The sequence below is a fragment of the Azospirillum sp. FG154 genome (assembly GCF_057809575.1).
Genome location: NZ_JBMDKF010000004.1, coordinates 54,926 through 166,862 on the forward strand (window position 1 = coordinate 54,926; position 111,937 = coordinate 166,862).

99 protein-coding genes are annotated in these 111,937 nt (G+C 68.1%); 61 read left to right on the plus strand and 38 right to left on the minus strand.

Annotation, left to right across the window (positions count from 1 at the left end; translation table 11 throughout):
* Positions 1-53 precede the first annotated feature (53 nt).
* The 4 genes from ACODS4_RS06230 to ACODS4_RS06245 all read right to left on the minus strand — a co-directional run bounded on the left by ACODS4_RS06230 (position 54) and on the right by ACODS4_RS06245 (position 4,789).
* On the minus strand, positions 54-1,808 hold the full coding sequence (locus ACODS4_RS06230) for a methanol/ethanol family PQQ-dependent dehydrogenase (protein WP_488861767.1): 1,755 nt from the start codon (positions 1,806-1,808) through the stop codon (positions 54-56).
* 239 nt (positions 1,809-2,047) lie between these two features.
* Positions 2,048-3,013, minus strand: a complete 966-nt coding sequence (locus ACODS4_RS06235; RefSeq protein ID WP_488861769.1) for a quinoprotein relay system zinc metallohydrolase 1 — start codon at positions 3,011-3,013, stop codon at positions 2,048-2,050.
* The gene (locus tag ACODS4_RS06240) at positions 3,010-3,876 is read right to left on the minus strand and encodes a quinoprotein dehydrogenase-associated SoxYZ-like carrier (protein WP_488861771.1); all 867 of its coding nucleotides are present in this window, start codon (positions 3,874-3,876) and stop codon (positions 3,010-3,012) included. Before ACODS4_RS06240 ends, ACODS4_RS06235 begins: the two co-directional genes overlap by 4 nt.
* A gap of 46 nt (positions 3,877-3,922) precedes the next feature.
* A complete protein-coding gene (locus ACODS4_RS06245; protein WP_488861773.1) occupies positions 3,923-4,789 on the minus strand; it encodes a substrate-binding periplasmic protein in 867 nt (288 codons plus the stop codon).
* Positions 4,790-5,010: 221 nt separating this feature from the next.
* Here ACODS4_RS06245 and ACODS4_RS06250 point away from each other — a divergent pair, with 221 nt between their 5' ends.
* From ACODS4_RS06250 to ACODS4_RS06275, 6 genes are all read left to right on the plus strand, one after another.
* Positions 5,011-6,213 carry an ABC transporter substrate-binding protein gene (locus tag ACODS4_RS06250; RefSeq protein WP_488861775.1) on the plus strand — a complete coding sequence of 401 codons (1,203 nt, stop codon included), beginning with the start codon at positions 5,011-5,013 and terminating at the stop codon, positions 6,211-6,213.
* Positions 6,210-7,211, plus strand: a complete 1,002-nt coding sequence (locus ACODS4_RS06255; protein ID WP_488861777.1) for a YVTN family beta-propeller repeat protein — start codon at positions 6,210-6,212, stop codon at positions 7,209-7,211. The genes ACODS4_RS06250 and ACODS4_RS06255 overlap by 4 nt, the downstream gene beginning before the upstream one ends.
* Before the next feature lie 16 nt (positions 7,212-7,227).
* Positions 7,228-7,995, plus strand: coding sequence for an ABC transporter ATP-binding protein (locus tag ACODS4_RS06260; RefSeq protein ID WP_488861779.1), 768 nt, complete (start codon positions 7,228-7,230; stop codon positions 7,993-7,995).
* Positions 7,992-8,792: an ABC transporter permease gene (locus ACODS4_RS06265; RefSeq protein ID WP_488861781.1), complete on the plus strand. Its 801-nt coding sequence runs from the start codon at positions 7,992-7,994 to the stop codon at positions 8,790-8,792. Before ACODS4_RS06260 ends, ACODS4_RS06265 begins: the two co-directional genes overlap by 4 nt.
* A gap of 242 nt (positions 8,793-9,034) precedes the next feature.
* On the plus strand, positions 9,035-9,370 hold the full coding sequence (locus ACODS4_RS06270; protein ID WP_488861783.1) for an acyl carrier protein: 336 nt from the start codon (positions 9,035-9,037) through the stop codon (positions 9,368-9,370).
* A 37-nt stretch (positions 9,371-9,407) separates the two neighbouring features.
* On the plus strand, positions 9,408-10,748 hold the full coding sequence (locus tag ACODS4_RS06275; protein WP_488861785.1) for a GH1 family beta-glucosidase: 1,341 nt from the start codon (positions 9,408-9,410) through the stop codon (positions 10,746-10,748).
* Here ACODS4_RS06275 and ACODS4_RS06280 read toward each other — a convergent pair.
* The 4 genes from ACODS4_RS06280 to ACODS4_RS06295 form a co-directional block, all read right to left on the minus strand.
* On the minus strand, positions 10,741-17,694 hold the full coding sequence (locus tag ACODS4_RS06280) for a two-partner secretion domain-containing protein (protein ID WP_488861787.1): 6,954 nt from the start codon (positions 17,692-17,694) through the stop codon (positions 10,741-10,743). The genes ACODS4_RS06275 and ACODS4_RS06280 overlap by 8 nt on opposite strands.
* An 18-nt stretch (positions 17,695-17,712) precedes the next feature.
* Complete coding sequence (locus ACODS4_RS06285; protein WP_488861789.1) at positions 17,713-19,443, minus strand: ShlB/FhaC/HecB family hemolysin secretion/activation protein; 1,731 nt, start codon at positions 19,441-19,443, stop codon at positions 17,713-17,715.
* Positions 19,444-19,446: 3 nt separating this feature from the next.
* Positions 19,447-21,546, minus strand: coding sequence for a CHASE2 domain-containing protein (locus ACODS4_RS06290; protein WP_488861791.1), 2,100 nt, complete (start codon positions 21,544-21,546; stop codon positions 19,447-19,449).
* Positions 21,547-21,607: 61 nt separating this feature from the next.
* Positions 21,608-22,291, minus strand: a complete 684-nt coding sequence (locus ACODS4_RS06295) for a hypothetical protein (RefSeq protein WP_488861793.1) — start codon at positions 22,289-22,291, stop codon at positions 21,608-21,610.
* Between the two features lie 284 nt (positions 22,292-22,575).
* Between ACODS4_RS06295 and phoU the strand changes: the two genes are divergently transcribed.
* Positions 22,576-23,358: a phosphate signaling complex protein PhoU gene (gene phoU, locus ACODS4_RS06300; protein WP_488861795.1), complete on the plus strand. Its 783-nt coding sequence runs from the start codon at positions 22,576-22,578 to the stop codon at positions 23,356-23,358.
* A gap of 14 nt (positions 23,359-23,372) precedes the next feature.
* Here the strand turns inward: phoU and gcvA are convergent, their stop codons facing one another.
* Complete coding sequence (gene gcvA / locus ACODS4_RS06305; protein ID WP_488861797.1) at positions 23,373-24,269, minus strand: transcriptional regulator GcvA; 897 nt, start codon at positions 24,267-24,269, stop codon at positions 23,373-23,375.
* Between the two features lie 113 nt (positions 24,270-24,382).
* Here gcvA and ACODS4_RS06310 point away from each other — a divergent pair, with 113 nt between their 5' ends.
* Positions 24,383-26,041 (plus strand): thiamine pyrophosphate-binding protein, encoded by a 1,659-nt coding sequence (locus tag ACODS4_RS06310; protein ID WP_488861799.1) that lies wholly within the window; start codon positions 24,383-24,385, stop codon positions 26,039-26,041.
* Between the two features lie 189 nt (positions 26,042-26,230).
* On the plus strand, positions 26,231-27,727 hold the full coding sequence (amaB, locus tag ACODS4_RS06315; RefSeq protein ID WP_488861801.1) for an L-piperidine-6-carboxylate dehydrogenase: 1,497 nt from the start codon (positions 26,231-26,233) through the stop codon (positions 27,725-27,727).
* Between the two features lie 50 nt (positions 27,728-27,777).
* Here the strand turns inward: amaB and xdhC are convergent, their stop codons facing one another.
* Genes xdhC through xdhA form a run of 3 tightly spaced genes read right to left on the minus strand, consistent with a single transcriptional unit; the run spans position 27,778 to position 32,448 of the window.
* Positions 27,778-28,608, minus strand: coding sequence for a xanthine dehydrogenase accessory protein XdhC (gene xdhC / locus ACODS4_RS06320; protein WP_488861803.1), 831 nt, complete (start codon positions 28,606-28,608; stop codon positions 27,778-27,780).
* Complete coding sequence (gene xdhB, locus ACODS4_RS06325; RefSeq protein ID WP_488861805.1) at positions 28,608-30,968, minus strand: xanthine dehydrogenase molybdopterin binding subunit; 2,361 nt, start codon at positions 30,966-30,968, stop codon at positions 28,608-28,610. Before xdhB ends, xdhC begins: the two co-directional genes overlap by 1 nt.
* Positions 30,961-32,448, minus strand: a complete 1,488-nt coding sequence (gene xdhA / locus ACODS4_RS06330; RefSeq protein ID WP_488861807.1) for a xanthine dehydrogenase small subunit — start codon at positions 32,446-32,448, stop codon at positions 30,961-30,963. Before xdhA ends, xdhB begins: the two co-directional genes overlap by 8 nt.
* Before the next feature lie 269 nt (positions 32,449-32,717).
* Here xdhA and ACODS4_RS06335 point away from each other — a divergent pair, with 269 nt between their 5' ends.
* The 5 genes from ACODS4_RS06335 to ACODS4_RS06355 all read left to right on the plus strand — a co-directional run bounded on the left by ACODS4_RS06335 (position 32,718) and on the right by ACODS4_RS06355 (position 37,170).
* A complete protein-coding gene (locus ACODS4_RS06335; RefSeq protein ID WP_488861809.1) occupies positions 32,718-34,061 on the plus strand; it encodes an ATP-binding cassette domain-containing protein in 1,344 nt (447 codons plus the stop codon).
* A 105-nt stretch (positions 34,062-34,166) separates the two neighbouring features.
* On the plus strand, positions 34,167-34,991 hold the full coding sequence (locus tag ACODS4_RS06340) for an IclR family transcriptional regulator (protein ID WP_488861811.1): 825 nt from the start codon (positions 34,167-34,169) through the stop codon (positions 34,989-34,991).
* Positions 34,988-35,980 (plus strand): 2-dehydro-3-deoxygalactonokinase, encoded by a 993-nt coding sequence (locus tag ACODS4_RS06345; protein ID WP_488861813.1) that lies wholly within the window; start codon positions 34,988-34,990, stop codon positions 35,978-35,980. Before ACODS4_RS06340 ends, ACODS4_RS06345 begins: the two co-directional genes overlap by 4 nt.
* A gap of 27 nt (positions 35,981-36,007) precedes the next feature.
* The gene (locus ACODS4_RS06350; protein WP_488861815.1) at positions 36,008-36,652 is read left to right on the plus strand and encodes a 2-dehydro-3-deoxy-6-phosphogalactonate aldolase; all 645 of its coding nucleotides are present in this window, start codon (positions 36,008-36,010) and stop codon (positions 36,650-36,652) included.
* On the plus strand, positions 36,649-37,170 hold the full coding sequence (locus ACODS4_RS06355) for an Lrp/AsnC family transcriptional regulator (protein WP_488861817.1): 522 nt from the start codon (positions 36,649-36,651) through the stop codon (positions 37,168-37,170). The genes ACODS4_RS06350 and ACODS4_RS06355 overlap by 4 nt, the downstream gene beginning before the upstream one ends.
* 3 nt (positions 37,171-37,173) lie before the next feature.
* On the opposite strand, the gene ACODS4_RS06360 is transcribed toward ACODS4_RS06355, so the two are convergent.
* Together ACODS4_RS06360 and ACODS4_RS06365 are read right to left on the minus strand one after the other, a co-directional pair.
* On the minus strand, positions 37,174-37,470 hold the full coding sequence (locus ACODS4_RS06360; RefSeq protein WP_488861819.1) for a hypothetical protein: 297 nt from the start codon (positions 37,468-37,470) through the stop codon (positions 37,174-37,176).
* Positions 37,470-38,003, minus strand: a complete 534-nt coding sequence (locus ACODS4_RS06365) for a Panacea domain-containing protein (RefSeq protein ID WP_488861821.1) — start codon at positions 38,001-38,003, stop codon at positions 37,470-37,472. Before ACODS4_RS06365 ends, ACODS4_RS06360 begins: the two co-directional genes overlap by 1 nt.
* On the opposite strand from ACODS4_RS06365, the gene ACODS4_RS06370 reads away from it, so the two are divergent.
* Complete coding sequence (locus tag ACODS4_RS06370; RefSeq protein ID WP_488861823.1) at positions 37,992-38,159, plus strand: hypothetical protein; 168 nt, start codon at positions 37,992-37,994, stop codon at positions 38,157-38,159. The genes ACODS4_RS06365 and ACODS4_RS06370 overlap by 12 nt on opposite strands.
* A gap of 15 nt (positions 38,160-38,174) precedes the next feature.
* Here the strand turns inward: ACODS4_RS06370 and ACODS4_RS06375 are convergent, their stop codons facing one another.
* Both ACODS4_RS06375 and ACODS4_RS06380 read right to left on the minus strand, forming a co-directional pair.
* Positions 38,175-38,483: a hypothetical protein gene (locus tag ACODS4_RS06375; protein WP_488861825.1), complete on the minus strand. Its 309-nt coding sequence runs from the start codon at positions 38,481-38,483 to the stop codon at positions 38,175-38,177.
* A gap of 132 nt (positions 38,484-38,615) precedes the next feature.
* A complete protein-coding gene (locus tag ACODS4_RS06380) occupies positions 38,616-40,670 on the minus strand; it encodes an oxidoreductase (protein ID WP_488861827.1) in 2,055 nt (684 codons plus the stop codon).
* 205 nt (positions 40,671-40,875) lie between these two features.
* Here ACODS4_RS06380 and ACODS4_RS06385 point away from each other — a divergent pair, with 205 nt between their 5' ends.
* Together ACODS4_RS06385 and ACODS4_RS06390 are read left to right on the plus strand one after the other, a co-directional pair.
* Complete coding sequence (locus tag ACODS4_RS06385) at positions 40,876-42,159, plus strand: glycerate kinase type-2 family protein (protein ID WP_488861829.1); 1,284 nt, start codon at positions 40,876-40,878, stop codon at positions 42,157-42,159.
* A 278-nt stretch (positions 42,160-42,437) separates the two neighbouring features.
* Positions 42,438-44,129, plus strand: a complete 1,692-nt coding sequence (locus ACODS4_RS06390) for a methyl-accepting chemotaxis protein (RefSeq protein WP_488861831.1) — start codon at positions 42,438-42,440, stop codon at positions 44,127-44,129.
* Between the two features lie 66 nt (positions 44,130-44,195).
* Here ACODS4_RS06390 and ACODS4_RS06395 read toward each other — a convergent pair whose 3' ends face one another.
* From ACODS4_RS06395 to ACODS4_RS06405, 3 genes are read right to left on the minus strand one after another with little or no spacing between them, the layout of a single operon-like run.
* Positions 44,196-45,401, minus strand: coding sequence for an ABC transporter substrate-binding protein (locus ACODS4_RS06395; protein WP_488861833.1), 1,206 nt, complete (start codon positions 45,399-45,401; stop codon positions 44,196-44,198).
* A gap of 56 nt (positions 45,402-45,457) precedes the next feature.
* Positions 45,458-47,242 (minus strand): acyl-CoA dehydrogenase family protein, encoded by a 1,785-nt coding sequence (locus tag ACODS4_RS06400; RefSeq protein ID WP_488861835.1) that lies wholly within the window; start codon positions 47,240-47,242, stop codon positions 45,458-45,460.
* Entirely contained in the window at positions 47,239-48,801 is a 1,563-nt protein-coding gene (locus ACODS4_RS06405; RefSeq protein WP_488861837.1) for a fatty acyl-CoA synthetase, read from the minus strand. Before ACODS4_RS06405 ends, ACODS4_RS06400 begins: the two co-directional genes overlap by 4 nt.
* A 218-nt stretch (positions 48,802-49,019) precedes the next feature.
* Here ACODS4_RS06405 and ACODS4_RS06410 point away from each other — a divergent pair, with 218 nt between their 5' ends.
* Positions 49,020-49,631 (plus strand): TetR/AcrR family transcriptional regulator, encoded by a 612-nt coding sequence (locus tag ACODS4_RS06410; RefSeq protein WP_488861839.1) that lies wholly within the window; start codon positions 49,020-49,022, stop codon positions 49,629-49,631.
* A gap of 22 nt (positions 49,632-49,653) precedes the next feature.
* On the opposite strand, the gene ACODS4_RS06415 is transcribed toward ACODS4_RS06410, so the two are convergent.
* A complete protein-coding gene (locus tag ACODS4_RS06415; protein WP_488861841.1) occupies positions 49,654-50,835 on the minus strand; it encodes an acetyl-CoA C-acyltransferase family protein in 1,182 nt (393 codons plus the stop codon).
* A 48-nt stretch (positions 50,836-50,883) separates the two neighbouring features.
* Positions 50,884-51,687: an enoyl-CoA hydratase/isomerase family protein gene (locus tag ACODS4_RS06420; protein ID WP_488861843.1), complete on the minus strand. Its 804-nt coding sequence runs from the start codon at positions 51,685-51,687 to the stop codon at positions 50,884-50,886.
* A 575-nt stretch (positions 51,688-52,262) separates the two neighbouring features.
* Between ACODS4_RS06420 and ACODS4_RS06425 the strand changes: the two genes are divergently transcribed.
* On the plus strand, positions 52,263-52,778 hold the full coding sequence (locus ACODS4_RS06425; RefSeq protein WP_488861845.1) for a septal ring lytic transglycosylase RlpA family protein: 516 nt from the start codon (positions 52,263-52,265) through the stop codon (positions 52,776-52,778).
* A 327-nt stretch (positions 52,779-53,105) separates the two neighbouring features.
* On the opposite strand, the gene hutU is transcribed toward ACODS4_RS06425, so the two are convergent.
* The 3 genes from hutU to hutI form a co-directional block, all read right to left on the minus strand.
* Positions 53,106-54,791 (minus strand): urocanate hydratase, encoded by a 1,686-nt coding sequence (gene hutU, locus ACODS4_RS06430; RefSeq protein WP_488861847.1) that lies wholly within the window; start codon positions 54,789-54,791, stop codon positions 53,106-53,108.
* A gap of 216 nt (positions 54,792-55,007) precedes the next feature.
* The gene (gene hutC / locus ACODS4_RS06435) at positions 55,008-55,733 is read right to left on the minus strand and encodes a histidine utilization transcriptional repressor HutC (protein WP_488861849.1); all 726 of its coding nucleotides are present in this window, start codon (positions 55,731-55,733) and stop codon (positions 55,008-55,010) included.
* Positions 55,734-55,744: 11 nt separating this feature from the next.
* Positions 55,745-57,010 carry an imidazolonepropionase gene (hutI, locus tag ACODS4_RS06440; protein ID WP_488861851.1) on the minus strand — a complete coding sequence of 422 codons (1,266 nt, stop codon included), beginning with the start codon at positions 57,008-57,010 and terminating at the stop codon, positions 55,745-55,747.
* A 102-nt stretch (positions 57,011-57,112) separates the two neighbouring features.
* Here hutI and ACODS4_RS06445 point away from each other — a divergent pair, with 102 nt between their 5' ends.
* The 3 genes from ACODS4_RS06445 to hutG are packed head-to-tail and all read left to right on the plus strand — an operon-like array spanning position 57,113 to position 60,836.
* Positions 57,113-58,477 (plus strand): formimidoylglutamate deiminase, encoded by a 1,365-nt coding sequence (locus ACODS4_RS06445; protein WP_488861853.1) that lies wholly within the window; start codon positions 57,113-57,115, stop codon positions 58,475-58,477.
* A complete protein-coding gene (gene hutH / locus ACODS4_RS06450) occupies positions 58,474-60,027 on the plus strand; it encodes a histidine ammonia-lyase (RefSeq protein WP_488861855.1) in 1,554 nt (517 codons plus the stop codon). The genes ACODS4_RS06445 and hutH overlap by 4 nt, the downstream gene beginning before the upstream one ends.
* A complete protein-coding gene (gene hutG, locus ACODS4_RS06455; protein ID WP_488861857.1) occupies positions 60,027-60,836 on the plus strand; it encodes an N-formylglutamate deformylase in 810 nt (269 codons plus the stop codon). Before hutH ends, hutG begins: the two co-directional genes overlap by 1 nt.
* A gap of 55 nt (positions 60,837-60,891) precedes the next feature.
* On the opposite strand, the gene ACODS4_RS06460 is transcribed toward hutG, so the two are convergent.
* Complete coding sequence (locus tag ACODS4_RS06460; protein WP_488861859.1) at positions 60,892-61,230, minus strand: DOPA 4,5-dioxygenase family protein; 339 nt, start codon at positions 61,228-61,230, stop codon at positions 60,892-60,894.
* A gap of 35 nt (positions 61,231-61,265) precedes the next feature.
* Positions 61,266-62,198 (minus strand): ribokinase, encoded by a 933-nt coding sequence (gene rbsK, locus ACODS4_RS06465; RefSeq protein ID WP_488861861.1) that lies wholly within the window; start codon positions 62,196-62,198, stop codon positions 61,266-61,268.
* A 346-nt stretch (positions 62,199-62,544) separates the two neighbouring features.
* On the opposite strand from rbsK, the gene ACODS4_RS06470 reads away from it, so the two are divergent.
* Positions 62,545-63,030 carry an acyl-CoA thioesterase gene (locus ACODS4_RS06470; RefSeq protein WP_488861863.1) on the plus strand — a complete coding sequence of 162 codons (486 nt, stop codon included), beginning with the start codon at positions 62,545-62,547 and terminating at the stop codon, positions 63,028-63,030.
* Positions 63,031-63,051: 21 nt separating this feature from the next.
* Here the strand turns inward: ACODS4_RS06470 and ACODS4_RS06475 are convergent, their stop codons facing one another.
* Positions 63,052-63,735 (minus strand): ChrR family anti-sigma-E factor, encoded by a 684-nt coding sequence (locus ACODS4_RS06475; protein ID WP_488861865.1) that lies wholly within the window; start codon positions 63,733-63,735, stop codon positions 63,052-63,054.
* Positions 63,732-64,283, minus strand: a complete 552-nt coding sequence (locus tag ACODS4_RS06480; protein WP_488861867.1) for a sigma-70 family RNA polymerase sigma factor — start codon at positions 64,281-64,283, stop codon at positions 63,732-63,734. Before ACODS4_RS06480 ends, ACODS4_RS06475 begins: the two co-directional genes overlap by 4 nt.
* A 220-nt stretch (positions 64,284-64,503) precedes the next feature.
* Here ACODS4_RS06480 and ACODS4_RS06485 point away from each other — a divergent pair, with 220 nt between their 5' ends.
* From ACODS4_RS06485 to ACODS4_RS06505, 5 genes are read left to right on the plus strand one after another with little or no spacing between them, the layout of a single operon-like run.
* Entirely contained in the window at positions 64,504-65,898 is a 1,395-nt protein-coding gene (locus ACODS4_RS06485) for an NAD(P)/FAD-dependent oxidoreductase (protein WP_488861869.1), read from the plus strand.
* Entirely contained in the window at positions 65,898-66,761 is an 864-nt protein-coding gene (locus ACODS4_RS06490) for a DUF1365 domain-containing protein (protein WP_488861871.1), read from the plus strand. Before ACODS4_RS06485 ends, ACODS4_RS06490 begins: the two co-directional genes overlap by 1 nt.
* Positions 66,758-67,990, plus strand: a complete 1,233-nt coding sequence (locus ACODS4_RS06495) for a class I SAM-dependent methyltransferase (protein WP_488861873.1) — start codon at positions 66,758-66,760, stop codon at positions 67,988-67,990. Before ACODS4_RS06490 ends, ACODS4_RS06495 begins: the two co-directional genes overlap by 4 nt.
* 24 nt (positions 67,991-68,014) lie before the next feature.
* Positions 68,015-69,364 carry an MFS transporter gene (locus ACODS4_RS06500; RefSeq protein WP_488861875.1) on the plus strand — a complete coding sequence of 450 codons (1,350 nt, stop codon included), beginning with the start codon at positions 68,015-68,017 and terminating at the stop codon, positions 69,362-69,364.
* The gene (locus ACODS4_RS06505) at positions 69,358-69,978 is read left to right on the plus strand and encodes a DUF3833 domain-containing protein (RefSeq protein ID WP_488861877.1); all 621 of its coding nucleotides are present in this window, start codon (positions 69,358-69,360) and stop codon (positions 69,976-69,978) included. The genes ACODS4_RS06500 and ACODS4_RS06505 overlap by 7 nt, the downstream gene beginning before the upstream one ends.
* On the opposite strand, the gene ACODS4_RS06510 is transcribed toward ACODS4_RS06505, so the two are convergent.
* From ACODS4_RS06510 to ACODS4_RS06530, 5 genes are all read right to left on the minus strand, one after another.
* Complete coding sequence (locus ACODS4_RS06510) at positions 69,911-70,387, minus strand: nuclear transport factor 2 family protein (protein WP_488861879.1); 477 nt, start codon at positions 70,385-70,387, stop codon at positions 69,911-69,913. The two genes, ACODS4_RS06505 and ACODS4_RS06510, sit on opposite strands and share 68 nt — an antisense overlap.
* A complete protein-coding gene (locus tag ACODS4_RS06515; RefSeq protein ID WP_488861881.1) occupies positions 70,384-71,151 on the minus strand; it encodes an SDR family NAD(P)-dependent oxidoreductase in 768 nt (255 codons plus the stop codon). The genes ACODS4_RS06510 and ACODS4_RS06515 overlap by 4 nt, the downstream gene beginning before the upstream one ends.
* The gene (locus tag ACODS4_RS06520; RefSeq protein ID WP_488861883.1) at positions 71,148-71,834 is read right to left on the minus strand and encodes a DUF6134 family protein; all 687 of its coding nucleotides are present in this window, start codon (positions 71,832-71,834) and stop codon (positions 71,148-71,150) included. The genes ACODS4_RS06515 and ACODS4_RS06520 overlap by 4 nt, the downstream gene beginning before the upstream one ends.
* A 107-nt stretch (positions 71,835-71,941) precedes the next feature.
* Positions 71,942-73,669 (minus strand): uracil-xanthine permease family protein, encoded by a 1,728-nt coding sequence (locus ACODS4_RS06525; RefSeq protein WP_488861885.1) that lies wholly within the window; start codon positions 73,667-73,669, stop codon positions 71,942-71,944.
* Positions 73,670-73,823: 154 nt separating this feature from the next.
* The gene (locus tag ACODS4_RS06530; protein WP_488861887.1) at positions 73,824-76,427 is read right to left on the minus strand and encodes a methyl-accepting chemotaxis protein; all 2,604 of its coding nucleotides are present in this window, start codon (positions 76,425-76,427) and stop codon (positions 73,824-73,826) included.
* A gap of 713 nt (positions 76,428-77,140) precedes the next feature.
* Here ACODS4_RS06530 and ACODS4_RS06535 point away from each other — a divergent pair.
* The 9 genes from ACODS4_RS06535 (at position 77,141) to dhaK (ending at position 85,837) form a co-directional block, all read left to right on the plus strand.
* A complete protein-coding gene (locus ACODS4_RS06535) occupies positions 77,141-78,175 on the plus strand; it encodes a LacI family DNA-binding transcriptional regulator (RefSeq protein WP_488861889.1) in 1,035 nt (344 codons plus the stop codon).
* Between the two features lie 70 nt (positions 78,176-78,245).
* Positions 78,246-79,595 (plus strand): ABC transporter substrate-binding protein, encoded by a 1,350-nt coding sequence (locus ACODS4_RS06540; protein WP_488861891.1) that lies wholly within the window; start codon positions 78,246-78,248, stop codon positions 79,593-79,595.
* 121 nt (positions 79,596-79,716) lie between these two features.
* Entirely contained in the window at positions 79,717-80,679 is a 963-nt protein-coding gene (locus ACODS4_RS06545; protein ID WP_488861893.1) for a carbohydrate ABC transporter permease, read from the plus strand.
* A complete protein-coding gene (locus tag ACODS4_RS06550; protein WP_488861895.1) occupies positions 80,676-81,638 on the plus strand; it encodes a carbohydrate ABC transporter permease in 963 nt (320 codons plus the stop codon). Before ACODS4_RS06545 ends, ACODS4_RS06550 begins: the two co-directional genes overlap by 4 nt.
* Positions 81,635-81,835, plus strand: coding sequence for a hypothetical protein (locus tag ACODS4_RS06555; protein ID WP_488861897.1), 201 nt, complete (start codon positions 81,635-81,637; stop codon positions 81,833-81,835). The genes ACODS4_RS06550 and ACODS4_RS06555 overlap by 4 nt, the downstream gene beginning before the upstream one ends.
* Before the next feature lie 10 nt (positions 81,836-81,845).
* Positions 81,846-82,976 carry an ABC transporter ATP-binding protein gene (locus ACODS4_RS06560; RefSeq protein ID WP_488861899.1) on the plus strand — a complete coding sequence of 377 codons (1,131 nt, stop codon included), beginning with the start codon at positions 81,846-81,848 and terminating at the stop codon, positions 82,974-82,976.
* A gap of 2 nt (positions 82,977-82,978) precedes the next feature.
* The gene (locus ACODS4_RS06565) at positions 82,979-84,019 is read left to right on the plus strand and encodes an ABC transporter ATP-binding protein (RefSeq protein WP_488861901.1); all 1,041 of its coding nucleotides are present in this window, start codon (positions 82,979-82,981) and stop codon (positions 84,017-84,019) included.
* A 26-nt stretch (positions 84,020-84,045) separates the two neighbouring features.
* Positions 84,046-84,699: a dihydroxyacetone kinase subunit DhaL gene (gene dhaL / locus ACODS4_RS06570; RefSeq protein ID WP_488861903.1), complete on the plus strand. Its 654-nt coding sequence runs from the start codon at positions 84,046-84,048 to the stop codon at positions 84,697-84,699.
* 148 nt (positions 84,700-84,847) lie between these two features.
* Entirely contained in the window at positions 84,848-85,837 is a 990-nt protein-coding gene (gene dhaK, locus ACODS4_RS06575; RefSeq protein ID WP_488861905.1) for a dihydroxyacetone kinase subunit DhaK, read from the plus strand.
* Positions 85,838-85,867: 30 nt separating this feature from the next.
* Here the strand turns inward: dhaK and otnI are convergent, their stop codons facing one another.
* The gene (gene otnI / locus ACODS4_RS06580; RefSeq protein ID WP_488861907.1) at positions 85,868-86,662 is read right to left on the minus strand and encodes a 2-oxo-tetronate isomerase; all 795 of its coding nucleotides are present in this window, start codon (positions 86,660-86,662) and stop codon (positions 85,868-85,870) included.
* A gap of 74 nt (positions 86,663-86,736) precedes the next feature.
* On the minus strand, positions 86,737-88,932 hold the full coding sequence (locus ACODS4_RS06585; protein WP_488861909.1) for an O-linked N-acetylglucosamine transferase, SPINDLY family protein: 2,196 nt from the start codon (positions 88,930-88,932) through the stop codon (positions 86,737-86,739).
* A gap of 191 nt (positions 88,933-89,123) precedes the next feature.
* Between ACODS4_RS06585 and ACODS4_RS06590 the strand changes: the two genes are divergently transcribed.
* The gene (locus tag ACODS4_RS06590) at positions 89,124-89,750 is read left to right on the plus strand and encodes an NUDIX domain-containing protein (protein ID WP_488861911.1); all 627 of its coding nucleotides are present in this window, start codon (positions 89,124-89,126) and stop codon (positions 89,748-89,750) included.
* A 3-nt stretch (positions 89,751-89,753) separates the two neighbouring features.
* Positions 89,754-90,674, plus strand: a complete 921-nt coding sequence (locus ACODS4_RS06595; protein ID WP_488861912.1) for a LysR family transcriptional regulator — start codon at positions 89,754-89,756, stop codon at positions 90,672-90,674.
* A 9-nt stretch (positions 90,675-90,683) separates the two neighbouring features.
* On the opposite strand, the gene ACODS4_RS06600 is transcribed toward ACODS4_RS06595, so the two are convergent.
* Entirely contained in the window at positions 90,684-91,478 is a 795-nt protein-coding gene (locus ACODS4_RS06600; RefSeq protein ID WP_488861913.1) for a MipA/OmpV family protein, read from the minus strand.
* A gap of 168 nt (positions 91,479-91,646) precedes the next feature.
* On the opposite strand from ACODS4_RS06600, the gene ACODS4_RS06605 reads away from it, so the two are divergent.
* From ACODS4_RS06605 to ACODS4_RS06630, 6 genes are all read left to right on the plus strand, one after another.
* A complete protein-coding gene (locus ACODS4_RS06605) occupies positions 91,647-91,856 on the plus strand; it encodes a hypothetical protein (RefSeq protein ID WP_488861915.1) in 210 nt (69 codons plus the stop codon).
* Entirely contained in the window at positions 91,853-92,530 is a 678-nt protein-coding gene (locus ACODS4_RS06610) for a response regulator transcription factor (RefSeq protein ID WP_488861917.1), read from the plus strand. The genes ACODS4_RS06605 and ACODS4_RS06610 overlap by 4 nt, the downstream gene beginning before the upstream one ends.
* Entirely contained in the window at positions 92,527-93,909 is a 1,383-nt protein-coding gene (locus tag ACODS4_RS06615) for a sensor histidine kinase (protein ID WP_488861919.1), read from the plus strand. The genes ACODS4_RS06610 and ACODS4_RS06615 overlap by 4 nt, the downstream gene beginning before the upstream one ends.
* 104 nt (positions 93,910-94,013) lie before the next feature.
* Positions 94,014-95,150 carry an ABC transporter permease gene (locus ACODS4_RS06620; protein WP_488861921.1) on the plus strand — a complete coding sequence of 379 codons (1,137 nt, stop codon included), beginning with the start codon at positions 94,014-94,016 and terminating at the stop codon, positions 95,148-95,150.
* 8 nt (positions 95,151-95,158) lie between these two features.
* Positions 95,159-95,893: an ABC transporter ATP-binding protein gene (locus tag ACODS4_RS06625; RefSeq protein ID WP_488861923.1), complete on the plus strand. Its 735-nt coding sequence runs from the start codon at positions 95,159-95,161 to the stop codon at positions 95,891-95,893.
* The gene (locus ACODS4_RS06630) at positions 95,890-96,837 is read left to right on the plus strand and encodes an HlyD family secretion protein (RefSeq protein ID WP_488861925.1); all 948 of its coding nucleotides are present in this window, start codon (positions 95,890-95,892) and stop codon (positions 96,835-96,837) included. Before ACODS4_RS06625 ends, ACODS4_RS06630 begins: the two co-directional genes overlap by 4 nt.
* A 13-nt stretch (positions 96,838-96,850) precedes the next feature.
* On the opposite strand, the gene ACODS4_RS06635 is transcribed toward ACODS4_RS06630, so the two are convergent.
* Positions 96,851-98,065, minus strand: a complete 1,215-nt coding sequence (locus tag ACODS4_RS06635; RefSeq protein WP_488861927.1) for a plasmid replication protein — start codon at positions 98,063-98,065, stop codon at positions 96,851-96,853.
* Between the two features lie 27 nt (positions 98,066-98,092).
* Between ACODS4_RS06635 and ACODS4_RS06640 the strand changes: the two genes are divergently transcribed.
* Positions 98,093-98,311, plus strand: coding sequence for a hypothetical protein (locus ACODS4_RS06640; RefSeq protein ID WP_488861929.1), 219 nt, complete (start codon positions 98,093-98,095; stop codon positions 98,309-98,311).
* A 29-nt stretch (positions 98,312-98,340) separates the two neighbouring features.
* On the opposite strand, the gene ACODS4_RS06645 is transcribed toward ACODS4_RS06640, so the two are convergent.
* Positions 98,341-98,637 (minus strand): hypothetical protein, encoded by a 297-nt coding sequence (locus ACODS4_RS06645; protein WP_488861931.1) that lies wholly within the window; start codon positions 98,635-98,637, stop codon positions 98,341-98,343.
* Between the two features lie 122 nt (positions 98,638-98,759).
* On the opposite strand from ACODS4_RS06645, the gene ACODS4_RS06650 reads away from it, so the two are divergent.
* The 15 genes from ACODS4_RS06650 (at position 98,760) to ACODS4_RS06720 (ending at position 111,932) form a co-directional block, all read left to right on the plus strand.
* Positions 98,760-99,542 (plus strand): helix-turn-helix domain-containing protein, encoded by a 783-nt coding sequence (locus ACODS4_RS06650; protein ID WP_488861933.1) that lies wholly within the window; start codon positions 98,760-98,762, stop codon positions 99,540-99,542.
* Positions 99,543-99,545: 3 nt separating this feature from the next.
* Complete coding sequence (locus tag ACODS4_RS06655) at positions 99,546-100,187, plus strand: hypothetical protein (RefSeq protein WP_488861935.1); 642 nt, start codon at positions 99,546-99,548, stop codon at positions 100,185-100,187.
* Between the two features lie 99 nt (positions 100,188-100,286).
* Positions 100,287-100,949 (plus strand): ParA family protein, encoded by a 663-nt coding sequence (locus tag ACODS4_RS06660; protein ID WP_488861937.1) that lies wholly within the window; start codon positions 100,287-100,289, stop codon positions 100,947-100,949.
* Positions 100,946-101,512, plus strand: coding sequence for a hypothetical protein (locus tag ACODS4_RS06665; RefSeq protein ID WP_488861939.1), 567 nt, complete (start codon positions 100,946-100,948; stop codon positions 101,510-101,512). The genes ACODS4_RS06660 and ACODS4_RS06665 overlap by 4 nt, the downstream gene beginning before the upstream one ends.
* 22 nt (positions 101,513-101,534) lie before the next feature.
* Positions 101,535-102,443 (plus strand): LysR family transcriptional regulator, encoded by a 909-nt coding sequence (locus tag ACODS4_RS06670; protein WP_488861941.1) that lies wholly within the window; start codon positions 101,535-101,537, stop codon positions 102,441-102,443.
* A 155-nt stretch (positions 102,444-102,598) separates the two neighbouring features.
* Positions 102,599-103,924, plus strand: a complete 1,326-nt coding sequence (locus ACODS4_RS06675) for an ABC transporter substrate-binding protein (RefSeq protein WP_488861943.1) — start codon at positions 102,599-102,601, stop codon at positions 103,922-103,924.
* Between the two features lie 227 nt (positions 103,925-104,151).
* Positions 104,152-105,018, plus strand: a complete 867-nt coding sequence (locus tag ACODS4_RS06680; RefSeq protein WP_488861945.1) for a branched-chain amino acid ABC transporter permease — start codon at positions 104,152-104,154, stop codon at positions 105,016-105,018.
* On the plus strand, positions 105,018-106,016 hold the full coding sequence (locus ACODS4_RS06685; protein WP_488861947.1) for a branched-chain amino acid ABC transporter permease: 999 nt from the start codon (positions 105,018-105,020) through the stop codon (positions 106,014-106,016). The genes ACODS4_RS06680 and ACODS4_RS06685 overlap by 1 nt, the downstream gene beginning before the upstream one ends.
* The gene (locus ACODS4_RS06690) at positions 106,016-106,735 is read left to right on the plus strand and encodes an ABC transporter ATP-binding protein (RefSeq protein ID WP_298375845.1); all 720 of its coding nucleotides are present in this window, start codon (positions 106,016-106,018) and stop codon (positions 106,733-106,735) included. Before ACODS4_RS06685 ends, ACODS4_RS06690 begins: the two co-directional genes overlap by 1 nt.
* 4 nt (positions 106,736-106,739) lie before the next feature.
* Positions 106,740-107,444, plus strand: coding sequence for an ABC transporter ATP-binding protein (locus ACODS4_RS06695; RefSeq protein WP_488861949.1), 705 nt, complete (start codon positions 106,740-106,742; stop codon positions 107,442-107,444).
* Positions 107,445-107,617: 173 nt separating this feature from the next.
* Positions 107,618-108,400 (plus strand): putative hydro-lyase, encoded by a 783-nt coding sequence (locus ACODS4_RS06700; RefSeq protein WP_488861951.1) that lies wholly within the window; start codon positions 107,618-107,620, stop codon positions 108,398-108,400.
* Positions 108,401-108,499: 99 nt separating this feature from the next.
* Positions 108,500-109,264 carry a substrate-binding periplasmic protein gene (locus ACODS4_RS06705; protein WP_488861953.1) on the plus strand — a complete coding sequence of 255 codons (765 nt, stop codon included), beginning with the start codon at positions 108,500-108,502 and terminating at the stop codon, positions 109,262-109,264.
* Between the two features lie 86 nt (positions 109,265-109,350).
* A complete protein-coding gene (gene pxpB / locus ACODS4_RS06710; protein ID WP_488861955.1) occupies positions 109,351-110,133 on the plus strand; it encodes a 5-oxoprolinase subunit PxpB in 783 nt (260 codons plus the stop codon).
* On the plus strand, positions 110,130-111,152 hold the full coding sequence (locus ACODS4_RS06715; RefSeq protein WP_488861957.1) for a 5-oxoprolinase subunit C family protein: 1,023 nt from the start codon (positions 110,130-110,132) through the stop codon (positions 111,150-111,152). Before pxpB ends, ACODS4_RS06715 begins: the two co-directional genes overlap by 4 nt.
* An 18-nt stretch (positions 111,153-111,170) precedes the next feature.
* Positions 111,171-111,932 carry a LamB/YcsF family protein gene (locus ACODS4_RS06720; RefSeq protein ID WP_488861959.1) on the plus strand — a complete coding sequence of 254 codons (762 nt, stop codon included), beginning with the start codon at positions 111,171-111,173 and terminating at the stop codon, positions 111,930-111,932.
* The last annotated feature ends 5 nt before the right edge of the window (positions 111,933-111,937 follow it).

Consider the following 111,937-nt stretch of genomic DNA (forward strand, 5'->3'; position numbering starts at 1 on the left):
GAATCCGGCCCGCCGCGACGCTCACAACAAGCCCATTGCAACCAGACGGGGGATCACGCCTTGGGCAGCTTGAAGACCCAGAGCGAGCCGCCCTGGTTGATGTCCTTCACCAGCTTGGCGACGTCGCCGCCCCACAGCGGCACCGCGCCGCCCCAGCCGGACACGACGGCGACATACTGCTCGCCATCCATCGTCCAGGTGACGGGGCTGCCGACCACGCCCGAGCCGGTCTGGAACTTCCAGACTTCCTTGCCGGTCTTGGCCTCGAACGCCTTCAGGAAGCCTTCCGGCGTGCCGGTGAAGACCAGGTTTCCGGCGGTGGTCAGAACGCCGCCCCACAGCGGGGCCGGGTTCTTGTATTCCCAGACGATCTTGCCGGTCTTCGGATCGATGGCGCGCAGGGCGCCGATGTAATCGTCATAGAGCGGTTTGATGGTGAAACCGGCGCCGAGATAGGCCGCGCCCTTCTTGTAGGTGATCGGCTCGTTCCAGATGTCCATGCCCCACTCGTTGGCCGGGACATAGAACAGATCGGTCTGCGGGTTGTAGGCCATCGGCATCCAGTTCTTCGCGCCCAGGAAGGCGGGAGCCGCGAAGACCGATTTGCCCTTGGCGTCGTGCGCCTCGCCCTGCGTCGGGGCGCCGGGACGGTTGTCGTCGTTGTAGACCGGACGTCCGGTCTTCACGTCGATTTCCTTGGCCCAGGTGATCTTGCTGACGAAGGGCGAAGCGTTGATGAGCTTGCCCGTCGTCCGGTCGATGACGTAGAAGAAGCCGTTGCGGTCGGCCTTGCCGCCCGCCTTGATGATCTTGCCGTCCTTCTTCAGATCGAAGGACACGAACTCGTTCACGCCGTCAAAGTCCCAACCATCGTGCGGCGTGGTCTGGTAGTGCCACTTGATCTCGCCATTGTCGGGATTGATCGCCAGAGTCGAGGCCGTGTAGAGATTGTCGCCGGGGCGCAGGTGCGAGTTCCACGGGGCCGGGTTGCCGGTGCCGAAGAACAGCGACTTGGTTTCCGGGTCGTAGGTGCCGCCCAGCCACGTCGCGCCGCCGCCGGTCTTGTAGAGGTCGCCCGGCCAGCTCGCGTTCAGCGTGCCGGTGACGGTGGACTCCTTGCCGTTCAGCGTCCCCATGTTGCCTTCGACGGTCGGGCGCTGCCAGATCAACTCGCCGGTCTCGGCGTCGCGCGCCTCGACCATGCCGACCACGCCGAACTCGCCGCCGGAATTGCCGGTGATGATCTTGCCGTCGACGATCAACGGGGCGGCGGTGTTGGACGCGCCCTCTTTGTATTCGGCCAGCTTTTTGTTCCAGATCACTTTGCCGGTTTCGCGGTTCAGCGCGACCAGACGGGCGTCGAGCGTGGCGAAGTAAATCTTGTCGCCCAGAATGGCGGCGCCGCGATTGACCACGTCGCAGCAGGGCATGATGCCGTCGGGCAGACGATGGTCGTATTGCCACTTCTTGTGGCCGGTGCGCGCGTCCACCGCGTAGAGGCGGGAGTAGGAGCCGGTGACGTAGATCGTGCCGTCATAGATGATCGGCTGAGCTTCCTGCCCGCGCTGCTTCTCGCCGCCGAAGGAGAAGGACCAGACCGGGACCAGCTTCTTGACCGTGTCGGGATTCAGATCGGTCAACGGGCTGAAGCGCTGGGCCTGCGGCCCCATGCCGTAGGTCAGCACCGAATCGGTGGTCGTGGCGCTTTTCAGCAAATCCTCGCTGGTCGGGCCGCCAGCGGACGCGGCGGTCATCCCGGCGGCGGTCATCGCGACGGCCAGGGCGAATGTGGATACCAGACGCTTCATGATGTGGTTGCCTCCCAAGACTGGTGGTGCCCAAGACGGATGGTGCTTTAGGCCGGTTGCGCGGGCGCCGTCCGGGCATGGCGCGACCGTGTCCGCCGACGTGCGGGTCGGCGGGTCGGGTCGGGCGGAACGGCGGGTGATGGGCGGCGGCTTTTTGGAAAACCGCTTCGTGTCACACGATCGGCAGTGTAGGCGGACGGTTGGCGGGGTAAATTGTCGGATAGTAGCAGTCGCTAACGTCACTGGACGCGCGGCAGGCTTTCGCGTTCGATCTTCGGCCAGAGATGGGCGACCGAACGGCGGTATTCGGCGCGCAGCACGTCCAACCCGGCGAAGCGGTCGGGGATCGGCAGCTCCAGCGCGTCGGTCATGTCCAACCCGGCCTCGACCGCCGCGCGCAGCGTCCCGTCCAGCCAGGTCAGCCAATCGCGGGTTTGCCCAACGCACGCCTTGTCGGGCCGGATATGGCCATGGTTGGGCACGACCAGACGCACCCCGTCGAGCGCGTCGAGCGCGTCCAACTCCTTCAGCCAGGCGGCGATTTCGGCGTGCGGAGTCGTCGGCGTGCGGTCGCAGAAGACCACGCCGCCGGTGAACAGGATGCCGGTGGTTTCGTCCAACAGCGCCAGATCGGCGGCGGTGTGGCCGTTCAGCGGGATCAGGCGCAGCCGGTGATCGCCAAACACGACGGTGGAGCCGAACACCGGCTCGGTCGGGATCACCACCTCGGTTCCGCGCATCCAGTCGCCGACCAGCCGGTACATGTTGTCGGCGATGCCGTGCCCCTCCTCCTGAATGCCCGCGATGGTTCCGGGCAGGGCGGCGATGGGAACGTCCGTGAAAGCCTGCGCGCCCAGAAAATAATCGGGGTGCAGGTTGCTGATGAAGACCTTGCGGATCGGCTTGTCGGTGACGCGGCGGATGGCGGCGCGCATCTCCTCGCCATAGCGGCGCGACGGGCCGGTCTGGATGACGATCACCCCGTCGCTGGTCACGATGAACCCGGCGTTCAGGATGTTTCCGCCGTTGGCGCGGGTGAAATGTTCGGTCGAACCGACGAACACATAGGTGTCGGGACCGACGCGCGTCGGCGTCAGATCATAGCGGAGCGGCCCGGCGGCGAAGGCGGCCGTAGACAGCGCGACCGTGGACAGGGCGACAAGGCTGGCGGCCAGCGCCAAACGGCGCAGAAAGGGGCGGATCATTGGCCGAGGCTCCGGCTCAGGTCAGGCGCGGGGATTAGCGTGGGCATCGGCACGGTCGCCGAAATCTCCCCGCCCTGGTTGTCGCGCCCGCGCAGGATCAAGGCGGTGGCCCCCGGCGGCGGGCGCAGGTCGAGCAGGAAGACGGGATCCTCGGACACCGGCTCCAAACTGTCGATGCGGGCCAGTTCGGGATCGCTGACGCCGCCGTCCAGACGGGCGCGGACGCTCAGGCTTTCGACGAAATAGGCGGGAATGCCGGGAACCAGCCCGGTGTCGTTGGGGTGACGGACGCGCAACCGCAGCCGCGCCGCTTTGCCCTCATCCGTCCGCCAGACCCGCGCCTGGACCTCGCCGACATGATCGGCCCAATCCTTGGTGGCGTAGGACAGCGGCGGCGCGCTGCACCCGCCGCCCGCCGCGTCCACCATCACGCCGGACACATGCCACACGCCGTCGGCGGTGCGCGCCGCGCCATGCACGGCGGTCGCCTGCTGGATCTTGATGCGGGTGGCGATGTAGGGCGCGGCCCCCATCGGGTGATAGCGCAGGACCAAGGGAAAGGGGTTGAGGTCGGCGATGGCCGCCACCTCCACCACCTGATCGAGCGCGGTGGCGTCCACCGCGATGGGAACCGCGCGGGTGTCCTCGGCGTCCAGCGGGGCGCGGATTTTCACCCGGTCGTCGAATTGAATGGGCGCACCCGCGAAATACTGGTCGCGCAGCGCCTCCCACATCACCGACCCCAGCGGATCGGGGGGATTGGCCGGATCGGGCGGCGCGGCCAGGGCCGCGCCCGCCGACACAACCAGACCGACCACCGCACCGCGCGCCGCCATCGCGCCGTTCGCCCATCGTCCGGTCATCGGCCATTCCTCCCCTTATGTCATTGTTGTTGTTCCGCCGCGTCCGTCAGTCCACCAGCGGCGGCGGGGTGTGGGTGACGCCATAGCGATGGAAAATCGCCGCCATCGTCCCATCCTCGATCATCGCCGTGATGACGTCGCCGACGGCGTAGGCGAGGTCGCGGGCGTTTTCCTTGGTCGCCAAGCCGACGTTCCAGCGCGACGCCATCATGCCGGGCAGAATGACGCTCGTGACCGGGAACTCCGTCGTGCGGGGGCCAAGCGCCGCCTCGATCTGGCTTTGCGGGGCCAGCACCGCCGAGGCTTCCCCCGCCAGAAGCTTCTCCATGGCCGCTTCCGGCGTCCGGCAATGGATCAGCCGGTTGCGCAGCCGCCCGCCTTGCAGGCCCAACAGGAAAAAGTCCGGAACGCTGTCCCTTTCCACCGCGATTGGCTCGTCGGGCAAGGTCGCCAGCATCGCCGACGGGACGCGCGCCGGGTTGCGGGCCAGCGCGAAGCCATCCTGGTGATAGGGGGCGAACAGCACAGCCTCTCGATTGCGCTCGCCGAATTCCTTGTCATAGGGGGCGTGCATCATGATGTCGGCGATCTCCCCGCCGAACAGGCTGCCGCGCCACACCGCGACGCGCAGATCGTCCGACACGGTTTCCCCGGCCATCTGGTCGGCGCAATCCAACCGCACGCCAAGTTTCTTGGCGATCAGATCGGCGACATCGACGTCGATTCCGGTCAACACCCCGTCCTTGCGGAAGGAAAAGGGCGGAAAATCGCGGTAAACCGCCACCCGCAGCCGCCCGCGCGCCGCCACGTCGTCCAACGGACGGGCCAGCGACGGACGGCCCGCCAACCCCAGCGGGGCCGCCGCCGCGACGGCGAGACCGGACAGAAGGCGGCGACGAGTCAAAACGGGCATGCGCGGGTATCCCATGGGCGTCAAGCCGAAGCGGCGTGGTCTGGACGCCGACCATACGCCTTCGTTTGCACAGCGAATAATTGGACTTTCGTACAAGGCGGCGCGACGCCGGACCAAACGCCCGGGCATCCTCCCATAGTCTCATTTCGACCGGGGGCTTTGCCCGATAGGGTGATGGGCCAATTGTTCGCCCCGCCCATTCTTTCCACGCCACGGACGCCATGACCGCTCCCCCGCCCGCCCCCCGGCTCTGCGCCGCTCTGACGCTGTCGTTGAGCCTGCTGCTTGGGTTGGTTTCGTCAGCGGCGGCGGATCTCATCCGCATCGGCTATCTGTCGCAAACGCCCGAGCCGCCGCCGTCGGTCGCCAACCCCGACGAGCCGCCCGCCGATGACGGGCTGGCCGGGGCGCGGCTGGCGCTAGCCGACAACGCCACCACCGGCAAATTCCTGAACCAAAGCTTCGAGCTGGATTCGGTGGAGGTGCCGCCCGATGGCGACGCGGCGGCGGCCCTGCGCGAACTGGCCGGGCGCGGTGCGCGTTTCATCGTGGTGGACGCGCCGGGATCGACCGTCGCCGCCCTGTCGGCGCTGCCCGAAGCCGCGCGCCTGCTGTTGCTGAACCCCAACGCGCCCGACGATTCCCTGCGCGCGGAATCCTGCGCCCCGCATCTGCTGAATGTCGGGCCAAGCCGCGCCATGCTGGCCGACGCGCTGGGGCAATATCTGGTGAAAAAGCGCTGGACCCGCTGGTTCCTGGTGACGGGCCGCCGCCCGGAGGACGCGCTTTACGCCGCCGCGATCCGCCGCGCCGCCAAACGTTTTGGCGCGCAGATCGTCGCGGAAAAGACCTGGACCGCCGACAGCGACGTCAACCGCACCGCCGAGGCGGAAATCCCCGTCTTCACCCAGGTGAAGGCCTACGACGTGCTGGTGGTCGCCGACGAGGTGGACGAGTTCGGCGATTATCTGGCCTACCGCACGACCGACCCCCGCCCGGTCGCCGGAACGCAAGGGCTGGTTCCCACCGTCTGGCATCGCACCCACGAACAATGGGGCGCCGCGCAACTGCAATCCCGCTTCAAAACGGCGGCCAAACGCCCGATGACCGCGCGCGACCACAATTCCTGGACCGCCGTCCGTGTGGTCGGGGAAGCGGCGGCGCAGGCCCGTTCCGCCGACCCGGATCGGCTGATCGCCACCATCAACGGCCCCGCCTTCACCCTGTCCGCCTTTCGCGGAACGCCCTTCAGCCTGCGGGCCTGGGACGGGCAGTTGCGCCAGCCGGTGCTGCTGGCCGCCGACCGCTCCCTGGTGTCGGTGTCGCCGCAGGACGGCTTTCTGCACCCCCGAACCGAACTCGACACGCTGGGGTTCGACCAACCGGAAACGCTCTGCAAGACACGAGGATCGAAAACGCCATGACCACCCGCGCCGCCACCCGCGCCATCCGCCGCCACGCGCTCCCCCCCCTGCTGGCCAGCCTGTTCTGCGCGGCGCTGGCGCAGGGGGCCGACGCCCAGACGATCTATGTGTCGAACGAGAAGGACAACAGCCTGTCGGTGATCGACGCCAAAACCAACATGGTGACGGACACCATCAAGGTCGGCAAACGCCCGCGCGGCATCACCCTGTCCAAAGACGGCGCGCAGCTTTTAATCTGCGCCAGCGACGACCACGCCGTGCAGGTGCTCGACCTCGCCAGCAAGAAGCTGGTCCACAATCTGCCCTCGGGCGAGGATCCCGAACAATTCGCCCTGTCGCCGGACGGGACCAATCTGTTCATCGCCAATGAGGACAGCAACGTCGTCACCGTGGTGGACGTGCCGAACCGCAAGGTCGCCTTCCAGGTTGACGTCGGGGTGGAGCCGGAGGGGATGGACGTCAGCCCGAACGGCAAATGGGCGGTCAACACCTCGGAAACCACCAGCATGGTCCATTGGATCGATCTGGAAAAGCGCGCCGTGGTCGACAACACGCTGGTCGGCGCCCGCCCGCGCTACGCCCAGTTCAACAAGGATGGCGGGATGCTGTGGGTGTCGTCGGAAATCGGCGGCACGGTCAGCGTCATCGACACCGCCACCCGCAAAGTGCAGAAAACCATCGACTTCAAGATCAAGGGCGTGGCCAAGGACAAGATCCAGCCGGTCGGCGTCAAGCTGACCGACGATGGCCGTTACGCCTTCGTCGCCCTTGGCCCGGCCAACCACGTCGCCGTGGTGGACGCCAAGACCTATGAGGTGAAAGACTATCTGCTGGTGGGCCGCCGCGTCTGGCAAATGGCGCTGACGGCAGACCAAAAGACGCTCTACACCACCAACGGCGTCAGCGGCGACGTGTCGGTGATCGACGTCAACAGCCTGACCGTCACCAAATCCGTCAAGGTGGGCCGCTTCCCCTGGGGCGTGGCCGTCAAAGGATGAGGGGGAGCAAGCGGGCATGACTCACGCGGCGTTGGAGATCGAGGATCTGCGGCACGCCTACCGCCCCGGCGTTCCGGCGCTGGACGGCGTCAGCCTGCGGGCCGCGTCCGGCGCCGTCACCATCCTGCTTGGCCCCAATGGCGCGGGGAAAAGCACGCTGTTCGCGCTGGCCACCGGGCTGTTGCGGCCAACCGCCGGGACGATCCGCGTGCATGGCCATGACCTGACCCGCGAGCCGGGCAAGGCTCTCGCCCGGATGGGGGTGGTGTTTCAGCAACCCACCCTCGACCTTGACCTGACGGTGACGCAGAATCTGCGTTACTTCGCGGCGCTCCACGGCATCCCGCGCGCCGAGGCCGACCGGCGGATCGACGGGGAGTTGGAGCGGTTGGCGCTGTCCGACCGGCGCGGCGAAAAGATCCGCGCGCTGAACGGCGGCCACCGCCGCCGGGTGGAGATCGCCCGCGCCCTGCTGCACCGTCCGGCTCTGCTGCTGCTGGACGAACCGACGGTCGGGCTGGACATTCCGGCCCGGCGCGGCCTGATCGCCCATATCCACGCGCTGTGCGCGCAAGACGGCGTCGCCGTACTGTGGGCCACCCATTTGATCGACGAGATCGACCCGGCGACCGATTCCGTCGTCGTGCTGCACCGGGGAACCGTGCGGGCGAGCGGCACGGTGGCGGCGGTCAACGCGCAGACCGGCGGGGCCGACATCGCCGACAGCTTCGACCGGCTGACCGCCCGCCCCACGGCGATCCAAAATGATGGAGCCGCCGCATGACCGGCTGGGGAATCGCCCTGTACGGCATCGTCGCGCGGGAATTGCTGCGTTTTCTGCACCAGCGCGAGCGCTTTTTCGGCGCGCTGGTCCGCCCGCTGGTCTGGCTGTTCGTCTTCGCCGCCGGATTCCGCGCCGCGTTGGGCGTCGCCATCATCCCGCCCTATGAGACCTACATCCCCTACGAGGTTTACATCGTGCCGGGACTCATCGGCATGATCCAACTGTTCAACGGCATGCAAGGCTCGCTGTCCATGGTCTATGACCGCGAGATGGGCAGCATGCGGGTGCTGCTGACCAGCCCGCTGCCGCGCGGTTTTCTGCTGGTGGCCCGCTTGCTGGGCGGGGTGGCGGTGTCGGTGGTTCAGGTCGCCGCCTTTCTGCTGATCGTCCGGCTTTACGGCATCGCCCTGCCGCTGTGGGCGCCGTTGACGGTGATTCCGGCGCTGCTGCTGAACGGCCTGATGCTGGGGGCGCTGGGGATGGTGTTGGCCTCCACCATCCGCCAGTTGGAGAATTTCGCGGGCGTGATGAACTTCGTCGTCTTCCCGCTGTTCTTCCTGTCTTCGGCCCTCTACCCGCTTTACCGGATGGAAGAGGCGGGGGAATTGCTGTGGTGGCTGTGCCGCATCAACCCCTTCACCCACGGCGTCGAGTTGGTCCGATTCGCCCTTTACGGCCAGATCGAAGTCGAAGCGTTGGCCGTGGTCGCCGGATCGACCCTGCTGTTCGCCGCCCTGGCGATTCGCGGTTATTCCCCGGCGCGCGGCATAGGCGCGCGCGGCCCATCGGCGGGTTGACGCCCTGAAAATTGGCGCTTTTTCAGCGAAAAGGGGGGAGCACACCCCAACATTCCTATCAAAGTGACTCCAACCCGCCCGTTGGGGTGGCAAAAGTCCACCATTTTTTTGCCGCCGCGCGCAGGGAACTGGTGATGATCCTGAGTACTTCTTGCGATGCGGTCGTGTATAGTCCTCGCCGTTCGGCCTAGCCCCGTTCTCTCAAACGCCCTTCCCCTCCGGGAACCGCAACGAGTGTCGTGATGAGCAAATCGATCGAGGGCATCTCCAACTGGATGCACATGTTCCGTTGGATCGTGAAACTCATTCGCGACGATTATGGCATTGATGAAGCGTTGCTGACCCGGAACGCGACGCTGGAGACCGACATCGGCCTGACCATCGACAAGGTCGAAGAGGTGTTGGAGATCATCGCCGACAGCTTTGGCATCCGCTTTCCCGAAGGCACGCTGGACGAATTGGTGAAGCTGGAAGAACTGTGCCTGCTCGCCAGTTGGATGAAGGGCTATTACAAGCGCCCCGAATTTATTTCCGACGGGTTCGAGGCCCGCTGCCGCGCCATCAACACCATCGCCTGATCGCCCCCATATCCAAAGCCCCCCGCCGGGAGGACGCATGACGACGAACCCCTATCCGCCCGGTTTCGTCTGGGGCGTCTCCACCTCCGCCTACCAGATCGAAGGCGCCGCCGCCGAAGGCGGGCGCGGCCCCAGCGTCTGGGACACGCGTTGCCGCACCCAAGGCGGCGTGGTCGGCGGCGACACCGGCGACGTCGCTTGCGACCATTACCACCGCTGGGAGGAAGACGTCGCCCTGATGAAGGGGTTGGGGGTGGACGCCTACCGCTTTTCGGTGGCGTGGCCGCGCGTGCTGCCGCGCGGGCGTGGGGCGGTGAACGAGACGGGCTTGGATTTCTACGACCGCCTGATCGACCGCCTGCTGGAAACCGGGATCGAGCCGTGGCTGTGCCTGTATCATTGGGATCTGCCGCAGGCCCTGCATGATCTGGGCGGCTGGTCGAGCCGCGATTGCGCGGGCTGGTACGCCGATTACGCCGCGCTCTGCGCCAAACGCTACGGCGACCGGGTGAAGCGTTGGATCACCTTCAACGAATTTTCCGTCTTCACCCTGTTCGGCTACGCGATTCCCTGGGCCGCCCCCGGCATCGTCGACCGCGCCCAGCATCTGCGCGCCATCCACCACGTCAACCTCGCCCATGGCGACGGGGTGGCGGTGTTGCGGGCGCTGGTTCCCGACGCCTCCATCGGGGCGATCCACAACCGGCAGATCGTCATCCCGGAAACCGACACGGCGGAGAATCGCGCGGCGGCGGCCCTGTTGGACGAGCATTGGAATCTGGTGTTCTGCGACCCGCAGATTCTCGGCCATTACCCGCCGCAGACCGCCGACCACATCGAACCCTATGTCCAGGCGGGCGACATGGCCCGCATCGCCCAACCGACCGACTGGTTCGGCCTGAACCATTACGGCCCGATCTTCGCCAAGGCCGACCCGTCGCGGGTCTGGGGCTATGGCTGGGGCGACGCGCCGCCGGATTCGCCGACCCACGGCGTGGGCTGGGCGATTTTCCCCGACGCCTTCCGCGAGGAACTGCTGACCATCCAGCGCCGCTACCGGCTGCCCATCGTGGTGACGGAAAACGGCTGCGGCGGCAGCGACGTGGTGGGGGCCGACGGCGCGGTGAACGACCCGCACCGCGTCAATTACCTGACCATCTACAACGCGGCGATGCGGGCGGCGATGGACCAAGGGGCCGACGTGCGCGGCTATTTCCTGTGGTCGCTGCTGGATAATTTTGAATGGGGCAGCGGTTACGGCCAACGCTTCGGCCTGATCCACGTCGATTTCACCACGCTGAAACGCACGCCCAAAGCGTCGTCGCGCTGGTACGCCGCGTTGATCGCGAAGGCGCGCGAAGCCCAGACCCTCAGTTGATGGCGGCCCGCGTCGGCGACAGCACGTAATCGCCGCCTTCGTCATAGCCCGCCGCCTTGATGACCCCGTATTGCGGGGTTTGCGGCACGTCGCGGGTGACGTCCTCGCGCACCTGCTCATACAGGTCGAACCCGCCGCTTTCGCGCGGCAGGGCGCGGATGCGGGTCATCAGGGCGGTGGCGAACGGGGAATTCACCTCGCCATCGGCCACCGGCTCGTCCCCACCCGACGACAGCGCCATCACCGACCGGCGTTGCCGCAGTTCCTCGCCCGTGCGGGCGCGGGTCGAAGCGTCGAGTTTTTGCTCCTTGGTGAAGGCGCCGGAATAGCAACTGTCCGACACCAACAGCACCTGCTTGGCGGGCATCCGGTTCAAAAAACGGGCGATGTCGTTGTTCGACACCCAGTTGCGGGCGCTGGTCGTTTCCGCGTCCGACGGCAGCCAATAGCCGGTTCCGGTTTCCGCCAGCTCATAGCCGTGACCGGCGTAATAGACCATCACCTGATCCTGCTCCGTCACCTCGCGCCCCAGCTTGCGCAGGGCGTCGGCGATCTGCGCCTTGGTCGGGTTCCGCAACACGCGGGTCTCGTAACCCAAGCGCTCGTTCAAGGCCCGGCTGACCTCCGCCACGTCGGCGGCGGGGGTGCCAAGTTCCGGAATCTCCGGGTTGCGGTAGGTGTCCACCGCGATCATCAGCGCGATTTTGCGCCCATCGGGCAAGGTCGGCGCCGCCGACGCGGCGGGCGGCGCCGACACGGCGATGCGCCGTTCCGACATCGCGCCGGTGTCGTCGGTCACGGTCAAAACCGCCTCGGTCTGGCCAGGGGCGACGGTCAGATTGGCGCCGAAACGGCCTTGTTCGTCCACAAAGACCCATTGCCCATTGACGCGCGCCTCGGCCACCCGTTCGTTGCTTTCAATCAGGCCGCGCACAATGGCGCGCGTCCGCCGCGCGCCCGCGTTGGAAAACTCGACGATGCTGGGCGGCGGCGTGCCGTCCGCCCTGTGCGAGGGGAACAAATCCGACGCCGAAGGATCCGCCGTCAACTGCCGCAACGCCCCGGCCAGCGAGCGCGTCCGCTGCTCCCGCCGCACCCGCTGGTACATGGCCAGATAGGTCTTGGTCGCCGCCGGATCGTAACCAGCGAGCCTCAAAACCGATTTCACCTCGGCGTAGGCGGCGCGACCGCTGTTTGACGTGGTTTGCAGCAACCCGCCCACCTGCTTGGCCACCGGGTCGGGGCTGTTCACCAGGCCGCCGACGATGGTGGCGACGGGGACGTTTTGGAACACCGCCTTTTGCTCGGTGATCGTCATGCCGCTGCTGGCGACCGCCGTCACCGCTTGGGTGATCGTTCCGCCGCTGGCCGCCTGGACCATGTTGCCGGCCGCCGCCTGCACCACCGGCGAACTCAACACCTGCGGACCGGGCTGCGACAGGGTGGCGCCCGTCGTATAAGCCGCCGTCGCGGTCGAGGTGAACGTCGCCGTGCCGCCGCCCGCCAGCGCCACGGTCGCCGGGGCCGGTGGCGGTGGGGCAACCGGCGGCGCTGTTGGTTCAGGCGACGGCGCGCTCGCGGTTTGCCCTCCGCTGGTCGCGCCAGATGGGGATTGAGTCGCGTTCGCAGACGAGCCTGCGCCCGCAGCGCCGTTTGCCGGAGCCGTCCCGTCGGTTTGCGACGCCGAGGAGGACGAACCGCTGTTCTCCAACGCAGCCAGGAAGGTTTTCGGCTCTGCGCCGCGCGACGCCGCCACGCTGGTCGTCCCATTGGCGACCACGGCTGCCGCTGGCGGCGGCGGCGGAGGAGGTGGTGGTGGGGTGGCGGCCACCACCGTGTTCACGGTTTGCAACACCGACTGGACGAGCGCGCTCGTCACCGTCGTGCTGACCGCCACCGGCGCGGCGACGACCGGCGGGGAAGGTGGCGGCGAAACAGGAGGCGAAACCGGCGGCGACACGGGGGGAGAAACCGGCGGTGAAACGGGTGGCGAAACCGGCGGCGTCACGGGCGGTGAAACGGGCGGCGAAACCGGCGGCGAAACCAACGGAGGGGTCTCCGACGTGCCAGAGCCGCCCGACGCGGGATCCGCGCTGGCGACAATCAACTGGTTGCCCGTCGTCGTCACCGACGCGGGCGGCAAGCTGGCGTAGGTTTGACTGTAGATCGTGTTCCCGGCCAAGCCGCCCAATTGCATGGCGGCGCGATCAGCGGCGTAGATCAACCAACGTCCGCCGCTGACCGACAGAACGGACGCGGTTCCGCTGTTGATGAAATTCCCGGTCGCGGCCAACACCAAATCATGCGCCCCCCCGACCGTGATCGACGCGCCGGACGCCAGAGTCAGATCCCCAACGGTTCGGATCGACACGTCGCTGCTGTCGGCCAGCACGGAATCCGTCACCGTCAACCCACCCGCGCTGTCCGACAGCCGAAACGCGCCAGCCCGCCGAACCTCGCCCAAATTGGCGATGGTGTTGGCGATCCCGGCGCTGTCCAACGCGATGCCGCCGCCGCCCGCCGTCAGGATCAGCGTTCCGACGTTCCGCAAGGACTGGGTTTGCTGAATGGAACCGCCGTCGGAGGTCAGCCGCAGGGTGGTTCCTTCGACCTCCAGGCCATTGCGTTCGCCAACCGCGCCGATGTTCAGGCTGACGCTGTCCCGGAAGGTCAGCGTGCCGACCGCGCCCGCCAGATTGTCCACCGCGTTGCCCGAATGGTCCAGCGTGTAGGTGACGCCGCCGCCCACCACCTGCAAATCGGTGGCCTGGATCGCTGCGGTCTGCGTCACCGACCCGCTGTCCGCCGCCAACGACAGGCGGGAACCGCTCTCCACCGTCAACCCGCTGGAACCGCCCGCCGTTCCAACGACAAAGCCCTTGACGTTGTGGAAGGACAAACGACCGACAGACCCCGCCAGGGTGTTGACCGCGTTCGCCCCGGTCAGGGTGTGGTTGCCGCCAGCTCCCAAAAGTTCCAGCGAATCCGCCGATATCGCAAAGGTCTGGGACACCGTGCCGGTCGTGTTCAGGGTCAGGCGATTGCCGCCGACCGACAGGGCGCCGTTGATGGCGATGCCGCCGCTGGCGGTTCCGCCGCTCAGAAGTTTGAGATTGCTGGAAAAGCTGGCTGAACCGCCCACCGTGACGGCGCCGATTCCGTCCGACCGACCGATCACAATCTCTGAAAATCCGCTGGCCAGCGTGCCCAGCGACGCGCTTGACAGCGACAAGCCCCCAGCCCCGCCCGCCAACCCGATGCTGGTGGACGTCGTTTCCGGTCGCAAGGTCAACGTGCCGCTGCTCTTGATTTCGGCGCCGCTGGTCTGGGCCAGATTCATGCTGTCGGCGGTCAGGGTGATGTTGGAGGCGCTGCCGCCGGTTTGGCTGCCAACGCCGATCTTGACCGGGCCGCTCAACGCGACGCCAAGCGACCCTGAATCGGACCCCGCCGTTCCAGTCACGTTGATCGGGCCGCCAGCCGCTTCGATGTAAGGCGAACCGCCCGACTGGGCGATCGACACCCCGGCGACCCCGGTCGTCACCGAGCGGCCCGCCTTGCCGGTCAGAGTGACGCCGCCGCCGCCCGTGGCCTTGATGTCGACGTCGTCGCGAATCCCGATCCCATAGGCGTCGGTGGCGTTCGCGGCGCTGGCGTCCCCTTCGATCTGAATGGCGGCGCCGGTGGCCGCCGACGAACGGATCGTCATCGCGTTGCCGTTGGCGTCCATGACCACGCCGCCCACCGTGCCGGTGGTCGCCACCGCTTTGCCTTTGATCTGAATCGTTCCCGCGCCGGAATCCAACGTCAGACCATTGGCGAAATGCACGCCGCTCCCCTCATCGGCGTTCTTGCCCTCGCCGTTGATGACGATGTTTCCGCCTTCCGACGACACCGACCCCGCCGACAGGCGCACGCCATAGGCGCGGGTGACGCCGCCCTTGGCCGCCGTGGTGGATGGATTGGCGCCGCCGCCCATGATGATGGCGCCGCCATGGCTGTTGATGACGGCGGCGCTGGTCTCGATGGCGCCGCCGTTGGTCGCGTCGCGGTCGGCGTTCAGGGTGATCGCCTCGCCGTAGGCGCTGAGGCCGGCGCCCAGAATGGCGACGTCGCCCCCCGCTTGCAAGGTGATGGAGCCGGCATGGCTCGCCGATCCGGTCCCCAGCGACGACGACACCGTGATGTTGCCGCCCGTCGCCATCAGCAGCGGATCCATGAAAGAGGCGGTTCCGACGTTGATGTCGCCGGTCCCGTCCGATCGTCCGATGGTGATCGACCCGAAACCGTCTTGCAGCGCCCCCAGGGCGGCGCTGCTCAGTTGCAGCCCGGTGGACCCGGTGGCGACGTTGACCGGGGTGGACAGCGTGCTGGGACGAATGGTCAAAGCCCCGGCGCTTTGCACCGCGCCAATGCTGTTCGCCTCCAAACTGTCGAGCGTGAAGGTGATGTTGCCGGTGGCCGACGCCCCGCCGATGGTGTTGTTGGCGTCCCCGGCGGTCATGGCGACCGAGTTCACCGTGTCGGGGGTCGAGGCGTCGATGCTGATGGGCGCGCTGCCATAAGAAGAGATCTTGGACGCGCCTTCCAGACGCAACCCCTCATTCAGGGAACCGGCGTTGCCGCCGACGGCGGTCAGCGCCACCGACCCGGTGGTGGAGCGAATTTCCGACGCGGTCGCCAGATGAACGCCGTGATTGGCCCCCCCCGAACCGCCCGCCCCGGTTCCCCCCGTGCCGTTGACGACAAGGGTGCCGGAGGTGGTCCGAACCACCGAACCGCCCAAAAGATGCACGCCGTTGTTGGCGCCGCTGCTCGATCCCGTCGTCACGCCGACGCCGCCCGTCCCGGTCAGGGTGAGCGATCCGGAATCCGTGGTGATCGTCGCCCCGCCGCTCACCTGGATTCCGGTGTTGGCGCCGTCGCTCGACGAACCGCCCTGCCCCGTGATCGCGATGCCGCCGGATGTGGTGGTGATCGAGCCGCCGTCAACCTTGACCCCGATGTTGCCGCCGCTCGTGTAGCCGCCGCCTTCGCCCCGGATCGAGACGGCGCCGGTCCCGGTGTTGATGGCGGCGCTGGTCAACAGCACGCCGATCTTGCTGGAACTGGCGTCGCCCTTGGCCGCCGTGGTCGCCGGGTTGGCGCCGCCGCCGATGGTCAGCGCCCCGTTGTTGGTGGTGAGCGAAACCGACGATTGAATTTCGACCGCGCCGCTGTCGGCAGCGTCGGAATTGGCGTTGAGCGTCAGGTTGAGCTTGTTGTCGCCCGCCGCCGTGATGCTCGCCGTGACGAACAGATCATTCGCCGATTTCAAGGTCAGGCTGCGGTCGCCGCCGGTCAGCGTGACGGCGATGGGGCTGGTGACGAACAGATTGCCGGTCTGCGTCCCCGTGCCGCCGGTGGTGACGGTGACGTCGTTGCCCGATTGCAGCGCCGCGACGATGGACGACGCGTAAACCTGTTGATCGTCGGTCGCCGGATCGAACACGCCGCCCGCGCTGAGGTCATAGCCGGTGTTGGTGATCGTCACGTTGCGCGGGTCAAGCAACCAGTGACCGGCCAACCCGCCCTTGGAACTGGCGTCCACCACGCCGCGCGCGCGCAACGTCAGTTTGCCCGACGTTTCGACAAAGCCGCCGTCGCCGCCCGACGGCCCGCCCTTCGCCGTGATGACGCCGTCGAAGCGGGTGGCCTCGTCCGACCACAGGATGACTTTGCCGCCCTTGCCTTGGCTGGTGGCGTCCGCCGCGATGACCGCGCCGTCCTCCACCGTCAGATTGCGGGCGGGGGGAACCGGCTTGCGGCCCGGTCGGATGTTGTACAGGGCGTAGGTCGCGGCGTCGGCCCGCCCGCCCTGAAGATCGCCGCCAATCAGAACCGCGCCGCCGCCCGCCGCGCCGCTGGCGTCCACCCGCGCGGTTCCGGTCAGTTCGACCTTGTCGCCGGTGACGGTGACGGCGCCGCCCGTCCGTTTGGCGTCCGCGCCCGCCACGTCCAGCGTGCCGGACACGCGCGCCGTTCCGCCTTCGGGATCGCCGCTCAGGATGATCTCGCCGTCGCGCTCCTCGACGCTGCGCGCCTGGATGCGGCCCGACATGTTGACGACGCTGTCCACCAGCCCCTTGGCGGCGGCGGCGGACAGGCGGACCCGCCCGCCATCGGCGAAGATCTGGCCGTCGTTCCGCACCAGGGCGTCAACCGGCTTGCCGTCCGCCCCGACGGGCCGCGCGTCGGTCTTGGCGTCCAGCGCCAGATTGATCTTTTGATCGCCGAACAGATCGACGACGAAACGCCGCCCCGACGCCAACGTCACCTCGCCCAACCGCGCCTCGATGACGCCGCGATTGGCGACGCCGGGGGCGACGAAGGCGGCCAGGCCCGCTTGGGCCACGGTGATGACGCCCTCATTCTCGACCGTCGCGGTGGATCCCGACCGGCCTTCAAAATTGTAGCGACCGGCCAGGAAATCATCGTTGCGGATGTCGTGGGTGGTGGCGATCAGACCAGCGACGTCCACCTGGGCGTTGCGCCCGAACAGGATGCCGTTCGGGTTGACCAGCCAGACCTGCCCGTTCGCCGACAGCCGCCCCATAATCGCCGAGGGATCCGGCCCGACCACCCGGTTCAACGTGATGGATTGGGCGTCAGGCTGCTGGAATCGGGTGTGTTCCCCCTCCTTCACGCCGAAACGCCGCCAGTCGATGATCGCCTTTTGCGTCGTCTGCACGATGTCGAGTTGTCCCGGCCCGCCCGGACGAATCGCCACGCTTCCCGCCGTCACCACCCCGTCCTCCGGGTTGGCGAAGGCGGCTCCCGGAACCAGCATGGCCGCGACGATCACCATTCCGGCCCGCCCGGCCAACGCCGTCGCGCCGCGCAGCCGCGCGGCGACGCGCGGTTCGGCGCGGCGGGAGATGCGGCGCGGCGGCTGGTGCGTCCTCATCCTGTGCAAACCTTGCGGTCAAAAGCGCGTGGACAGATTGAAAAAGATCCGCATCCCACGATCCAGCGTGCTGGTGGGAACGGCGATGAACGGCTTGGCGAGTTCCAGGCTGGCGTCGAACCGTTTGAAAAGTCCAAAGCGCACCCCCGCCCCCGCCGAGGCCAAGGACCGGCGGCCATGGCGCGATCCGCTTTCGTAATTCCACACCGCGCCATAATCGCCAAAGCCGTAAATCATCGCATAATCCGGCCCGTCCTGCGAGACCTCCAAAATGCGTTGAAGCTCGCCGCGCACGGAAAAACCGCTGTCGCCGCTGATCTCCGAGGAGTCGAAGGCCCGGCCATAGGCCTTGCCGCCGACGCCGAATTCCTCCGACGACAACAACTCATCGGGGCTGTATTGCGCCTCGCCCGCCAGCACCAGAATATGGGCGTCGCCAAGCTTTTGATTGCGCTGGGCGGTCAGGTTGATCTTGCGGAAATCGCTGCGCCCGCCCGAGCGGGTCAAACCGGCGGATCCGCTGCGGGTCGGGTGCAGAATGTCCAGCCCCTTGGACAGTTGCAGCGACAGGACGTTGCTACCATCCCAATCGTCGGACACGTCGTAGGACACATCGGCGGACAGGATGCGCAGCCGGTCTTCCGACAGAGGATCGCCCAAGGCCGTGGTGCGGTTGTTCCGAACGGTGAAGGTCATCTCCCCGCGCAGGGTTTCCGCCCGGCTGCGCAAAAAGGGATGCGACAGGCCGACGCGGACGGAAGAGGTCAGGCTGTCCAGCTCCAACGACCGCACGCTGTCGCCCGGCTGCGACCAGGAGCGGCGGACGCCGTAATTCAGCGTCGTGCCTTCGGCGTCGAGCGGGACCGACTGGCCGAGATCCAGATAGCGCAACTCGCGCCATTGCTGCGCGCCGATGGCCTGCGCGGTCGTCCGCTCGAACAGGCCGAACTGGTCTTCGACGTTCAGAACCCCGGTCAGTTGCAGCGGCCCGACGGAGCGGGTGCCGCGATTGTCCAGCGCCAGCGATCCGTCGAACGGCGTGCGCTCCAACGTCATCGTCAATTGCGAGGCGCCGGGGGTGTCGGGCGCGGCCTCCAGCACGGTTTTCACCGCCACGCCGGGCAGATCATCGGCCAACAGGACGTAACGCTCCATGTCGGCCATGCGCAGCGGGCGGGATTCCTTGATTTTCTCGCCCATCCGCCGCAGCAGGCCCAGACGGTCGCGCGCCTCGCCCTGGATCACCACGTCGCTGACATACCCCTCCACCACCTCCAACCGCACCACGCCGTTGCGGATTCGCTGGGCCGGAACGATGGCCTGCGACAGCACGTAACCGGCGTTGCGGTATTTGGTGGTGATGGCGTCGCGCACGCCGTAGAGGTCAGCCAGCGTCGCCGGACGATTCAGCAGGTCGCGCCACAGCGGCGACAGGGCTTCGACGTCGTAGACGCTGTTGCCGCTGATCTGAAGCTCGGTCAGGGTTAAAGTGATTCGCTCGGCGTCCTTGGGGGGCGGCGCCTTCTCCGGCGCCGGCATCTCGATTTCGGGCAGGGATTGCGGCGTCAACGGACGCTCGAAGCGCTGCTCCAGCCGGTTGGGGTCGAGCGAGGGCGGCAGAACCACCGGCGGCGCGGTCTGCGCCAAAGCCAACGGCGCGGTCAACACGCCGCAGAGCGACGTGAGAAGCAGAGCGGCGGACAGACCGCAGCGAGACGGACGGGGACGGGATAAGCGGAGGCGGCGCATCGGCTATTTCTCGGTCAGGGCCGTCACGCCGGTCCAACCCGCCTCCGGCGCGCGACCCACCCGCGCGTCGGCCTTGCGCAGCATGGCGGCGGCGGCGCTGTCAAACGGGGCCAGCGCGCGGAATCCCGCCGCCGCCGCGTCGAACCGCCCGGCCTGCCAATCGGCCAGCGCGCGGGCGTAGGCGGCGCGGCGGGCGCCATCCTCCGGATCGGCCCGGCGGGCGTCGGACAGCGGCTCATAGACCGCCACCGGCTCGTTGCGGCCCACCACCTGGACGACGTCCAGCGCGCGGAAGGCGGCCGGGTCGCCGTGATGAGCCATCGTTTCACCGCTGACCATCATCGGCGTGCTGTAATATTTGTTCGCCCCCTCCAGCCGCGAGGCCAGATTCACCGTGTCGCCCATCACCGTGTAGTTGAAACGGCGCGGCGAGCCGATGTTGCCGATCAGAACCGGCCCGGTCGCCAGCCCTATGCGGGCGGAACCGCGCCCGCTGTCGGTCGCCAGCAAAGTCGGGTCGTCCTCCATCGCTCGGGCCATCGCCAAGGCGGCGTTGACCGCCGCGCGGGCGTGGTTGTCCAGCGCGTAGGGCGCGCCGAACACCGCCAGCACCGCGTCGCCGATGTATTTGTCGACAAAGCCGCCATGGGCTTCGACGATGTCGGTCATCACGGTGAAATAGCGGTTCAGCACCAGAACCAGAGCCTCCGGCTCCATCCCTTCCGACATTTTGGTGAAACCGGCGATGTCGGAGAACAGGATGGTCAGGTCGCGCTCTTCCCCGCCCAGGCTGGGCGATTGGCCGGACGCGATCATGTCGTCGATCAGCGAGCCGGGCAGATAGAGCTTGAAGGCGTTGCGGATCCGCCGCTGGTCGCGGTCCAACACGGCGAAGCGAAAGCCCAGCAGCAACGGAAAGACCAAACCAATGGCGACGACGCCTTGCAGATAGGGCAGAACCAGCCCGTTCTGAAAACTTTCCACCGCCGCCCCGCTCCACAGCGCCAGCACGACCAGCAGGCCAAGAGCGGCCAGCGCCGGGCGAGTCGCCAGCGTGATCGCGGCGGCCAGCCCCGCCAACAGCAGGACCAGCGCCATGCTGGCCGGTTTGCCGGTTTCCGCCAGCCCGTCGCGGGTCATCAGGTTGGAGATGGCCGCCGCGTGGATGTAGACCCCGGGGATCGAATCCCGGCGCAGCCCCTCGACATACAGGTCGCTCATCACCGGCAGGGCGCAGCGTTCGGGCAGGTTCAGCCCCTCCGGCTTCGTCACCCAGCGGTTCGACGACAGCTTGCGGTCCTCGACGTCCAGAACGGTGCCGACCATCACCGCCTTGCCCTTGAAGTGTTTTTCAAAAAAGGCGGCGTCGCCCGCCTCGGCGCAGGCGAACAGGTCGGCCAGCGAATAGGTCGGGATGGCCCCCGCCGTGGTGGCGTGGTTGACCAGCATGCGGTTGCTCGTCCCGCCGGGCAGCCGATAGCCCGCAAGACTCGTCCAACCATCCTCCCCACGAACCACCGGGGCGCCCAGCGCGCGCGACGCCACTTCCGCCGCCATGCCGGGTTCCGGGCGCGGGTTCCCGCCGTTGGGGTCGGTGACGAGCAGCGTGACCGGAATCCGCCGCAGCACGCCGTCGGGATCCTCCACCAGATTGACCGAGCGGACGTTCCCCGCCCCCGCCGCGATCATGTAACCGCGATAGGGCATCAGCGGGTTGCTTTGATGCTGGACCTTGGCCAGCACCAACCGCCCCTCCTTGCCGCCCCGGCGCAGGGTCAGAAGATATTCGCGCTCAAAGCCTGGAATGAGCGTCTCGACCGAGGTTGGGTGGACAAGGTCAAGCCCGATGGCCGCCGCGCCGCCATCCAGCATCCCGGCCAACACCTTGCCCAGCTTCGGCCCCCACAGGGCTTGCGGCGTGCCGACGAAGGGCGGGCGACGGTAGGTTTCCTCGTCGATGCCGACGACGACGACCGGCGACGGGTTCGGGGCGGGCTTCGGCCCATGCGCCACCTCGCGCAGCCGGTACAGCGTGTCGATGGATGGCCCCTGCAACGACGCGCTGAAGCTCAGGACCAGGAACGCCGCCAGCAGCGGCGTCATGGCTCCCAAAAGGATCAGGCGAAAGCGCCGGGACAGCCGGATCGTCACACGCGGGCCGGAATCAGAAGCGGATCAGACGGCCCAGCGCCGGACCCGCCTCGTCCTTGGCCTGGGGGTCGATCTTGACGACATAGGATTTGGCCCCGGCGACGATCTTGTACAGCCCGCCCGGAACCAACGGGGGAACCGGCGCCGCGCCGCCCTTGGCGGTGTCCAGCATCGTGCCGGGAACGTCGATGACGACAGGCGGCGCCGCTTCGTCCAACCGCTCGAAACTCACCGGGCCGGGCGCGGTCAGCGCCAGCAGCGGGCGGGTCTTGTAGAGCGTCAGATCGGCTTTCGGCTTGGCCCCCGGCAACGCGACGGTGACGCTGCGGAACACCGTCACCCCCGCCTTGCCGGTTTCGCTGGCGGCCAGCAACAGCTTGCCGCCGTCGCACGGCAGGGTGTGACGGTCGATGGTTCCGCCGGAGATCGCCGATTCCCGCGTACCAATGGTGACGTTGCCGCCGGTGATCGTCTCGTTGACGCAGGAATCAAGGTAGCTCAGGGTCAGGTTCTGCCCCGCCGCCAAGGCCACGGTCTGACCGGCGTTGAGGTAATCCATCGGCTGGACGCCCGCCACGCCGTCGGACACGTCCTCAACCAGCGCGACGGGGCCGGCGGCGGCGGTCGAAACGCCAAGCTGCCACAGCAGGGCGCCGACGGCGAGCGCCCGCAAGGGCGTCTGGAACGTCACGGTCATGATGGCTGAAACCTCCTGGTCTGTGACGGAGGGCGTAAGCCCTCGGTCAAACGGACGAATCGCTTCGTCTATCCTTTAGCGAAGTTACCGACCCACTTCAAACCCCATCGCGTGGCCGGGGAAATCGACCGGCGGACCAATCGTCCGCAAAGGGCGGATTGTCATGAAACCGCAACATCGCCGCAACCGCCGCGTCATCGCCCCCGGCTATTCTACGCCATCGCGTGTGCGCCAATTCGCACGCGTTCGCATGAGAACAAACGGATGGGGCAGGTCGGCGACTCATGAGCACGGAACACATCGTCCGCTCCTTCGCGCAAGAATTGCAGCGCCTCTCCAACCTCGTGACCCAAATGGGCGGCGTGGCCGAGGCCCAGGTCGAGGCCGCCGTCAAGGCGGTGGCCCGGCGCGACGTCGGGCTGGCCACGCAGGTGATGCAGGCCGACGCCCGGCTGGACGCCTATGAACGCGACATCGACGCCGAGGCCGTGCGCCTGCTGGCCCTGCGCCAGCCGATGGCGCAGGATCTGCGCGAGATCGTGTCCTCGCTGAAGATCGCCGCCGATCTGGAGCGCATCGGCGATTACGCCGCCAACATCGCCAAACGGTCGTTGGCGCTGGCGCAAATGCCGCTGGTCCGCCCGGCGGTGGCGATTCCGCGCATGGGCCGTCTGGTCGAAACCATCATGAAGGATGTGCTGGACGCCTACACCGAGCGCGACGTCGACAAGGCCATCGCCGCCTGGGAGCGCGACGAGGAGCTGGACGATCTTTACACCAGCCTGTTCCGCGAAGGTCTGACCTACATGATGGAAGACCCGCGCAACATCACGCCCTGCACCCATCTGCTGTTCATGGCCAAGAACATGGAGCGGATCGGCGACCACGCGACCAACATCGCCGAAACCATCCATTATCTGGTGGTCGGCTCGCCGCTCAACCTCGCGCGGCCCAAAAGCGACGGCTCCAGCTTCGCCGTGGTGTCGCCGATCCAACCGACCGCCGCCGACGCCTTGATCGTCGAAGGCGCCGACACAGGCGACAACGCCAACGACGACGCGATGTAAGAACGCCCCGCCCCTCAGCGCCCCTTCCCCACCGCGTCCAGCAGCCAGCGGCGGAAGGCGGCGAGCGGCGGGTGATTGGCCTTGTTGCGCGGGTGGACCAGATAATAGGCCCGCGCGCTGCGGTGGGGCCGGTCGAGCGCCGGAATCAGCGTCCCTTCGCGCAATTCGCCATGCACCAGCAGCGTCGGCAACAGCGCCACGCCCAATCCGGCCTCGGCGGCTTGGGCGGTGGTGATGAACTGCTCGAAAAACATCCCCGCGCCGGTGCGCGCCGCCAACCCCTGCGCGGCGAACCATTCGGCCCAGGCGTCGGCCCGCGTGCTGGTGTGCAGCAGCGGCAGGGCGATGAGGTCCGCCGGTTCGGCGATGGGGTGCGCCTTTAAGAAGGACGGGGCGCAGACCGGCAACACCTCTTCATCCAGCAGATGGTCGCAAACCGCGTCGGGCCACTCGCCCAGCCCGTAATGAATCGCCGCGTCGATGTCGTGGGTGCGGAAATCGAAGGGGGCCAGCTTGGTGGTGAAATGGATCACCACATGGGGGTGCGCCTCCTGAAAGGCGGGCAGGCGCGGCACCAGCCAGCGGGTGCCGAAGGTCGGCAGAATGGCGAGATTCAGCTCGCCCCCCTTGGGCGCGGCGATGGTCCGCACCGTCGCCGCCGCGATCTGACGCAGCGCGTCGCGGATCGGTTCGGCGTACAGCGCCCCGGTCGGCGTCAGGGTCACGCGCTGGTCCTTGCGGACAAACAGCGGCGTGCCAATCTGTTCCTCCAACGCCTTGATCTGGCGGCTGACGGCGCCTTGGGTCAGCGACAGCTCGTTCGCCGCCGCCGTGAAGCTGCCGGTGCGCGCCGCCGCCTCGAACGCGGTCAACGCGCTCATCGAAGGAAGGAGTCGCCGTTGCAGATCCATGCCTCATCATTACCACAGCTCATGACCCCTGGAAAGAAAGTCGGTTGCGGGATGGCGCGTGACGGAGCAACGTCGGTATCGTCGCGGATCAGGACAGACAGGACGGAAACGGAATGAAGACCGGCGGGCAGTTGATCGTCGAAGCGCTGGAGGCGCAGGGCGTGCGGCGGGTGTTTGGCGTGCCGGGCGAGAGCTATCTCGCCGTGCTGGACGCCCTGCACGACAGCCCCATCGAGATGGTCGTCTGCCGCCACGAGGGCGGGGCCGCCATGGCCGCCGAGGCGCAGGCCAAGCTGACCGGGCGTCCCGGCGTCTGCCTCGTCACCCGTGGCCCCGGCGCCACCAACGCGGCGTCGGGCATCCACGTCGCCCAGCAGGACGAAACCCCGTTGATCGTGCTGATCGGCCAGATCGAACGCGGCATGCGCGGGCGCGACGCCTTTCAGGAGGTCGATTACGGGCGGCTGTTCGGCGGCATGGCCAAATGGGTCGCCGAAATCGACAGCGCCGACCGCGTGCCGGAAATGATTTCCCGCGCCTTCCACACCGCGATGGCGGGCCGCCCCGGCCCGGTCGTGCTGGCCCTGCCGGAAGACACGCTGACCGAAGTGGCCGACGTCCTCGCCGCCCCGCGCGCCGAGCCGGTGGACAGCGCCCCCACCCCGGCGCAGGTCGCCGCCTTCGCGGCGCTTCTGGCGAAGGCCGAGCGCCCGTTGCTGGTCGTCGGCGGCTCGCGCTGGACCGAGGGGTCGGCGGCGTCCTTGCGCGGCTTCGCCGAACGGCTGGCGCTGCCGGTCGCCGTCACCTTCCGCCGCCAGATGCTGTTCGACCACGACCACCCGCTCTACGCCGGGGACATCGGGTTGGGAATCAACCCGAAACTGTCGGCGCTGGTCGCCGACAGCGATCTGGTCATCCTGCTGGGCGACCGTTTCTCCGAAGTGCCGTCGCAAAGCTACGCGCTGCTCGGCGTTCCCGATCCGGGCAAGGCGGTGGTGCATGTCCATCCCGGCGCCGAAGAGATCGGGCGCGTCTACCGCCCGACGCTGGGCGTCGTCGCCACGCCGGGCGGCTTCCTCGACGCCGTGGCCGACGTCGCCGTGACGCCGAACCCGGCCTGGGCCGCCCGCGCCGAAGCCGCCCACGCGGCGTTTGAGGCGTGGAGCACGCCGCCTGAGAACATCCCCGGCGACGTCCAGATGGGCGCGGTCATGCGCTGGCTGGACCAGACGCTGGCCGACGACGCCATTTTCACCAACGGCGCGGGCAATTACGCCACCTGGATCCACCGCTTCCACCGTTTCCGCCGCTTCGGCACGCAAGCCGCGCCGGTCTGCGGCTCGATGGGCTACGGCCTGCCCGCCGCGCTGGCGGCGAAGCTGGAGTTTCCCGAACGCGACGTGATTTGCTTCGCCGGCGACGGTTGTTTCCAGATGACCGGGCTGGAGTTCGGCACCGCCGCGCAGGAGGGGGCGGCCGTCATCGTGCTGGTCATCGACAACGGCATGTACGGCACCATCCGCATGCACCAGGAGCGGGAATATCCGGGCCGGGTGTCCGGCACCGCGCTGCGCAACCCCGATTTCGCCGCGCTGGCCCGCAGCTATGGCGGTCATGGCGAAACGGTGCGGCGGACGGAGGAGTTCGCCCCGGCCTTTGAACGCGCCCGCGCGTCCGGCCTGCCCGCGATCCTGCACGTCGTCATCGACCCGGAAGCCTTGACGCCGACCCGAACCCTGTCCGAAATCCGCGCCGCTGGCGCGAAGCGCTAACCATCCAGTCCCTCTCCCGTCTCGGGAGAGGGAGGGGACCCGCCGAAGGTGGGGAGGGTGAGGGGGCCGACAAGGATCGCCAGCTTTCGCGACCGATCACCCCTCACCCTTCCCGCCGCGTCGCGGCGGGCCCCTTCCCTCTCCCGAAACGGGAGAGGGCGTTCTTGTTCGTCAGAAGGAACCACCCCGGTGCAGCACAGCGACATCCTTTCCCGTTTCGGCCTCACCTCTTCGACCGGCGCCGGTCTGACCGCGCGGTCGCCGGTGGACGGCGCCACGCTCGCCACCGTGGCGGAAACCGATCCGGCGCTGGTCCCGGACCTCGTCGCCAACGCCGCCCGCGCGTTCGCGGCGTGGCGCACCGTTCCCGCCCCGCGCCGGGGCGAGCTGGTCCGCCTGCTGGGCGAGGAGCTGCGCGCCGCCAAGGAGGATCTGGGCCGTCTGGTGTCGCTGGAAGCCGGAAAGATCTATCAGGAAGGTCTGGGCGAAGTTCAGGAGATGATCGACATCTGCGACTTCGCCGTCGGCCTGTCGCGCCAGCTTTACGGCCTGACCATCGCGTCGGAGCGTCCGGGCCACGCGATGCGCGAGACCTGGCACCCGGCGGGTCCGTGTCTGGTCATCTCCGCCTTCAACTTCCCGGTGGCGGTGTGGTCGTGGAACGCGGCGCTGGCGCTGGTCTGCGGCGATCCGGTGATCTGGAAGCCGTCGGAAAAGACCCCGCTGACCGCCGCCGCCTGCCAAGTGATTTTCGAGCGCGCCGTCGCCCGCTTCGGCGACGCCCCGACCCATCTGAATCAGGTCGTCCAGGGCGGTCGCGCCGTGGGCGAGGCGCTGGTCGCCCATCCCGGCCTGCCGATCGTTTCGGCCACCGGCTCCACCCGCATGGGCCGGGAAGTCGCCAAGGTGGTGGCTGAACGCTTTGGCCGCAGCATTCTGGAGTTGGGCGGCAACAACGCGATGATCGTCGCGCCGTCCGCCGATCTCGACATGGCCTTGCGCGCCATCCTGTTTTCCGCCGTCGGCACCTGCGGCCAGCGCTGCACCACGCTGCGCCGTTTGATCGTCCACAAGGACGTCGCGCCGACGTTGCTGCCGCGCCTGAAGGCCGCCTACGCCTCCGTTCCCATCGGCAGCCCGCTGGAGTCCGGCGTTCTGATGGGTCCGTTGGTCGATTCCGACGCCTTCGCCGCCATGCAGAACGCGCTGACCAAGGCCAAGGCCGAGGGCGGCGTGGTGACGGGCGGTGAACGCACCCTGACCGACCGTTTCCCCAACGGCTATTACGTCACCCCGGCCATCGTCGAAATGCCCGCCCAGACCGACGTCGTCCGTCATGAGACCTTCGCGCCGATCCTCTATGTCCTGACCTATGAGACGCTGGAGGAGGCCATCGCCTTGCAGAACGGCGTTCCGCAGGGCCTGTCCTCCTGCATCTTCTCCACCGACCTGCGCGAGGCTGAGCGCTTCCTGTCGGCGGCTGGGTCGGATTGCGGCATCGCCAACGTCAACATCGGCCCGAGCGGCGCCGAAATCGGCGGCGCCTTCGGCGGCGAAAAGGAAACCGGCGGCGGGCGCGAATCCGGCTCCGACGCCTGGAAGGCCTACATGCGCCGCCAGACCGCGACGGTGAACTACTCGGCGGCCCTGCCGCTGGCCCAGGGCATCAAGTTCGATCTGGGCTGATTGGAGAGTCCGCCCCCTCGGCTTTCCGCTTCGGCGGCGGTCGAGGGGGCTTACGAACCGCGCGCGGCGAAGGCCACCAACAGCTCCGCCGCGACCAGGGCGGCGATGACCTCCGGGCGTTTGTCCCCGGTCAGCGCCGCGCCGATGGGGCAGGTCAGCCGCGACAGGTGGAACGGGGCGCGCAAGGCTGGGTCATAGGCGCGGGCGGCGCTCCAGCGCTCAAACCGGCTGCGCTTGGTGGCGGAGCCGATCAGGCCGACATAGGCGGCGTCGCCCCGGCGCAGCGCCGCGTCGGTCAGATCGAAATCCAGCGCGTGGCTGTGGGTCAGCACCAGATAGCCCGCCCCGGCGGGGGCCTGGGCCAGATGGTCGAGCGGTCGTTCGGTGACGATCCGCTCGACTCCCGACGGAATGACCTCAGGAAACTCGCCCGCGCGGGAATCGATCCAGCGCAGGCGCAGCGGCAACGGCGCGAAGGCCGCCGCCATCGCCTTTCCCACATGCCCGGCCCCGAACAGCAGCAAAGTCGGACTGGCGTCCGCCGCGCGGCGTTCCCCTTCGGCCAGCGCCGCGACCGTCTCGACATCGGCGCGTTCCAGCGTCAACAGGACATGGCCGCCGCAGCATTGCCCAATGGCCGGACCCAGCGGCAGATCCAGCCGGTCGGCGGCGACGCCCTCGGCCAGCATGGCGCGGGCGCGCTCCACCGCCGTCCATTCCAACCGCCCGCCGCCGACGGTGCCACGACTGTCACGCGCCGTCACCAGCATCGCCGCCCCGGCCTCGCGCGGGGTTGAGCCGCGCGTCTCCGCCACCGTGACGAGAATCGCCGCCTCGCCGCGCGCCAGCCAGTCGGCCAGCGTCTCGGACAACCCAGTCATCAGGCCCCGGCAATCTCGGCGGCGGCGCGGGCGCGCAGCCGCCCGATGGTCGCCAACACCCGTTCCGGCGTGGCGGGCGCGTCCAGTTGCGGGCAGAAACGATGATCGGCGACGCTGGCCACCGCGTCGGACAGCGCGTGCAGCACCGACATCCCCAGCATGAAGGGCGGCTCGCCCACCGCTTTGGAACGGAACACGCTGTTCTCGCGGTTGGGAGCGTTGTCGAGCAGACGGACGTTGAACACGCGCGGACGGTCGCCGCAGGCGGGGATTTTGTAGGTGCTGGGCGCGTGGGTGCGCAGGCGGCCCTGCCCGTCCCACCACAATTCCTCCATCGTCAACCAGCCCATGCCCTGGACGAAGCCGCCCTCGATCTGGCCCTTGTCGATGGCCGGGTTCAGCGAGCGTCCGCAATCATGCAGAATGTCCACCCGGTCCACGACATATTCGCCGGTCAGCGTGTCCACCGTGACCTCGCTGCACGCCGCGCCATAGGCGTAATAGAAGAACGGCGTTCCCCGCCCCGCCGCGCGGTCCCAATGAATCTTCGGCGTCTTGTAAAAGCCGGTGGCCGACAGTTGCACCCGCGCCATGTAGGCGGCGCGGACCAGATCGGGAAAGCTCATCGACTGGCCGCCCGCCTGGACGCGCCCCGGCGTGAAGACCACCGCGTCGGCGGCGACGCCCCAGCGTTCGGCTGCGAAGGCGGTCAAGCGTTCCTTGATGGCGCGGGCGGCGTTCTGCGCCGCCTTGCCGTTCAGATCGGTCCCCGAGGACGCGGCGGTGGCGGACGTGTTGGGCACCTTGCCGGTGGTGGTCGCCGTCGGGCGCACCTGGGCGATGTCGATCTGGAATTCCTCGGCGACGATCTGGGCCACCTTGGTGTGCAGCCCCTGCCCCATCTCGGTCCCGCCGTGATTCACCTGAACGCTGCCGTCGGTGTAGACATGGACCAGCGCGCCCGCCTGATTGTAATGGGTGGCGGTGAAGGAAATGCCGAACTTCACCGGGGTCAGCGCCAACCCCTTTTTCAAGATCCGGCTGCGCGCGTTGTGGGCGCGGAGGGCGGCCCGGCGGTCCCAATAACCGCAGTCGGCTTCCAGATCCGCCACCAGTTCGGGGATGATGTTGTCGGCGACGATCTGGTGATAGGGGGTGAGGTTGCGATCCTCCACGCCGTAGAAATTGCGCTTGCGGATGGTCAAAGGATCCTCGCCCAGCGCGAAGGCGATCTCGTCGATCACCCGTTCCGCCGCGACCATGCCCTGCGGCCCGCCAAAGCCGCGAAAGGCGGTGTTCGACACCGTGTTGGTCTTCAGCGGCAGCGATTCCAGCCGGGCGGCGGGGTAGTGGTAGCAATTGTCGGCGTGGAACAGCGCGCGGTCCGTCACCGGCCCCGACAGATCGGCGGCGTAGCCCGCCCGCGCGGCGAACAGCATCTCCACCCCGGTGACGAGGCCCTCGTCGGTGAAGCCCACCGTGTAGTCGATCTCGAAATCATGACGCTTGCCGGTGATCTGGAAATCATCGTCGCGGTCGGGGCGCAGCTTGGCGGCGCGCCCGGTCTTTTTGGCGATCAGGGCGGCGCAGGCGGCGAACAGGTTGGCTTGCGTCTCCTTCCCACCAAAACCGCCGCCCATCCGCCGCACCTCCACCGTCACCGCCCCGTTGGGGACGTGCAGGATGTGGGCGACGATGTGCTGGACCTCCGTCGGATGCTGGGTGGAGACATGGACCAGCACCTCGTCATCCTCGCCGGGGATCGCCAGGGCGATCTGGCTTTCCAGATAGAAATGCTCCTGCCCGCCGACCGCCAGCCGCCCATTAAGGCGGCGCGGCGCCTCGGCCAGCGCCGCCGCGCTGTCGCCCACCGTCAGGGTCATCGGCGCGGTGACGAGCGTCCGCGCGCCGTCGCGCGCGGCGGCGATGGTCAGGATTGCGGGCAACTCCTCATAGGTCACGTCGGCCAGCGCGGCGGCGCGGCGGGCCTGGTCGCGGGTGGTCGCGGCGACGGCGAACAGGGGTTGGCCGACATGCTGGACCAGATCGCTGGCGAACAGCGGCTCGTCGCCCTTGCCCATGCAACCGACGTCGTTGACGCCGGGCACGTCGGCGGCGGTGACGACGACCGCCACCCCCGGCGCGGCGCGCACCCGCGACAGGTCGAGCGCCGTGACGCGCGCGTGCGCCTTGGCGCTCAAGCCCAGGGCGACGTGCAGCAGCCCGGCGGGTTCGGCGATGTCGTCGATGTAAACCGCCTCGCCGCTGACATGCTTGTGGGCGCTTTCGTGCGGGCGCGGGGTGTGGACGCCCCCCACGATGGCCGAGATGGTCGGGACAGGGAGAGCGGCGTCAGGCATGGGCAAGCCTCCGGTCGCCGACCAGCCGCGTGTCGGCGTCGGGGTCGGTCGTCTCGACATAGAGCTTCAACAGCAGATTGGCCGCCACCGCGCTGCGGTAGGCGGCGCTGGCCCGCCAATCCGACAACGGGGTGAAATCGGTCGCCAACGCCGTCATCGCGGCGCGGACGTTGGCCTCGGTCCAGGATTGGCCGATCAGCGCCGCTTCGGCGCCGCTGGCGCGCTTGGGCGTTCCGGCCATGCCGCCAAAGGCGACGCGAAGATCGGCCACCCGCCCGTCCGCGTCCAACCGCAGGCGGAAAGCGCCGCAAACGGCGGAAATGTCCTGGTCGAAACGCTTGGCGATCTTGTAGGCGCGGAACCGCTCGCCCGGCTGCGGTTTGGGCAACAGGATGGCCTCGACGAACTCGCCCGGACGGCGGTCCTGCTGACCATAGGCGAGGAAGAAGTCTTCCAGCGGCAAGACCCGCCGCTCCGCCCCCCGCCGCAACCGGATCGACGCCCCCAGCGCGATCAAGGCGGGCGGGCTGTCGCCGATGGGGGAGCCGTTGGCGATGTTGCCGCCGATGGTGCCGACGTTGCGCACCTGCTCCGCGCCGATGCGGCGGATCAACTCGCCGAAATCAGGGTAGAGCGCGGCGATGGGCGCGGCGGCGTCGCGGTAGGTGACGCCCGCGCCGATCTCCAGCGCGTCGCCACGATCCACGACGCGGCGCAACTCCTGAACCCGTCCGATGTAGAGCACGGTGGCGAGCACGCGCTGAAACTTCGTCACCCACAGCCCGACGTCGGTCGCCCCGGCGACGATGACGGCCTCCGGGTTGGCGGCGTAGAGGTCGGCGAATTGGTCCGCCGTGGCGGGGGCGAGAAAGCGGCGGCCCGCCGCGCCGACCGACAGACAGTCGGCGTCGGCCAGCGCCGCCAGCCGCGCGACGGTCGCGGCGCGGTCGGCGAAGCGGTCGCCCGCCTGGTCGGCCTCGCGGTCGCCCAACTCATACATGCGGCGCGCCGCCTGGACAATGGGTTCATAGCCGGTGCAGCGGCAGAGATTCCCGGCCAGCGCGTCGTTGATCCGCTCGGGGCCGGGCCGCTCCTCGTTCAGATACAGCGCGAACAGCGACAGGACGAAGCCCGGCGTGCAGAAGCCGCATTGCGAGCCGTGGCAATCGACCATCGCCTGTTGCGCCGGGTGCAGCGCGCCGTCCGGCCCGCGCAGATGCTCCACCGTCAACAACTGGCAACCGTCCAGCGTGGCGAGGAAGCGGATGCAGGCGTTCACCGCCTCGTACCGCAGCGCCCCATCGGAATCGAGCCGCCCGACCACCACGGTGCAGGCCCCGCAATCGCCCTCCGCGCAGCCCTCCTTCGTGCCGGTGCGCCGCTGGTCCAGCCGCAGCCAGTCGAGAACCGTCAGGGTCGGATCGACGTCGCGGATCTCCCGCAACTCATCCCCCAGATAAAAGCGAAGGCTTTCGCGCATGGGCCGAATCCTGCTGGTTCGTTCGGGTGGCGGGGACGCTGCGACCCTTCCAGTGTTTCACCACCATGAACTGTCCACCAGATCCGCCCGGCTGAAAAGACTTTCAAACGATCACGAAAAGGGCGTGGTCAAGAAATGGGCAATGGCGGAGCGGCGAGCCGTCTTGTGCGCCGCACACAATCATTATATCCTGTTGAATATAGCGATTGCCGCAGCGGCGCCCCACGCGGTTGGCGGGTTCGGGCTGGCGGGTTCAGAAAGGATTGGCGATGCAGCCTCCCATCCTCATCGTCGGGCACGGGACCGCGTGGGTTCGGCTTGGCCGGGTTCATCTGACGGCGGGGCAATGCGGGCTGATTTCCGGGCCGACCGGAACCGGCAAAACCTCGGTGTTGCAGGCGCTGGCGGGCGTCGCCGGGTGGGATGGCCGGGTGTTGGCGGTGGATGGCGGCGTCGCCGTGCCGGTGGGGGCCGCCTGCCCCGTCGCCCTGGTTCCGCACGTCGCCGACACCGACGCCCCGCGCGGCGACGTGGCCGAAACCGTCGGGTGGGCGCTGCGCGGGCTGCCGCTGGGCGAGGGGGAACGGGAACGGCGGATCGCCGGGGCGCTGGCCGACATGGGGCTGAGCCGCTTGGCGGCGCGCCGGGCGGACAGCCTGTCGATGGGGGAGCGGCAAGGGGTCGCCATCGCCGCCGCGCTGGCCCGCGATCCGGTGGTTCTGCTGCTGGACGAGCCGTTCGCCGCCTTGGACCATGACGGCGCGCAGCGGCTGCGCGCGGCGATCCGGCGGCGGTTGAGCGAGGGGAAAATCATCCTGCTGACCGCCCACGCGGAGGGCGGGGCGGTCGGTCTGTGCAGCGTCCATCTGCGCATGCCGCTTCCGCAAACAGCGGGCGCCGCCGCCCCGGCCTGGGCGGGGGAGTCGGCGGATCCAGACGTCCCCGCCGCAGCCGACGCCGGGCGGGCGGTGCTGCGGGCGCAAGATTTGCGGGTGCTGCGCGAGGATGGCGCGCCGCTGCTCGACCGGCTGACCCTGAGCGTCGCGGCGGGCGGGCGAACCCACATTTGCGGCCTGAACGGGGCGGGGAAAAGCACGCTTCTGCGCTGCCTGATCGGGGCGGCGCCGGTGGCGGGCGGCAGCGTCACCGTGATGGATGTGGACAACCCGGCGCCGCGCGACCTGCCGGGCCGGGTGGGTTTTCTGCCGCAAGAGTCGCCCCGGCATTTTTTCGGGGAAACCGTGTGGTCGGAGATCGGCTTCGCCCTGACCCGCGCCGGGCTGCGCCCGCCCGACCGGCGGCGGCGGGTCGAACAGGCGATCGACCGTTTCGGCCTCGCCCCGCTGGCCGACCGCCCGCCGCAATCGCTCAGCGCGGGGGAGCGTCGGTTGGTGACTCTGGCCGGTCTGGTGGCCGGAACCCCCCGGCTTTTGCTGCTGGACGACCCGCTGCGCGGCCTGGACCCGGTCCGCGCCGCCCACGCCCTGGCCGTTCTGTCCGACATGGCCCGCGCCAGCGGAACCGCCATCCTGTCCACCAGCCACAACCCGCTGACCGGCTGGGCCGACCAAACCCTGCGCTTGCAGGACGGCCGCCTGCACAGGGCGGCGTGATCGGTCTTAAACATCCCATTATATGAGACATATGTTTACTATTTGACACAGGCTCATCCCTCGCCTTAGCATCGCGCCATTCCTGGACGACGCGCGCCCCCTCCCATGACCGCCCCCATACCCCTTGACGACGCCGACGCCCCCGCCAAGCCCGCCGGGACGCAGACCTTGCTGCGGGGGTTGACGCTGTTGGAATGCGTGGCGGCGGGGGTGGGGGATGTGAAGGGGATCGCCGCAAGGTTGGGAACCCCGCGCAGCACCACCCATCGGATGCTGACCAGTCTGGTCGCCGAGGGCTATCTGCACCACATCCCGCACAAGGGCTATCTGCTGGGATCGAAGCTGATCCAACTGGGGCAGAAGGCGTTGGAGCAGCGCCCGCTGGTCGCCGTCGCCCGCCCGCGCATCGAGGCGTTGGCCCGCCAGACCGGCGACACCGTCCATCTGGGCGTGGCCGAGGGGGACGAGGTGTTTTATCTCGACAAGATCGCCGGAACGCGCGGGCTGGAAATGCGCTCGCGCGCTGGGCTGCGGATGCCGCTGGCCTCGACCGGAATCGGCAAGGCGTTGATGCTGGGCCTGGATCCGGCGCGCTGGGCCGGGCTGCACGCGCGGGCCTGCCCGGAGGAGTCCGCCGCCCCCGCTCCCGCCGCCGATACCGACCGGCCCCGCCCGCCGCCCTGGCCGGAGTTCGCGGCGCGGATGGCCGATTACGCCGCCTGGGGCTGGGCCTTCGATCTGGAAGAGAATGAGTTGGGGATCCGCTGCGTCGCCGCCCCGGTGCGCGACGCGCGCGGCGGCGTGGCGGGGGCGATCAGCGTCGCCAGCGCCACCCCCTATATGCCCGACGACCGCATGCGCGCGCTTGGCCCCCTGGTCCGCGCGGCGGCGGACGCGATTTCCTGTGATTTGGGATGGACTGCGGCATGACCGACCACCTTGATTCCACCGGCTCGCCGGTTCTCGTCGCGCTGGATTGGGGAACCTCCAGCCTGCGCGGCTTTCTGATGGACGAGGCGGGCGGCGTGCTGGCCGAACGCGCCAGCCCGCACGGCATCCAACATCTGCCGCAACCCGGCGCGGCGGGGTTCCAGGCCGCCTTCGCCGCGCTGTGCGGCGATTGGCTGTCGGCCTGCCCGGAACTGCCGGTGGTGGCGGGCGGCATGGTCGGCAGCGCCCAGGGCTGGGTCGAGGCCCCCTATGTCCCCTGCCCGGCGGACGCCCGCAATCTGGCCGACCACGCGGCGTGGGTGGAGGTCGCCGACGGGCGGCGCCTGCTGATCGCGCCGGGCGTGCTGTATGACCCGCCCGACGCCGCCCCCGACGTGATGCGGGGGGAAGAGGTGCAGATCGCGGGCGCGCTCGCCGAAAACCCCGATTGGGCCGCCAACGCCTGCGTCGCCATGCCCGGCACCCATTCCAAATGGGTGCGGGTCGCCGACGGCAAGATCGTCGGCTTCGCCACCCACATGACCGGCGAGCTGTTCGCCGTGCTGAAAAACCACTCGCTGCTTGGGCGGCTGATGCCCGCCGAGGGCGTCGCCAGCCCGCAGGACGAGGCCGCCGCCTTCGCCCTGGGCCTGGACGCCGCCCGCGACGGTGAACCCGGCGCGCTGCCGCGCCAACTCTTCGCCACCCGCACGCTCGGCCTCACCCGCCGCCTGCCGCCCGAGGCGTTGAGCCATTACCTGTCCGGCCTGTTGATCGGGCATGAGCTGACGGCCAGCCTCGCCATGCTGCATCGGGTTTGGCCGAACGGCGCGCCGCTGCTGTTGATCGGCGACGCCGGGCTGTGCCGCCGCTACGCCCGCGCGCTGGACCATTTCGGCGCGACCGTCGCCGCCCAGCTTGGCAACACCGCCCCGCGCGGGCTGTTCCAATTCGCCGCCGCCGCCGGATTGATCGCCGCCGCGCCCTGATTTCGCCTGACCGCCAAGGACCGATCCATGACCGACATCGCCGCCCGCTTCGACCGCGCCTTTTCCACCCTGCCCCTGGTCGCCATTCTGCGCGGCCTGAAACCCGTCGAGGCCGAGGAGGTCGGGGTCGCGCTCTACGACGCCGGGTTCCGCTTGATTGAGGTGCCGCTGAACTCGCCCGATCCCTTCGCCAGCATCGCCGCGATCCGCCGCCGCCTGCCGCCCGACGCGCTGGTCGGGGCCGGAACCGTGCTGACGGTGGAGGCGGTCGAGCGTCTGGCCGGGATCGGGGCCGATCTGGTGGTGATGCCGCACGCCGACACGGCGGTGATCCGCGCCGCCAAAACCCACGGCTTGATCTGCACCCCCGGCGTCGCCACGGCGACGGAGGCCTTCGCCGCCCTCGCCGCCGGGGCCGACGCGCTGAAGCTGTTCCCGGCGGAGATGATTCCCCCCGCCATCGTCAAGGCCCTGCGCGCCGTGCTGCCGCGCGACCTGCGCCTGCTGCCGGTCGGCGGAATCACGCCCGACTCCATGCGCCCCTATCGCGACGCCGGAGCCGCCGGGTTCGGGCTGGGCGGCGCGCTCTACAGCCCCGGCCTGCCGGTGGAGCACATCGCCGTGCGAGCCAAGCGCTTCGTCGAGGCCTGGGCGGCGCTGAACGCCGAATGACGGAGCCGCCAGCGGCCTTGCCGCTGGACGCACCGCCGGATATCAAGCGGGACACGACCTCCACCCCGCATGACGTGACCCCCGCCGCGCCGATGGACGACACCGACCGCCAGCTCATCGACCTGCTGACGTTGAACGCCCGCACCAGCACGGCGGCGTTGGGCCGCGCGTTGGGTTTGTCGCGTTCCACCGTTCAGGATCGCTTGGCCCGGCTGGAGCGGACGGGGGCCATCGCCGGTTATACGGTGCGGCTGAGCGACAGCGCCCCCCGGCGCGGCGTGTCGGCGCTGGTGATGATGACGGTCAACGCCAAGCTGGCCGACCGGGTGGTGCACGCCCTGCGCAAGATGCCGGAATTGACCCGCCTGCACAGCATCAGCGGCCAATATGACCTGTGCGCCACCGTCAGCGCCGACAGCCACGACGCGATGGACGCGGCGCTCGACGCCATCGGACGGCTGCCGGGGGTGGAGAAAACGATGTCGTCCATCGTCCTCTCCACCAAAATGGAACGGTGATCGTCAGCGCACCACGCTGGCGGTGAAGCGAATCTTCAGAAATGGAACGCCAACCCCCTGAATGTTCACATAGGGGCCTTCGACCTCATACAGCAAAATAATTTCATAGGCGCCGGGAACGGGGGCCGATGGGGAATATCGAAACACCCGCTGACCGGGTTTGACCGCCAATGGAATGGCCGCGTCCGCCAAAGCAGCGACCGCAGCGTCAAAGGAGCGCAAAAGACCAAACGACGTCTTGTCACAACGACGCACCCAATCATGAACGTCGGGATGCGTCAGACAGGGCTGCTTGGTCATTATTGAACCATGGTCAGCCGCTCAAACGCGTCCAGGGCGTCGCCATCGAAATCCAACCGCCCAGGACGAAGAGCCGACGCGTAGAGGCCGGAGAAATGCTCAATCATCAGCTCTTCAGGAATCGGATCGTCGCTGTCGGCGTCCTTGCCCAAGGGGCCGCGCACGGTCTTCCACGGTCCTTCCTGATGGGTCAACCCGACCAATTGCGGGGCGGTGTAACCGCTGTAGCTGTCCCAAATCCGATCCAGAAAATCCATCGTCGCCTTCGACAAAATGCCGTCGGGTCGGGTCAGCATCGCCTCTTCCCCGATCTCCCGATTGCCAAAATGGCGGAAACGGCTGTAGATCTCGCGCACCACCGGACCATGCCGCCACGCCCGCAACTCTTCCGTAAACAGCGATTCAGAGCGGATGGCAAGGTGCCAACCTTGCGAAAAATAAAGCATCTTTTGAATGCTGAGTTGGGTCATCGCCTCGCCGGTGGGCTTGCGCCCTTTGCTGACCAGATAATCGGTTACGGCGTGGACAAGCATGGCGGCACCCTCGCTTTGATTCCCTCTTTGAAGGGTCGCACAGAGACGTTAACCAGTTATAAACATTTGCCCGCCGCGCTCGACGCCATCGGACGGCTGCCGGGGGTGGAAAAAACGATGTCGTCCATCGTCCTTTCCACCAAGATGGAACGGTGATCGTCAGCGCGCGGCTTACTCCGCCTCGTCTTCCACATTGTTGATGGTTTTGTAGAGTGTTTGCAGATAGGCGAAGTCCTGAGCGAACAGATCCTCGACGACCTTGGTGTTTATCATGTCGAGCGTTCCCAAACGCACGATCACCCGCGACAGGACGATGACGATCAGATAGGCCGGGTTGGACTGCACCCGATGGTCTTTCAGCGGCAGAATCTCGTCGCCCGCCGTGGCCAGACGCATCACCCCGTCCTTGTGCAGCGCGCCATCCGCGTCGCGGTAGCCGATGGGAAGCGTGAAGGGAACTTCTGTCGCGATGACGTTCATATCAGGACTCCTGGCAAGGCTCGGCGCGCGCGCCGCTGGCGTCGGGAGCATAGAGCACACGGATCAAACACGCGATGGCCAGAAAGCGCCGAAAGGTCACGCGCCAAACGATCACGCGCCGACCGTCCGCCGTCACAGCGTCGCCGCCAGCCGCAGCCCCTGGCCAATCGCCCGCTTGGCGTCCAACTCCGCCGCGACGTCGGCCCCGCCGATCAGATGGACGCGGATTCCCGCCGCCTCCAACGGGTGGCTCAGTTCGCGCAGCGGCTCCTGGCCGGTGCACAGAATGATGGTGTCCACCGCCAGAAGCTGCGGTTTTTCCCGCGTCTCGCCAAAGCTGATGGTCAGGCCGTCGTCGTCGATGCGCTCGTAATTGACGCCGGACAGCGCCTCGACGCCCTTCATCTTCAACTGCGCCCGGTGAATCCAGCCGGTGGTCTTGCCCAAACCCGCGCCGGGCTTGCTCGCCTTGCGCTGGAGCAGGGTGATCTGGCGTTCCGCCGGGGCGACGTGCGGGCGAATCCCAGCGACGCCGCCGCGCGCGGCGGACGGGTCGCCCACGCCCCACTCCCGCCGCCACAAATCGATGTCCAGGCTGGGCGAGGGACCGTCTTGGGACAGAAACTCGCACATGTCGAAGCCGATGCCGCCCGCCCCCACCACGGCGACGCGGCGCCCCACCGGCTTGGCGTCGCGCAGCACGTCGATGTAGCTCAGCACCATCGGGTGCGACTGGCCGGGGATCTTCGGGTCGCGCGGGCGGACGCCGGTCGCCAGAACCACATCGTCGAAGCCGCCGCGCGCCAGCTCGTCCGCCGTCACCTTGCGGCCCAGATGCAGAATCACCCCGGTTTCGTCCAGCCGGTTGGCGAAATAGCGCAGGGTCTCGTGAAACTCCTCCTTGCCGGGGATCCGCTTGGCCATGTTGAATTGGCCGCCGATCTCCGCCGCCGCGTCGAACAGATGCGCCTCATGCCCGCACGCCGCCAGTTCGGTGGAGCAGCTCAAGCCCGCCGGGCCGGCGCCGACCACGGCGATCCGCTTGCGCCGCGCCGCCGGAGCGGCCTTGGGCAATTCGGTTTCGTGGCAGGCGCGCGGGTTGACCAGACAGCTCGCCAGCTTGCGCGAGAAAACGTGATCCAGACAGGCCTGGTTGCAGGCGATGCAGGTGTTGATCGCCTGCGGACGGCCCGCCGCCGCCTTTTTGACGAAGTCCGGGTCGGCCAACAGCGGACGGGCCATCGACACCATGTCGGCGCAGCCGTCGGCCAAAATGCCCTCGGCGACGTCGGGCGCGTTGATCCGGTTGGTGGCGCAGAGCGGGATCGAGACCTCGCCCTTCAGCTTTTGCGTCACCCAGGCGAAGGCCCCGCGCGGCACGCTGGTGGCGATGGTGGGGACGCGGGCCTCGTGCCAGCCGATGCCGGTGTTGATGATGGTGGCGCCCGCCGCCTCGATCGCCTTGGCCAGTTGGACGACCTCCTCCCAACGGCTGCCGTCGGGGACGAGGTCGAGCATCGACAGGCGGTAGATGATGATGAAGTCGCGCCCGACCGCCTCGCGCATGCGCGACACGATCTCCACCGGGAAGCGCATGCGGTTCTCATAGGATCCGCCCCAGCGGTCGGTGCGCTGGTTGGTGTGCGTCACCAGGAACTGGTTGATGAGATAGCCTTCCGACCCCATCACCTCGACCCCGTCATACCCGGCCTCGCGCGCCAAGGCGGCGCAGCGGACGAAGGCGCGAATCTGGCGCTCCACCCCCCAATTGGTCAGGGCGCGCGGGGTGAAGGGGGTGATCGGCGATTTGATGCGGGAGGGCGCGACCGACAGCGGGCTGTGGGCGTAACGCCCGGCGTGGAGGATTTGCAGGGCGATCTTGCCGCCGTCGGCGTGAACCGCGTCGGTGATGACCCGGTGCGCCTGCGCCGTCGAATGACGGGCCAGGGTCGAGCCGAAGGGCGACAGCCAGCCTTCCACATTGGGCGCGAAGCCGCCCGTCACCATCAGCCCGACCCCGCCGCGCGCCCGTTCAGCGAAATAGGCGGCCAGCTTGGGAAAGTCGCGGCGGCGGTCTTCCAGGCCGGTGTGCATCGACCCCATCAGCACCCGGTTTTTCAGCACCGTGAAGCCAAGATCGAGCGGGGCGAGCAGATGCGGGTAGGGGCTGGCGGCGGGCTGGCTCACGGGGCGGTTCCTCCGGCGGACAGGAGCGCTCTTCATGGCGCTGGGATCACGGATCATCCGTGGCGCGAAAGTTAGATGACGTTTACGTAAAGGTCAATTTCATTCCGCAGTGACAAGGTGGCGGCGTGGGCCGTCTCGCCGTTTGCGTTCAAAACAATCTGGTGCATTCTACCACGCCCAACCACCAACCAAACCCCGAGTCCGCATGACCGCCGACGCCCCGCTCCCCGACGCCCTGCTTCCGGATCTGTTCCAGGCCGCCTTGTCCGCCGTGACCGCCGACACGCGGCTTCCCGGCGCCCTGCCGCCCCCGCCCAAGGGCCGCACCGTTGTGATCGGGGCCGGAAAGGCCGCCGCCGCCATGGCGAAGGCGGTGGAGGATCATTGGCCGGGGCCGCTGTCCGGGCTGGTCGTCACCCGCTACGACCATGATCTGCCGACCAGCCGGATCGAGGTGGTGCAGGCCAGCCACCCGGTGCCGGACGCGGCGGGGCAGGACGCGGCGGCGCGGATTCTGGCGATGGTCCAGGGGCTGACGGCGGATGATCTGGTGCTGTGCCTGATCTCCGGCGGCGGCTCCGCCCTGCTGGCCCTGCCCGCGCCCGGCGTGTCGCTGGAGGACAAGCGCGCGGTCGGCAAGGCGCTGCTGAAAAGCGGGGCCGACATCGCGGAGATGAATTGCGTGCGCAAGCATCTGTCGGCGATCAAGGGCGGACGGTTGGCGGCGGCGGCGCACCCGGCGCGGGTCGTGTCGCTGCTGGTGTCGGACGTGCCGGGCGACGACCCGTCGGTGATCGCCAGCGGCCCGACCGTGCCGGACCCGACCAGTTTCGCCGACGCCCGCGCCATTCTGGCCAAGCATGGCATAACCCCGCCGCCCGCCGTCGCCGCCTATTTGGAAGAGGGAGCGGACGAGACGCCCAAGCCGGACGATCCGCGTTTGGCGGGCGTCGTCACCACCCTCATCGCCACCCCGCAAGACGCGCTGGAGGCGGCGGCGGCGCTGGCCCGCGCGCGCGGCTTCTCCCCGGTCATCCTGGGCGACGCCATCGAAGGCGAAGCGCGCGAGGTCGCCAAGGTCCATGCCGGAATCGCCCGGCAGATCGCCCGCCACGGCCAACCGGCCCCCGCCCCAGCCGTGATCCTGTCGGGCGGCGAAACCACGGTGACGGTGCGCGGATCCGGGCGCGGCGGGCGCAACGTCGAATTCCTGCTGGCGCTCGCCGTGGCGCTGGACGGCCATCCCGGAATCCACGCCGCCGCCTTCGACACCGACGGCATCGACGGGACGGAGGACAACGCCGGGGCCATCCTGCGCCCCGACACGCTGGCGCGCGCCGCCGCCCTGGGCCTGGACGCGAAAGCTTTTCTGGCGAACAACGACGGCTACAGCTTTTTCAAGGCGTTGGGCGATCTGGTCGTCACCGGCCCGACGCGGACCAACGTCAACGACTTCCGCGTGATCCTGGTGGAACGCCCGGTCGGGTGATCGGTCGCGCGGCGACGGACGGGCGACGGTTCGCGTCGGCCCGTTCGTTCGTCACGCCAGCGATTTTGCAAAGTGAGAACGCGCGCCTCCAATGTGCGCTGCAAATTGCGCGTTCGCCACGGCCCGCCACCGCGCTTTCCACGCTCAGCCCCCATATTTGTTGCAAACAACCAGGAAAACTGGATTCAACGCAAAAAACAATCCGTTCGTTTGCCTCGCACTTTGGCTTAAATTTTGCTCTTCCCCCTTTGGAACATCGAAAATGCCGGGGGAAAACCATGAAAACGCTGTCCTTGAAAGCCAAGCTGATGGGCTTGGTCGCCCTGACCGGCTTGGCCGTCGTGACGGTGGCGGGCGGCGGCTTGTGGCTCGGCTACAAACAAATGTACAACGACCGCATCGCCAGTCTGCGCACCGTCGTGGAAACCGTCCACGGCATGGCCTCCACCTTCGATGTTGAGGTTCGGAAAGGCGCGATGAGCCGGGACGAGGCGCTCAACCGCATGCGCTTCGTCGTCAACGGCATGCGCTATGGCGAAAACAAAAGCGATTACATCATCGTCGCCGACATGGACGTCATCAACGTCATCAACCCGTCGCGCCCGGATCTGGTCGGAAAATCCATGGCCCAGGTGAAGGACGGCAATGGCAAACTCTTCGCCCTCGAAATGGCCAGCGTCGCCAAAAACCCCCAAGGCGAAGGCGTGGTCGAATATTCTTTTCCACGCGCCGGACAGACCGAACCGTCGCCCAAGGCGTCTTACGTAAAACGCTTCTCTCCTTGGGACATGTTCATCGCCACCGGCGTCTACATTGACGATCTGCAAGCCGAATTTCGCCGCCACGCCATGTGGCTGATGCTGATCGTCATCGGCTTCGCCCTGCCGGTGGTCGCCGCCATCGCCTGGACCGGGCACAACATCAGCGACGCGGTGCGGGGGCTGAGCGGCAAGATGGCGGCTCTGGCCGCCGGGCGCCTCGATCTGTCCTTCCCGGAAGCCGGGCGCGGCGACGAGATCGGCGAAATGGGCCGCGCGGTCCAGGTGTTCCAGGACAACGCCGTCGCCAAACAACGGCTGGAAGCCGAACAGGCCGCCGCCGAACAGCGGGCGATCACGGAAAAGCGCCAGTCGATGGAGCGGCTGGCCTCGACCTTTGAAAGCACGGTCGGCGGCGTGATCCGCTCGGTCGCCGAAAAAACCGCGTCGATGGAGAAGCAAGCCCGCGCGATGACCGACGCGACGGCGGAAACCGACCGGCTGGCCACGGCGGTGGCGACCGCCACGGAACAGACGGCGGTGAATGTGCAGACGGTGGCCTCGGCGTCCGAAGAACTCGCCGCCTCGATCAACGAAATTTCCGGGCAGGTCGCCAAATCCAGCGCCATGGCGGCGACGGCGGAGCAGCAGGCCGAACGCGCCAACAGCCGCATCGCCGGGTTGGCCCAAGCGGTGGAGCGCATCGGCGCGGTGGTCGATCTCATCAACTCCATCGCCAGCCAGACCAATTTGTTGGCGCTGAACGCCACCATCGAAGCGGCCCGCGCCGGGGAGGCCGGCAAGGGATTCGCCGTCGTCGCGTCGGAGGTCAAGCAACTGGCCAGCCAGACCGCCAAGGCGACGGAGGAAATCGCCGCCCAAGTGGCGGGCGTGCAATCGGCGACCGGCGAGACCGTGACCGAAATCAACAGCGTCGCCAACGTCATCACCCAGCTCAACCAGATCGCCGGATCCATCGCCTCGGCGGTGGAGGAGCAGGGCGCGGCCACCCGCGAAATCGCCCGCAACATCCAGCAGGCGGCCAGCGGCACGAACGAGGTGTCGGCCTCCATCGTCGGCGTCACCGCGTCCGCCGATCAAAGCGGCAAGGTCGCCCGCGAGGTGCTCGACGCCTTCCAGCATCTGTCGCAACAGGCGGGAACCCTGGGGACCGAGGTCAGCGGCTTCCTCAACACCGTGCGGGCCGCCTGATCCCCATCCATCCAAACCGCCCGCGCCAGGAGACCATCCCGGCGCGGACGGCTTTTTCTGCGACGATTATTTCACCAGCGGACAACCGCCCTTGTCCAAGGGGCGAAAGGCCTGATCGCCCGGAATGGTCTTCAGAACCTTGCTGTAATCCCACGGGCCGGTCGATTCCGCCGGGGTCTTCACCTGCATCAGATACATGTCGTGGACCATGCGGCCATCGACGCGCAGACGCCCGCCCTTGGCGAAGGCGTCGTTGACCGGCGTGTCCCGCATTTGGGCCATCACCGTTCCGGCCTCGTCGCTGCCCGTCGCCTGGACCGCCTTCAGATAATGGCGCACCGCCGAATAGCTGCCGGTTTGGAGCATGCTGGGCATCCGCCCGGTCTTGGCCCGGTAGGCGGCGGCGAAGGCCCGGCTGTCGTCGTCGCGGTTGGGATCCCAGCCGTCCATCATCACCAACCCTTGCGCCGCCGCCAGCCCCAGGGAATGGATGTCGGTCGGGAACATCAGCAGGCTGGCCAGGGTCTGGCCAGCCTGGGCGACGCCGAACTCCTGCGCCTGCTTGATCGCGTTGGTGGTGTCGCCCCCGGCGTTGGCCAGCGCGATGACCTTCGCCTTCGACGCTTGGGCCTGCAAAATGTAGGAGGAGAAATCAGCGCTGTTCAGCGGGTGCCGCACCGCGCCCAGCACCGTCGCGCCGTTGTCCTTCAACACCGCCGTCAGATCCTTTTCCAGCGCGTGGCCAAAGGCGTAATCGACGGTCAGGAAATACCAGCTCCCGCCCAGCGCCTGGACGCCCGCGCTCCCCATGCCTTGGGCCAGCGCGTAGGTGTCGTAGGTCCATTGCGCGGTGGTCGGGGAACAGGAGGTTCCGGTCAATTGCGCCGCGCCGCCGCCGGAAATCAGAAACACCCGATTCTTGCGCCGAGTGATCTCCTGCACCGCCAACGCGACGGACGAGGTGGGAACATCGACGACCACGTCCACCTGTTGAGAGTCGATCCAGGCGTTGACCAGGGCCGCGCCGACGTCGGGCTTGTTCTGGTGGTCGGCGAAAACGACCTCGATCGGCTTGCCGCCGACCACGCCGCCGAACTCGGCCACCGCCATGCGGACCGCCTCGACCGATCCCAGCCCGGTCGGGTCGGCGTAGGGGCCGGTCATGTCGTTGAGCACGGCGATCTTGACCCGGTTGTCCGAGATCTCGGCGTGCGCCGTTCCCGCCATCATCGCCAGCGCGCAAGCGCCAGCCGCCAAAAGAATCCGCGTCATGAAGCGTTCTCCCCCATCTTGTCTGTTTTTGTCTGGTGTTTGACCTGCGGCGGCGTTCAACCCTGAAGCGCCGCCAAATCCTCGGCCAGCCCCGGCCCGCTCAGGCTGGCGTCGCCGCCGCGCAGGCGGGCGTCCAACGCCGCCGTTTCCGGCAACAGCCGTTCCATGAAAAATCCGGCCAGACCGACGCGGGCGTCGAGAAAGGTCGGGTCATAGCCAGCGGGCCGCCGCGCCGCCGCCACGGCCATCAGCGCCCACATCCAGCCATAGACGACCAGAGCCGCCAGCCGCAGCAGATCGCTGGCCCCCGCCGCCGCGTCGCGCGGCCCGCGTTCCGCCGCCGTCAGCCACGCCGCGCAGGCGCGCAGGCGCTCCAGCCCGTCGCGCAGGGGCGCGGCGAGCGCCGCCGTGGCGGGATCCGCCGCCAGATCGGCCAACGCCGCCTCCACCGCCGCGACCAGCCGGGCCAGCGGACGCCCGCCATGCAGGGTCAACTTGCGCTGGACCAGATCCAAAGCCTGGACGCCGTTCGCGCCCTCGTAAATCTGCGTGGCGCGCACGTCGCGGACCAGTTGCTCGACCCCGTTGTCGCGGATGTAGCCGTGACCGCCCATCACCTGTTGGGCCAACACCGCCGCCTCGAACCCGAAATCGGTCCCGGCGGCCTTGATGATCGGCGTCAGCAGCGCCGCCCAATCCTCCGCCGCCTCCCGCAAGGACGGATCGGCGCTTTTCTCGGCCCGGTCGAGCCACAAGGCGGTCCAGGCCGCCAGCGCCCGCCCGGCGTCGGTCAGCGCCCGCGCGGTCAACACCATGCGGCGGACGTCGGGATGGCGGATGATCGGATCGGCGGCTTGGTCGCCCCCCTTGCCATTGCCCGGCGCCCGGCCCTGCAAACGTTCCTGCGCGTAGGCCAGCGCCGATTGCGCGGCGCATTCGCCGACGCCGACGCCCTGAAGCCCGACGAACAGACGTTCGTGATTCATCATGGTGAACATCGCGGTCAGGCCGCGATGGGGGGCGCCCACCAACCAGCCCAACGCCCCGTCATAGGACACGACGCAGGTCGGCGAGGCGTGCAGCCCCATCTTGCGTTCCACCGACAGGACCGACCAGCCGTTTCGCGCGCCGTCGGCCAAACGCTTGGGCACGACGAACAGGCTGATTCCCCGCGTTCCCGACGGCGCGTCGGGCAGGCGGGCCAGCGCCAGATGAACCAGATTGTCGGTCCAATCATGATCGGCCGCCGAAATGAACATCTTCTGGCCGGTCAACCGAAAGCCGCCCGCCGGATCCGGTTCCGCCCGCGCGCGCAGCAGGCCAAGATCGGTGCCCGCCTGCGGTTCGGTCAGCGCCATGGCGCCGGTCCACTCCCCGGCGATCATCGGCGGCAGGCACCAGCCCTTGATCGCCGCGTCGCCATGGGCGGCCAGCGCCCGAATGGCGCCCTGGGTCAAACCAGGGGTGATGCTGAAGGCCAGATTGGCGGCGCACAGCATTTCCGTAACCAGCGTGTCGAGCACGGCGGGCATCCCCTGCCCGCCATAGGCCGGATCCCCGGCCAACCCGGCCCAGCCGCCCGCCCGCCAAACCTGCCAAAAGGCGGCGAAACCGGCGGGGGTGCGCACGCCCCCGTCCACCACCGCCGCGCCTTCCTCGTCGCCCGAACGGTTGAGCGGCAGCAGCCGGTCCGTCACCAGACGCCCGGCCTGGGTCAGAACCTCGTCGAACAGATCGGCGGACAGATCCTCCCACCCCGCTTCGGCCAGCGCCTCGGGCGCGCGCAACACCGCGTTCAGCAGAAAGCGCAGCGTTTGCAGCGGCGGCTGATAGACGCTCACGACGCCGAATCCGCGTATGCGCGGCGCAACTCGCGTTTCAGCAGCTTGCCCGCCGTGTTGCGCGGCAGCGCGTCGACGAAACGCACCTGTTTGGGCAGCTTGAACGGGGCCAGATGCGCCCGGCAATGGGCGATCAACTCCTCCGCGTCGGCGCTGCGGCCCTCGCGCAGAACGACGAAGGCGGCGACGGCCTCGATCCATTTCAGATCGGGCAAGGCGACCACCGCGACCTCCGCCACCGCCGGGTGGGTGTAGAGCGCCTCCTCCACCTCGCGGCTGGCGACCAGCACGCCGCCGGTGTTGATGACGTCCTTGATGCGGTCCACGATGGTGAGATAGCCGCCCGAATCCAGAACGCCGACGTCGCCGGAATGGAACCAGCCGCCGGAAAAGGCCTCCGCCGTCTCTTTCTCCTTGCCCCAATAGCCGATCATCAATTGCGGCGAGCGGTGGATGATTTCACCCTGCTGGCCGACCGGCACGTCGTTCATATCGGGATCGACCACCCGCGTTTCGACGTTCAGCACCGGACGCCCGGCGGAGGCCGGACGCGCCTCATGCTCCTCCGGCGCCAGGACGGTGGCCAGCGGGCCGATTTCGCTCTGGCCGTAACAGTTGAAGGGGTGGGCGTTGGGCAGACGCAACCGCAACTCCTGCAACACCGGCACCGGCATGATCGAGGCGCCGTAATAGAGCTTTTCCAGCGATCCCAGATCATGCGCGTCGAAATCGGCGTGCCGCAGCAGCCCCACCCACACCGTCGGCGGCGCGAAGAAGGAGGTGACGCGGTGCGCCTCGATCAATTCCAGGCAGGTTTTCAGCGCCGGGGCCTGGATCAGCAGCGTCATCGCCCCGACCATCAGTTGCGGCATCAGGAAAACATGCATCTGCGCCGAATGGTACAGCGGCAAAGCCGCCAGCGCCCGGTCGGCGCCTGAGAAACGGCAATCGTGAATGGCGCTCTGGTACTCCGCCAACAGGCCGCCATGGGTCATCATCGCGCCCTTCGGCGCCGCCGTGGTGCCGGAGGTGTAAAGAAGCTGCGCCACCGTGTCGGCCTCGACCGCCGCGCCCTCATGTTCGGGCGCGGTCGGATCCAGCGCCACGGCCAGCGCGTCGAAGGCTGCGCCGTCCGCCGCCGCGCCCTCGGCGAAGCTGCCCGTCCATTCCACCGCGACGCCATCGCCGACGCTGTCCAGCACGCCCGCCAGATCGCCGTCGCGCAAAACCAGACGCGCGCCCGACTGGCTCAGGATGTAGGTCAGCTCCTCCCCCGTCAGGGCGTAGTTGACCGGCACATGGATGAAGCCGCCCACGGCGCAGCCCAGCCACGCCACCACATAGGCGTCGGAGTTGCGCCCGAAGGCCGCCACCCGGTCGCCGGGCCGCAAGCCCAGATCGCGGAGCCGTCCGGCCACCCGCCGGGCCGCTTGGTTCAACGCGGCGAAGCTCCACGCCCGCTCGGCGTAACGCAGGGCCACCCGGTCGCCGTGGCGGCGGGCCGCCCGCGCCAAAGCGCCGCCGATGCTGGTTCCCCGCGCGGCAACGATGCTGTCCATGGTTGTTTGTCCTCCCGGCTCGCGCGCGTGGCCACCGGCGGCCCGCGCTTTTGTACTTCTTGGAAGGAACGTTACTTAAAAGTAGGATGACGCACAAGGGCGTGCTACGAACAATTCGCCAAACCACCATTTTGCCGCACAATCGGCCACGCTGGGGCTGGACATCCGGGGGACGAGGTGGGAAGGAAGGGCGATTGCGGCACAGGAGCCAACGCACGATGTCGGAATCGCCGTGGAAATCATCCACCGATCGACGGAACGAACGGGAAGAAAAGCGAATCGCCGTCCTGCGGACGGCGGCGCAGGCGTTCAACGAGGTCGGCTATTACAACACGTCGCTGGACGACATCGCCCGGCGGCTGAACGTCACCAAACCGACGATCTATTATTACATCAAGAACAAGGAAGAGATCCTGTTCGAGTGCGTGCGCATCGGGCTGGAACGGCTCGATTCCGCCTCAAACGACGTGATCGGCCATGGCGGCAGCGCGTATGAGGAGCTGGTGGCGGTGATGACCGCCTATGTCGGCGTCGTCACCATGGATTTTGGCATGTGCGTGATCCGCGTCGGCGAAGAACCGCTGACCGAAGAGAGCCGCCGCACCCTGCGCGCGCTCAAACGCCGCATCGACCTGAAATTCCGCAACCTGATCGAACGCGGCGTCGCCGAGGGGTCGATCACCACCTGCGACCCGAAAATCGCCGCCTTCACCCTGTCCGGCGCCTTGAGCTGGATCGCCCGCTGGTACCAGCCCGACGGCGCGCTGGACGCCGACGCGGTGGCCCAGCACTCCATCGCGCTTCTGCTGAACGGGCTGCGCCCGCGTTGAGGCGCAGCCCGTAAGATTTTCCTTACACCCGCTCGAAGATCGCGGCGATGCCCTGGCCGCCGCCGATGCACATCGTCACCAGGGCGTAGCGCCCGCCGACGCGGTGCAGTTCGTGGATCGCCTTCACCGTGATGATCGCGCCGGTCGCCCCCACTGGGTGGCCCAGCGAAATGCCCGAGCCGTTGGGGTTGACCTTGGCCGGGTCGAAGCCCAGCGTGCGCGCCACCGCGCAGGCCTGCGCCGCGAAGGCTTCGTTCGATTCGATGACGTCGAGGTCGGCGATGGTCAGGCCGGTGCGTTCCAGCACCTTGCGGGTCGCCGGGATCGGGCCGATGCCCATATGGTCCGGCTCGACGCCCGCGTGGGCGTAGCCGACCAGACGGGCCAGCGGCTTCAGGCCAAGGGCGGCGGCGCGGCCCGCCTCGGCCAGCACCACGGCGGCGGCGCCGTCGTTCAGGCCCGACGCGTTGCCCGCCGTCACCGTGCCGTCCTTTTTGAAGACCGGCTTCATCTTGGCCAGCGAGTCCAGGGTCGCGTCGGCGCGGACATGCTCGTCGGTGTCGAAGCGGACGACACCCTTGCGGGTGGCGATCTCGACCGGGACGATCTGATCCTTGAAGCGGCCCTCGGCGATGGCGTGGGCGGCGCGGCGTTGGCTTTCCAACGCCAGCGCGTCCTGGTCGTCGCGGTTGATTCCATAGCGAGCGGCGACGTTTTCCGCCGTGACGCCCATGTGAATCTTCTGCCACGGGTCGTGCAGAATGCCGTTCATGTAATCGACCAGCGCGCCGTCGCCCAGACGGGCGCCCCAGCGCGCCGTCGGCATGATGTAGGGGCCACGGCTCATCGATTCAGCGCCGCCGCCGATGGCGACGTCCGCGTCGCCCAGCGCGATGGCTTGCGCCGCCGAGATGATCGCCTGAAGGCCGGAACCGCACAGACGGTTGACGTTGAAGGCGGGAACCTCCAGCGGGATCCCGGCGTCAATCGCCGCCACGCGGCTGAGATAGGCGTCCTTGGTGTCGGTCGGGATGACGTTGCCCATCACCACATGGCCGATGCTGTCGGGCGCGGTCCCCGACCGTTCCAGCGCCGCCTTGACCGCCGTGGTGGCCAGCGTGGTCAGCGGCACGTCTTTGAGGCTGCCGCCAAAGGCGCCGATGGCGGTGCGGGCGGCGCCGACGATGACGATGTCCTGCTTCATGATTCTGGTGATCCTTCCCGGTGCGTTTCTGATTGTTGGAACGGGCCGTCAGCGGCCCTGGAACGTCGGTTTGCGCTTGGCGAGGAAGGCGGACACGCCCTCGCGGAAATCCCCGGTCGCGGCGCAGGCGCGGAAAGACGCGCGTTCGGCGTCAAGCTGCTCGTCGAGCGAGGCGGTCCAGCTTTGCCGCATCAGACGGCGGATCCCGGCGTAGGCCCGCGTCGGCCCGGCGGCCAGCCGTTCGGCCAGCGCGCGGGTTTCATCGGCCAGAGCGGCGGCGGGAACCACGCGGTTGACCAACCCCAGCCGCAGCGCCTCGGCGGCGTCCACCCGGTCGGACAGCAGCGCCAGCTCCAGCGCCCGGCGGGTTCCCACCAGACGCGGCAAGGAATGAGTGCCGGAGCCGTCCGGCGTCGTCCCCAGCCGGGCGTAGGCCGTGGTGAACAGCGCGTCGTCGGCGGCGACGCAGAGATCGGCGGCGCAGGCCAAACTCATCCCCGCCCCGGCCACCGGGCCATGGACCGAGGCCAACACCGGCATGTCCAGCCGGTCGAGAATCCGCAACGCCTCGTGCAGCAAGTCGATGATCGCCGTCGCCACCGCCGGGGCCGCCGCCGGATCGTCGTGGAAGCGCGCCACGTCGCCGCCCGCCATGAAGCCCCGGCCATTCCCGGCCAGCACCAGACAGCGCGCGCCACCTTTCCCTTGCGTGTCCGCCACCGCTTGGCAGGCGTCGCGCAGGGCGGCGGCCATCCGCTCGTCCAAAGCGTTGAGAACGGTCGGGCGGTTCAAGCGGATCCACGCCACATCCCCCTCGCGGGACAGCAGGACCGGCGCGTCGGCGTCGTTCATGGAACGGAAATCTCCTCAACAGGGGATAGCAGGGAGCGCGTGCGCGCGGGGTTTTACTGAAAAGAATGCATGTTACTCATAAGTACGATACTGGTCCGTCCGGATCCCGTCAACGACCGGATGCCCCGGGGCTGGCGGGAAAGCGCGGGCAAAAGCTCCATAGGGCGGCGTCATTCGGTGGTCAGGTCGTTTGCGCAAGCGAGGCTGGGCCGGAATCGTCTTGCGCAAACGCGCTCGTACAAAAACCTCGCCGCCGCTCCAATCCGCTCAAGTCCAAGAAACTCGTCAATCGGGCAGACCTCAACCGCCGGGGCGAAGGTCCGCAGACAATCGACACGCCCTTGCGGAATCGCGACGCGAAGCGTCCATAGCATTGAAGAATCGACTCATGAAGCGAGCCAATGATCGGGCAAGAGGGCTGTCCAATTCCGCCATGAAATCAGACGCTTGGTTTGGGTCATATCCCCTTCGTATTGTGCGTGGCGCTGCAACAATAAAGGGGCATGATCCCGAAAATGTTGACTCATCCATTCAAATAGCCAACAGTGCGCTTTGTTGCGCCACAGCATGTCCTCATGCGTGGCCTTTTGGATGAACAACATTGTGAGGCCGACGTGCCGGGAACAGCCATCAGGCATCCCTCTGCGCCGCAAAACGGCAAGACCAGGAAGCCGGACTTTTCTCGTGTCGTGCGGATCGCGGCGCTTTCCATTCTCCTCGGGGGCCTGTCTCTGTCGGCGTCCGCCGCACAGCCGCATCACGCAAAACCCAAGCACAAACCGACCGTCCAGATCGGTCAGGCGTCTTGGTACGACTACAAGGACGGCAGCAAGACCGCGAGCGGGCAGAAAATCAGCGCCAAGGCCATGACGGCGGCGCACCGGACCTTGCCGTTCGGCTCCAAGCTGCGCGTGACCAACATCCGCACCGGAAGATCGGTGGTGGTCGTGGTGAATGATCGCGGCCCGTTCCACGGCAAGCGCATCATCGACGTGAACCGCCGGGCCGCGCAAAAGCTCGGCTTGATTAGCGCTGGCGTGGCGCAGGTCCGGGTGGAGCGGATCGTTCAGGTCGCCGAAGCGAGCGACTGACCGACGCCGCCATCCGGTGGACCAAAAAAGCCCCGCCTCCCGAATGGACGGCGGGGCTTTTTCGTTTTGGCCGCCCTCTCCCGCCGCGCGGGCTACCGGATTCACACATCTTTTTCTTGCTGCAACCAATTGGGATAAAACGGATTTTCCGTCATCCCCGCGCAGGCGGGGATCCAGAGTTTGCCAGACGAACCCTATGGGTAAGTCTGGATTCCCGCCTGCGCGGGAATGACGGAGAAAAATTCTTTTTCTTCCAATGAGTTGCCTAAACCAAAGATGTGTGCATCCAGTAGCGCCGCGCGGAAGAGGGCGGTCATCCGCGTCAGTTTACTTCAGGAACGGCAGGTTCAAGCCCTGCTCCTTCGCGCAATTGATGGCGATGTCATAGCCCGCGTCGGCGTGGCGCATGACGCCGGTGGCCGGATCGTTCCACAGCACGCGGCCAACCCGCCGCGCCGCCTCGTCGGTGCCGTCGCAGACCACGACCATGCCGGAATGCTGGGAAAAGCCCATGCCGACGCCGCCGCCATGGTGCAGGCTGACCCAGGTCGCCCCGCTGGCGGTGTTCAGCAGCGCGTTCAGCAGCGGCCAATCCGACACGGCGTCCGAACCGTCCTTCATCGCTTCGGTTTCGCGGTTCGGGCTGGCGACGGAGCCGCTGTCCAAATGGTCGCGTCCGATGACGATGGGGGCCTTCAATTCGCCGGACTTCACCATCTCGTTGAAGGCCAGCCCCAGACGGTGGCGCTGCCCCAGACCGACCCAGCAGATGCGCGCGGGCAGGCCCTGGAAGTGGATGCGCGCGCGCGCCATGTCCAGCCAGTTGTGCAGGTGCGCGTCGTCGGGGATCAGCTCCTTCACCTTGGCGTCGGTCTTGTAGATGTCCTCGGGATCGCCCGACAGGGCGGCCCAGCGGAAGGGACCGACGCCCCGGCAGAACAGCGGACGGATGTAGGCGGGGACGAATCCTGGGAAGTCGAAGGCGTTCTCGACGCCCTCTTCCTTGGCCATCTGGCGGATGTTGTTGCCGTAATCGACCGTCGGCACGCCCATGGCGTGGAAGGCCAGCATGGCTTCGACATGGACGGCCATCGACTTGCGGGCGGCGGCGGCGACCGACGCCGGGGCGCTTTCCCGCGCGGCGTCCCACTGGGCCAGAGTCCAGCCCTGCGGCAGATAGCCGTTGACCGGATCATGGGCGGAGGTTTGATCGGTGACGATGTGCGGACGAACCGACGGATCGACGGCGGCGCGGCGGGCCAGTTCGGGGAAGACGTCGGCGGCGTTGCCCAGCAGGCCGACCGAAATCGCCTCGCCCTTCGCGCAGGCCTCCTGAATCCAGGCCAGCGCCTCGTCCAGGCTGGCGGTGTGGCGGTCGAGATAGCCGGTGCGCAGGCGCATCTCGATGCTGCTCGGGCGGCATTCGACGGCCAACATGCAGGCCCCGGCCATGGTGGCGGCCAGCGGCTGCGCGCCGCCCATGCCGCCCAAACCGCCGGTCAGGATCCATTTGCCCGTCAGGCTGCCGTTGTAATGCTGACGCCCGGCCTCGACGAAGGTCTCATAGGTGCCTTGGACGATGCCCTGGCTGCCGATGTAGATCCAGGACCCGGCGGTCATCTGGCCGTACATCGCCAGCCCCTTGCGGTCCAGCTCCTGGAAATGCTCCCAGGTCGCCCAGCGCGGCACGAGGTTGGAGTTGGCGATCAGCACGCGCGGCGCGTCGGCGTGGGTGCGGAAGACGCCGACCGGCTTGCCCGACTGCACCAGCAGCGTTTCATCGTCGTTCAGGTCGCGCAGCGCCGCGACGATGCGGTCGTAGCTGTCCCAGTCGCGCGCCGCCCGACCGATGCCGCCATAGACCACCAGCTCTTGCGGGCGTTCGGCGACGTCGGGGTCGAGGTTGTTCATCAGCATGCGCAACGGCGCCTCGGCGAGCCAGCTTTTGCAGCTCAACGCGGCGCCGTGCGGCGCGCGGATGACGCGATGGTTGTCGAGACGGGACGACGACATGGGGCGTGCTCCTGGTGGGAGGGGGTGGGTGGGAGGGGTGGGTGGGAGGGGTGGGTGGGAGGGGTGGGTGGGAGGGGGGTGGATGTGAATGATGGCGGTTGCCCCCTCCCCGACCCTCCCCCGCTGTCGCGGGAGAGGGGGCCTGATGGGAGGGCGGCGGCAGTTCCCTCTCCCGCTGACCAGCGGGGGAGGGTTAGGGAGGGGGCCGCGAGAGGCTTACGGCGGCGGCGCCTGGAACCGTGCGCCCAGACGGTAACGGCTGCCGGGGTGAACCAGCATCGCCACCGTCACGACCTGACCGTTGACCCAGGTGCGACGGGTGACGCGCAGGCAGGGTTCGGACTCCGGGATTTCCAGCAGCCGGGCAATGTCGGGGGTCGGGGCCACCGCCTCGATCACATGCTCGACCTGGGGGGAGGCCTCCAGCCGCATCAGATAGGCGCCGGGGGTCTGTTGGGTGAAATCCTGGTCCAGATAGTCGGGCGCGACCTCCGGGTTGACCCAACGCTCCTCCAACTGCACCGGCACGTCGCTTTCGCGGTGGACGACGATGGAATGGAACAGCGCCGAGCCGACCGGACGGTTGAAACGGCGGGCCAGACCGGAATCGGCGGTGACGGCGGACAGGCTCTCGACCGCGCAGGAATGGCGGTTGCCGCGCGCCGCGATCTCGTCGGCGATGCTGCGCAACTCCACCACGTCCATGCTGGTCGGGCGTTCGGCGACGAAGGTGCCCAGCCCCTGGACGCGGGTCAGCAGCCCTTCGTCGGTCAGGTCGCGCAGGGCGCGGTGGACCGTCATCCGGCTGACCGAAAACTCCTCCAACAGCTTGTGTTCGGACGGGATCTGAAAGCCCTCGCGCCAGTGGCCGGACTGGATGCGGCGGCGGATCGTCTCCTTGATCTGGGCGTAGCGCGGTTGCGCGGCGGACACGGCGCTCATGATCGGCTCTTTCAGGACAGGATGCGGGGCGCGCGGACGATTCCCGCGTTCACCACCGCCCGGCAGGGGTTAAGGCCGATGGCGTAGGACAATTCCGCCGGATGGTCGATCCCCCACAGAACCAGATCGGCCCGCATCCCCGGCGCGATGACTCCCCGGTCGGTCAGGCCCAGCGCGCGGGCGGCGCAGCGCGTCACCCCGGCCAACGCCTCCGCCGGGGTCAGCCGGAAGAAGGTGCAGCCCATCGACAGCATCAGCAGCAGCGAGCAAACCGGCGATGTGCCGGGGTTGTTGTCGGTGGACAGCGCCATCGGCACGCCGTGGCGGCGCAACAGCTCAATCGGCGGCAGCTTGGTTTCGCGCAGGGCGTAGAAGGCGCCGGGCAGCAGCACCGCCGCCGTTCCGGCCCGCGCCATGGCGACGACGCCCTCCTCGTCCAGATGCTCAATGTGGTCGGCGGACAGGCCGCCGAATTCGGCCACCAGCTTGGCCCCGCCCAGATTGCTGAGCTGTTCGGCGTGCAGCTTCACCGGCAGGCCATGCGCCCGCGCCGCCTCGAACACCCGCCGGGTCTGGTCGATGGAAAAGCCGATGCCCTCGCAAAAGGCGTCCACCGCGTCGGCCAACCCGGCCTTGGCGACGGCGGGCAGGGTTTCGCCGCAAAGCTGGTCGATGTAGCCGTCGGGGTCGCCGCGCCATTCCGGCGGGACCGCGTGGGCGCCCAGGAAGGTGGTTCGGACATCGACCGGACGAACCTCCGCCAGACGCCGGGCGACGCGCAGTATCTTCATTTCGTTCGCGGTGTCCAACCCATAGCCGGATTTGATTTCGACCGTCGTCACCCCTTCGGCCAACAGGCTGTCCAGGCGCGGCAGCGCGGCGGCCAGCAAGACGTCCTCGTCCGCCGCGCGGGTCGCCGCGACGGTGGAGACGATGCCGCCGCCCGCCCGCGCGATCTCCTCATAACTCGCGCCCTGGAGCCGCATCTCGAACTCGCGCGCCCGGTTGCCCCCATAAACAAGGTGGGTGTGCGCGTCGATCAAGCCCGGCGTCATCCAGCCGCCGCCGCCCGAATGGACATGCGCGGCCAAAGACTCCATAGGCCCCGGCAGGGCGCCGCGCGGACCGGCGAAAACGATCTTGCCGTCCTTCACCCCCACCGCCGCGTCGGCCACCGCGCCATAGCCGTCCGCCGCCCCATCTTTCTCCCTCCCGTCAACCATGGTGGCGAGCGACAGGTCGATCCACAGGGAATCCCACAGCGCGGCGGTCGGCATCGGTTGTCCTCCGGTGGTCCTCCGCCGAACGCCGACGAAAGGCGCTTGGCATCGGGTTGCCTATACTTGTATAGTGTTGTCTATAATAACGAGGCCGCTTGCATGAGCAACCTGTTTTTTGCCGCCGCGCTGTTGCCCCAGGGATGGGCGGACAACGTCGCCGTCGCGCTGGACGGTCGGGGCCGCATCACGGCGATCACCGCCAACGCCCCCTGCCCGCCGGGCGCGAAGCGGTTCGCCGGGGCCGCCGTCGCGGGAATCGCCAACCTGCATTCGCACGCCCACCAACGGGCCATCGCCGGAATGGGCGAAGCCTCGGGCGAGGGCGCCGACAGTTTTTGGAGCTGGCGCGACGTCATGTACCGCGCGCTCGACCGCATGACACCGGAGGATTTCGAGGCGGTCGCCGCCCAGCTCTATATGGAGACGCTGAAGGCGGGCTTCACGGCGATCGCCGAATTCCATTATCTGCACCATGACCGCGACGGCAGCCACTACGCCGATCCGGCGGAAATGAGCCACCGCGCCGTCGCCGCCGCCCGCGCGGTTGGGCTGCCGATCACCCTGTTGCCGGTGCTCTACGCCGCCTCAGGTTTCGGCGGAACCGCCCCCACCCACGGCCAGCGCCGCTTCATCCATGACGGCGAGGGGTTCCAACGGTTGACCGGGGCGTTGCAACGGGCCTATGGCGCGGACGACGACGTGCGGCTGGGCATCGCCCCCCATTCACTGCGCGCCGTGCCGGAAAGCCTGTTGGCTGAAACACTCGCCGCCCACCCGACCGGCCCGATTCACATCCACATCGCCGAACAGCGCAAAGAGGTGGAGGATTGCCTCGCCCACAGCGGACGCCGCCCGGTGGAATGGCTGCTGGAACGTTGCGCCGTGGACGCCCGTTGGTGCCTGATCCACGCCACCCACATGACCGACGCGGAAACGCGCGGCGTGGCGGCGAGCGGCGCGGTGGCCGGTCTGTGCCCAACGACGGAGGCCAACCTCGGCGACGGCTTTTTCCCCGCCGAATCCTACATGGCGCAGGGCGGGCGCTGGGGCGTCGGTTCCGACAGCCACATTTCCGTCAGCCCGGTGGAGGATCTGCGCTGGCTGGAATATGGCGCGCGCCTGACCAGCGGGCGGCGCACCGTGCTGGCGGGCGGCCCGCGCCGCGCCACCGCCCGGCGGCTGGTGGAGGACGCGCAGGCGGGCGGGGCGCAGGCCACCGGCTTCGACGCCGGGTGGATCGCCGTCGGGTCGCGCGCCGACATCGTGGTTCTGGATTCCGATCACCCGCTGCTCGCCGCCCGTCGGGGCGACGCGTGGCTCGACAGTTGGATTTTCTCCGGCAACGCCGGGCTGGCGCGCGACGTGATCGTCGGCGGGCGGACCATCATCCGCGACCGCCGCCACCCGCGCGAAGACGAGATCGCCGAACGCTTCAAAAACACCTTGGGGAGACTTTTGGGATGAGCGACGCTGTGCCGACCACCGACACCACCATCACCCTGGTTCCGGGCGCGCTGTCGCTCGACACGCTGCGCGCGATTTATCACGGGCGGCCCACCCTGACGCTCGATCCGGCGGCCTACCCGCGCATGGCTCAATCGCGCGCCCTCATCGACAAAATCGCCGGCGGGACGGAGGCGGTGTATGGCGTGAACACCGGCTTCGGCAAGCTGGCGCACACCCACATCGCCGCGTCGGATCTGGAAAAGCTTCAACGCAACCTGATCCTGTCGCACGCCACCGGCGTCGGCCAGCCGCTGGCCGACGCGGTCGTCCGCCTGATCCTGGTCATCAAGGCGGTCAGTCTGGCCGTCGGCGCGTCGGGCATCCGGCCCGAACTGGTCGACGCCCTGCTGAAACTGCACGCGACCGACGTTCTGCCGGTCATCCCCGGCAAGGGATCGGTCGGCGCCTCGGGCGATCTGGCTCCGCTGGCCCATCTGTGCGGCGTGCTGCTGGGCATCGGCCATGTCCGCGTCAACGGCCAAATCCTTCCCGCCGAAGAGGGGCTGCGCGTCGCCGGTCTGCCGCAGTTCGAGCTGAAGGCCAAGGAAGGGCTGGCGCTCATCAACGGCACCCAGGTCTCCACCGGGCTGGCGCTGGCCGGGCTGTTCCAGATCGAGCGTGATTTCAACGCCGCCCTGGTCGCGGGCGCGCTGTCGGTCGAGGCGGTCAAGGGCAGCCATCGCCCGTTCGACGCCCGCATCAGCGCCCTGCGCGGCCAGCCGGGCCAGATCGCCGTCGCCGCCCTGTTCCGCGACGCGCTGAGCGGCAGCCCGCTGAACGCCAGCCACCAGGGGCCGGATTGCCACCGCGTGCAGGACCCCTATTCCCTGCGCTGCCAGCCGCAGGTGATGGGCGCGGTGCTCGACCAGATGCGCCAAGCCGCCCGCACCCTGGTGATCGAAGCGAACGGCGTCACCGACAACCCGCTGGTTCTGGTGGACACCGGCGAGGTGCTGTCCGGCGGCAATTTCCACGCGGAGCCGGTGGCGATGGCCGCCGACCAGCTCGCCATCGCCGCGTCGGAGATCGGCGCGCTGTCGGAACGCCGCGTCGCCATGCTGATCGACACCACCATCAGCGGCCTGCCGCCCTTCCTGGTGGCCGAACCGGGGCTGAACTCCGGCTTCATGATCGCCCATGTGACGGCGGCGGCGCTGGCCTCGGAGAACAAGACCCACGCCCACCCGGCCAGCGTGGACAGCCTGCCGACCTCCGCCAACCAGGAGGACCATGTCAGCATGGCGACCTTCGCGGCGCGGCGGCTGGGCGACATCGCGGGCAACGTCGCCGACATCGTCGGCATAGAGCTTTTGGCCGCGATTCAGGGGTTGGAGTTCCACCGCCCGCTCGCCACCTCCGCCACGCTGGAACGCGCCATCGCCACCGTGCGCGCCGACGTGCCGCGTTACGACGTGGACCGCTATTTCGCCCCCGATCTGGCCGCCATCGGCGCGCTGGTCCGCCGGGGGGCGCTGGACGACGTGATGCCCGCGTCGCTGGAGGCGTGATGGAGCCGATTTTTGACCTTGCGCCAGGCGATGGGCCGCTGGTCATCAGCATGCCCCATTGCGGCACAGCGCTGTCGCCGGGGCTGGCCGAACGGTTGACCCCGCAGGCGCTGACCCTGTCGGACACCGATTGGCACATCCCCCGGCTTTATGATGTCGCGCGGGATGTGGGGGCGACGCTGCTCAGCGCGCGCTGTTCCCGCTACGTCGTCGATCTCAACCGCCCGCCGGACGGGGCCAGCCTCTACCCCGGTCAGGCGACGACCGGCCTGTGCCCCGACACGCTGTTCGACGGCCAACCGCTGTATCAGGACGGGCAGGCCCCGGACGCGGCGGAGATCGCCGAACGGGTCGATGCCTATTGGCGGCCCTATCACGACGCCTTGTCGGCGGAGCTGGCGCGGGTCAAGGCCCGCCACGGCTTCGCCCTGCTCTACGACGCCCATTCGATCCGCAGCCGGGTCCCCCGCCTGTTCGACGGGCGGTTGCCCGACCTCAACCTGGGCACCGCGCGCGGGACCAGCGCCGCGCCCGGCCTGATCGCCGCCGTGGTGGCGACGATGGAGCGGGCGGCGGCGGCGGAAGGGTTGACCTGCGTCACCGACGGGCGGTTCGTCGGCGGCCACATCACCCGTTTCTACGGGCGACCGGCGGAGAATGTCCACGCCCTGCAAATGGAGCTGGCGCAAGACCAATATATGGACGAGGACGCCCCGCCCTTCGCCTACCGCCCCGACCGGGCGGAGCGGCTGCAACGGGTGCTGCGCCCGCTGCTCGACACGCTGGCGGGGTGGCGTCCGGCGGGGTGAAAACGCCCCGCCACCGCCAGCCCCTCATCACCGGTCCCGCATCACTGGCCCCTCATCACCGGCTAGGTGCCAACGCCTCCAACCGCAGGGGCAGGCGTTGGCCCAGCCACGCCGCGTGCGCGGTGTGGTCGGCCAGCTCGTCGCCGGTCATCGGGTGGACCAGCACATCAAGAGTCCCGTGGTTGAGCATCAGCCAGGGCATCACCTGGGCGAAGACCTCCACCGCGAAGGCGACCTGATACATGCTCTGGGTGTGCGGGCCGACCAACGCGTCGTGCCAGCGCCCCAGCCGCACCGGAAAACGCGCGTCCAGCGCCGCGCGCAGGGCGGCGGCCTCGGCCTTCGTCTCGGGCTGGTAATAGACGTGGGCGTGGTATTCCGTGATCGTGGCCACCCGATCCCCCATCGTCTCCGCCGCGTTCATCGCCCTTACGCCCCGACGCGGGCGAGGAAGGCGGCGAACTCGTCCGCCGTGGCGTAGGCCGCCTGCGCGCCGCGCTTGGTGATCGAATCAGCGGCGTAGCGCACCGCCGTCCGCAGGGCCGCCGGAACGTCGCCCCCCTCGGCGAACACGCGGGAGAAGGAGCCGATGAAGGCGTCGCCCGCCCCGGTGGTGTCCACCGGCGTGACCGACACCGGGTCGATCAAGGTCGCCGACTCCGCCGTCACCAGCAGCGCGCCGCGCGCGCCCAGCGTGACGATGACGCAGCGGACGCCGCGCGCGATCAGCAGGCGGGCCGCCGCCTCGGCGTCGGACGGGCTGTTGACCGGGCAGCCGGTCAGCGTCGCCAGCTCCGTTTCGTTCGGCACGAAGAAGCGCAGCCCCGCCAGCTTGGCGGGATCAAGGTCGGTGCGGGCGGGGGCCGGGTTCAGCAGCACCGGGACGCCGTGCGCCACGCCAAAGGCGATGGCGTGATAGACGGTCTCCAACGGCACTTCCAGTTGCAGAACGATCAGGGCGCAGTCCTTCAGATCCGCCGCCGCCGCGTCGATGTCGGCGGGGCGCAGATGGTCGTTCGCCCCCTTGGCGATGACGATGCGGTTTTCCCCCGACGGCTCCACCAGGATCGTCGCCACGCCGCTCGCCACGCCCGCCACCCGCCCGACATGGCGCGTGTCCACCCCGGCGCGGCCCAGCGCGGCGAGCGTCGCGTCGCCGAATCCGTCATCCCCCAGCTTGGCGACGAACAGCGCCTGCGCCCCCAGCTTGGCCGCCGCCACCGCCTGGTTGGCCCCCTTGCCGCCGCCGCCCTGGCTGAAGGATATCCCCTCCACCGTTTCGCCGCGTTCCGGCACGCGGGACACATAGGCGACCAGGTCGGTCATGCTGCTGCCGATGACGGCGATCTTGGGCCGGGTCATGCTCTCTCCTCAACACACGCGGGCAGGACGACGACGATAGCAAGCTTGCCAAGCTTCGGCACCCTCCAGACGGTTTTGCGCACGAAACAATATTCACGCGACGGCGCGCCAGATCCGTCCGACGGCCACGTCCCGGCCACCCGAGTCGCGGCGTCTTCTGACGCAGTGCAGCATTTCGGCCACATCCCAGACACCTGATTTTGTCAGGAAATCCCGAATGTTGCAGGAAGCCGTTGAACGGAAGGTGCTTTTCCATGATTGTTCGGCATTGCCGCAACTCTTTTGACGGCGACGCCCGACCGACCTCGACGACGAGGCCGTGGCGGAAAAAAGGATCGACCACGAGATGCATGACGCCAGCGAGCGGCCGCGCCGCCCCGACGACCACCCCAGCCACCGGCCTTTGCCGACCGGCTGTTTCCGGGTGCAGCGGCCCATTCGCTTTTCCCACAGCGACCCCGCCGGAATCGTCTATTTCCCGGTCTATTTCGACATGTTCAACGGCGCGGTGGAGGACTGGTTCACCCAAGGCCTGCACATCGACTACGCCAGCATGATTCTGGATCGGCGGCTGGGCTTGCCCATCGTCCACGCCGAATGCGATTTTCTGGCCCCCAGCCGGATGGGCGACACGCTGACGCTGGGCGTTTTGATCGAGCGGCTGGGCCGCAGCTCCCTGCAACTGCGCATCAACGGCGAGGTGGACGGGCAAGTCCGCCTGTCGGGCAGCCTGACGGTGGTGACGACCTCGCTGGACGGTTTCGCCTCGATGCCGATTCCCGACGACATCCGCAGCGCCATGGAACTCTATCAGGCCCGCTGCGAATCGTAACCCGCCTCACAAGCCCCCGCCTTACAAACCGATGAAGGGCTGCATCAGCCGCCCCATCAGGCCGGTGAAGCGCAGCGGCGCGTCGGTGGCGATCAGGCACAGGCATTCCTCGCAGCCGTCGGCGATGGGCTGGTGGCCCACCTCCTCGTCGGCCTCCGCTATGTCGCCCGCGACGTAACGGCCCAGTTCGTCGCAAAAGGATCCCGACAGAACCACCGTCAACTCCAGCCCGCCATGCCCATGATGGGGCAAGGCGGTTCCCGGCGCGATGCGCAGCAATTGCGCCGACCCGCCGCGCGGCGTGCGCGGCAACAGCTCCACCCGCCGCACGCCCGGCGCCAGCCGCTGCCAGGGCGCCGCCGCCAGCGAGCCGACATAGGGGCGCAACAGCCCCGGCGTCCCAGCCTCGCCCGGCGTGGCGGGGCGGCGGCGGGGCGGACGGCGCTCCGGGGGCGCCGCGTCCAGGCAGGCCAAGGTGTCGGCCAACGTCAGCCGCTCCAGCGGTTCCGGCGGCAACGCCTCCAGCAACGCGCCGCCCACGGCGTCGATGTCGGCCAGCGCCGCGCGGCAATCGGGGCATGAGGCGAGGTGGAGCGCCACCGCGAGCGACAGGCCTTCGCCCAAACTGCCCGCCCCATAGCCGACCAGCAGCGCGTCGCTGGGGTGATGCTGCGGGCGGCGTCCGGTCTTGCTGGCTCCGGTCATGGCTCGTCTCCCAGCGCCTTGCGGATCTTGCCCATGGCAAGGCGCAGGCGCGACTTCACAGTGCCCAAGGGCAGGTTCAGGCGCTCGGCGATCGCCGGATGCGCCAAATCGGCGAAAAAGGACAAATGCACCACCTGCGCCTGCTCCGGCGTCAGGTCGTTCAGCGCGCCGCGCAGGCGCTTGGCCCGCCGCGCCCCCTCCAACAGCGCGTCGGCGCGGGGGCGGTCATCCTCATGCTCGGCCAGCGCGTCGTCCGACACTTCGGGGTGGCGTTCGCGGCGCAGGGCGTCGATCCGCAAATTGCGGGCGATGGTGAAGACCCAGGTCGCGGCTTCGGCCTTGGCCGGGTCGAACAGCTCGGCCTTGCGCCAGACCGCCAGCATCGTGTCCTGCGCCAGATCCTCCGCCCGCTGCGGCGGCGCGCCCAGCTTCAGCATGTAGGATTTCACCCGTGGGGCGAAATGGGCGAACAGGCGGGCGAAGGCGGCGCGGTCGCGCGCGGTCGCCACCGCAAGCAGGGCGCGCGACATCTCATCGGTCGGTTCCAACGGATCCCGCTCGGTCATGGACGGTGAAGGAAGGGGGGCAAGGCCACGCATAGCCCCCTTTACGCGGCGACCGCCGCGTCGGATCACCGCCCGAACGCGCGATCAACGCCCAATCAGGGTGTTTCCCTATCGGCGCAGGAAAGCGCCCTCGCCGGTGATCCAGCCGCCGCCCTTGGGCGTAAAGCCACATGTTCCGCACCCGAACAGGGGCTTATCGCCTATGACCAGCGCCGACATTTTGCCGATCCGTTCCGTCCACGCCTCCTCCACGCCGCCGCAATCCGTCGCCGTCATTGGTTCGGGAATCGCCGGTCTGTCGGCGGCGTGGCTGCTGTCCAAGGCGCACCGCGTCACCCTGTTCGAGAAGGAAGACCGCCCCGGCGGCCACGCCAACACGGTGGACACCGACCTCAGCGGCCCGGTGGACACCGGATTCATCGTCTACAACGCGCCGAGCTACCCCAATCTGGTCGCCCTGTTCGATCATCTGGGCGTGGCGACGCGCCCCACCGACATGAGCTTCGCCGCCTCGCTCGACGGCGGGCGGATCGAATATGCGGGAAGCTCGCTTGGGACGCTGTTCGCCCAGAAAAGCAACCTTCTGCGCCCGCGCTTCTGGCGGATGCTGCGCGATCTCCTGCGCTTTTACCGCGACGCGCCCAGGCAATTGAGCGCGCCGGACGCCGAAAGCCTGACCTTGGGCGAATTGCTGGACCGGGGCGGCTATTCCGACGCCTTTGTCCGCGACCATCTGTTGCCGATGGCCGCCGCGATCTGGTCCACCCCGGCGGACTCGATGCGCGATCACCCCGCCGCCGCCTTCGTCCGCTTTTGCGAAAATCACGGGCTGCTGAAGATCACCGACCGCCCGATCTGGCGCACGGTGGACGGCGGCAGCCGCGCCTATGTCAGCCGCATCCTGGCCGACATGCCGAACGCCCTGCGCCTGAACAGCGCGGTGGAGTCGGTGTCGCGCGAAGGCGGACGGGTGCGGATTCGCGACCGGCGCGGGGCGCTGCACGCGTTCGACCATGTGGTGATCGCCGCCCACGCCGATCAGGCGCTGGCCCTGCTCGACGACCCCAGCGACGAGGAGCGCCGCCTGCTCGGCGCCTTCGGGTACGAACGCAACCTCGCCATCCTGCACGAGGACGACACGCTGATGCCCAAGCGCCGGGCGGTGTGGTCAAGCTGGAATTACCTGTCGCAGCCGCGCGTTCCGGGCGCGGGCCAAGAGGGCGACGCGGTGTGCGTCACCTATTGGATGAACCGGCTGCAAAGCTTCCTGCCGCCCGAACGCGACCTGTTCGTCACCCTGAACCCGATCCGCCCGCCGCGCGAGGGCAGCATTCTGCGCAGCTTCCTCTACGACCACCCGGTCTTCGGGATGGGGGCGCTCGCCGCGCAAAAGCAATTGTGGAGCCTGCAAGGCCAGCGCAACACCTGGTTCGCCGGATCCTATTTCGGCGCGGGCTTTCACGAAGACGGGGCGCAAGCCGGGCTGGCGGCAGCCGAGGCGCTGGGCGGGGTCCGCCGCCCCTGGTCGGTGGAGAATGAATCCGGGCGCATCCATCTTGGCCCCCATCCGCGCGCCGCCGCGCGCGAGGCCGCGTGATGGAGCCGTTCGCCTCCGGCCTCTATGTCGGCGCGGTGACGCACCGGCGGGTCAAGCCGGTGGCGCACCGGCTGTCCTACCGGGTGTTCAGCCTGTTGATCGACCTGGACGAATTGCCCCGGCTCGACGCCAGCTTTCGCCTGTTCGCCCACAACCGCTTTGGCCTGCTGGGCTTCCGCGACCGGGATTTCGGCGCGAAGGCCGACCAGCCGGGCGCGGAGTTGCCGCTGAAGGACTGGGCGGCCCGGCATCTGGAGCGGGCCGGAATCGTCGCCGACGGGCCGATCCGCATCCTGTGCTTCCCCCGCGTTTTGGGCATGGTTTTCAACCCGCTCAGCGTCTGGTTCTGCCACCGGGCCGACGGCGGCCTCGCCGCCATCATCCACGAGGTGTCGAACACCTTCGGCCAGCGCCATTCCTATTTGATCCCCGCCGAAACCGGCGCGGATGGGCTGGTGCGGCAGAGCTGCGACAAGCGTTTTTACGTTTCCCCCTTCATGGACATGGAGACGGCCTATCATTTCCGCATCCGCCCGCCCGCCGACGATCTGCTGCTGGCGATCCGCCAGACCGACGCCGAGGGGCCGGTGCTGCACGCCACCCTGGCCGCCCGCCGGGTGGAAATCAGCGACGGCGCGCTGCTGCGCGCCTGGGCGCGGCATCCGCTGATGACGCTCAAAGTCGTGGCGGGCATCCATTGGGAGGCGCTGCGCCTGTGGCGCAAGGGCATGACCATCCGCCCCCGCCCCGACGCCCCCGCCGATCCCGTCACCATCGTGACGCCCGCCTTGGCGTCGCCAACCTCCCTCTCATCCGCCGCCCTTTCCCCCCTCATCGCCCCCAGCAAGGGAATTCCCGCATGACCGACGTTGCAGCAACCGCCGTTCGACCCTGGTGGCGGCGGCTGACGCCCGGCCGCGATCTGTGGACCAATCTGTTTTTGCGCGCCGCGTCCCGCATTCGCCATGGCAGCCTGACCATAGGGCTGCCCGACGGGCGGTCGATGGCGTTCGGCGACCCGACGGACGGCCCGCGCGCCGACCTGACGCTGGACGACCCGACGGCGGCCCGTCATCTGCTGCTGGGCGGCGACATCGGTCTGGCCGAGGCCTATGGCGACGGGTTGTGGCGCAGCTCCGACCTGCCCGCCTTGATCGAGCTTGGCATCCGCAACGAGGCCGAGTTGGGCAGCCAGATCCTGGCCTCAACCGCCCTGGCCTTCGTCAACCGGCTGCGTCACCGGCTGCACGACAACACGCGCGGCGGCAGCCGCCGCAACATCGCGGCGCATTACGATCTGGGCAACCGCTTTTACCAACTGTGGCTCGACCCCGGCATGACCTATTCCTCCGCCCTGTATGAGCGGGCGGGGCAAAGCCTGGAGGACGCGCAAGACGCCAAAATCCGCCGCGTCGGCGACCTGTTGGAGCTGTCGCCGGGCCAGAGCGTGCTGGAAATCGGCTGCGGCTGGGGCGGCATGGCGGAGCATCTGACCCGCGCGCGCAGCGTCTCCGTCGTCGGGCTGACCCTGTCCACCGAACAGCTCGCCTTCGCGCAGGCGCGCTTGGCCGACAGCCCCGAAGCCGGGATGGCGGAATTCCGTTTGCAGGATTACCGCGACGTGGAGGGCCAGTTCGACCGCATCGTCTCCATCGAAATGATCGAGGCGGTCGGCGAAGCCCATTGGCCGCGTTACTTCAGCGCCCTGCGCGACCGGCTGACGCCCGGCGGCTGCGCCGTCGTCCAGGCGATCACCATCGAGGACCAACGTTTCCCCGGCTACCGGCGCGGCTGCGACTTCATCCAACGCCACATCTTCCCCGGCGGGATGCTGCCCTGCCCGTCGGCGATGCGGGAGCAGGCGGCGCAGGCCGGGTTGGTGATCGACCATGTCGAAACCTTCGGCTTCAGCTACGCCGAAACGCTGGCGGAATGGCGGCGGCGCTTCCTGGCGGCGTGGCCGCAGGCCGCCGCCCAGGGCTTCGACGCGCGGTTCGGGCGGCTGTGGGACTATTATCTGGCCTATTGCGAGGCCGGTTTCCGCGCCAAGACCATCGACGTCGGCCTCTGGCGCTTCCGGCGGCCATCATGAGCGTCCAAACATGAGCGCCCCGCGATGACCGGCGGCGGGGCGCTGTCGGCGCGGCGGCTGACGCTCTACGCGCTGCCCGCGCTGCCGCTGGCGCTTCCCACCATTCCGGTGGCGGTGCTGCTTCCCGCCCATTACGCCGAAACGCTGGGAATTGGGTTGGGCGGCGTCGCGCTGGCGTTGACGGCGGCGCGGACGCTCGACCTGTTGACCGACCCGCTGGTCGGGGCGCTCAGCGACCGCAGCGGGCGGCGCAAGCCGTGGATCGCGCTGGGCGGGTTGCTGGCCGGGCTTGGCCTGCTGGCGCTGTTCAACCCGCCCGCTCAGGCCGGGACCGCCCATCTCTTCGGCTGGAGCCTGCTGCTCTATGTCGGGTGGAGCATGGTGCAAATCCCCTATCAGGCCTGGGGGGCGGAATTGGCGACCGGCTATGACGCCCGCGCCCGGATCAGCGGCGCGCGCGAAAGCGTCGGCGTGCTCGGCCTGATTCTGGCGGGCGCGGTTCCGGCGGGGGCGGCGGCGCTGGGATTCAGCGCGGCGCAGGGCTTGAGCCTGCTGGCCACGGTCACGGTGGCGCTGGGCGCGCTCGCCCTGTCGGGTCTGCTGTGGGGCGTGGCGGAGGTTGGGCGGCCCGCCGACGACGGGCAAACGCGCGCCTTCCCCTCTCTGCGCCCAATCCTGTCCAACCGCCCCTTTCTGCGGCTGCTCGCCGCCTGGATGGTCAACGGTTTGGCGACCGGGGTTCCGGCCACGCTGTTTCCCTTTTTCGTCGGCTCCGTCCTGATGGCGGGCGACGTCGCCAAGGGCGTCTTTCTGCTGGTCTATTTCCTGTCCGCCGTCGCCGCCGTGCCGCTGTGGCTGCGGTTGGCGGCGCGGGTGGAAAAGCACCGGGCCTGGCGCCTCGCCATGCTGACCGCCTGCGCCGCCTTCGCCCCGGTTCCCTGGCTGGGGCCGGGCGACCTGCTCGCTTTCGGGCTGGTCTGCGTCATCACCGGCGCGGCGTTGGGCGCGGATCTGGCGCTGCCCCCGGCGATGCAGGCCGACGTCGTCGATTACGCCCGCTGGCGGGAGCGCGGGCCGCCGCGCGCCGGGCTGCTGTTCGCGCTGTGGACCATGGCGTCAAAGCTCGCGCTTGCGCTGTCGGTGGCGCTCGCCCTGCCGCTGGTCGCCGCCTTCGGCTTCGATCCGCGCGTCGCCACCCCGTCCGCGACGGCGCTGTCGGCGGTGGGGGTGATCTACGCCGGGGTTCCGACCGTAGCCAAATTGATCGCGGTCGCGTTGGTCTGGGGCCACCCGTTGAGCCGCCGCCGCCACGCCGCCATCCGCAACCGGCTGGATCGCCGGGCCACCGCCCAAGGATTGGACCCCGCATGCTGACCCGCCTGCTTCCATCGCGCCTTTTGCTGACCGCCGCCGCCCTGCTCTTCGCCTTGAACGGATGCTCGTCGATGAAGGTCCAGGATTTCGCCGACCAGAAACCCGCGCTCAAAATCGAAGAGTATTTCGCCGGGCGCACCAAGGCCTGGGGGATCTTCGAAGACCGTTTCGGCACGCTGCGCCGCAGCTTCACCGTAACCATCGACGGCGCGTGGGATGGCCGGGAACTGATTTTGGACGAAAATTTCCTCTATTCCGACGGCGAGAAGGACCGCCGCGTCTGGCGCATCGTGAAAACCGCCGACGGTCGCTATGAGGGGCGGGCCGACGACGTGATCGGCACGGCCATCGGCGAAGCGGCGGGCAACGCGCTGAACTGGAATTACGAGCTGATGATGAAGGTCGGCGACGGCGCGTGGCGCGTGCGCTTTGACGATTGGATGTGGCTGCAACCCGGCGGCGCCCTCATCAACCGCGCCAATGTTTACCGCTGGGGCCTGTGGATCGGGACCGTCAGCCTGTTCTTTCAGCCCGAAGGGCGCGGCGTCATTCCGGCAAACGCGCCGCCGACGGAGAACCGACCGGCGGACAAACGCCAAGCCGCCGCTGGATGAGGCGCAGCGGCGCGCCCAGCAGCGGCAGCCGCGCGTAGACATGCTCGCCCGAATCCCAATGGTCGATGTGCTCCGACACCCGGCCATCGGCGGCTTGAACCACCTCGCTGGTTCCGATGACGTCAAGGCGCCCGATCACCGGCAGCGTCGCCTCGAACCGCCAGCGCAGCAGGGCCAGATCCGGGGCGAACAGCCTGTGCGTGACGGTGAACCGCAAACCGCCGCAGCCCGCCAGCGTGTGCTCCATCACCGCGCGCAGGGCGGCGCGGCCCCGCGCGTCGTTGAAGGGATCGCGGAAGCGCACATCCTCCGTCGTCAGATCGGGCAGCCGATCCAGCGCGGCGGGGCTGAGTTCCTCAAAAAAGCGCGCCCAGCCATCCAGACCGGCGCGGCGGGCGTCGTCGCTCATCCTGCCCCCGTGATTTTGCGGACCAAGGGAAAATACACGCCATAGGGCAGAAGGCGCAGCGCCTTCATGATCCGGGCGAAGCGCTTGGGAAAGAGGATCTCGAAGGCCGATCCCGCCAACCCCTCGGCAATCCGGTCGGCGGCCTCCTCCGCCCCGATCAGGTCGGGCATGGGGAAGGGGTTGCGCGCGGTCAGCGGCGTGGCGACGAAGCCGGGGGAAATCAGACGCAGCCGGATCCCGGCGCGGTCGCAATCCAGCTTCAGCGATTCGCACAGATTGATGAGCGCCGCCTTGGTCGGCCCATAGGCCGCCGCCGTCGGCAGCCCACTGTACCCGGCGACGGAGGCGACGACGGCGACCACGCCCCGGCCCCGCGCCCGCAGGCGCGGCAGAACGGCGTCCAGCCCATGGACGACGCCCATGTAATTGACCTCCATCAGCGTCCGCGCCGTGGCGGCGGCGTAATCGTCGAGCGACATCGGGATGTGGGTTCCGGCGTTCAGCACCACCTGGTCGAGCGGGCCGTGCCGATCCTCGATCGCCGCGACGCAGGCCGCCACCGCGCCCGCGTCGGTGACGTCGAGCGGGTGGGCGTGGATCCGCCCCGGCGCCAGCGCCGCCAACGCCGCCAAGGACTCGACGGAGCGGGCCGAGGCCGCCACCGTCGCCCCGTCGCGCGCCAGCCGCAGGGCCAGCGCCCGCCCGATGCCGCTGCCCGCCCCGGTGATCCAGACCAGCGGCGGCCTCACCTCAGGCGCGCTCATTGCGGACGCTCCGCCACTTCGGGATCGGGGCCGCAGCGTTGGCAGACATAATCGATGGTCGAACCGTCCCGCGCCGAAAAACGCAGGCCCGTCCAATGACCGGCGTCGTCGTACCAGACCGTCGCCCGCATCTCGCCGTCATAGGCGTAGCGGGTGGACGGGCGGCTTTGCCCCCCGGTCGGAACCAAATCGCGCCCTTGAGCGGTCATGGTCACGCGATTGACCTTGCCGGTGATGGTGTTCAGAATCTCGGTCGCGCCGATCACCGCCGGATTCCAATGATCGGTCGGAAACAGGCCAAACGGCGCCTCGGCCACGCCGTCCGGCCCGGTGACGAGCAGGGTCTTGCCCTCGGCGCGGGCCGACACGCTGGTGACGGTTCCGTCATCGTCGGCGCCGCTGTCCAGCGCCGTCATCCGCCCGTCGGTCCATTGGCTGGTCGAGCGGTACTCGAAACGGTAGACGGGGATTCCCAGCAGGCGGACGACGATCCGGCTGGTCGCCGCCGCCTCCACCCCGTTGGCGGCGCGGCGCAGGGTGACGCGGTGCTCGCCGACCGGCGCGCCGTCGCGCCGGATCTCGAACCGATAGTCGGTTTCCGCCGGAAGCGGGGCGGCCTTGGCGGGGACCGCCGCCAGCAGGGCGGCGGCCAAGGCGTGTCGCAAAAGGGCCGGGGGCGGCATCGCGCGATCCTCGTCGGGTGTCCACTGCCCCTGGTTACGCCACCAGGACGCTTGCGGATCACCGCGCAAGACCAAAGGCCGAAGCCGCCAAATTCAGGCCGCCAAATTCAGGCGTTGAAGCTCAGCAGGATCTCGCAGCGCCCGCCGTTGCGGACGGACGCGCTGACGTTGTTCGCCATCCGCCCGATCATGTAGGAGGCCAGACGCCGCATGCCGTTCTCGTCCTCCAGGATCTCATCCTCGGTCGGGCGGTTCTTCTCCATGGTCAGCGGCAAGCCGCTGTAGGTGACGGCGACGGAAAAGGTGAACTCGTCGAACAGGGTTTTCAGCTCCAGCGGACGCCGCCCGCCCGCCTCCGTCATCACCATGTCGTTTTGCCTCAGCAGGTCGAACACCTCCTGCAAGGCGAAGCGGACGCGGTGGATGGTTTCCGGCTCCGCCGCCCAAAGCTGGCCCTGCTCCGTCACCACCTCGGTCAACTGCTCCGGCGTCAGATGGGCGATGTCCAGCCGCACCCGGCTGCGGGTGCCGGCGCCGATGCGCAAGGTGGCGTTCAGCAGAATGACCAGCGCCACGCTGACCGTCAGCGGCGAGCCGACCCAAGGTTGAAGCCAGCCGGGCAGAGTCTCAAAGAAATGCGGATCGACCAGCCGCCCCAGCCCAAAGGCCAACGCGATGCCCAGCACGAAGATCTTGCGTGAATCAAGCATGCGGGAGCTGATGACCTGGATGCCGTTCATCACCAGGAAACAGCCGCTGGACATCAACGCCGCGCCGATCACCGGCGGCGGCATGATGAGCAGCGCGGTGGCGATCTTCGGCGAAAAGGACAGGCCGACCAGCAGCGTTCCCACGCCAAGGCCGATGGTCCGGCTGGTCGCTCCGGTCGCCACCGACAGGCCGACCGCGCCGGAGGTCGCCGCCTGCCCGACGCCGCCGATCAAACCGGCGAAGACGTTCGCCACGCCGTCGGCCAGAATGCCGCGCCCGATGTTGCCCATGTCCGGGCGCTTCCAATCGGCGTCGTTGGCCTTTTGCGCCGCCGTCACCGCCCCCACCGAATTCAAGGTCATCGCCAGCGCGGTGATGATGAAAGGCAGCAGCAGTTCGACGTCGAAGGCCAGCCCGAAGCTGCCTGGCTGCGGCAGGGCCAGCAACGGCGCCTCCTCCAGATGCTGGATGTCGAGCGGGGCGAGCCAGCCCTCCGCCATCCCCAGCGCGTAGCCGAACACCACGCCGATCAACGAACAATAGAGCCGCAACCGCTTGCCGCCCCAGACGTTGAAGCCGACGATCACCGCCAACACCGGCAGGCCGACCGCCGCGAAACGCAGATATTCGCCGTCCGCCTGCCCCATGCCGACCAGTTGGCGCACCGCCAGGATCATCACGGTCAGCCCGATCATGAAGACGACGAAACCGGCGATTTCCGTGGGAAACAGCGGCCTCAACCGATGAATGACGCGCGACAGCCCCATCACCAGCAAGCCGGAAAACAGACTCATGCCGAACAGCAACGGCAAGCCGCCCTTGGCCAGCGCCAAGGCGGCGGGCGGCAGCAGAATGGTGGTGGTGGTCGCCGGAACCATGAAGCCGGATCCCAGCCCGCCCCGCCCCAGACATTGCAGGATGGTGGCGACGCCCCCGGCGATCATGGTCAGACTGACCAGACGGCTGCCCGCTTCGGCGTCGAGCTGCGCCATCCGGGCGATCGTCACCGACACCACCAGAAAGATCGCCACCAGGGCGAAATGCTGAAGCGACAGCAGAACCAGGGCCAGGGCGGGGGGCCGTTCATCAACCCAATAGGTGATCTCTGTCGGTCGCTTGGCCATGATGCTCGCTGCGCGGGATCGGTTGGAAGCACGCACGATAGGCGGTCCTCACCAGCCTGCCAAGCCGCCCGTCATCCCATTGACAAGACGTTCACATCTCAATCACACCGGGTTGGGCCAATCACACCGGATCGGGAGCAATCGCGCCGCCCTCTCATCCCGCCCGCATGCGTTGCACCAGCCCATCGACCTGCGCGCCCAATGACCGCAGCTCGTCGGCGACGGTGGTGGAGGCCGTCAGGACCTGCCCCGCCGACGAACCGGAGTCGGCGGCGGATTGCGCGACCACGGCGATGGCGTTCTGGACATGCTGGGCGCCGTCCGCCGCCTCGCCGACGTTGCGGGCGATTTCACGGGTGGCCGCGCTCTGCTGTTCGACGGCGGCGGCGATGGTCGCGGCGATCTCGTTGATGCTGCGGATGGTTCCGGCGATGGAACGGATGGCGTCCGCCGCCTCGCGCGTCACCCCCTGCATGGCGGCGATCTGGACCGAAATCTCCTCCGTCGCCTTGCCGGTCTGGCTCGCCAGATTTTTGACCTCGCCCGCAACGACGGCGAATCCCTTGCCCGCCTCCCCCGCGCGGGCCGCCTCGATCGTAGCGTTCAGCGCCAACAGGTTGGTCTGGCTGGCGATGCTGTGGATCAGTTGCACCACCTCGCCGATCTTGTTGGCGCTGCGGGTCAGCCCCTCCACCGTGTGGTCGGTGCGCTCCGCGTCCTCGGCGGCCTTGCGGGTGATCGCGCTCGACGCGTTGACCTGGGCGCCGATTTCCTGGATCGACGCCGACAGCTCTTCAGTGGCGGCGGCCACCGCCTTGACGCTGCCCTCGGCCTGATGGGAGGCGCTGGCGGCGGTCTCCGCCTCGCCGGTGGTGATCTCCGCGTTGCGGCTCATGCTTTGCGCCATGCCCTGCATGTCGCCCGCCGCGCGCGCGACCCGCTCCAACAGGCCCCGGACGCTGGTCTCGAAGGTTTCGGCGGTCTCCATCAGAACGCGGCGGCGTTCCTGGGCGGCGTTGCGCCGCGCCTCTTCGGCTTGGGCGTTGGCCTCATTGGCGCGGATGGCGGTGTCGCGGAACACCGCCAGGGCGCGCGCCATGTCGCCGATCTCGTCGGTTCCGGCCGGTGGGATGCGGGCGTCGAGCTGGCCGTCGGCCAGCGCCCGCATGGCGTCGGACAGATCGCTGACGCGGGCGGCGATGCTGCGCCCGGCGACGAACCAGGTCAGCGCCGCCGCGACCAGCAGACTTCCCGCCGCGCACAGGATCAGCATCAAGCGGCCCTGGGCGATCGCGGCGGCGGCCAAGGCGGCGGCGGTCCCGGCTTCGTCCTTCATCGCGCCAATCTGCGCGTCCACGGCGACGGCGAATTGCTGGGCGACCGCCCGGCTGTCGGCCAACACCCCCTCATTTTGCCGCAACGCGGCCAGTTCCGCCCGGCGCAAGGCGAACACGCCGCGTTCGCCCCGCCCAAAGGCCGCCAGCGCGTCGGCGGCGGGTTGCAGCGCCGAAAGGCTCGCGCCGCCTTGCGCGTTCAAGAGTTTCAGCCGTTCGGCCAAGGCGGCGACCGACCGCCCGTGGCGCGCCTCCAAAAGCGCCAACCGGGCGACGTCCGGGGCTTGCGCCGCTTCGTTCAGCGCGCCGGTCAGGGCGTCGCCGTGAATCGACAATTCCAGAAAGGCGCGGAACCGCTCCAACTCGCGGCCCAGCAGCTCTTGCAGGCCGTCCTGGGTCTGCGAACGGACGTTGAAGCTCGACCGCTTGATTTCGCTTTTCACCTTCTGCAAGGGGCGTTGCAGCGCCTCCAGCAAGGCCGCCGCGCGGGTCCGCGCTTCGGTCAGGCGGTCGGACACCCGGCGGTCAAGCGCGCCGCGCGCGCCGTCCGCCGCATCCAACGCCGACCGGCGCAAATCAAACGGCGCGTCGGCGCCATAGCCCATGGCGAAAAACGCGTCGAGCGCGGCGGGCGTGTCCGCCCCCAACCGCTCGGCCAGCGCGCCGACCGCGCCGCTGACCTGCGAGGACGCTTGCAGAAACACCTGCTGCTGCTGGCTGACCACGGCGGCGGAGGGCGCGACGCCCGCCAGACTCAGCGCCTCCGCCGCCGCGACGATGTCGCCGCGCAGATCATACAGACCGATCAGCGAGCGCACCGCTTCCGACAGCCCGCCCATGTCGCGGTCGGTGCTGGCGTCGAGCGCGTCGCCCTTGGCGCGGAAAGCCGCCCCGGCCCCCTCGATCAACGGGGCCAGCGCGCTTTGAAAGCCGTCATACCCCGTGGCCAGCGCCGCCATCGCGCCTTCCCGCTCCGCCCGCAGGGTCAACCGACGCCCGACGGCGTCGTTCTCCGCCTCCAGCGTCGCCAACAGCGCGGCGGCCTTGTCCCGCACGGCGGGGACATGCGGATCCGTCGGGCGCCGCCCCGCCAACTCCTCGACCAACCCCATCAGGGCGGAGGCGCGGGTCATGATCTCGCCATGCAGCCGCTCGCGCTCCTCTTGCGTGTCGGCCCCGTCCAGCGTCGGCGCGGCGGCGGCGATGCCGCCGCTCTCCCCCGACAAGCGGGTCGCCAACCCCATTTCCGGCAGGCTGGTGTCGACGATCCGCAGCAAGGGCGCTTCCATGGCGGAAAAGGAGGACAAGCCGACCCCGCTCGCCGCGATGGTCAAACCGGCCATCCCGGCAAAGGCGAGCAGCAGCTTGGCGCGCACGCCAAAACGGCGTTCCCGCGTCGGCGTGGTCGAATCGGCGATGGTCATGATCGGCGGCTCCCCCAGAGACGGCATCGGTCAACGGTCTCGCCAGGGCGGCGCGATGGAAATGCCCTGACACGGGGGACGAGCGGCGCGCCGACGGGCTGCGCCGCGACCTTATGCCCCACCATTGGGGGCGAATGGTTCAGCTTGTGAACCGAACCCGTCAACGCAGTTTTCCGGCATTCTGAATGATTCTATAAATTTTTCCGATATATGGAAAATAGGCGCGATTCATGTTTCAATTTTTACATTTTTAAACCCCCACGTCCGACGCCGCCACGCCCAGCCAGGGCGGCGACGATGACGCGTCGCAAGGGCGGCTCCAGGAACCGCTTCGTATCGCGCGGCGGCGACCGCAGGCCAAAACCGCCGCTTCTGGTCTTGAACCGCTCCGGGAAAGGCTGGAAAATGCCGTTGCGGGCATTGACGTCGCAGGGGCCATGATATGGCCATCATCGTCGGCGAACGCTCCTCCGAGGGGGGCGCGCGCGAACAGGAAGCAGGCCCCACCAACCGTGACAGCCCCGACAGATCCGCAGCCTGCGCGCCGCTTCACGACGGCGGACGGGTCGCTCGCACCATCACCGTTCAGAACGCGGCGTCAGGCTGGGCGAGACCAGGCTGAGGCCTCGCCTGAAAATCGTTTGTTGGGCTGATAAAATGATTGATTTAATTTTCCATCACCGGCAAAATCACATCATCGAAAGCGCACGGTCATGACCGCAAACAAGACCATCGCTGAGATCGCGCGGCTGGCCGGCGTCGGCACGGCGACCGTTGACCGGGTGCTGAACGGAAGGCCCGGCGTGGCGCCCGAAACCGCCACACGGGTGCGCGAAGCCATGGCGACGCTGGCCGTGGACAGCCCGGCGCGGGGCCGCCCGCGCAAGGCCGTCGGCTATCGGGTGGCCTTCGTGCTGCCCGCCACCCGTCTGCCGCTGTACGACATGGTTGATCGTCAGATCGCCCAGATGGCGGGGGATTTCCGCCATCTTCACATCACGGAGGTCACGCACCGTTTTGATCCCGGCGACCCGGATCGGTTCGCCGCCGATCTCGCCAGCCTGGAGGAGTATGACGGCGTCGTTCTGTTCGCGCCCGACGTTCCGGCGATCAAGCTGGCCGTCAACGAACTGGTGCGCGCCGGGGTTCAGGTCATCACCCTGATGTCCGATCTGGCGGGGTCGCTGCGGGCGAGCCATGTCGGCATGGACAACCGCGCCGCCGGGCGCACCGCCGCGCTGTTGATCGGGCGGATCATCGGAACGGCGCGTCCGGCCACCGTGCTTCTCACCTCGCAAACCACCCGTTACGCGGCGGAAATCGACCGCCGGGTCGGCTTCGCCCAGCTTTTGGAGGAACGCTTCCCCAACATCGAGATTCTGCGCCTGCTCGATCTGCCGAGCGGGGAAGAGGACGCCTGCGCCGCCGTCGCCCGGTTGCTGACGCGCCCGGATCTGCGCGACCGGCTGGCTGGTCTCTACGCCATTGGAAGCTGCGCCTATGGGGTGACGCGCGCCGTGCGGGCCGCCGGTTTCGGGGCGGATTTCGCCAGCGTCGCCCATGATTTGAGCGAAGGAAACCGGCGTCTCCTGGTCAATGGAAGCCTGTCCTTCGTGCTGCACCAGGATGTCCACGACTGCGTGATGACCGCGACCAAGGCCCTGTTGGCGCTGCGGGAGAGTCTGCGCGGTCCGCCCATCGCCGTTCCACCGAGGTTGGAGATCCTCACGTCGGAGAATCTGACATAACGCTCTCCCCCTGACCTCCTTGGAGCGGCGCGCCAACGCCACCCAACAAAAACCAAGGAGGTCAGAGGAAATGTCCAAGATGCTGAAGACGCTGGGCGCCGCCGCTCTCGCGCTCGCCACGCTGGCGACCGGCGTCGGTTCCGCCCAGGCGCAGGATGCCAAAAGCGCCAAGGGCCGGGGCCTGACGTTGTGCTGGGCCGCCTGGGATCCCGCCAACGCGCTGGTTGAACTGTCCAAGGATTTCACCGCCAAGACTGGCGTCAGCATGAATTTTGAATTCGTGCCCTGGACCAGCTACGCCGACCGCTTCCTCAACGAATTGAACTCGAAGGGCAATCTCTGCGATCTCATCATCGGCGACAGCCAATGGATTGGCGGATCCGCCGAGAATGGCCATTACGTCAAATTGAACGAGTTCTTTGACAAGGAAGGCATCAAGATGGATGACTTCCTGCCCGCCACCGTGCGCGGCTATTCGGAATGGCCCAAGGGCACGCCGAATTACTGGGCGCTTCCGGCGATGGGCGACGCGGTGGGCTGGACCTACCGCAAGGATTGGTTCGAGCGCGCCGACATCCGCGCCGCCTTCAAGGCCAAAACGGGCCGCGACCTGACTCCGCCCGCCACCTGGACCGACTTGAAACAGGTCGCCGAATTCTTCCAGGGCCGCGAGATCGACGGCAAAAAGGTCTATGGCGCCTACATCTACACCGAACGCGGATCGGAAGGGATCACCATGGGCGTGACCAACGCCCTGTACAGCTTCGGCTTTGAATACAGCGATCCGAAAAAACCCTATCAGATGGAGGGCTTCGTCAATTCGCCCGACGCGGTGAAGGGGCTGGAGTTTTACAAATCGCTCTACAAGTGCTGCACGGCGCCCGGCATGACCAACGCCTACATGCAGGAGGGCCTCGACGCCTTCAAATCGGGCCAAGTGGCGATGCAGATGAATTTCTTCGCCTTCTTCCCCGGCCTGTACAAGGACGCCAACGTCGGCGGCGACAAGATCGGCTTTTTCGTCAACCCGGCGGAAAAGGTCCAATACGCCCAGCTTGGCGGTCAAGGCCTGTCGGTGGTCAGCTATTCCAACCACAAGGCCGAGGCGCTGCAATATGTCAAATGGTTCGCCCAAGGCGACGTGCAAAAGAAATGGTGGGCGCTGGGCGGCTATTCGGCGGCCAAATCGGTCACGCTTGATCCCGGTTTCCCCAAAAGCGCGCCCTTCGCCGCCGATTTCCTGAAATCCATGCAAATGGTCAAGGATTTCTGGGCCGAACCGGCGTACGCCTCGCTGTTGCTCGACATGCAAAAGCGCGTTCACGACTATGTGGTGGCCGACAAGGGAACCGCGAAAGAGGCGCTCGACCTGCTGGTCCGCGACTGGACCAAGGTCTTCAAGGAAGAAGGCAAGCTGTAACCCACCGGACGGGACGGGGGCCGGAGGGGACGGGGCGGCCCTGCCGCCGCCCCGCTTCCCCCGCCGTCTCACGTCCCCCGCTGTTCCGCCCTCTCCGCCGTCTTTCGCAGGAGGCCCCATCATGACGGACTCGACCGGCCCGGCCTCGCTCATCGCGCGCGCCGCAGCGGTGACGCCCCGTCCGCTGTCCGCGCGCGTGCAAGGATTGTCGGACCGCAGCATCGCCTGGCTGTTCATCACGCCGACCCTGCTGTTGCTGTTGGCCATCAACATCTTCCCGCTGTTGTGGACCATCCGCCTGTCCTTCACCAATTTCTACGCCAACCGGCCCAACGCCGCCGTGCGCGACGTCGGGTTGCTGAATTACACCAACATCCTGAGCGATCCCGACGTTTGGGAGGCGATGCAGACCACCGCGCATTTCGTCTTCTGGACGGTGACGCTGCAAGTGCTGCTGGGGTTCGGGTTGGCCCTGCTGATAAACCGGCAGTTTCGCGGCCACACGCTGTGGACCACCTTGATCCTGCTGCCGATGATGCTGTCGCCCGCCGTGGTCGGCAATTTCTGGACCTTCCTGTTCCAGCCGCAAACCGGCCTGTTCAACACGGTGATCGGCTTTCTGGGCGGGGTGTCGCCCAGCTCCTTCCAGATGATCGGCTCCGTCAATCTGGCGCCTTGGGCCATCGTGCTGGTCGACAGTTGGATGTGGACGCCCTACGTCATGCTGATCTGTCTGGCCGGGCTGCGCTCGATCCCCGATTACATCTATGAGGCCGCCGAAATCGACCGCGCGTCGCCCTGGCGCCGCTTCTGGTCGGTGACGCTGCCGATGGTGCTGCCCTTCATCATGCTGGCGGTGCTGTTCCGGGGCATCGAGAATTTCAAAATGTTCGACATGGTCAATCTGCTGACCTCGGGCGGCCCCGGCTCCACCACCGAACTCGCGTCGATCACGCTCAAGCGCGAAGCCTTTGAAAAATGGCGCAGCGGCTATTCCTCGGCCTTCGCGATCATTCTGTTCGTGACCGTGTTCGGCCTCGCCAACATCTACGTCAAGGCTTTGAAACGGGTGAAACAACGATGAGCGCCCTGACCAAAACCCCCATCGCCTTTTCGGTGACGACGCCGTCGCCGCTGTCCAAGCGGATCGCCGCGACCCTGGTGGTGATCTACGCCCTGATCGCGCTGCTGCCGCTGGTCTGGATCGTGCTGACCGGCTTCCGCACCCCGGCGGACGCCATCGCCTATCCGCCCAAACTGCTGTTCCAACCGACGCTGGAGGGGTATGTCAACCTCTTCACCGCCCAGTCGCGGCAGACGCCGGAGTACATCGCCTCGCTGCCGCCGCCGTCGAGCTGGTACGAGGAGATGGCGCGGGCCAAGAACATGCTGATCGTCGGCCCGTCGAAGGTCGGCGGGCGGTTCGTCAACTCGGTCATCATCGGCTTTGGTTCGACCTTTTTGGCGGTGTTTCTCGGCACGCTGGCGGCCTACGCCTTTTCCCGCTTCACCATCCCGTTGGCCGACGATCTTCTGTTCTTCATCCTGTCCACCCGGATGATGCCGCCAATCGCCGTCGCCATCCCGATCTATCTGATGTACCGGGCGCTCGGCCTGTCCGACACCCATGTCGGGATGATCCTGCTTTACACCGCCGTCAACGTCTCGCTCGCCGTCTGGCTGCTCAAGGGCTTCATGGACGAGATCCCGCGCGAGTATGAAGAGGCGGCCATGATCGACGGCTACACCCGCCTGCAAGCCTTCGTGAAGGTGGTGCTGCCCCAGGCGGTGACGGGGATCGCCGCGACCGCGATCTTCTGCCTGATCTTCGCCTGGAACGAATACGCCTTCGCCGTTCTGTTGACCTCGGGCGAGGCGCAGACGATGCCGCCCTTCATCCCCTTCATCATCGGCGAAGGCGGCCAGGATTGGCCCGCCGTGGCCGCCGCCACCACCCTGTTCGTCATTCCCATCGTCGTCTTCACCGTCCTGCTGCGGGGCCATCTGCTGCGCGGCATCACCTTTGGAGCGGTGCGCAAATGACCGCAACCCGCAACCCCGCCTCCGTGTGGCGCCGCTGTTTCCGGCGGGCGCCGTGGGAGAACGCCGCGACCGGCCTGATCGTGCTGGGGGTGTTTCTGCTGATGCAGCCCTTCTCCATCGCGCTCTATGGCTGGTCCTTCCCCGTCATCCTCACCGGCACGGCCCTGTTCACCGTCGTCGGCAAGTTTCCCGAGTAGGAGGCCGCCCATGGCCGACATTGAACTGCGCCAGCTCCGCCGCAGCTTTGGCGAGGCGGTGGCCGTCCGCGACATCGACCTGACGATCGACAGCGGCAAATTCGTCGTGCTGCTCGGCCCGTCGGGCTGCGGCAAGACGACGACCTTGCGGATGATCGCCGGGCTGGAGACGCCGACCAGCGGGCGGATCCGGCTGGGCGGGCGCGACGTCACCCACGCCCGCCCGCGCGACCGCGACATCGCCATGGTGTTCCAGCTCTTCGCGCTCTACCCGCACATGACGGTGCGGCAGAACATCGCCTTTCCCCTGCGCAACGAGGGGGTTCCCCGCGCCGAGATCAAACGGCGGGTCGCCGACGTCGCCGAGGCGCTGCGCATCGGGCCGCTGCTCGACAGCCGCATCGGCGGCCTGTCGGGCGGCGACCGCCAGCGGGTTGCGCTGGGCCGCGCCATCGTCCGCCAGCCCCAGGCCTATCTGATGGACGAGCCGCTCGGCACGCTCGACGCCGAATTCCGCGAGCTGATGTGCGTGGAACTGCGGCGTATGCACAACCGGCTGGCCACCACCACCGTCTTCGTCACCCACGACCAGACCGAAGCGATGGCGCTGGCCGACCACATCGTCATCATGAAGGATGGCGCGATCCAGCAATCCGACACGCCCGAACGCATCCACCGCTTTCCGGCCAACCGCTTCGTCGCCAACTTCATCGGACGCCCGCCGATGAATTTCCTGACGCTCGACGGGCCGGTGTCGCGCCATGACGCGCATGTCACGCCGCATGGCGGCGATGGTGGAGCGCCGGTGCGCGTCTCCCCCCTGTTGGACGACGCCGAACGGGCGATTTTGGGCGTGCGCCCCGACCATGTCCGCATCGACCCCGCCGGGCCGTTGGCCGCCCGCGTCACCGGAACGGAGTTCTTCGGCTCCCACCGCATCGCCCTGCTCCACACCCCCGCCGGGCCGCTCAGCGCGCGGATCGACCGGGCGATCCATCTGACGGAGGGCGAAACCCTGCGCCTGTCTTTCGACCGCGACCATGTGGTGCTGTTCAACGCCGCCAGCGACGCCTTGATGGCCAGCCGCGCCAGCGACGAGCATCGCCTGACCGCCGCCACCCCGCCGCAACGGAGGCATTGACCATGGCCAGCGTCACATTGGAGGGCGCGACCAAGCGCTTTGGCGCCGTCGCCGCGCTCGACGGCATCGACTTGACCGTGGAGGATGGTGAGTTCTTCGTCATCCTCGGCCCCAGCGGCGCCGGCAAAACCACCAGCCTGCGGCTGATCGCCGGTCTGGAAAAGCCCGATTCCGGGCGGGTCCGCATGGACGGCGCCGACGTCACCGACCGTCACCCGGCGGATCGCGACGTGGCCTTTGTCTTCCAGCAATATTCGCTCTACCCGCATTTGAGCGTGCGCGACAACATCGCCTTCCCGCTGCGCGCGCCGGGCCGCCGCTTGCCGGAGGAGGAGATCGCCCGCCGGGTGGCCGAGGTCGCCGCCCTGCTGCGCATCGACGGCAAGCTCGACCGGCTGTCCACCAAGCTGTCGGGCGGCGAGATGCAGCGCGTCGCCATCGGTCGCGCCCTGGTGCGTCAGCCCCGCGCCTTTTTGATGGACGAACCGCTGTCCTCGCTGGACGCCAAGCTGCGCGAGGAGTTGCGGGTGGAGTTGCGGCGGATTCAGCGGCGCATGGCCGCCACCGTGCTCTACGTCACCCACGATCAGGTCGAGGCGTTGACCCTGGCCGACCGCATCGCCGTGTTGGACGGCGGGCGGGTCCGGCAGGTCGGCACGCCCGAAGAGGTGTACGACAACCCGCTCACCCTCGACGTCGCCCGACGGCTGGGCGCTCCGGCGATCAACATTCTGCCGCCCGGCTGGCTGGCCGACGCGGCGGGCGGCCTTCCCGCCGCGATGCCCGCCGCCACCGCCCATGTGGCGATCCGGCCCGAAGACGTCGTCTGCCGCCTGGACCACGCCGCGCCCGGCACGATCCCCTGCACGGTGATCGAATCCTCGCTGCTCAGCCGCAGCCTGGTGGCCGAGCGCCAAGGGGTGGAGTTGCGGATTCTTCTGCCCGCCGAGCGATCCCCCCCGCCCGGCTCCGTCATCCATGTCGGTTTCCCGCCGAACCGCAGCCGGTATTTCGACGCGAACGGCCAACGGCTGGCGTCTTGACCTCTTTTCCAGAAAGGACACCCGTCATGAACACGGCGGACATCATCGCGGCGGTCGCCGCCATCGAACAAGCCATCCTCGCCGCTGAAAACGAGATCGAGGCGCTGGACCGCGCCATCGGCGACGGCGATCATTTCATCAACGTCCGGCGCGGCTGCTCCGTCATCACCGCGATGAGCGGCGATCTGGCGACCCGCAGCCCGGACGAAGCGTTGACCGCCATCGGCGCGAAGCTGCTCAGCACCATCGGCGGGGCGTCGGGGCCGCTGTTCGCCAGCCTCTTTCTGGCGATGGGCAAGACGCTGAAGGGCAACGCCGAACCCAGCCCACGCGACCTCGCCGCCGCCTTCACCGCCGGGGTGGACGCCATCCGCAGCCGGGGCAAGGCCGACGTCGGCGAAAAAACCATGCTGGACGTGCTGATTCCGGTGGCCCGCCTGTTTGACCGGCTGACCGGCGCGGCGGAGCCGATGGAAAGCCTGTGCGCCGCCCTGAAGGAGGAATCGTTGCGCGGCATGCTGTCCACCCGCGACATGATCGCCACCAAGGGGCGGGCCAATTTTCTGGGCGACCGCGCCATCGGCCATCTCGACCCCGGATCCAAAACCTGCCAAGTCGCCATCTGGGCGGTTTGCGATCTGCTGACCGGAACCGCTCCGGCCTTGCAGCGCACCGCGTGAACTGCCCAACCGCGTGACCGACCGGGCTTGACCCGCCGGTTTTCCCCACGGACACTGACCGGATCATCGCCCGTCCACCGTCCTGGCTCCCCTGCGGGGACGCCGCCGCGCGCCAACGAGACGGGCGTGATCCAGGGAGAGAGCTTCCATGAAAAAGCTTATCAACGACGTCGACACCCTCATCGAAGAAAGCCTGTCGGGCTTCGCCGCCGCGCACCCGACCCTGGTCGAGGTCGCGTTCGAGCCGACCTTCGTCAAGCGGCGGGGCGAGCCGCGCGCCAAGGTCGCGCTGATTTCCGGCGGCGGATCGGGGCATGAGCCGCTGCATTCCGGCTTTGTCGGGCGCGGCATGCTCGACGCCGCCTGTCCGGGGCAGGTCTTCACCTCTCCCACGCCCGATCAGATGATCGCCGCCGCCCACGCCGTCGATGGCGGCGCGGGCGTGCTGTTCATCGTCAAGAATTACGCCGGGGACGGGATGAATTTCCAGATGGCCAGCGAGATGCTGGACATCGAAAACCTCATCACCATGGTGGATGACGATGTCGCGGTGGTGAACTCCACCCACACCACCGGACGGCGCGGCGTCGCCGGAACCGTGCTGGTCGAAAAGATCGTCGGCGCGGCGGCGGAGGAGGGGCAGGATCTCTACGCCTGCAAGGCGTTGGCGGAAAAGGTCAACAAGCGTTGCGCCTCGATGGGCGTCGCCTTGTCCTCCTGCACCGTTCCGGCGGCGGGCCGTCCGACCTTCGTCATCGCCGACGACGAGATCGAAATGGGCGTCGGCATCCATGGCGAGCCAGGCCGCCGCCGCGAGGCGATGAAGACCGCCGACGAGATCGTCGATGATCTGATGACGGCGGTCCTGGACGATCTGAAGCCCGCCGCCGGGGCGCAGGCGCTTTTGCTGGTGAACGGCTTTGGCGCCACGCCGCTGATGGAGCTGTATGTGCTGTTCAACGCGGCGGCCAAACGCCTGGGCGCGGCGGGCGTCGTCGCCGCCCGTTCGCTGGTCGGCAATTACACCACCGCGCTGGAAATGGCGGGCGCGTCGATCACCGTCTGTCTGCTGGACGAGGAACTGACCCGCCTGTGGGACGCCCCGGTCCACACGCCCGCCCTGCGCTGGGGCTGCTGAACGGCTCGCGCGCCCGCGCGAACGGCGGCTTCACCCCTCCGCGCCGGTTGACCGCCGCGCCGCTCTGGTGAACCAGCCCAGACCGGCCAGGGTTCCGGCGCGCGGGCGGTATTCGCAACCGACGAAGCCCGCATAGCCCAGCCGGTCCAGCTCCTCGAACAGGAAGGGATAGTTCAGCTCCTCCCCCGCCGGTTCATGGCGCGAGGGGACCGAGGCGATCTGGATGTGCCCGGTGATCGGCAGCAGGCGGCGCAGCGCCATGGCGCAATCGCCGTGCAGGATCTGCCGGTGGTACAGGTCGAACTGAAGCTTGACGTTCGGGCGGTCAAGATCGGCGATCAGCCGTTCGGCCAGGGCGAAGTCGTTCAGGAAATAGCCGGGCATGTCGCGCCCGTTGATCGGCTCCAACAGCAGATCGACGCCGCGTTCGGCCAGCGCGTCCGCCGCGTGGACCACGGCGCGGTGGTAACTGGCCTGCGCCGCCGCGTCCGCCGGATCGGCCAACCCCGCCATCAGATGCAAACGGCGGCAGCCGGTGGCCTCGGCGTAGCGCAACGCCGTCTCAACCCCGGCCTGAAGGTCGGCGAAGCGATCCGGCAACGCCGCCATACCGCGTTCCCCCGCCGCCCAATCGCCGGGCGGCAGGTTGAACAGCGCCTGGGTCAAACCGTTGCGCCGCAACCGCGCCGCAACGGCGTCGGGCGAATGGTCATAGGGGAACAGACACTCCACGGCCTGGAACCCGGCGTCGGCGGCGGCGTCGAAGCGGTCCAGGAACGACCATTCATTGAACATCATGGTGAGGTTGGCGGCGAAGATGGGCACGGCGCTCCATGGCTCCAAACTGAGGTTGATAGGACGTCCTCACTCAGGACACGGCTTTGAAACCAGCGATCTTTCTAACCCCGCGCCGCCGCCCAACGCCGCCAGAGCGCGCGGTAGGCGCGCTCGATCTGCCGCGCCCGCAGCGGCCCGTTCAGCGTCGGCGAGGCCGCCAGCCGCTGGCGCAAGGTCGCGTGGCAAAGCGCCCGGCGGTCGGGCGCGGCGGCCAGACCCGCCGCGATGGCGACAAAATCATCGGCGTCGCGGGCGATCAACTCCGGCGCGCCCGCCGCGTTCAAATGCGCGGCGGACACCCGCCCCATCATGTTGGTCCCCGGCAGCGTCACCACCGGCACCCCCATCCACAGCGCCTCGAAACTCGTGGTCGCCCCGCTGAAGGGGAAGGTGTCGAGCGCGACGTCGATGTCGTGATAGATGGCCAGATGATGCCGCCGGTCGGTCGCGCCGTCGGGAAACAGCAGGCGGTCGGCCCCGACGCCGCATCCCGCCAGAACGCCGACGATGTGGCGTTGCAAGGTCGGCTCCAGGAACTGCCCCTTGTAGCGCAGCAGCAGCCGCGCGCCGGGAACGGCGATCAACACGCGCGCCCACAGGGCGAGCACGGCGTCGTTGATTTTGGCCGGGTTGTTCAAACTGCCGAACACCAACGGACGCCCAGCCGCCTCCACAGCCGCCGCCTCCGCCGGATGGGGCGGCAGGGCGTCGCGCGGGACCGGAAAGGAATAGAAGCCCGGCAGGCGGAAGGGCCGTTCGGTGAAACGCTCCGGCCCGCCGGGCGGCGCCAGGATCCGGTCCGTCAACAGCGCGTCCACCCCCGACAGACCGCTGGTCCCGCCGTCATGGGCGCTGACCAGGACCGGGGCCGGACGGCGCGCGGCGACCAAGGGGCGGTTGGCGTCGAACCGCCCGCCCAGCATCACCAAAAGATCAACCCCATCCCCCCGGATCCGCTCGGCGATGGCGTCGTCGCTCAAGCCGTCCACCGGACGCCAGCGGTCGGCCCAGCCGCGCAGCCGCTCCGTCATCGCGTCCGACCGGGAGTCGCCCGAATACAGCGCGATCTCGAACGCCGCGTGATCGTGATTCGCGAGGATCGACGCCATGTTTCGGGCGATCGGATGATCGCGGAAATCCGACGACAGATAGCCAATCCGCAGCCGCCGGTCGGGCGCCGGGTCGTTGCTGAACGGGGCGGCGGCGACCGACGGCGCATGGCGACGGGCGAAGGCCAACGCCTCGGCGAAGCGCGCCTCCTCGTCCAGCGTCGGATCGTAGAGGATGGCCGACAACAGGCCGCGTTCGGAATCGTAATTGCCCAGCCGCACGCCGCGCCGCAACAGCGGCAGCCCCGCCGTCACCGCGCCCAGAGATCGCAGGCCGCTCGCCAGATTGCTCAAGGCCGGGCCGCAAGCCGGCTCCAGGGCCAGCGCCCGCCGCGCGGCGGCGGCGGCGGCGGCGTGACGCCCCATCCCAAGACAGGCCGCGCTTTGGTTGATCCAGGCCGACGCCAGCGTCGGATCGCCAATCCGCGCGCGGCGGCAGGCGTCCAAAGCGGCGGCGGCGGCCCCGCGCTCGTCCAACAGGGCGGCGGCGTTGGCCCAGGCGTCGGCCCGGTCGGGGGCGAGCGCCAGCGTCCGACGAAACTCGTCTGCGGCGGCCCCGCGATCCCCGACCGCATACGCCAGTTGCGCCGCCTCGAAACGCAGATCGGCGGATTGGGGATCAAGGACCAACGCCCGCCGCAGCAGGCTCCGCGCCGCCGCCAACCGTCCGGCCTCCCGCTCCCCCAAGGCGCGCTGGCGCAGCAACAGCGCCGCCCGCCCAGCGGACGCGCCGTCCGACGGGTCCAACGCCGCCGCGCGGGTCAGCGCCACGATGGCCCCGTCGTCATCGTCCAGACGCCGCCGCGTCGCCCCCAGCCGCGCCCAGGCGGTCGCGAAATCCGGGCGCAGCGCCAACGCGCGGCGGTAGGCCGCCGCCGCGCGCTGCGGGTCAGCGGTCGCGTCGAGCAAGGCTCCCAAATTCGACGGGTAATCGGCGGCGTCGGGCCGGAGCGCCATCGCCTGCCCGATCAACTCGACGCCCAAGGCGGCGCGCCCGGTCTGCCCGGCCAAAACCCCCAGAAGATGCCGCGCGTCGGGCTGCGCCGGATCGGCGTCAAGGATGCGGCCATAGAGGGTTTCGGCAGCCTCCAGCCGTCCGCCCAGATGATGGTCCAGCGCCAGAGCCAGCGCCTCCGCGATCGTCGCCACAGCGTCCCCAACGGATCCAGGATTGTCCGCCCCTGTTGTCGCCCGGCGTCCGGGCCACGTCCAGGAAATCCGCCGCCGCCGGATCGGCCACGCCCACGGATTCGCACAGCCGCCCTTCAATTCTGACAGGCTGCGGCGCAGGCTCGACGACGGCAGAATGCGGCCAACGCCCACCCGACAGGATCACGCCCATGCCCGACGCCTCCCAACCGACCGGCTCCGCGCCCGCCGAACACCCGATGAGCGACCGCATCCGCGTCCGCGACGTCACGTTGCTGTCGAACGACTGGTACGTGCTGAAAAAAACCACCTTCGACTACCGCCGCCGCGATGGATCGTGGCAGACCTTGAGCCGCGAGACCTACGACCGTGGCAACGGGGCGGCGCTGCTGCTCTATGACCCGACGCGCGGCACGGTGCTGTTGACCCGCCAATTCCGTTATCCCGCCTACGTCAACGGCCACCCCGAGCCGCTGCTGGAGGTCTGCGCCGGTCTGCTCGACGACCGCAGCCCGGAGGACGCCATCCGCGCCGAAGCGGCGGAAGAGTTGGGCGTCGTCGTCGCCGCGCCGCGCCGGGTGTTCGACGCCTTCATGAGTCCCGGCTCCGTCACCGAAAAGCTGGCCTTCTTCGTCGCGGAATACCGCGCCGCCGACCGGGGCGAGGGCGGCGGCAACATGGAGGAAGGGGAGGACATCGACGTCGTCGAGTTGACCTTGGCCGACGCCCTTGCCATGGTCGAACGCGGGGCCATCGTCGATGGCAAAACCATCATGCTGCTGCAACACGCCGCCTTGCGCCGCCTGATGGAGGTTTGAGCCATGAGTCCAGGCGGCGACGGGGGATGGATGATCGACGACGGGGCGCTTGATTGGGAGGACATCCGCGCCTTCCTCGCCACCGCCCGCAGCGGCAGCCTGACCGACGCCGCCCGCGCCCTGGCGCTCAGCCAGCCCACCTTGGGGCGGCGGTTGAAGCGGTTGGAAGGCGTTTTGGGCGCGCCGCTGTTCGACCGTCTGCCCAACCGGCTGGCGCTGACGCCGCTGGGCCGCGCCGTTCTCGACTCCGCCGAGGCGATGGGCGCGGCGGCGGCGGCCTTCGCCCGGCGGGCCGACCGGCAGGTCGCCGTTCCCCAGCCGGTGCGGGTCACGGCCACCTCGTCGGTTTCCACCTTTCTGACCAGCCATTTGCCAGAGTTGCTGAGCGAAACCGGCGCGGATCTGACCATCCTCAGCACCCGCGCCGCGCTCAACCTCGCCCAGCGCGAGGCGGAAATCGCGCTGCGCATGGACCGCGTGCCGGTGGAAGGCGATCTGGTGACGCGGCGGTTGGGGCGGTTCGGCTTCACCCTCTACGCCGCGCGCGGCTTGCGGCCCGACTGGGCGGCGCCGTGGAACGGCGCGCCGGTGATCGGCCTGCCGGAAACCCGGCGGCGGCCTTCGCAATCGGGTTGGGTGGACGACACGACGGCGGCGCTGGGCGGACGGATCGTCGCCCGCCTCAGCGAATTGCCGATGCGGCTCGACGCCGTTCGGCGCGGGGTGGGCGTGACGCTGCTGCCCTGCGTGCTGGGCGACCGCGACGCCGATCTGGTCCGCGTCGTCGAACCGCCCGACGATCTGCGCGAAGACGTGCATCTTCTGATGCACGGCGACGTGCGCGAGCTTCCGGCGGTGGCGGCGGTGGCCGAGGCGCTGGTCCGCCTGTTCCGCCGCCACGCCGACGCGCTGGCGGGCGTCTGACCCGACGCGTCAGAAACGATAGCCGACGCCGACCATCGCCATCGGTTGGACTTTCTCGACCACGACCGGGCTTTTCTTGGCGTCGCCGGTCAGAATTCCGACACCGCCGTTGGCGGTGACGAACCAGGAGTCCGTAACCATCCAATTGGCGCCGACGGTCACGTCGAAGCGCTTGATCCCCGATTCGGCCTTGTAGGCCGCCAGCCCCGACGCCTTGGCCTGCGCCGCGTTGACGCCGAAATTGGCGCGCATGTGGCGCTCGTCGGCCCAGGTCGCCGACACGCCGCTGGTCAGGCTGAACCGCTCCGTCACCGGATAGTCCAGCCTCAGCCCGGCGTTGACCGTCAAGCCATTGGACCCGCCGAAATCCTTGGTCGCCGACAGGTCGAACGACACAATGCCCAAGCCGTAGCTGGCGAACAGGCTGCCCGCCGCCGCGTCCTTGACGTCGCCCAGCCCCTTCAGGCGGCTGTGGTTCTTTTCCTTGCGGCCCGCCCGATAGCCGACCGACGCGCCAAGCGTCAGATGGTCGAACACCGTCGTTTTGGCCCCCAGCCCCTTGGCCCCCAAGAACAGGGTGTCCTTCCAGGTGATGTCCACCAGCGGAACCGGCGCGACCTTCATCGTCTTGGCGCCTTCGTATTTCGGGACGTAGGCCGCGCCGCCGCCCATCATGAAGTCCCAGTCACGGCGCGGCCCCTCGGTCCCAGCGGCGCGCGCCGTCCCGGACAGGCCGCCCATCACCGCCGCCACCGCGACAGCCCCGACCGCGCCCCGCGCGATGCTCGTCAACACTCCCGTCACCGGAACCACTCCTCTAATTTTGCGTCTGACGTCACGGCGGCAATCGCCAACGTCGTCAGGGTTAGCGGGCATAGCTTGCGCGGAGCTTGCACGGCTCCGAACAAAAATTGCGTCGTGTTGCAAGCTTCCGGCAAGCCACCCGCCGGATAGCTCAGGCGTCGCGCCGCCGTGCTGGCGTTGCTCTGTCTGGCGCTGGGCACGCACATGTACGGCAACGCGCTTTACCGCCCAACCGCCTTCTGGTTGAAGCAGGTCATGGCCGTGGGCTATGTCGGCTTTCTCGTTCATGTCATCATGGCGCGGCGGTCGCTGACCTGCCGGTCGCTGGTCTGGCGGCCCCAGTCCGCGCCTCTCAAACACGCAAACGGAATCGGATGATGCGGATTCTGCTGGTCGAGGACGAACCGGATCTGGCGAGCGCGCTGAGCGCCGCCCTGACCCGGCGCGATTATCTGGTCGATCACGTCGAAACCCTGGCGGATGGGGAGGAGGCGTTGGCGTCCGGCGTCCACGCGCTGGTGCTGCTCGACCGTCGCCTGCCCGACGGCGACGGCGTCAGCCTGATTCCCGCCATCCGGCGTTCCCCCACCGCTCCGCCGATCATTCTGCTGACCGCGCTGGACGACGTGCGCGACCGGGTGACGGGGCTGGACGCCGGGGCCGATGATTACGTCGCCAAGCCCTTTGAACTGGACGAGTTGCTGGCCCGCATGCGCGCGGTGCTGCGCCGCCCGCCGCCATTGACGGAACATACGATCACGGTGGCCCGCGCCACGCTGGATCTCGACGCCCGCACGGTGCGGATCGGCGACCAGCCGCTGACCCTGCCGCGCCGCGAGCTGTTGGCGTTCGAGCTGCTGATGCGGCGCGCCGGGCGGGTGGTGACGCGCGAGGCGCTGGAGGCGGTGGTCTATGGCCAGGATGATTTCGTCGGCCCGTCCGCCATCGAACCGCACCTGTCCCGCCTGCGCCGCCGGTTGGAGGAGCACGAGGCTGGTCTGGAGATCCACGGCGTGCGCGGGGTCGGCTACATGCTGCGCGTGTCGGCGTGAAGCGCCCGCCATCCCTGACGCTGCGGCTGATCGCGACGCTGGCCGCCGTTCAGACCCTGGTGATGGCCGCCATTGTGACGTTTATCATCGGCTTCCAAATCAACCGTTACGGCAGCGAAGCGGTGATGGCGAACTTCGTCATCAACGTGGTCGCCGACTCGCTGGCGGTGGACGAGCAGGGCCGCGCCGTTCTGAACGAAACCCCGATTCTCAAAAATCTGCTGGAGCGTCACCCGACCTTGTGGTTCCGCGCCCTGACCAGGCACGGTGACATCGCCCACGGAGAACGCCCGCCATCCATTCCCAGGCCCATCGCCAAGCCGCTGGGGGAAGGGCAGGATTTCAGCATCGCCTGGGCCGTCCGCGAGAACGGCCACATCGTGGCGGTCATCAAATCCCCGGAAAACGAGCTGCCCGTCCTTGACTCGGCGGTGATCGAGGCGGGCGTCCTGGCGTTGCAGAACGCGGACATTCCCGACCTGATCCTCGACACGCTTTCCATGATGGAAGGCGTCATTCCCGTCCTCGGCCCGCCAGTGGCCGCCGCGCTGATCGCCATCGCCCTGGTGGTGCGCCGCCAGTTGCGCGTGCTGCGCCGCGCGTCAGCCGCCGCCGCCGCGCTGAACCCCGACCGGCGCGGCGCCCGTTTGCCCGAAGACAACATCCCACGCGAGGTGTTGGCGCTGATCCGCTCGGTCAACGCCATGCTGGAACGGTTGGACGAATGGAGCGTGCGTCAGCGCCGCTTCATCGCCGACGCCGCGCACGAACTGCGCACCCCCATCGCCATCCTGCGCACCCGCCTGGACGCGCTGCCCGACGATCCGCTGAAAGACGCGCTGCTGCGCGACGCGCGGCGCCTGTCCGACCTGTCCACCAAACTGTTGGATCTGGAGCGGCTGCGCGTGTCGGAAGCCTCGCTGGCGCCCTTGGATCTGGTCGCGCTGGCCCGCGAGGCGGTGGCGGATGTCGCCCCGTTGGCGACGGAAGAGGGGTACGAAATCTCTTTTTCCAGCGAAACGGAAAGGCTCGACATTTTGGGCGACGCCACCGCCCTGCGCCGGGCGGTCGGCAATTTGATCGACAACGCCATCCGCCATGGCGGCGGGCGCGGCGGCATCCGGGTCGCGGTCTCCGCCGACGGCGGCTTGATCGTCGAGGATGACGGCCCCGGCGTGCCGCCCCAGCACGCCCCCTACATCTTCGATCCCTTCTTTCGCGGAACCAAAACCGGGCAAGGAACCGGGTTGGGCCTGCATCTGGTCCGCGAGATCATCCGCGCCCATCCCGGCGCGGCGATCAGCCTCGACTCCAGCGCGCCCGCGTCCGGCGCGCGCTTTCGCCTGCATTTTTCGGTTCTCCCGTCACAATCCTGCTGAAGCGCGGCGCAAGGGCAAGCTTGGCGCAATGAAGGCGGAGCACAGTCGGGGTCTTCACCGCGTCGGTTGACGCGCCGCCCCATTCCTCGGTTGTTGACCCCGCCATGCTCGTTCCCCTCGCCCGCCGCACGCTGTTGCACGACTGGCGCCGCTTTCTGCCCGCCGCGCTGGCCATCGCCTTTTCGGGGCTGCTGGTGCTGGTTCAGGTGGCGCTGCTGGTCGGTCTTTTCGCCACCATCTCGCTCTACATCACCGCGTCCACCGGCGATCTGTGGGTCGGTTTTCCCGGCACCCAGACCATCGATTCCGGGCGTCCGATCCGCGCCGGGGTGGAGGTGTTTCTGCGCCGCCACCCGGCGGTGGCGCGGGTGGAAAAGCTGCAATGGAGCGGCGGCGACTGGCGCGCGCCCAAGGGGGATCGCGGCGGCGTCTCCGTCATCCTGACCGGCATCGACACCCGTCCCGACGGCGGCGTGCTGGCGCGCGCCGTGACGCCCGCGCAGCGGCGGCTGTTGATGGAGCCGGGTTCGATCCTGGTGGACGCCGCCGACCTGGACAAGCTGGGCGTCGCCATTGGCGACAGCGCGGAAATCGGCGGGCATCGCGTCCGCGTCGTTGGCGTCACCGAAGGGTTGCGCGCCATCGGCGGCGTCAACGTGATCGCCTCGCTCAGCACCGCCGGGCGGCTCAACGGGCAGAACGAGTCCGACGACGTGGCCTATTTCGTCGTCAGCCTCGCTCCCGGCGCCGACGCCGACGCCGTGCGGCGGGATCTGCAACGCATGGCGGCGGGCCGCCAGTTCGACGTCTGGACCGCCCAGGAGTTCGCCGATCAGACGCTGCGCTATTGGATCTTCGAGTCCGGCATGGGCGTCAGCGTCGCCTTCGGGTCGGCGGTGGCGCTGCTGGTGGGCGTCGTCATCACCAGCCAAACCCTGTCGGCGGCCATCGCCGGATCAATCCGCGAATACGCCACCCTGCGGGCGCTGGGCGTGTCGGCGGGCGATCTGCGCCGCATCGTGCTGGCGCAATCCCTGTGGTTGGCCATCGGCGGTTTGCTGCTGGCCGGCGTGTTGAGCGGCCTGCTGCTGCTGGCCGCGCACGTCCACCGGGTGCCCGCCCGCGTCGATGGCGGAATGATTCTGGCCGCCGTCACCGTCGTGCTGACGGTCGCTTTGGCGTCCGGCCTGTTCGCCCTGCGCCAGTTGCGGCGCGCCGATCCCATCATGCTGCTGCGTTGAGGTTCCTCATGAGCGGTTTGCCGGTCACGGCCCACGGGCTGACCAAATCCTTCACCAGCGGCGCCATCGTCACCCCGGTGTTGAGCGGTCTGTCGCTCACCCTGCGTTCGGGCGAATTGACCTGCGTCGTCGGCCCGTCGGGCTGCGGAAAAAGCACGCTGCTGGCCCTGTTGAGCGGGCTGTCGCGCCCGGACGCCGGGCGGGTGACGGTTGGCGGCGTCGATCTTGCCGCGTTGGCCGAGGCGGCGCTTGACCGCTTCCGTCTGGAAAACGTCGGCTTTGTGTTTCAAGGCTTCAACCTGTTCCCGGCCTTGTCGGCGCTGGAGCAGGTGTTGCTGCCGATGAGTTGGTTGCGGCTCAAACGCTCCGAGGCTTTGGCCTTGGCCCTCGAGTCTCTGGAGCGCGTCGGCATGGGGTCCGGCCAGCATCTTCGCCCGATGGAACTGTCGGGCGGCGAAAAGCAGCGCGTCGCCATCGCCCGCGCGCTCGCCAAAAAACCACGCCTGCTGTTCGCCGACGAGCCGACCAGCGCGCTGGACAAGCGCAACGGTCAAGCCGTCGGCGCGATGCTGCGCCGCTGCGCCCACGACGACGGCGCGACGGTCGTGTGCGTCTCGCACGATCCCCGATTGATCGCCTTCGCCGACCGCGTGTTGGCCATGGAGGATGGCCGCATTCAATCCGACGACCGTCCCGCCGACGCCTCCCCCCTTGCCTTGCCTGCTGATGGTGCTTCGTCATGACCGCCCCTGTGAACCTCCGCCATGCGTCCACCGCCGCCCTGTTCGCCGCTCTGGCTCCGCTTTTGGCCGGTTGCGGCCCGACGGATTCCGCCGACGCGGCGGCCCCGCCGGTGGCCTTCGTCGGCCCCGCCGCGATCGCCCGGTGCCGGATCGACGTCGAGGGCGGCGTCATCCGTCTGGCCGCCCAACGCGAGGGGCTGATTCGGGCGGTGACGGTGGAAGAGGGCGACCGGGTCGTCGCCAACCAGATCCTGGCCCGCATCGACACCCGCCAAGCCGAACTGCGCGCCGCCGTCACCCAGGCGGAACTGGAGCAGGCGCGCGCCGCCGTGACGACCGAGCGGGTGCGTCTGGCGGCGGCGGAGCGGGAGGCCCAGCGCCGCCGCGACGCGGGCGCCAACGCCGTCAGCCGCCGCCAACTCGACGAGGCGGACACCGAGGCGGCGGCCCGCCGCGCCCAACTGGCCACCGCCGTGGCGACGGCGACGGTGGCGGAAAAACGGGCGGCTGAGGCCCAGTTCGAGATTGAGGTCCGGGCCATCCGCGCCCCAGTGGACGGCGCCATTTCACGCCGCCGCGCCCGCCCCGGCGACGGCGTGACGATTCAAACGGTGACGGAGCTGTTCCAGCTTGTCCCCGACGGTCCGCGCATCGCCCGGTGCGATCTGGAGGAGCCGTTTTTGAAAAACGTCGCCGTGGGCCGTCCAGCCACCATCGTGTTGGAATCGGATGAGTCGGTGCGGCTGCCCGCCAGCGTCAAGCGCATCGGAACGGTGTTTGGAACCCCGACGCCATCCGGCGATCCGACCGCGCGGCAGGACATCCGCACGGTGGAAACGGTGTTGAGCCTGCCCGACGACGGTTCGCTGCGGATTGGCCAGCGGGTCCGCGCCTATGTTCCCGTCCCGAACGGCGAGGTCGCCGACAGCCAAGCTGGAATGTGACGACGCTTGCCGCTCACTCGTCGCTGAGCGGCAACGACACTTGCGCGGACTCGGCGGCGAGCCGCTTGGCCCGCTTGCCGCGCATGTCCGCCGCGTCCACCGTCTTCAACGGCACGAATCCATCCGGGCGCATGGCGGTGCCGACGATGGCCTTCAACAAATCAATGTTGGTGCGTTGGACCCGACGGCCACGGCGGACCTGATCGAGGAACTTCGCCGACGGCGTCAGCAGATAGTCGATGGCGTCGATGCGCTTGCCGACCTTGGTGTATTCCTTGTCGGCCCGATCCAGGATCCCTTCGTCCACCAGGGCGTCCACGGCGGCGGTGACGACGCGCAGCGTGTCGCGCAGGCGCGACCATTCGTTCATGCCGCTGTTCTTGATGATCTCGTCGGCGCTGATCGCCACCGGCTTGGCCTCGTCCTCCGCGCTGTCGCATTCGATGGACAGGCGGTTGTAGAGCCAGCGCGACACCGGCGATTTCAGCTTCATCAGCCAGGCGTAGGAGATCGGCTTGAACTCCAGATCGCGAATGGCGGCGGAGACCAGCGGGTTGAACTCCAGATAGGTTTCCTCGACGCCGCCGTCCTCGTCCACCAGATCCGGGCGCGAGCGGATCGCCAGCACCGGAAAGGCGGTCGATTCCAGCAAATTCTGGCCCCGGCTTTTCTTGCCCGGTTCCGGCGCCGGGCCGGTGGAGATGATGATGCGCGAGCGAGCCAGAATGGTCAGCGATTCGCGAATGTCCTGGATCGACAAGGTATGGTTGACCGCCCGCAGCTCCCGTTGGATTTCATACAGGCTGAAGCGCATCTGCACCTTGTCGTGATTTTCCCCGGTCAGCGACAGACGCGAGCGGTCCATGGCGAGGCGGCGGACGACCTGCTCCACCACCTGTTCGCGTTCGGACGGGAAAATTTCGACTTCCACCAGATCCGGGGCGGATCCGGGGGCGCGGTCGTCTTTCCGCTGGGCGCTGAGCCGGTCGATGCGGGCGGGTTGCACGGTCAGGCGATAGTTGCGGCCACGGAAGGAGAATTCCCGACGCACGGACTTGATGAAGCTGTCCTTCGTGACGATTTCGCCCTTGTCCTTGGCGTCGTTGTCGCGTGAGACGAAGACGAAGCGCGGCGCCAGATCATACAGCGCGATCAAATGCGACTGCGAACGGTCTTCCAGCTCAAACAGAATGAGCTGGGCCGCGCTGGTCGGGGCCAATTTGGACATCGTCATCTCCGAAGGTCGAGAGTCAGCATGGCGCGGCCCGACGCCGCGCGCAACAAAGGCGACCGATTCCGCCTCGGCATCCTGGAGCGACGCCCCGCGATCATGGCGCTTTTCCCCGCGATGATGGCGCGACAGCCCGCGACCATGGAGCCTTTGCCCGCGATTTTTCATCACGCCGCGCGAATCGGAAGGCCGTGGCGGAAGCGCGAGCAAACGCTCCAACCCGAACGGCGAATCGCGGGCTAAAGCTTCAGAAGAGCCGGTCGTCCGCTCAATCATCCGTTTTGACCAAGGCTGCCCATCCGAAGAATGACAGAAAAAAGTCCCTGTTCTTTGTTCTCTCCCCTTTCCGCCCAAGATTTTACGGCCATTTCCGCCCCCTCGCCGCCGCCAATCGGGATCAAGCTCAAGTCATGGCGGCAAATCGCGAGCAATCGCTCCAAGGCGTTTGGGCGAGAATCGCGAGTCAAGGCTCCATAGTCGCGACCAAAGACACCAGGAATCCGATTCGGGTGGCCATCGCGGGCCACGACTCCATGGTCGCGGGCTGTCGCTCCATCGTCGCGGGTCATGGCTTTCGGGCCGCGAGCAAAGGCGTCATAGAGCGGTTGCCCGCGATTCGACTTTCCCACCGCCCGCTCCGAATCCTCGCCGCCAATCACCCCCTCACGACTGGCGGAGGCCCATCCCCATCATGACCCATGACCCGAGCGAACACAGCGCCCCGCCCGAACGCGGCGGGATGCGATGGGGCCGCATTCCCGCCTGGTGGCTCGACCACCCGGATTTGGACGCCGACGGGCTGGCCGTGCTGGCGGCGCTGAGCACCTACGCCGACGAGGCGGGCGTCTGTTGGCCCTCGCAAACCACCTTGGCGACCAAGCTGAAACGCAGCCGCCCGACCGTCAACCGCATCGTCGGGCGGTTGGAAGCCATCGGGCTGATCGCCGTCGAACACCGCAGCGCGGCCAATGGCGGGCGGTTGAGCTGCCGTTATCGCCTGTCGCTGACGCCGCCCACCCTGACTCACGCGCCGACAGTCCCTGACTCGGCGGCGGACTCCCCCTGTTCAGCCGCGAGTCACGAACAGCCTCAAACAAAACAAATTCCAGACTCGCTCTCCAAGCGCGAAGGCATGGCTTCACCGTCGGCTTTGGACAACGGGGTTCCGGACGATTGGTCGCCCAGCGCCGACGACCGCCTTTGGGCGGCGACACGCTTTCCCGACGCCGACCTGGATCGCCACGCCGAACTCTTCGTCCGGCGCTGCCAAGCCCATGGCTACCGCTACAAGGATTTTGGCGCGGCGTGGCGGTCCTGGCTGTTGCAGGACATTCCGGGGCAAACCCGCGCCGGTCCGTCCCCCCGCAAGGACAGCGCCGCCGCGCGTCAAGACGCCGCCGACAACCGTTTGTCCGCCTGGACCAGCGTCGCCAACCGCTTGAACGCCGCCGTCCCCCCCTCACCCTGGGCGTAAAACATGGCCAATTTGCATTCCCTGCCCACCCCGCCGACCCGCCCGCCGGTCAGCTTGGCCTTCGACCCGGCCTTGCCCGCCGCGCGTCGTCGCCAAAGCCTGATCGACGCCTTGCCCACCGCCTTGCGGGCGGTGTTGGACGGCGGACGGATAGACCGGCGCAGCCGCTTTGCCGAAGACGGCTTCGTCGGCATTGCCGAGGATTGGACTCCGCCCGACGACGTCACGCCGCGCCACGCCCTGTTGGCCCAACAGGCGCTGAACGAGCTGGTCGGAGAGATTTTGGTCCCCGCCACGCCCAACCATCTGTTGGGTCGCGTTCTGGCGTTGCTCAGCCATTACCCGGCCAAGGCGACCAGCCCGGATGTGGAGCAATTGCTCGCGATGGACTGGGCTGACGATCTGGGCGAGTTTCCCGCCTGGGCCATCGACCACGCCGCCCGGATCTGGCGGCGCACCCGCAAATGGCGGCCCAGCATCGCGGAAATCCGCGCCTTGTGCGAGGATGCCTGCGCGTCGGAACGCGCCTTGGCCGACCGGCTGCGCGCGGTGGTCCAGGCGGGGGAGGCCGCCTCGGGACGCTCCGCTGACCGTTCCGCGCCGCGCGCGTTGACGGCGACGGTGCGGCGCATGCCGGGCGTGTGACCGGCAAACACAAAACTAAGACATGTCTTAACTTTGCCCCGCGCCACGGGTCTGCTATCAGGGGACGGCGCGCAGGAATTTGGCGGAAAAGGAACGGGAATGACCATCATCGATGGGCAAGCGCCCTTGAAACGGCTGTTGGTCAACGGCCCGAAGGGGGGCGTCGGCAAGACCACGCTCAGCCGCAACATCGCGGTGGCGGCGGCGCTCGACGGTTGTTCCGTGGCGACGCTTGATCTCGATCCACAGCGCAGCTTGACCAAATGGTTCGCCAAGCGTCCCGACGGCATGGCCCCGATCACCCATTTCGAGGCGGGCATGACTCCCGCCGACATTCGCGCGGCGCTGGTCGGCATCAGCGGTTTCGACCTTTTGGTGATCGACACGCCGCCCTCCATCGAGGATCACCCGGAGGAGTTCAAGCTGTTGGCCTTGTCGTCCGATCTGATCGTCGTGCCCACCGGACAATCGGACGATGATCTGGATTCGGTGCGCCCCTGGATGCGCTTCGTCCGCCGCTACGGCAAGAACGCCGCCTTTGTGATGAACCGGGTGAAGCCGCGCACGCGGGGCTTCACCGAGGCGCAACGCAAGCTGTTGGGCGACGGGCGGATCTGCCCGGTCGAGGTGCCGGATTACGAGGACATCCAATTCACCGCTGGGCGCGGCCTGGGGCTGCTGGAGTTGAAGGGCGGCAAGGGCATCGAGCATGTCGCCGGGGTGTGGGCCTTTGTCCGTCACGAGCTGGAGTTGGGGCAATGAGCGGCTTCAAGCAGGTTTCCAAGGCGCAGGCCCGCCGTCACATGGCGGTGGATGAGCGGATCGAGCGGATGGCCGAAGCGCCGCTGGATCTGCTGCTGCGTGAAGAGTTCGTCCATGAGATCGCCACCCTGTGGCGCAGCGCTCAGGAAAAATTCCTGCTGATCGGGCGCTATCTGGTGCAGGCGCGCCACCGGCTGCCGCACGGCGAGTTCCAGGCGATGGTCGAAAACGAGCTGCCCTTCGGCTATCAGGTCGCCTATCAACTTCGCATGGTGGCCGAGGCGGTGGACAGCGGGCGTTTGCCGGGGGCCAAGCTGCCGCCCAGCTACGCCACGGTTTACCAGTTGGCGACGCTGACCACCGAACAGCTTCGCTTGGCCGACCAGCGCAACCTGATCCGCCCGGACGTGACCCGACCGGAGATCGTCCGTTTCAAGCGCGATTTGCGGGAAACCGCCATGCCCGCGCCCGACCAGCGCGAGGCGCTGATCGCCGAACGCGACCAGTTGCGCGCCCGTCTGGCGGTGATCGAAGCCGCGTTGGCATCCCTCGACGAGGTGTGAGGCTGGATCGAAGGGACGGGCGATGCTGGATCTGAAAGCGCTGGAAACCTTCATCTGGACCATGCGGTTGGGCGGCTTTCGCAAGGCGGCGGAGCGGTTGAACACCACGCAACCCGCGATTTCCGCCCGCATCGCCCAGCTTCAGGACGAGTTGGGGGTGTTGCTGTTCGAGCGGGTCGGGCGGCGGGTCGCCCCCACCCCGCAGGCGATGGTTCTGCTGACCTACGCCGAACGGATGATGGCGCTGCGCGCCGAACTGCTGGACGCTGTGGCTGATCGGCAGGCGATCCGGGGCGTCATCCGGCTGGGGGTGGCGGAGACCGTGGTCCACACCTGGCTCAGCCGCCTGATCGAACGGTTGAACGCCCTCTACCCCGCCGTGTCGCTGGAGATCGAGGTGGAAACCTCGCCCAGCCTGCGCGAGGCGCTGTTGCGGCATGAAATCGACATCGCGGTGATGCTGGGGTCCTACACCGACATCCGCTTCAAAACCGTGCCGGTCGGCAATTACCCGTTGGGTTGGGTGGTCAGCCCGGCGCTGAAGCTGCCGCCGGAGCCGGTCTCGCTGCACGAGCTGTCGGCCTGGCCGATCATCACCTTTTCCCGCACCACCCAGCCTTATGGGGTGATTCGCGAGCTGTTTTCCTCGCAAGGAATTCCGGTGCGGATGTTCGGCAACAGTTCGCTGGCCAGCGTGGTGCGGATGGCGTTGGATTCCGTCGGGGTCAGCGTCGTGCCCATCGCCATCGTTCAACGGGAATTGACCAACGGAACGCTGCGGCTGATCCGCTCGCAATCGCCGCTGCCGGATCTGTCCTTCTCCGCCGCCTACCCGGCCAACCATGACAACCACATGGCCGCCATCGTCGCGCAGCTCGCGGTTGAGGTGGCCACCGATTATGGCGCGCTGGGGCCGGAGTCGGGCGATTGATAGAAATCCGTTATCAATTCGGATCAAAATAAACGATTGGACGGCATCAGTACTGTTCGTGTCATCATCGGCTCAAGCGCACAACCATTTCAGCCGACAAGGCAGCGCCACAGCCAACGACGAAAAACGACGGCACGAACAGAGGAGATTTCACGATGCGGTTTACGGTTGCGAAGGCCAAGGGTCAACACGCCGCCACTCGCCGCCAGACAATCACGCGGTTGATGGCGACGGCGGCTTTGCTGGCGACCACCGCGCTGACTGGCCTGGGGCTTGGCGCGGGCAGCGCGCGGGCGGAAGAGGAAATCCGCATCGGCGTGATTTACCCGCTGACCGGGGCCGCCGCCTCGACCGGCGTGGAGCTGAAGGCCGCCGCCGAACTGGCCGCCGCCATGGCGAACAAGGAGATCGCCACGCCGGATGGTCTGGTGGTCGGCGCGGGCATGCCCCATCTGAAGGGCGCCAAGATCAAGCTGATTTTCGGCGACCATCAGGGCAACCCGCAGGTCGGCGCGACCGAGGCCGAACGCCTCATCACCACCGAAAAGGTGGTGGCGTTGACCGGCGCCTATTTCTCCAACGTCACCGCCACCGCCAGCCAAGTGGCGGAGCGCTACGGCGTGCCGTTCCTGAACGGCGAATCCTCGTCGGCGTCGCTGACTCAGCGCAAATTCAAATGGTTCTTCCGCACCACGCCGCACGACGATCTGTTCGTGACCAACTTCTTCACCTTCCTTGAGGAGATGGAGAAGAAGACCGGCAAAGAGCTGCGCACGCTGGGCCTGTTCAACGAGAACACGCTGTGGGGCAACGAGACCACCAAACTCCAGGTCAAGCTGTCGGACGAGCGCAAGTTCAAGATCGCGGAAAAGATCATCTACCCGGCCAAGACCACGCAAATGACGTCGGAGGTGCAGCGCCTGAAGGCCGCCAACCCGGCGGTCATCATGCAAAGCTCCTATCTCGGCGACGCCATCTTGTCGATGAAGACCTACAAGGAGTTGGGCTTCTCGCCGAGCATGCTGCTGGCCAACGACGCCGGGTTCAACGACAGCGAGTTCCTCAAGACCCTGGGCAAGGATGGCGAGTACATCATCAGCCGCGAGGTCTGGGCGCTCGATCAAGCCGAACGCAACCCGCTCATCAAGAAGGTCAACGACCTGATGCGCGAGCGGTCGGGCGTGAACTTCAACGGCAACTCGGCCCGCGCCTTCACCGGCATCGCCGTGCTGGCCGACGCCATCGACCGCGCCGGTTCGACCAAGCCCGAGGACATCCGCAAGGCCCTGCAAGAGACCAACATCCCGGCCAGCGGCCTGATCTTGCCCTGGAAGGGCGTCAAGTTCGATGACAACGGCCAGAACGAGCTTGGCCAGGGCATCATCGTTCAGGTCCAGGACGGCAAATACATGACGGTTTGGCCCTTCGACGTGGCGACCAAGGACATCGTGTTCCCGATGCCCGCTTGGGACAAGCGCTGACGTTTTAACGCTTTCACAGGGGCTTTGACGGGGTGAGTCCCTCTCCGGTCTCAAGAGAGGGTGGCGCGACCAGCGCCGGATGAGGGGGGTTAAAGGATCGGCGCGTCCGGTCCCTGACGCCCTCTCACCCACCTCATGCCGTGGGGCATGGATCCCCCCGTCCTCTCCCAAAACGGGAGAGGACCAGCAAAGCCCTTCGGCCCACCCTGTTTCATGGGGGCGCGGCAATGACCGCCGACATTCTCCTTCAAGTGCTCGTCTCGGGCCTGCTGATCGGGCTGATCTACGCCCTGGTCGCGGTTGGCCTGACGCTGATCTTCGGCGTGATGGACATCGTCAATTTCGCCCATGGCGAATTTCTCATGCTGGGCATGTACGCCAGCTTCTGGGCCTTCGCCCTGTTCCACGTCGATCCGGTGATCGCGCTTCCCTTCACGGCGCTGCTGCTGTTCGGCGTCGGCATCGTCGTCTATCAGACGGTCATCCGCCGGGTGCTGAAAGCGCCGATGCTCTCGCAGATTTTCGCGACCTTCGGCCTGATGATCCTGCTGCGCGGTCTGGCGCAATTTTTCTGGAAGCCCGATCACCGGCTGATCCCGAATTCGCTGGTCAGCGGCAACATCGCCCTGGGGCCGGTGCAGTTCGGTCTGCCGCAGGTGATCGCGGCGCTGGGGGCGGTGGGCGTCACCGGGGCCTTGTGGTTCTTCCTGCACCGCACCCGTCTCGGCACCGCGCTGGAGGCCACGGCGATTGACCGCGAGGCCGCGACCCTGATGGGCATCGACGGTCAGAAGATGTTCGCCCTGGCCTGGGGCATCGGCGCCGCCTGCGCCGGGATCGCCGGTGGGTTGATCGCCACCTTCTTCCCGATCTTCCCGGAGGTCGGCTCCAACTTCATCCTGATCGCCTTCGTCGTCGTCGTGTTGGGCGGGTTCGGCAGCGTCGCCGGGGCCTTTCTGGCGGGCATCATCGTCGGTCTGATCGAGGTGGTCGGCGGGTTCGTGATCGGCCCGGAATACAAGACCGCCATCGTGCTGTCGCTGCTGCTGATCGTTCTGCTGGTGCGCCCGAAGGGCCTGATGGGGAAAGCGTGATGTCGAACCGACCCGTCGTTGAACCGCGCAAGGCCCTGGGAGCGGTCGCTCTTCTCGCCTTCGCCCTTGTTCTGCCGTTGACCGTCAGCGATCCGTCGCGGCTGAACTTCTTCATTCTCATCCTGATGGGCGCGCAAATGGGCGTCGCCTGGAACATCGTCGGCGGCTACGCCGGGCAGGTTTCGCTGGGCCATGCGGTGTTCTACGGGATCGGCGCCTACACCTCGACCATGTTGGCCCTGTCGCTGGGTCTGTCGCCCTGGATCGGCATGTTGGCCGGTGGGTTGGTGGCGGTGGTCTTCGCGCTGGCCATGGGCTGGCCCTGCTTCCGCCTGAAGGGCCATTACTTCGCGATGGCGACCATCGCGGTGGCCGAGATCGTCCAGATCCTGGTGACGAACAGCGATTTTCTGGAGGGCGCGGTCGGCCTGTCGCTGCCGCTCGACCGCAGCGGTTGGGGCGCGATGGTCTTCCTGTCCAAGCTGCCCTACTACTACATCATCCTCGGCTTGCTGGTGGTGACGATCCTGGCGGCCTGGGTGATTGAGCGCAGCCACATCGGCTACTACTTCCGCGCCATCAAGGACGAACCGGAAGCGGCCCGCGCGCTGGGCGTCAACCTGACCCGCTACAAGCTGATCGCGCTCAGCGTCTCGGCCTTCCTGACGGCGGTGGGCGGCAGCTTCTACGCCCAGAAGGAAATGTTCATCGATCCGGGTTCGGTCTTCGCCACCTCGATCTCGATCAAGATCGCGCTGGTCGCCATCCTGGGCGGCGTCGGCACCCTGATGGGGCCGGTGCTGGGCGCGGTGATCCTCATCACCATCGAGGAATACAGCCGGACCCTGTTCGGCAGCACCGGGTCGGGCACCGACATGATTATCTACGCCCTGATGATTATCCTGGTGGCCGTGTTCAGCCCGGCGGGCGTCCTGGGACTTTTGCAGGATTTGCGCCGCCATCTGCCCGGTTCGGGCAAGAAAACGGAGACGCGCTGATGAACGCTCCCCCTCTCTTGGCCGTGGACGGCCTGGGCAAGGCCTTTGACGGTCTGGTCGCCAACCGCGACATCAGCTTCATCATCCACCACGCCGAAATCGTCGGCCTGATCGGCCCCAACGGGGCGGGCAAGACGACGCTGTTCAACTGTCTGGCCGGGTTCCACACCCCGACCACCGGGCGCATCAGCTTCGAGGGCCAGGACATCACCGGCACGACGCCGGAAGCGGCGGCGGCGCTCGGCATCGCCCGCACCTTCCAGATCGTCCGCATCTTCCATTCGATGACGGCGTTGGAAAATGTGATGGTCGGCGCGATGCTGCGCAGCAAGCGGGTGGCCGACGCCCGTTACCGGGCCGAACAGGAGTTGGCCTTCGTCGGGCTGTCGCACCGGGCCGACACGCAGGCGTCGGATTTGACGGTGTCGGAGCAAAAACGGCTGGAGGTCGCCCGCGCGCTCGCCACCGAACCGAAGCTGATCCTGCTGGACGAGGTGATGGCCGGTCTGAACCAGACCGAGGTGCGCGAGGCTTCGCAGCTCGTCCACCGCATCCACCAGCGCGGCATCGCCAGCATCATCGTGGAGCATGTGATGGAGGGCATCATGCCCATCGCCCATCGCATGCTGGTGTTGGATTACGGCGCGAAGATCGCCGACGGCACCCCGGCGGAGATCGCCGAAAACCCGGCCGTCATCGCCGCCTATCTGGGGGAGTGAGACCATGCTTGAGGTCCGCAACATCCAATCCAGCTACCGCCGCGTCCCCGCCATCCGCGACGTCAGCCTGACGCTGAACAAGGGCGAGATCGTCGCCATCGTCGGCGGCAACGGCAACGGCAAATCCACCACGCTGCGCGCCATCGCCGGTCTGAACGCGCTGGACGGCGGCTCGATCACCCTGAAGGGGCAGGATCTCTCCAACGTCCCGGCCCATGAGCGGGTCAAGAAGGGGCTGGTCCTGGTGCCGGAAGGCCGCCGCCTGTTCCCCCGCCTGACGGTCGAACAGAACCTGATGCTGGGCGGCTTCACCACGCAGGACGCGCACAAGCGGCAGGAAACCATGCAATTCGCCTACGACACCTTCACGGTGCTGGGCGAACGCCGCCGCCAGCAGGCGGGCACCCTGTCGGGCGGCGAACAGCAGTTGCTGGCCATGTGCCGGGGGCTGATGAGCCAACCGGATCTGCTGATGCTCGACGAACCCTCTTGGGGCGTCGCGCCGAAGCTGGTGACGCGCATTTTCGAGACGATCCAACTCATCAGCCAACGCGGCATCACCATCCTGCTGGTCGAACAGAACATCCACCGCGCTTTGGAAATCGCCGACCGGGGCTATGTCATTCAGACGGGCCGCGTGGTGATGGAGGGCAGCGGCGCCGATCTGCTCGGCAACGACGAGGTGCGGCAGGCGTATCTGGGCATGTGAGCGCTCTTCCGGTTGCCCCCTCCCCAAACCCTCCCCCGCGTTGCGGGAGAGGGGGCCTTGTGGAGGACCGGCATCTGTCCCCTCCACCGCCGCAGGCGGGGGAGGGTTAGGGAGGGGGCAGTCGAAGCCCACCTTTTTGATCCTATGGACCACCCAACCCCGGAACTCCATCCATGACCACTCTCTCCGCCGCCGCTGAACGCCTCCGCTTCCGCTCGGGCGCCTATGCCGGGCAGACCGCCGGGCTGGCCCCCGGCCATGTCCAGGCCAACCTCGCCATTCTGCCCGCCGAGTGGGCGGGGGATTTCCTGCGCTTCTGCCACGCCAACCCGAAACCCTGCCCGCTGCTGGCGGTGTCGGAGGTCGGCGACCCGGCCTTGCCGACTTTGGGCGCCGACATCGACATCCGCACCGACGTGCCAAGCTACCGCGTCTACCGCGACGGCGTGCTGACCGAGGAGCGGCCCGACATCCGCGATCTGTGGCAGGGTGATTTCGTCAGCTTTCTGCTGGGCTGCTCCTTCTCCTTTGAAGAGGCGCTGTTGGCCGACGGCGTTCCGGTGCGGCACGTCGCGTTGAACCGCAACGTGCCGATGTTTGAGACCAACATCGATTGCGTCCCCGCCGGGCGCTTTTCCGGCAAGATGGTGGTGACGATGCGGCCGATGACGCCGCGCGACGCTATCCGGGCCATTCAGATCACCTCGCGCTTTCCCTCGGTCCATGGCGCGCCGCTGCATTTCGGCGATCCCGCCGCCATCGGCATCCGCGACATCGCCCACCCCGAGCATGGCGAGGCGGTTCCCATCGCGCCGGGCGAGGTGCCGGTGTTCTGGGCCTGTGGGGTGACGCCACAGGTCGCGATCCGCACCGCCCGTCCGCCCATCGCCATCACCCACAGCCCGGGAGCCATGCTCATCACCGATCTCCTGAACACGCATTTGTCTGTATTGTAATCCGGCTCGCCTCTTCGTGATCCAATCAGTCCCCTCCGCAGAAGAGGGGAATCGCGAACAAAGACTCCATCGATCCGACGAACAGCGGAGGCTTCTTCCATGTCCCACATCAGCAAGACCGGCGTCCTCGCCACGACCATGCTCGCCACCGGCCTTTTCACGGCCTTGCCCGCGTCCGCCGACGCGCTGCGCATGGTGGCGCTCAGCTTTCCGCCCTTGATCTACGACGATGGCGGCAAACCGGCGGGCATCGCCTATGAGATCGTCACCGAGGCGATGAAGAAGGCTGGTCACACCGTGTCGGTGGAGATCATGCCCTGGGCGCGCGCGCTCGACACGGTGAAGGAGGGCGGGGCCGACGCCATCTTCACCGCCTACAAAACGCCCGAACGCGAGCAGTTCCTGAATTATTCGACCGAGGTTCTGGTCCCGCAGGTGGTGTCCTTCTTCGTCACCAAGGATTCGGCCATCACCTTCGACGGCGATCTGACCAAGCTGGGCAAGGCCAAGATCGGCGTGGTCAACCAAATCAGCTACGGGTCGGTGATCGACGACGCGATCAAGAGCGGCGTGCTGGCCAATGTCGAGAAATCGAACGACAGCGACAGCAACGTCAAAAAGCTGCTGTCGGGCCGTTACGACGTGATGCCCAGCAACCGCTACGTCGCGCAATATTTCCTGAAGCAGCAGGGCGCGTTGGAGCAGGTGAAGGAATTGACGCCGGAGGTGCAAAACCTGCCCAGCTACATCGCCTTCACCAAGGCCCGCGACACCGCCAAGCTGCGCGCCGATTTCGACGCCGGAGTGGCGGCGATGAAGGCCAGCGGCGCTTATCAGCAGGTTCTCGATAAATACGCGCGCTGATCCGCCTTTAAGCCGCGATGGGGCCGGAGCCTTCGACCCCATCGCGCCCGCCGTCCAATTTCTTTTCTCGTTCCTCGGGACCGACCATGAGCGTGACATCACCGTCGCCGCCCAGCCTGTCGCCGCGCCTGCTTGCCGCCGGCGACGGCGCGCTGATCGTCGAATTGGGCGAGGGCGTCGCCCCCGCGCTGAACGCCGCCGTTCACCGGCTGGACCGCCGCATCGCCGACGCCGGGTTGCCGGGGGTGGTGGAGACGGTGCCGACCTACCGTTCGGTTCTGGTCGTGTTTGATCCGGCGCTGACCTCGCCCGACGCGCTTGGCCCGGCCTTGCTGGATCTGGCGCGGGATCTGGCGCGTCCGACGGCGGAGCCGCAACGGCGCTGGATCGTGCCGGTTTGCTTCGGCGGCGCGCATGGCGAGGATCTGGACGACGTCGCCCGCCGCGCCAACCTGTCCACCGACGAGGTGGTGGCCCTGCATTGCGCCGCCGATTATCGGGTCTACATGCTGGGCTTTTCGCCGGGCTTCGCCTATCTCGGCGGGCTGCCGGACGCGCTGCACCAGCCGCGCCGGGAAAACCCGCGCATGGTCACTCCGGCGGGCAGCGTCATGCAGGGCGGGGCGCAGGCGGCGATTTCGCCCATCGCCATGCCCAGCGGCTGGCATCTGCTGGGGCGCACGCCGATCAAGACCTTCGATTTGCGGCGGACGCCGCCCTTTCTTCTGGCGCCGGGCGACCGCATCCGTTTTTCCCCGATCACGGCGGCGGAGTATGACCGCCTGGCCGCGCGCGACGGCCTGTCGCCCGACCAGGAAACCGTGACGGACGACAATCAGGACGACGATCAGCAGGGAGCCGCCGCATGACCACCCATCTGCGCGTCGCCGCCGCCGGACCCAGCTCCACCGTGCAGGATCGCGGGCGGATCGGCTATCAGCGCTATGGCGTGTCGGTGGCGGGCGCCGCCGATCCGTTGCTGCACGCCGTCGCCAACGCCCTGGTCGGCAATCCCGCCAGCGACGGGGCGGTCGAGTTCACCATGCTTGGCGACAGCCTGACCGTCGAAGGCGGGCCGGCGCGTCTGGCGGTGGCCGGGGACGCCGCGCTGTTCGTCGATGACCAGCCGGTTCCGTCCTGGACCAGTCTGCGCTTGCGCGACGGCGAGACGCTGCGTGTCGGCGCCCTGCGCGAAGGCACGCGCGGCTATTGGGCGGTGGAGGGCGGTTTCGCCCTGGATCCCGTGCTGGGCAGCGTCGCCACCCACAGCCGCAGCCGCATGGGCGGTCTGCATGGCGCGGCGCTGAAGGCGGGCGACCGCATTCCGTTGCGGCTCGACACGGCGGCGGATCGCGGCGAAGCCACCCTCGACCCCTCGCTGTTGCCGGTGCGCGGCGAGGCGATCCGGGTGGTGCTGGGGCCGCAGGACGACGCTTTCACCCCGGCGGGGATCGCCGCCTTTCTTGACGGCGAGTACAGCGTCAGCCACGAGGCCGACCGCATGGGCTACCGCCTGACCGGCCCGGTGATCGAGCACGCGCGCGGCTTCAACATCACCTCCGACGGCATCCCCTTGGGCGCGGTCCAGGTGCCGGGGACCGGGCAGCCCATCGTGTTGCTGGCCGACCGGCAGACCACCGGCGGCTATCCGAAAATCGCCTGCGTCATCGGACCGGACGTGGCGGCGCTGGCGCAGAAGAAGCCGGGCGACCGCCTGCGCTTCCGCGCCGTCAGCGTCGCCGAGGCCCAGGCCATCCACGCCCGCTGGCGGGCGACGCTGGCCGGTTTGCCCGGCCTGTTGCGCGCGGCGGGCGGCTTCGCGTTGTATGACAGCGCGCGGCTGTTGGGCTTCAACCTGATCGGCGGGGCCGTGACGGGTTGGGAATAGAGGGGGGGAGTGCGGATCATGCCGACCATCGATCTGAATTGCGACATGGGGGAAGGCTTCGGCGCCTGGGCGATGGGCGACGACCGGGCGATGCTCGACATCGTCACCTCCGCCAACATCGCCTGCGGCTTCCACGCCGGGGATCCGTCGATCATGACGGAGACGGCGCGGTTGGCGCGGGAAAAGGGGGTGCGGATTGGCGCCCATCCCGGCTTCAACGACATCCTCGGCTTTGGCCGCCGCAACATCCAGGGCGACAGCCCGGCGACGATCGAACGGATGGTCGCCTACCAGATCGGCGCGTTGCAGGCCTGCGCCGCGCTGTCCGGCCACCGCGTCACCCATGTGAAGCCGCACGGCGCGCTCTACAACATGGCGGCGCTGGACGCGGACATGGCCCAGGCCATCGCCCGCGCGGTCAAGGCGGTGGATCCCGCCCTGCTGTTCGTCGTGCCGCCGTTGAGCGCCATGGACAAGGCGGGGGAGGCGTTGGGCCTGCGGGTGGTGCGCGAGGCCTTCGCCGACCGCACCTACGAGGATGACGGCACGTTGACCCCGCGCAAGATCGCCGGATCGGTGATCCATGTCCCCGCATTGGCGGCGGAGCGGGTGGTCCGCATGGTGCTGGACGGTGCGGTGACGAGCCGCCACGGCAAGCGCCTGCCGATCAGCGCCGACACCATTTGCGTCCATGGCGACACCCCGACCGCCGTGGCGATGGCGGCGGCGGTGCGGGCCGCCCTGGAAGCGGCGGGGGTGACGGTGCGGGCGGTCGAGTAACGCCA

What these genes read in the sequence shown, in the direction of transcription:
- ACODS4_RS06230 (WP_488861767.1), bottom strand. Translation starts at nt 1,808, where the DNA reads ATGAAGCGTCTGGTATCCACATTCGCCCTGGCCGTCGCGATGACCGCC.
- ACODS4_RS06235 (WP_488861769.1), bottom strand. Translation starts at nt 3,013, where the DNA reads ATGATCCGCCCCTTTCTGCGCCGTTTGGCGCTGGCCGCCAGCCTTGTC.
- ACODS4_RS06240 (WP_488861771.1), bottom strand. Translation starts at nt 3,876, where the DNA reads ATGACCGGACGATGGGCGAACGGCGCGATGGCGGCGCGCGGTGCGGTG.
- ACODS4_RS06245 (WP_488861773.1), bottom strand. Translation starts at nt 4,789, where the DNA reads ATGCCCGTTTTGACTCGTCGCCGCCTTCTGTCCGGTCTCGCCGTCGCG.
- ACODS4_RS06250 (WP_488861775.1), top strand. Translation starts at nt 5,011, where the DNA reads ATGACCGCTCCCCCGCCCGCCCCCCGGCTCTGCGCCGCTCTGACGCTG.
- ACODS4_RS06255 (WP_488861777.1), top strand. Translation starts at nt 6,210, where the DNA reads ATGACCACCCGCGCCGCCACCCGCGCCATCCGCCGCCACGCGCTCCCC.
- ACODS4_RS06260 (WP_488861779.1), top strand. Translation starts at nt 7,228, where the DNA reads ATGACTCACGCGGCGTTGGAGATCGAGGATCTGCGGCACGCCTACCGC.
- ACODS4_RS06265 (WP_488861781.1), top strand. Translation starts at nt 7,992, where the DNA reads ATGACCGGCTGGGGAATCGCCCTGTACGGCATCGTCGCGCGGGAATTG.
- ACODS4_RS06270 (WP_488861783.1), top strand. Translation starts at nt 9,035, where the DNA reads ATGAGCAAATCGATCGAGGGCATCTCCAACTGGATGCACATGTTCCGT.
- ACODS4_RS06275 (WP_488861785.1), top strand. Translation starts at nt 9,408, where the DNA reads ATGACGACGAACCCCTATCCGCCCGGTTTCGTCTGGGGCGTCTCCACC.
- ACODS4_RS06280 (WP_488861787.1), bottom strand. Translation starts at nt 17,694, where the DNA reads ATGAGGACGCACCAGCCGCCGCGCCGCATCTCCCGCCGCGCCGAACCG.
- ACODS4_RS06285 (WP_488861789.1), bottom strand. Translation starts at nt 19,443, where the DNA reads ATGCGCCGCCTCCGCTTATCCCGTCCCCGTCCGTCTCGCTGCGGTCTG.
- ACODS4_RS06290 (WP_488861791.1), bottom strand. Translation starts at nt 21,546, where the DNA reads ATGACGCCGCTGCTGGCGGCGTTCCTGGTCCTGAGCTTCAGCGCGTCG.
- ACODS4_RS06295 (WP_488861793.1), bottom strand. Translation starts at nt 22,291, where the DNA reads ATGACCGTGACGTTCCAGACGCCCTTGCGGGCGCTCGCCGTCGGCGCC.
- phoU (WP_488861795.1), top strand. Translation starts at nt 22,576, where the DNA reads ATGAGCACGGAACACATCGTCCGCTCCTTCGCGCAAGAATTGCAGCGC.
- gcvA (WP_488861797.1), bottom strand. Translation starts at nt 24,269, where the DNA reads ATGGATCTGCAACGGCGACTCCTTCCTTCGATGAGCGCGTTGACCGCG.
- ACODS4_RS06310 (WP_488861799.1), top strand. Translation starts at nt 24,383, where the DNA reads ATGAAGACCGGCGGGCAGTTGATCGTCGAAGCGCTGGAGGCGCAGGGC.
- xdhC (WP_488861803.1), bottom strand. Translation starts at nt 28,608, where the DNA reads ATGACTGGGTTGTCCGAGACGCTGGCCGACTGGCTGGCGCGCGGCGAG.
- xdhB (WP_488861805.1), bottom strand. Translation starts at nt 30,968, where the DNA reads ATGCCTGACGCCGCTCTCCCTGTCCCGACCATCTCGGCCATCGTGGGG.
- xdhA (WP_488861807.1), bottom strand. Translation starts at nt 32,448, where the DNA reads ATGCGCGAAAGCCTTCGCTTTTATCTGGGGGATGAGTTGCGGGAGATC.
- ACODS4_RS06335 (WP_488861809.1), top strand. Translation starts at nt 32,718, where the DNA reads ATGCAGCCTCCCATCCTCATCGTCGGGCACGGGACCGCGTGGGTTCGG.
- ACODS4_RS06340 (WP_488861811.1), top strand. Translation starts at nt 34,167, where the DNA reads ATGACCGCCCCCATACCCCTTGACGACGCCGACGCCCCCGCCAAGCCC.
- ACODS4_RS06345 (WP_488861813.1), top strand. Translation starts at nt 34,988, where the DNA reads ATGACCGACCACCTTGATTCCACCGGCTCGCCGGTTCTCGTCGCGCTG.
- ACODS4_RS06350 (WP_488861815.1), top strand. Translation starts at nt 36,008, where the DNA reads ATGACCGACATCGCCGCCCGCTTCGACCGCGCCTTTTCCACCCTGCCC.
- ACODS4_RS06355 (WP_488861817.1), top strand. Translation starts at nt 36,649, where the DNA reads ATGACGGAGCCGCCAGCGGCCTTGCCGCTGGACGCACCGCCGGATATC.
- ACODS4_RS06360 (WP_488861819.1), bottom strand. Translation starts at nt 37,470, where the DNA reads ATGACCAAGCAGCCCTGTCTGACGCATCCCGACGTTCATGATTGGGTG.
- ACODS4_RS06365 (WP_488861821.1), bottom strand. Translation starts at nt 38,003, where the DNA reads ATGCTTGTCCACGCCGTAACCGATTATCTGGTCAGCAAAGGGCGCAAG.
- ACODS4_RS06375 (WP_488861825.1), bottom strand. Translation starts at nt 38,483, where the DNA reads ATGAACGTCATCGCGACAGAAGTTCCCTTCACGCTTCCCATCGGCTAC.
- ACODS4_RS06385 (WP_488861829.1), top strand. Translation starts at nt 40,876, where the DNA reads ATGACCGCCGACGCCCCGCTCCCCGACGCCCTGCTTCCGGATCTGTTC.
- ACODS4_RS06390 (WP_488861831.1), top strand. Translation starts at nt 42,438, where the DNA reads ATGAAAACGCTGTCCTTGAAAGCCAAGCTGATGGGCTTGGTCGCCCTG.
- ACODS4_RS06395 (WP_488861833.1), bottom strand. Translation starts at nt 45,401, where the DNA reads ATGACGCGGATTCTTTTGGCGGCTGGCGCTTGCGCGCTGGCGATGATG.
- ACODS4_RS06405 (WP_488861837.1), bottom strand. Translation starts at nt 48,801, where the DNA reads ATGGACAGCATCGTTGCCGCGCGGGGAACCAGCATCGGCGGCGCTTTG.
- ACODS4_RS06410 (WP_488861839.1), top strand. Translation starts at nt 49,020, where the DNA reads ATGTCGGAATCGCCGTGGAAATCATCCACCGATCGACGGAACGAACGG.
- ACODS4_RS06415 (WP_488861841.1), bottom strand. Translation starts at nt 50,835, where the DNA reads ATGAAGCAGGACATCGTCATCGTCGGCGCCGCCCGCACCGCCATCGGC.
- ACODS4_RS06420 (WP_488861843.1), bottom strand. Translation starts at nt 51,687, where the DNA reads ATGAACGACGCCGACGCGCCGGTCCTGCTGTCCCGCGAGGGGGATGTG.
- ACODS4_RS06425 (WP_488861845.1), top strand. Translation starts at nt 52,263, where the DNA reads ATGCGTGGCCTTTTGGATGAACAACATTGTGAGGCCGACGTGCCGGGA.
- hutU (WP_488861847.1), bottom strand. Translation starts at nt 54,791, where the DNA reads ATGTCGTCGTCCCGTCTCGACAACCATCGCGTCATCCGCGCGCCGCAC.
- hutC (WP_488861849.1), bottom strand. Translation starts at nt 55,733, where the DNA reads ATGAGCGCCGTGTCCGCCGCGCAACCGCGCTACGCCCAGATCAAGGAG.
- hutI (WP_488861851.1), bottom strand. Translation starts at nt 57,010, where the DNA reads ATGCCGACCGCCGCGCTGTGGGATTCCCTGTGGATCGACCTGTCGCTC.
- ACODS4_RS06445 (WP_488861853.1), top strand. Translation starts at nt 57,113, where the DNA reads ATGAGCAACCTGTTTTTTGCCGCCGCGCTGTTGCCCCAGGGATGGGCG.
- hutH (WP_488861855.1), top strand. Translation starts at nt 58,474, where the DNA reads ATGAGCGACGCTGTGCCGACCACCGACACCACCATCACCCTGGTTCCG.
- hutG (WP_488861857.1), top strand. Translation starts at nt 60,027, where the DNA reads ATGGAGCCGATTTTTGACCTTGCGCCAGGCGATGGGCCGCTGGTCATC.
- rbsK (WP_488861861.1), bottom strand. Translation starts at nt 62,198, where the DNA reads ATGACCCGGCCCAAGATCGCCGTCATCGGCAGCAGCATGACCGACCTG.
- ACODS4_RS06470 (WP_488861863.1), top strand. Translation starts at nt 62,545, where the DNA reads ATGCATGACGCCAGCGAGCGGCCGCGCCGCCCCGACGACCACCCCAGC.
- ACODS4_RS06475 (WP_488861865.1), bottom strand. Translation starts at nt 63,735, where the DNA reads ATGACCGGAGCCAGCAAGACCGGACGCCGCCCGCAGCATCACCCCAGC.
- ACODS4_RS06485 (WP_488861869.1), top strand. Translation starts at nt 64,504, where the DNA reads ATGACCAGCGCCGACATTTTGCCGATCCGTTCCGTCCACGCCTCCTCC.
- ACODS4_RS06490 (WP_488861871.1), top strand. Translation starts at nt 65,898, where the DNA reads ATGGAGCCGTTCGCCTCCGGCCTCTATGTCGGCGCGGTGACGCACCGG.
- ACODS4_RS06495 (WP_488861873.1), top strand. Translation starts at nt 66,758, where the DNA reads ATGACCGACGTTGCAGCAACCGCCGTTCGACCCTGGTGGCGGCGGCTG.
- ACODS4_RS06500 (WP_488861875.1), top strand. Translation starts at nt 68,015, where the DNA reads ATGACCGGCGGCGGGGCGCTGTCGGCGCGGCGGCTGACGCTCTACGCG.
- ACODS4_RS06505 (WP_488861877.1), top strand. Translation starts at nt 69,358, where the DNA reads ATGCTGACCCGCCTGCTTCCATCGCGCCTTTTGCTGACCGCCGCCGCC.
- ACODS4_RS06510 (WP_488861879.1), bottom strand. Translation starts at nt 70,387, where the DNA reads ATGAGCGACGACGCCCGCCGCGCCGGTCTGGATGGCTGGGCGCGCTTT.
- ACODS4_RS06515 (WP_488861881.1), bottom strand. Translation starts at nt 71,151, where the DNA reads ATGAGCGCGCCTGAGGTGAGGCCGCCGCTGGTCTGGATCACCGGGGCG.
- ACODS4_RS06520 (WP_488861883.1), bottom strand. Translation starts at nt 71,834, where the DNA reads ATGCCGCCCCCGGCCCTTTTGCGACACGCCTTGGCCGCCGCCCTGCTG.
- ACODS4_RS06525 (WP_488861885.1), bottom strand. Translation starts at nt 73,669, where the DNA reads ATGGCCAAGCGACCGACAGAGATCACCTATTGGGTTGATGAACGGCCC.
- ACODS4_RS06530 (WP_488861887.1), bottom strand. Translation starts at nt 76,427, where the DNA reads ATGACCATCGCCGATTCGACCACGCCGACGCGGGAACGCCGTTTTGGC.
- ACODS4_RS06535 (WP_488861889.1), top strand. Translation starts at nt 77,141, where the DNA reads ATGACCGCAAACAAGACCATCGCTGAGATCGCGCGGCTGGCCGGCGTC.
- ACODS4_RS06540 (WP_488861891.1), top strand. Translation starts at nt 78,246, where the DNA reads ATGTCCAAGATGCTGAAGACGCTGGGCGCCGCCGCTCTCGCGCTCGCC.
- ACODS4_RS06545 (WP_488861893.1), top strand. Translation starts at nt 79,717, where the DNA reads ATGACGGACTCGACCGGCCCGGCCTCGCTCATCGCGCGCGCCGCAGCG.
- ACODS4_RS06550 (WP_488861895.1), top strand. Translation starts at nt 80,676, where the DNA reads ATGAGCGCCCTGACCAAAACCCCCATCGCCTTTTCGGTGACGACGCCG.
- ACODS4_RS06555 (WP_488861897.1), top strand. Translation starts at nt 81,635, where the DNA reads ATGACCGCAACCCGCAACCCCGCCTCCGTGTGGCGCCGCTGTTTCCGG.
- ACODS4_RS06560 (WP_488861899.1), top strand. Translation starts at nt 81,846, where the DNA reads ATGGCCGACATTGAACTGCGCCAGCTCCGCCGCAGCTTTGGCGAGGCG.
- ACODS4_RS06565 (WP_488861901.1), top strand. Translation starts at nt 82,979, where the DNA reads ATGGCCAGCGTCACATTGGAGGGCGCGACCAAGCGCTTTGGCGCCGTC.
- dhaL (WP_488861903.1), top strand. Translation starts at nt 84,046, where the DNA reads ATGAACACGGCGGACATCATCGCGGCGGTCGCCGCCATCGAACAAGCC.
- dhaK (WP_488861905.1), top strand. Translation starts at nt 84,848, where the DNA reads ATGAAAAAGCTTATCAACGACGTCGACACCCTCATCGAAGAAAGCCTG.
- ACODS4_RS06590 (WP_488861911.1), top strand. Translation starts at nt 89,124, where the DNA reads ATGCCCGACGCCTCCCAACCGACCGGCTCCGCGCCCGCCGAACACCCG.
- ACODS4_RS06595 (WP_488861912.1), top strand. Translation starts at nt 89,754, where the DNA reads ATGAGTCCAGGCGGCGACGGGGGATGGATGATCGACGACGGGGCGCTT.
- ACODS4_RS06610 (WP_488861917.1), top strand. Translation starts at nt 91,853, where the DNA reads ATGATGCGGATTCTGCTGGTCGAGGACGAACCGGATCTGGCGAGCGCG.
- ACODS4_RS06620 (WP_488861921.1), top strand. Translation starts at nt 94,014, where the DNA reads ATGCTCGTTCCCCTCGCCCGCCGCACGCTGTTGCACGACTGGCGCCGC.
- ACODS4_RS06625 (WP_488861923.1), top strand. Translation starts at nt 95,159, where the DNA reads ATGAGCGGTTTGCCGGTCACGGCCCACGGGCTGACCAAATCCTTCACC.
- ACODS4_RS06630 (WP_488861925.1), top strand. Translation starts at nt 95,890, where the DNA reads ATGACCGCCCCTGTGAACCTCCGCCATGCGTCCACCGCCGCCCTGTTC.
- ACODS4_RS06635 (WP_488861927.1), bottom strand. Translation starts at nt 98,065, where the DNA reads ATGTCCAAATTGGCCCCGACCAGCGCGGCCCAGCTCATTCTGTTTGAG.
- ACODS4_RS06640 (WP_488861929.1), top strand. Translation starts at nt 98,093, where the DNA reads ATGGCGCGGCCCGACGCCGCGCGCAACAAAGGCGACCGATTCCGCCTC.
- ACODS4_RS06645 (WP_488861931.1), bottom strand. Translation starts at nt 98,637, where the DNA reads ATGACCCGCGACGATGGAGCGACAGCCCGCGACCATGGAGTCGTGGCC.
- ACODS4_RS06650 (WP_488861933.1), top strand. Translation starts at nt 98,760, where the DNA reads ATGACCCATGACCCGAGCGAACACAGCGCCCCGCCCGAACGCGGCGGG.
- ACODS4_RS06655 (WP_488861935.1), top strand. Translation starts at nt 99,546, where the DNA reads ATGGCCAATTTGCATTCCCTGCCCACCCCGCCGACCCGCCCGCCGGTC.
- ACODS4_RS06660 (WP_488861937.1), top strand. Translation starts at nt 100,287, where the DNA reads ATGACCATCATCGATGGGCAAGCGCCCTTGAAACGGCTGTTGGTCAAC.
- ACODS4_RS06665 (WP_488861939.1), top strand. Translation starts at nt 100,946, where the DNA reads ATGAGCGGCTTCAAGCAGGTTTCCAAGGCGCAGGCCCGCCGTCACATG.
- ACODS4_RS06670 (WP_488861941.1), top strand. Translation starts at nt 101,535, where the DNA reads ATGCTGGATCTGAAAGCGCTGGAAACCTTCATCTGGACCATGCGGTTG.
- ACODS4_RS06675 (WP_488861943.1), top strand. Translation starts at nt 102,599, where the DNA reads ATGCGGTTTACGGTTGCGAAGGCCAAGGGTCAACACGCCGCCACTCGC.
- ACODS4_RS06680 (WP_488861945.1), top strand. Translation starts at nt 104,152, where the DNA reads ATGACCGCCGACATTCTCCTTCAAGTGCTCGTCTCGGGCCTGCTGATC.
- ACODS4_RS06685 (WP_488861947.1), top strand. Translation starts at nt 105,018, where the DNA reads ATGTCGAACCGACCCGTCGTTGAACCGCGCAAGGCCCTGGGAGCGGTC.
- ACODS4_RS06690 (WP_298375845.1), top strand. Translation starts at nt 106,016, where the DNA reads ATGAACGCTCCCCCTCTCTTGGCCGTGGACGGCCTGGGCAAGGCCTTT.
- ACODS4_RS06695 (WP_488861949.1), top strand. Translation starts at nt 106,740, where the DNA reads ATGCTTGAGGTCCGCAACATCCAATCCAGCTACCGCCGCGTCCCCGCC.
- ACODS4_RS06700 (WP_488861951.1), top strand. Translation starts at nt 107,618, where the DNA reads ATGACCACTCTCTCCGCCGCCGCTGAACGCCTCCGCTTCCGCTCGGGC.
- ACODS4_RS06705 (WP_488861953.1), top strand. Translation starts at nt 108,500, where the DNA reads ATGTCCCACATCAGCAAGACCGGCGTCCTCGCCACGACCATGCTCGCC.
- pxpB (WP_488861955.1), top strand. Translation starts at nt 109,351, where the DNA reads ATGAGCGTGACATCACCGTCGCCGCCCAGCCTGTCGCCGCGCCTGCTT.
- ACODS4_RS06715 (WP_488861957.1), top strand. Translation starts at nt 110,130, where the DNA reads ATGACCACCCATCTGCGCGTCGCCGCCGCCGGACCCAGCTCCACCGTG.
- ACODS4_RS06720 (WP_488861959.1), top strand. Translation starts at nt 111,171, where the DNA reads ATGCCGACCATCGATCTGAATTGCGACATGGGGGAAGGCTTCGGCGCC.